This window comes from Rhabdaerophilum calidifontis, assembly GCF_008641065.1.
Lineage (GTDB): Bacteria > Pseudomonadota > Alphaproteobacteria > Rhizobiales > Beijerinckiaceae > Rhabdaerophilum > Rhabdaerophilum calidifontis.
Window position 1 is genome coordinate 55,205 of sequence record NZ_VTRS01000005.1, and the last position, 108,799, is coordinate 164,003.

The following is a 108,799-nucleotide window of genomic DNA, read 5'->3' on the forward strand; positions in this document are numbered from 1 at the left end:
CGTGCTCGAGGCGGCCGGCCTCGCCGAGCGCGACGTGCCGGATTTCCTCGAGGTCGATCACGGCAAGATGACCGCCAAGCTCGCGCGGATCCCCGGCCTGTCCGATGTGCCCTATCCGGTTCAGATGGAGCCGAATCTCGTGATCGAGTTCTATTCGCGCTGATTGCGTCTCGCCGGCGCCGGACCCGCTTGCAGAAGGCCGCCCCGGGGCGGCCTTTTTCATGCTCGACGCCGTTCGGCTTGCGCAGGATCAAGGCCTGCGCGGGAGTTCGTGCCTAGATATCCTTCGACAGTTTGGATCCTGTGCGGAGGCTGGCATGTGGAAGGTCGCGCTTCTGGTGCATATCGTGCTGATGACGGTGCTGATGGGCGCTCTTGTGATCGCCATCGTCAGCGTGCCGGCGCTTGCCGATCAGGGCATGCGCCTTATCCTGATCGCGGCGGCGCTCGGATTCGTCGCCGCGATTCCGCTCAGCGTCTATGTTTCCCGCCGCATCCTCGCGCTGACCCGCGAGGCCTGATTCCGCGCCCTCCCGGCGCCGTGGGCTTCCGACATTCACCAAACGCGATATGATCGGAGAAATCATAAGCGGAGGATGTCAGGATGGCCAGCGTCAACGGAACCGGGCCGCAGGGGACGCGGCGGGCTTTTCTTTCCGGCGCCGCGGGGTTCGTGGCGGCCGGCATGCTTCCCGCCCCGGCGCGGGCGGAGGGCGTGGCGCGGCTCGGCTCGCGCGAGGTGCTGACGATCTCCGACGGCAGTTTCACGGTGCCGCTCGCGATGCTCGCGCGAGGGGTGCCGCCCGATACACTCATGGCGGCGCTGCGGGAGGCCGGACAGCCGATTGATCAGGCGCGGATGCCGCTCAACATCACGCTGATCCGCGACGGCGACCGTTACACGGTGATCGATTGCGGGGCCGGCGGGCATTTTCTGGCCGGTTCCGGCCAGTTCGCCGCCAGTCTCGACGCGGCCGGGATCGACCGGGCCAGGGTCGCGCGCGTGCTGTTCACCCATGCCCATCCCGATCATCTCTGGGGCGCGATCGACGAGTTCGATTCCGCATTGTTCCCCACCGCCCGCTACGGCATGGCCGCGGCGGAGATCGCGTTCTGGATGGCGGAGGACGTCTATGCGCGGCTGCCGGAGGATCGCCATGCCTTCGCCGCCGGTGCCCAGCGGGTGCTGAAGACGCTCGGCGATCGGCTGGAGCGGTTCGCGCCGGGGCAGGAGGTCGCGCCCGGCATCCTCGCGGTCGAGACCGCCGGGCATACGCCGGGCCATGTCGCCTTCGAGGTTGCCGGCGGCGGCGAAACGCTGCTCGTGCTCGGCGATGCGCTGATCCATCCGGTGATTTCGTGCCGGTATCCGGATTGGCGCTCGGTCGCGGATATCGATCCGGATCTGGCCGTGGCGACCCGCTGGCGGCTGCTCGAACGGCTCGCAACCGATCGCGTGCCGGTGATCGCCTATCATTTTCCGATGCCGGGGCTGGGGCGCATCGAGCGGGCCGGCAGCGCCTATCGCTTCGTTGCGGCCTGAATGTCTCCGCCGTCCTCAGGCGGCCGGCAGCCGCTTGAGGAAGGTCGCGAAGCGCAGCAGCCCCTCGGGCCAGGGGCCGTGGCCGGAATCGGCGTTGAGATGGCCCGCCTCGCCGGCATCGATCAGCGCCGAACCCCAGGCATTGGCGAAATCCGCCGCCGTCTCGAATTCGCAGAACGGATCGTTGCGGCTTGCGACCAGCAGCGAGGGGAAGGGCAGGGGATCGCGCGGCAGGGGCGCGAAATCATGCGCGAGGCCGGGGATCAGTTCGGCGCGGTTCCAGTCCGAGAGCCCGACGAGGAAGGCGCCGAGCACCGGCGCGGCGAAATCCGGCGCCGCATGCGCCACTGTCGCGACGCCGAGCGAATGCGCAACGAGCACCACCGGCCGTTCGGCGGCGTTGACGGCCTCCACCAGCGTCTCGGTCCAGAGGCGGCGGTTCGGGCGGTCCCAATCCGGCTGCAAGACGCGCCGTGCCGTCGAAAGCTTTGCCTCCCAGCGGCTCTGCCAATGGTCCGGGCCCGAACCGCCCAGGCCGGGCACGATGAGGATGGAGAGCTCGGAGGTCTTCATCGCCTGCCCTCACGCGCCGAACACGCGCGCGAAGATCGTGTCCACATGCTTCATGTGATAGGCGAGGTCGAACATCGCCTCGAGTTCGGAAACCGGAATCCGTGCCGTCACTTCCGCGTCGTTCTTGAGCGAGGTCAGGAAGTCGGCGCCGTGTTCCCAGGTCTTCATCGCGTTGCGCTGGACAAGCCGGTAGGCATCCTCGCGGCTGAGCCCGGCCTGGGTGAGGGCGAGCAGCACCCGCTGCGAATTGTGCAATCCCGAGAGCCTGTCGAGGTTCTTGCGCATGTTGTCCGGGTAGACCACCAGCTTGTCGACCACCTGCGTCAGCCGGTGCAGGGCGAAATCGAGGGTGATGGTCGCGTCGGGGCCGATACAGCGCTCGACCGACGAATGGGAGATGTCGCGCTCGTGCCAGAGCGCGACATTCTCCATGGCGGGGATGCAATAGCTGCGGACCATGCGGGCGAGGCCGGTGAGATTCTCGGTCAGCACCGGGTTGCGCTTGTGCGGCATCGCCGAGGAGCCCTTCTGGCCGGGCGCGAAATATTCCTCCGCCTCGTAGACCTCGGTGCGCTGGAGATGGCGGATCTCGGTTGCGAGCCGCTCGATCGACGAGGCGATGACCGCGAGCGTCGCGAAGAACATCGCGTGCCGGTCGCGCGGGATGACCTGGGTCGAGACCGGCTCGACCGCGAGGCCGAGCTGGCTCGCGACATGCGCTTCCACGGCGGGATCGATATTGGCGAAGGTGCCGACCGCGCCGGAGATCGCGCAGGTCGCCACTTCCTGGCGGGCATTGAGCAGCCGGGCGCGGTTGCGCTCGAATTCGGCATGGGCCTGGGCGAGCTTCAGCCCGAACGTGACCGGCTCGGCATGGATGCCGTGCGAGCGACCGATGGTCGGGGTGTATTTGTGCTCCATCGCCCGGCGTTTCAGCGCGGCGAGCAGCGCATCGAGATCGGCAAGGAGGATATCGGCCGCGCGGCTCAGCTGCACCGCCAGCGTCGTGTCGAGCACGTCGGAGGAGGTCATGCCCTGATGGACGAAGCGCGCTTCCGGCCCCACGATCTCGGCGAGATGGGTGAGGAAAGCGATCACATCGTGTTTGGTCTCGCGCTCGATGGCGTCGATCCGGGCGATGTCGAAGGTCGCGGCGCCGCCCTTTTCCCAGATCACGCGCGCGGCCTCGCGCGGCACCACCCCGAGATCAGCGAGCGCGTCGGTCGCGTGCGCCTCGATCTCGAACCAGATGCGGAAGCGCGTTTCCGGCGACCAGATGGCGACCATGTCGGGGCGGGCGTAGCGGGGGATCATCGGCGAACTCGTCTGAAGGGGAACGCTGTCTCGTTACACGCCGGGGGCGGCGGGCTCAACCGTCGCGGCGGCTGCGAAGCGCCAGCGCCAGCCCGGTCAGCAGCGGCAGCGGCCAGGGCAGCAGATAGGCGGGGGCGGAAATCAGGAACAGGCCGAAGCTCTGCGCCGCCGAGAACAGCATCATCCGCAGCCCGTGTTCCGCCACGGCCTCGAAATGGCCGCTGATGAACAGGATCTCGGCCACGAAGGCGAGGCCCATCGCCGGCACGAACCCGGCGGGGAAGCCGAGAAGCGCGGCGATTGCACGCCGCAGCCGCGTGCGCCGGAGCGGGTATTCGAGCGCCAGCGCCGCCAGCGCGCCGCCGAGCCCGCCGATCATCGCGATGGCGATCAGGGCATGGGTGCGGTCGTTCCAGGTCTCGTCGCGTTCGAGGATCCGCAGCGCCATGGCGGCGCCGGCCGCGAGCGGCAGCAGCAGCAGGCCCGCGCAGCGCGACCCCGCAAGCCCGGCGGCAGGCATTCAGCCGTGCGCCGCTTCGGCCGCCGCGCGCAGGGCGGCGATATTGGCGGCGAAGGCGCTCCGCCCGCCCCGGAAGGCGGCCGAACCCGCCACGAGGACATTGGCGCCGGCGCGGATCACGGCGCCGGCATTTTCCGGCGTGATCCCGCCATCGACTTCGAGATCGATCGGCCGGTCGCCGATGATCGCACGCGCCTCGGCGACAAGGCCGAGCGCGGAGGGGATGAAGCTCTGGCCGCCGAAACCGGGATTGACGCTCATCACCAGCACGAGATCGACCAGATCGATCACCGGCCCGATCGCGCCGGCCGGCGTGCCGGGGTTGAGCACCACCCCCGCCTTGCGCCCCAGCGCGCGGATCGCCTGGAGCGTGCGGTGGATATGCGGCCCGGCCTCGACATGCACCGAGATCAGGTCCGAGCCGGCCTCGGCGAAATCCTTCAGGAACGGATCCGCCGGGGCGATCATCAGATGGGTGTCGAAGGGCTTGGGCGTCACCTTGCGGATCGCGCGGATGATCGGCGCGCCGAACGAGATGTTCGGCACGAAATGCCCGTCCATCACGTCGATATGCACCCAATCCGCCCCGGCGGCCATCATGGCGGCGACATCTGCGCCGAGATCGGCGAAATCGGCGGAGAGGATCGAAGGGGCGATGATCAGCGGTCGCATGCGTTCTCCGGGTCGGGTCGGGGCGGGGTGTCCCGGGTGTCCGGCGGGGAACGGCCGGTGCGGTCGAGCCAGCCCTTCACCGCCTTGAGCGCGATCGGCGCGAGATAGATCGGCACCTGCGCGATCGCGAAATAGAGGAAGGTCGATTTCGGCACCAGCGAAATGATCGGTGCGATCAGCAATCCCATGTTCCGCAGCCCGATCCCGATCGCGTAGGAGAAGCGGTCGTTGAAGCCGAGCGGTGCCATCGCCGCGTAACTCGCCGCGAAACCGAGGATCGCGAGCAATGTCGAGAGCAGGAAATAGCCGGTGATCGTGGCCGGATCTTCCAGGGTGGCCTCGATCACGCCATCCATCGCCGCGATGGCGAACAGGAAGAACAGCACCACGTTGAAACCGTCGAGTTCATGCCGGAACATGCCGATCCGCGCGATGCCGACGGCGCGCCGCACGACGAGGCCGAGCAGGATGCCGCCGCCGATGAAGATGGCGAGGCGGCGGGCGAGTTCCAGCGGGTCGAGCGGCACATGGGCGCCGGCGAGCAGGCTCGCGAAGAGCGGCGCGGTGAGCGGGGTTGCGACCATGCCGAGCACGAGGATCGACAGGGCGAGGCTGTTCTCGAAGCCGAGCACCGCGGCGAAGGCCGGCGAGGCCATCAGCGGCGGCGCCGCCGCCATCAGCGCGATGGCGAGGCGCAGGCCGGGATCGAGCGCATCCCCGCCGAGTGCCGCGATCGCCAGCAAGCCGGTCAGCGGCGGCAACAGCGTCGACCAGAGGAACGCTGCGGCGAGTCGCCCCGGCTGCGCCCAGACGCGGCGGATGCCCGCCATGTTGGCGCGTGCGAAGCTCAGCACGATGAAGCAGAAGATCGAGATCGGGATGAAGGGGCGCAGCGCCGCCGCGAGTTGGGGCAGGGCGAGGCCGAGAAAGATCGACAGCCCGAAGGCGGCAGCGGAATGCCGACCGATGAAGGCCAGGGCGGCGCGGGGATGATCGAGCATCGTTATGGTGTAATTCTCTATCTTTTCGATTTATGATAGAGATAAACCCTATCAAATTGCGTGAAATGACGTTGAAATGCCGATTGGCTTCCGGCACGATGGGCCGTGCTGGAGGAGAATGGCATGCGGTTTGATGTTCTGGTGCTCGGCGGCGGAATCGTCGGCACGTCGCTGGCGCTGGATCTGGCCCTGCGCGGGCGCTCGGTGGCGCTTGTCGAGCGCGGCCGGCCGGGCGGGGCGACCTCGTTCGGCAATGCGGGGCTGATCCAGAGCGAAGCCTTCATGCCATATGCCTTCCCGCGCGACCCGTTCCTTCTCCTGCAATATGCCCTCAATCTCAAGTCGGAAGCGAATTACCGGCTGCGCGATCTTCTGCATGTCGCGCCCTATCTCTGGCGCTATTTCCGGGCCTCGAACCGGGCCGGGCAATTGCGCACCGCCGCCGCCAATGCGCCGCTGTTTCGCGCCTGCCTCGCCGAACACCGCCGTCTGGCCGAGGCGGCGGGTGTGACAGCGATGCTGCGCCCCGGCGGCTGGATCAAGGCGTTCCGCTCGCAGCGGGCGCTCGATGCCTTCCGCCGCGAGGGGCTCGCGGATCTTGCGCCCTACAAGGTCGATGCCGAGATCCTGGACGCGGCGGCGCTGAAGGCGCGCGAGCCGCATCTCGCGGATGTCTTCGCCGGCGCCATCCACTGGAAGGAGCCGTGGAGCCTCGCAGATCCCGAGGCGCTGACCCTGGCCTATGCGGCGCGCTTCGAGGCGCTGGGCGGCCGGGTGCTGGCCGGCGATGCCCTGAGCCTCGTCGAGGCGCGCGACGGCTGGTCCGTCACCACCGCGGACGGCCAGGCGAGTGCGCCGGATTGCGTGGTGGCGCTCGGCCCCTGGTCGGCGGATCTTCTCCGGCCGCTGGGCTATTCCGTGCCGCTCGGCGTCAAGCGCGGCTACCATGTGCATATGCGGCCGCAGGGCAACGCCGTTCTGAACCTGCCGCTGCTCGACACGGAATACGGCTACATGATGGTGCCGATGGCGCGCGGCATCCGCCTGACGACCGGCGCGCAATTCGCGCATCGCGACGCACCGCCCAATCCCGTGCAGGTGGACATGATCGAGCCGCATGCGCGCGCGGCGTTCCCGCTCGCGGGCCGGGTCGAGACGACGCCCTGGCTGGGCGCGCGCCCCTGCCTGCCGGACATGATCGGGGTCATGGGGCGGGCGCCGCGCCACAAGGGGCTGTGGCTCAATTTCGGCCATGCGCATCACGGGCTGACGCTCGCGGGCTCGGCAGCGCGGCTCCTCGGCGAAATGATCACCGGCGAGGCGCCGTTCACGGATCCCAGGCCCTATTCGCTTGAACGCTTCGCCTGAGCGCCGGGTAAAACGCGAATCCCCGCAGCGGCTTGCGGGGCGATCCTGGCAGCCTGATTCCGGGTGTTCATCCGCCGATTCCGGTTCCTGTCACGGCGGTTGCGGCGCTTCGCGCAACGATTGCGCGGCTTCTCATGCCGATTCAGGCGGGCCGAAACGGTCGCGCCAGGCGGGCAGCGCGCCGGGATAGGGGAGCGCGCAAGCGCGATGCACGGCAATGGCGATGGCGCGGGCGATGCAATCGGCGGCGAGCAGCCCGAGCGCGGCGAGATCGCGCATCGGCTCGGCGAGCGGACGCGCGCCGGTGGCGGCGGCGAACAGCGTGTCGCCATCCATCGGCGCATGGGCGGGGCGGATGGCGCGGGCGATGCCGTCCTGCGCCATGATCGCGAGGCGCTTGGCCTGCGGCTTGGTCAGCGCGGCGTCGGTGACGATGGCGCCGATCGTCGTCGCGGGCTCTGCGGCATGGCCCTTGAGCCTCGGCGCCAGCGCCTCGGGCAGGATTTCCGCCGGCAGGCCGAGCCCGCCGAATTCGGCGCCGTGCTCGTAGGGGGCCGCCCAGAAATGCGGGCCGTCGCCGATCAGCGCGGTGCCGATCGCGTTGACGGCGACGAAGGCCTGGACGCGGTGCCCGGCCCGGCTCTCCGCCGCGGCGGTGCCGAACCCGCCCTTGAGATCGGCCGTGGTGGCGCCGAGCCCGGCGCCCACCGAGCCGAGCGCGAAGCGCGGCGCGGCGGCCTCCGCCGCCAGCCGGCCGAGTTCCCAATAGGGCGGGTGTGCCCCCCAATGCTTGTCGCCGCCATTGAGCAGATCGAACAGGATCGCCTGCGGCACGATCGGCACCCGCACCGGACCGACGGGGAAGCCGCGCCCCATCGCGGCCAGCGCCGACATCGCGCCGCCGGCGGCATCGAGCCCGAAGGCCGAGCCGCCGGAGAGCAGCAGCGCATCGACACGCTCCACACTCATCTCCGGTTCGAGCAATGCGGTGTCGCGGCCGCCCGGCGCGCCGCCGAGGATCGAGACCGAGGCGATGGCCGGCGCATCGAAGACCAGGGCGGTAACCCCGGTCGCAGCGCGGCGGTTCTCGGCATGGCCGATCAGCAGGCCGGGAATCGTGGCCTCGGCGGCGGGGCAGGAGGGCGCGGACGCGGACATGGTAGGCTCGACTGGCAGGCTCACGCAAAGGTGTCCCGGCGCGGGGTTTTTCTCAACCTCTTTCACGCTAAGGAGGGATGAAAGGAAACGCGATGGCCGCCGAACTGACCCTTCCCGCAATCCTGCTCGCAGGGCTCCTGTCGTTTCTCAGCCCCTGCGTTCTGCCGCTGGTGCCGCCCTATCTCTGCTATCTCGCGGGGACCAGCGTGTCCGAATTGGCGCGGGCCGAGCATGCGGACCATGCGCTGCGGCGGCATGCCCTGCTCGCCGCCCTGTTCTTCGTGCTCGGGTTCTCGACCGTGTTCGTCGCGCTCGGCGCTGGCGCCTCGTTGGTCGGCATGCTGCTGCGCGCGCATAGCGCGGTGCTCGCACAGATCGCGGGGGTTGCGATCATCGGCATGGGCCTGCATTTCCTCGGCCTGTTCCGGATCGGATTTCTCGCCCGCGAGGCGCGGATCGAGGTGCGGCGGCCGGCGGGGCCGGGCGGCGCCTTCGTCATGGGGCTTGCCTTCGCCTTCGGCTGGACGCCCTGCATCGGCCCGGTTCTGGCGGGTGTGCTGGCGGTGGCGGGCTCCGAGGCGACGGCGCTGCGCGGCGCGGGGCTGCTGGCGGTCTATTCGGCGGGTCTCGGCCTGCCCTTCCTGCTCGCGGCTTTCGCGATGGGCCCGTTCATGCGCTTTCTCGCGCGCTTCCGTAGCCGGATCGGCCTGGTGGAGAAGACGATGGGCGTGCTGCTGGTGATCACCGGCCTGCTGTTCCTCACCGGCTCGATCAGCCAGTTCGGATTCTACCTGCTGGAGGCATTCCCGGCGCTGGGACGGCTGGGTTAGGGCCAACAAAAAGCCCGGCCGAAGCCGGGCTTTCCGTTCGCGAGGCGATCAGCCTGGCTTACTTGTTCTCGACATAGGTGACCTTGCCGTCGGCACCCTTCTTCCAGGTGTACATCGTGTAATCCGGACGGGTGATGTCGCCCTTCTTGTCGTAGGAGAGTTCGCCGATCACGGTCTTGAACTTCTGGCCTGAATGGATCTGCGCTGCGATCTTCTTCGGGTCGAGCGTCTTCGCCGCTTCGGCCGCCTGCTTCACGACTTCCATCGCGGCGTAGGTGTAGAGCGTGTAGGCTTCCGGATTGATGCCCTTGGCCTTGTAGGCCGCCACGACCTTGGCCGCTTCCGGGCGGTTGCGCGGATCCGGCGGGAAGGTCATCAGCGTGCCTTCGACACCGGGGCCGCCGATATTGGCGAATTCGTCCGAGGTGATGCCGTCACCCGACATCATCACGGCCTTGACGCCCTGATCGCGCATCTGGCGCACGATAAGGCCGCCCTCGGTGTGGAGGCCGCCCCAATAGATGATCTCGACGCCGGCATTCTTCATCTTGGTGATGAGGGCCGAGAAATCCTTCTCGCCGGTGTTCACGCCCTCGTAGAGCACTTCCTTCACGCCGGCCTTGTTCATCGCCTTGCGGGTCTCGTCGGCGAGGCCCTGGCCATAGGTCGTCTTGTCATGGACGACGGCAACCTTCTTGCCCTTGAGATTCTTGGCGATGTAATCGGCCGCGACCGCGCCCTGCTGGTCATCGCGGCCGCAGGTGCGGAACACGTTCCACAGCTTGCGCTCGGTGATCTTCGGGTTGGTGGCCGAGGGGGTGATCATCAGGATGCCGTTCTCGGCGTAGACTTCCGAGGCCGGCATCGTCACGCCCGAGTTGAAATGGCCGATGACGATCTTGATGCCGTCGCCGACGAACTTGTTGGCGACCGAGACGCCCTGCTTCGGATCCGAAACGTCGTCACCCTTCGAGATCTCGATCTTCTGGCCGAGAATGCCGCCGGCAGCGTTGAAATCGGCCGCGGCCTGCTCGGCGCCGTCGGTCAGCTGCTTGCCGAACGCGGCGTTCGGGCCGGTGATCGGGCCGGCAACGCCCATCTTCAGCTGCGCCTGGGCCGCGCCCGCGAACGCGAGCGAGGCGGCGAGCGCCACGCCGGCCAAGAGTTTATGCTTCATCAGGTCTCTCCCTGTGACTGATTAGCGGGTTCACTTCGCCACCCGCGAGCGTCTTCAAACGGGCCTCTGGGGCTCGCCTGAAAGCATGAAAGCCGGTTTTCATATTTCTGTCACCAGCCAATTCCTGTGGGTCCGGGCGGGGTTTCACCGTCATCCCGGGGTGAACGCGTGGGGCCGAGACGGAGGCCGGGCGCGGCGTGCAGGCCCGCGGCAAGGTCCGCCGCGCCGGCGTGGCGCGTCTCGATGGGGAAGGCCTCTTCCGGCAAGGACATCGCCGGGATGTTCGTCAGGACCACGCTCAGGAGGATCGACGGGAAATCCATGGCCCTGCTCCTGCTTGCGCCCTCAGCCGGCTTTCCGCCGCCAGGACAGGGGGGAGGCCTTCTCGAAGCAGAAGGCGTATTGCCGCGCCATGGCCTCGGTCCGCTCGCGCCGCCAGCCGAGCCAGGCGGCGGCGAGCAGGATCACGGTATCGGCGAGGTAGAAGCGGGGCGCCAGCAATGTGCCCTCGAACATCGCGAAATGGATGAAACGCACCGCAAGGCCGAGGAGCAGCGCGGCTGGCACCAGCATCCAGGAGGGTTTCCAGGTCTTGGCAAGCGCCTTGCCGGTGCGCCAGGCCGCCCAGCCCCCCATCGCCACCGTGACGAGCAGGAAAAGCCAGATCGATTGTTCTTCGTAGAGGATGCCCTGCATCACCGGCTCCGTGCCTGTTCCTGGTTCTCGGTTCCGTCTGCTGCTGCTGTCAATGGTGCCCGCCCTCGAGATAGGCGGCCTTGACCTGCGGATCGGCGAGCAATTCCCGGCCGGTTCCGCTCATGGTGATGAGGCCGTTGACCATCACATAGCCGCGATGCGCGAGCTTGAGGGCATGATAGGCGTTCTGTTCGACGAGGAACACCGTCATGCCCTCGCGGGCATTGACCTCCCGGATCACCTCGAAGATCTGCCGCACGATCAGCGGCGCGAGGCCGAGCGAAGGCTCGTCGAGCAGCAGAAGGTCCGGCCGGCTCATCAGCGCGCGGGCGATGGCAAGCATCTGCTGCTCGCCGCCCGAAAGCGTGCCGGCGCGCTGCTGGAGACGTTCCCTGAGTCGGGGGAAGATCGTGCAGACCTTTTCGAGATCCTCGTCGAACCAGGCGAGATTGTTGACCGAGGCCCCCATCTGGAGGTTCTCGTAGACGCTCATGCGCGGGAAGACGCGGCGCCCCTCCGGCGATTGCGCGATGCCGAGCCGCGCGATTTCGTGCGTCGGCATGCGGGTGATGTCCCGCCCGTCATAGACGATCGAGCCCTCGCGCGCCTGCGGCTTGCCGAAGATCGTCATCATCAGCGTCGACTTGCCGGCGCCGTTGGCGCCGATCAGCGTGACGATCTCGCCGCGATGGACATCGATATCGACGCCCTTGAGCGCGATGATGTTGCCGTAATAGGTCTTGACCCCGCGCACCGCGAGGAGCGGCGTCCGGGCGGCGGCCGGCGCGGGGGCGCCCTGTTCCGCGATCATCGTCATAGCCCGACCTCCGCTTCGATCTTCTCGACTTCCTCGACATCCTCGGCGCCGAGATAGGCGGCGATGACGCGGGGGTCGTTCTGCACGGCGCGGGGGCTGCCATCGGCGATCTTGGTGCCGTAATCGAGCACCACGACATGGTCGGAGATCTGCATCACCACGCTCATGTCGTGCTCGATCAGCAGCAGCGAGGTGCCGTTTTCGTCGCGGATCGCGCGCAGCAGCGTGTTGAGTTCGAGGCTCTCGCGCGGGTTGAGGCCGGCGGCCGGCTCGTCGAGGCAGAGCAGGACCGGGTCCGTACACATCGCGCGGGCGATCTCGAGCCGGCGCTGCGCGCCGTAGGGCAGATCGCCGGCGGGGTCGTCTGCGCGGTCGATCAGCCCGGTCCGCTCCAGCCAGTGCTTGGCCTTCTCGACCGCCTCGCGCTCGCGGTTGCGGAAGCCGGCGAGGCCGATGAGCCCGCCGATCGTCCAGTTCGAGGCGAGCATCAGCGGGTTGTGCTGCGCGACCATCAGGTTCTCGAGCACGGTCATGCCCGAGAACAGGCGGATGTTCTGGAAGGTGCGGGCCACCTTGGCGCGTGCGGCGATCTGGAAATCCGCCATGCGTTCGAGCAGGAACAGGCTGCCTTCAGCACGATGGAGCGCGTCGCGCGGGGTATCGGTCAGTGTTTCCACATGGGCGGCGATGTCGATCGCGCCGTGGCGCAGCGCGATCCGCCCCACGGTCGGCTTGTAGAAGCCGGTGATGCAGTTGAACACCGTGGTCTTGCCCGCGCCGTTCGGCCCGATGATGGCGGTGATGTCACCGCGCCCGGCGGTGAAAGAGAGATCGTTGATCGCGACGAGGCCGCCGAAGCGCATCGTCAGGTGCTCGACCTTCAGGATTGGATCGGATTCGGCGCGCATCAGCCGTGGCCCTCCTGCACGAGATCGGCCGAGACCGCCTTCTTCTCCTTGAGATAGACGGTCGGTTCGCGCGCCGAGATCAGCCCGCGCGGCTTCCACAGCATCATCAGCACCATGCAGATGCCGAAGATCAGCATGCGGTATTGCGCGGGGTCAAAGCCGTCGCCGAAGACCTGCTTGAGGAAATCCAGTTCGCGCAGGATCTCGACGCCGCCGACGAGCAGGATCGAGGCGATCACCACGCCGAGCAGGCTGCCCATGCCACCGAGCACCACGATCGCGAGGATCTGCGCCGATTCATGGAAGACGAAGCTCTCCGGCGAGATGAAGCCTTGCCGCGCCGCGAAGAAGGCGCCGGCGAAGCCGCCGAACATCGCTCCGATCGCGAAGGCGGTCAGCTTGGTGTTCACCGTGTTGATGCCGAGCGAGCGGCAGGCGATCTCGTCCTCGCGCAGGGCTTCCCAGGCGCGGCCGACCGGCAGGCGTCGCAGCCGCATCGAGACCGCCGCCGTCACCAGCGCCAGCACGAGAATGATATAAAACAGGAAGATCGTGCGGTAGATCGGGCTGAATTCCAGCCCGAAAGTCGCGGCGAAGCCGTTATCGGCGGCCGTGAAGGGAATGCCGAAGAAACTCGGCCGCGGGATGGCGGAGATGCCGGCATAGCCGTTCGAGAACTCGACCCAGTTGATCAGCACCAGGCGGATGATCTCGCCGAAGGCGAGCGTCACGATCGCGAGGTAATCTCCGCGCAGGCGCAGCACCGGGAAGCCGAGCAGCATGCCCCAGAAGGCGGCGAGGATGCCAGCCACCGGCAGGCAGATCCAGAAGGCCCAGGCCTGCCAGAACCCCTCGCCGATGATCTGGGCCATGAAATCCTTGATCGGCTCCGAGGTCGCGAACAGCGCGTAGGAATAGGCGCCGACCGCGTAGAACGCGACATAGCCGAGATCGAGCAGCCCCGCGAGGCCGACCACGATGTTCAGCCCCCAGCCGAGCATGATGTAGATCAGGATCTGGATGCCGAAATTGTCGATCCATTTGATCGCGCCCTGCGGGCCGACCGTGAACAGGACCATCAGCGGGTAGGCGACGAGGAAGCCGACCGCGACCGGAAGCCCGTATTTCTCGAGCTTGAGCATCGTGTTCGAGCGCGGCTTCTTCCGCGCCGCGCCCTCCGCACGTGTCGCCTGCCAATAGCCGATCAGCAGGCGGCCGACGAACACTGCCGCCACCAGGGCGAACAGCGTTTGCGGGCGCGGCACCAGAATCATCTGGTTGTTGAGGGTCTGGTCGGTCTTGAGGCCGACGAGCAGCGCGAAGAGGCCGAAGGCGATGGCGGCGGCGAAGCCGGCATCCTTGATGAGGCGGGTCCAGTCGACCGGCGGGCGGGAGCGGGTTTCGGCCTGCATGCTCACACCTTCTCGACTTCCGGCTTGCCGAGCAGGCCCTGCGGCATGAAGACCAGCACGACCGCAAGGATCGAGAACGCCGCGACATCCTTGTAATCGATCGAGAAATACGCCGACCACAACGTCTCGATCAGCCCGATCAGCAGCCCGCCCAGCACCGCGCCCGGCAGCGAGCCGATGCCGCCGAGCACCGCGGCGGTGAAGGCCTTCACGCCCGGCACGAAGCCATCCGAGAACACGACGACGCCGTAATAGGTGAGGAACATCGTGCCGGCCACCGCGGCCAAGGCCGCGCCGATCACGAAGGTGATGGAGATCGTGCGGTCGACATTGATGCCGAGCAGCGCCGCCATCTTCTGGTCCTGCTCGCAGGCGCGTTGCGCCCGCCCGAGCGGCGTCTTCTGCACGACATACCAGAACAGGCCGAGCAGCAGCGCCGTCACTGCGATGATCAGCACCTGCTTGTAGGAGACCGCGACCACGAAGCCGTTCTGCTCGAAGAGCGGGATCGTGTCGCGCATCACCGGCGGAATCGGCTTGTTGCGCGATCCTTGGGCGACCTGCACGTAATTCATCAGGAGGATCGACATGCCGATCGCCGAGATCAGCGGCGCGAGGCGGAACGAACCGCGCAGCTTGCGATAGGCGATCCGCTCGATCGTCCAGGCATAGAGCGAGGTGATCACCATCGAGACGATCAGCGCCGCGAGCAGCGCCAGGAACACCACGCCGCCGGAAAGCCCCGCCAGGGCGGTGACCGCCAGAAAGACGATGAGGGCGATGAAGGCCGAGATCATGAACACGTCGCCATGGGCGAAGTTCACCATCCCGATGATGCCGAAGACCATCGTATAGCCGATGGCGATCAGACCGTAGACGGCGCCCAGCGTCACGCCGTTGATCAATTGCTGGACCAGAACTTCCATGCGCTACGCACGCCTCCCCATACCACCCCGTCTGATGCGGGATTTGTGCCAACGTTTCCCGGCGCGGCGCTCAAGGGTTAGCAGGAACCCGCAACCGCGACAATCACGCGAGCCGCGAGTACATGACGCAAACCCCTTCTCGACACAACCAAAAATGAGCCGCGCATCTGGTTGTTTCCTCCAAATTCACGGCGTTTTCTAGTGAGAATGGCCAATTTCAGGGGCTGTCGGCCACGATGAAGCCATGCGCGAACGGATCATGCCCGTCGACGAAGATCGTGTTGAGCCCGGTCGTGACCGCCCAGCCCTCGATAGAGGGGATGATGGCGGGCAGGTCGCCGACCCGGGTCTCGCCCTCGATCCGGCCAGTGAACAGCGAGCCGATGATCGATTCATGGACGAAATCCGTGCCGGCGCGGAGCCGGCCCCTGGCCGCCCATTGCGCCATCCGCGCCGAGGTGCCGGTGCCGCAGGGCGAGCGGTCGATCGCCTTCTCGCCGTAGAAGACCGCGTTGCGCGCAGTGGCGCCGGCCATTGTCGGCGCGCCGGCCCAGAGCACATGCCGGCAGCCGCGGATCGTCGCATCCTCGGGATGGACGAGTTCGATCGCGGCGTTGACCGCCTTCCGGACGAGCGGCGACCAGCGCAGGATGTCGGAGGGCTGCACCGCCTCGATTCCCGCAAAGCCGGGCTGAGGGTCGATGATGGCGTAGAAATTGCCGCCATAGGCGATGTCGACCCGCAGCGCGCCGAGGCCGGGGATGTCGAGGGCGAGATCGGTCGCGAACAGGAAGGAGGGCACGTTGACGAGGCGCACCTTCGTCACCCGTCCGCCCTCCTCGGTGTAATGCGCGACGACGAGGCCGGCGGGCGTATCGAGATGGAGGCGTCCGGGCGTCCTGGGGGTCACGAGCCCGTTCTCGAGCGCCATGGTCACGGTGCCGATCGTGCCGTGGCCGCACATCGGCAGGCAGCCGGTGGTCTCGATATAGAGGATGCCGAGGTCGCAATCGGGGCGTGTCGGCGGGTAGAGGATCGAGCCGGACATCATGTCGTGGCCGCGCGGCTCGAACATCAGCGCCGTGCGGATCCAGTCGAATTCGGCGAGGAAATGCGCGCGCTTCTCGCTCATCGTGGCGCCGGCGAGGTTCGGGCCGCCGCCCGCGACCATGCGGACCGGATTGCCGCAGGTATGGCCGTCGATGCAGAAGAAGGTATGGCGGGCCATGGTCGGATCTCCTTCAGAAGGGCCGGATCGTGCCGTCCTCGGCGATCGTGTAGGAGCCGGCGGCGAGCTTCGCCTGCTGCTCCGCGCGATAGCGGAAGGCGGGCGGCGGCGGCCAGTCCAGCTCGCGCGCGACGAGGCAGCCGATCAGCAGGATCGCATCCGCCTCGTGCAGCAGCAGCGCCGCCGGCGCATGGCCGTTGCGGACGAGCTCCAGCAGCACCGCCGCCGAGGACGAGGAGCCGATCGTGCCCGGCAGGGCGAGGATCATGCCGGCGACATTCTGCCCGTGCTGGGGGTGGCGAACCTGGATGATCGCGCCCGAGCGCGGATCGACCCCGCCCCAGAACGAGAGCGGCGCCGTGAGGCGCAGCAGCGGCCCCGAGACCGGCCCGCCGGGCAGGAGCGGATGCGCCTTCACGCCCAGACCCTCTCGTCGCGCACGAGGCGGCCGGCGATCGCGCTCTCGACGCATTCGGCGAGTGCGCCGTATTGCACGGCGTATCCGGTATTGCCGGGGGCGTAATGCGCGAACTTGCCGGAATTGGTCATCAGCACGCCCTTGATCCTGTCGAGGATCGGCGTCACCACGACGCAGGTATCCGCGACAAGCGTCACTCCCGCCTGTTCGAGCGCCTTGCGGCGGCCCGCCGCCTCCAGCGCGCTTAGCGTGTGCCGGCCGGTGCAGGCATAGAAGGGGCGCAGCAGCCGGCGCCCGGCGATCAGCCGGTCGAGTTCGACGAGTTCCTCGATCGAGCAATGCGGCGACCCGATCGCCACCGCGTCGATTGCCTCGGCATCGCGCCGGTCCGGCCGCACGGTCGAGAGCGCGCCGCGGGCGCTGTCGAGCATGGCAGGCGTGATGAAGAGCCGCTCGGGATAGCTCGCGAGCCCCGTTGCGGTCGCGATGTCCGGCGCCTCAGGCGTCACCCCCTCGACATGGAACAGCGCGACCGCGCCGGACGAGGCCGCGGCGGCGCCGAAGGCTTTCAGCCGGTCCTCGGTCGAGAAGCCGCGCAGGCCGGTCAGGATGCCGATATCGGTGCCGGCGCGCTGGCCGTAGAGCGTGCCGAGCACCGGCCAGAACACATCCGCCGCGCGCAGGGCCGGGGAGAGGCGGCTGCAATCGGCGATGAAGGTCGCGCGGCGATGCGCGGGGAGGTGCAGCCCGTAATGCGGCGCGCGGCCGGTGATGGCGCAGGCGATGTCGAGAAAATCGCCGTAGCGGTTGGTGCGCGCGCCGAGCACGGAATTGCAGAAGGCGACGGCGTTCGATTCCCCCCAGGCGACATCGGTCGCGAAATCCGGCCGGTGCCCGGCTTGGTAGGGCGCGCAGGTCCAGGACGGCGTGCAGCCCATCGCCTCGTAGGCGAGCATCATCCGCTTGGCCATCGACCGCTCGTGCGAGGGCAGATGCACCCTGGTCCCGCAGGCGAGATCGAGCGCGCCGACATTGAGCGTCGCGGGCACCGCGACCTTCGCGCCCAGTTCGACGAGCCGTTCCGCGAAGAGCGTGCCGGAATCGCCGTGATAGAGCGCGCCGTCGATATGTGCCGAAGCAATCGGGACGAGCTTGCGCGCGCCCATCAGTCGCGCGGTCTCGGTCACGATGCGCATGGCGAGCGCCACGGCCTCGCCGGCCTCGCCGGCGAGCATTCCGCGTTCCTCGACGGTCAGGTGCAGGCTCACGGGCGGATCCCGGCGGGCGGGTCAGGCCGCCTGGTCGAGGCCGGCGAGGTTCGGGCGCGTCTTGAGCGCGGCCTTGACGATCTTTTCGACGCGCTTCCTGGCCTCGCCCTCCAGCGCGATGCGCGGCGCGCGGCAGCGATCCGAGCCGCCATGGACCAGCGCCTCGACGCATTTGATGTTCTGGACGAGTTGCGGCGAGACATCGAGCGTCAGCAGCGGCTCGAACCAGCGGTAGATCGCCCGCGCCTCGGCAAAACGCCCGGCCTCGGCCAGTTTCCAGATCGCGACGGTCTCCTCCGGGAAGGCGCAGACGAGGCCGGCCACCCAGCCGACCGCACCCATGGCCTGTGCCTCCAGCGCGAGATTGTCGACGCCGCAGAACAGGTCGTAGCGGTCGCCGGTGAGGTTGATCAGGCGGGTGATGCGCCGGACATCGTCCGAACTTTCCTTGATCGCGGTGAAGAGCGGTTCGTCGGCAAGCTCGGCGAACATCTCGGGCGTGATGTCGACGCCGTAGCCGACCGGATTGTTGTAGACCATGACCGGCAGGCCGCCGGCTTTCGCGACCGCCCGGTAATGCGCCATGGTCTCGTGCGGGAGCGATCGGTAGGGCACGCCGGGCAGCACCATCAGGCCTGCCGCGCCGGCCGTCGCGCCGGCTTCCGCCATCCGGCAGGCGCGCGCGGTCGAGCCCTCGACGACGGTGAGCAGCACGGGGATCTTCCCGCCGGCGGCGTCGAGCGCGATGCGCAGGACCTCCAGCTTCTCCTCGAATTCCAGCGTCGAGGCCTCGCCGAGCGAACCGCAGACGATCAGCCCGTCGACGCCGGCCTCGACCTGGCGGCCGAAGCTCGCCCGCATCGCCTTCTCGTCAAGACGGTCCTTCTTGTCGAAGCGGGTGGTCACGGCCGGGAGCACGCCGCGCCAGCGCGCCGCCGCCCGCCCGCCCTTTGCCTTTGTCGTCTTGACATCCTTGGCCATGCCTGTCCCCTTCGTGCCGCCGACCGGACGGATCGGCGCGAGAGATTGGCGCGGCCGGGGCCCGGTTTCAATCGGGAAAAGCGCGCAGACGCGCGGCTTTTGCCGTTAAGCCGCGCCGCGGCGCGCGATTTTCCCGGAACGGGACGGTTTTCGCTTGCCCTTCGCGGTGCAAGCCCCACTTTCGCCGCCACAGAGGAATGTCCGTGAATCGCGTGATCCCCGTACCCGACGACAGAATGGCCACATCATCCCCGGTCGCGGCGCCGCTCTTCCGCGAGGCGATGAGCCGCGTCGCCGGCGCGGTGCATCTGATCGCCACCGATGGCCCCGCCGGCCGGGCGGGGCTGACCGCCACGGCGATGACCTCCGTTTCGGATGATCCGCCGAGCCTCCTCGTCTGCCTCAACCGCGCGAGCCGCACGGGGGCTTTGCTGAAGGCCAACGGCGCCTTCAGCGTCAACACGCTCGCCGCCGGGCAGGAGCCGCTGGCGGATATCTTCGCCGGCCGCACCGATCTGCACGGCGAGGCGCGCTTCGCGCACGGCCATTGGCGGCCGGGGCCGCTCGGCCAGCCGGCGCTTGCGGATGCGCTGGCGAGTTTCGCCGTCCGCGTCGAGGATATCCGGCCGGTCGCAACGCATTTCGTCGTGATCGGTGTGATCGCCGCGATCGGGCTCGGCCCGGACCGACCGGGGCTCGTCTATCGCCGCCGCGCCTATCGCCCGGTGGCGTGAGGGCGGCGGCTAGCTGCGCAGGAACGTGCCGACGGCGGCGTTGTATTCCGCCGGCGCCTCGCAATTCGAGATATGCGCGGCAGGCACCACGGCCTTGTGCGCGCCGGCGATGTTCCGCACCATGATCTCGCCCATGGCGGGCGATGTCGCGGGATCCTCCGCCCCGATCACCACGAGAACCGGGTTGGTGACCGATTTGATCGCCTCGCGCTGGTCCATGTCGCGGATCGCGGCGCAGCAGGCGGTGTATCCGGCCGCGCTCGCCTTGCGCACCTGATCGGTGATCCGCGCGACCTCGGCCGGGTTTGCCTCGTTGAACCGCCGCGTGAACCAGCGCGGCTTCATCGCCTCGGCGATCGCGCCCATGCCCTCGCGATTGGCCATGCGGATGCGGGCATTCCAGTCGGTCGCGGGCGGCCCCATGAAGGCGGCGGTGTTGCCGAGCACGGCCTTGCCGAGCCGGTCGCGGTTATGGGTCAGCAGCCACATGCCGACCATGCCGCCCATCGAGCAGCCGATCCAGTCGGTCTTGTGGATGTGCAGCGCGTCGAGGATGCGCAGGGCATCCTGCGCCAGCATCGCGAGCGAATAGGGGCCCGGCGGGCAGGAGCTTTCGCCATGGCCGCGGACATCGTAGCGGATGCAGCGGAAATCGCGGGCGAATTCGGCGACCTGCGGATCCCACATTTCTAGGCTGGCGCCGAGCGAGTTCGAGAACATCAGCGGCGGCGCGCTCTCCGGACCATCGAGGCGGATGCGGAACCGGACCTGGCCGGCGTCGAGGAAGCTGGTTTCGGAGGGCATGGCGCTTCGCCGCGAGAGGGATCGGAATGACGCGGCTAGAATTCCGGCAAAACGTGCCGCTGGCAAGCCCGGACGGGGCCGGGAGGGCCGGTTTTTGCGGCGCGGAATCGAAAATCCCGCCCGCGCGGACGGTTCGGCTTGACGGTGTCTTTGGAACAGGTCCAGATTGGTGAAATCGGGGCGAAAACGGCCGGTCAACGGCGCCGTCCCGCTCCGAGAGGAAGCGTTCCGGCGGCTTTTCGCCATTTTTCAGGGAGCCCCCCATGCCCAGGGTGAGCATGCGCGTGAACGGCGCGCAGGTCAGCGCCAGTGTCGAGCCGCGGACGCTGCTCGTGCAGTTCCTGCGCGAGCACCAGCGGCTGACGGGCACGCATGTCGGCTGCGACACCAGCCAATGCGGCGCCTGCGTGGTGCATGTGAACGGCAAGGCGATCAAATCCTGCACCACGCTGGCGCTGTCCTGCGAGGGGGCTGAGGTCACCACCATCGAGGGGCTGGCCGCCGGGCATGATCTCCACCCGATGCAGGCGGCGTTCCGCGCCCATCACGGGCTGCAATGCGGCTTCTGCACCCCGGGTATGATCATGGCCGCGATCGACATGGTGAACCGGCTCGGCCCCGATCTCTCCGAGGAGACGATCCGCCACGAGCTTGAAGGCAATATCTGCCGCTGCACGGGCTACCACAACATCGTCAAGGCGATCAGGGCCGGCGCCGCCGCGATGGGCGGCATGCCGCTCGCGGCGGAATAGGAGCGGCGCGATCCCGAGGCGATTTGAGACCTTGAAGCAGAAAACAGTCGCGGATGTCCGGATCGGGCCGGAGCATGACGCGGCGAGCCAGAGAGGAAGCACCATGGCAGCGACCGGAATCGGCGCGCGCGTCGAGCGCAAGGAAGATTTCCGCTTCATCACCGGCCGGGGCAATTATACTGACGACATCAATCGCCCTGGCCAGGCCTATGCCTATTTCCTGCGCTCGCCGCACGCGCATGCGGCGATCCGCAAGATCGACACGAAACGGGCGGCGGGCATGCCGGGCGTGCTGCGCATCCTCACCGGAGCGGATATCGAGGCGGACAAGGTCGGCGGACTGATCTGCGGCTGGATGATCCATTCGAAGGACGGTTCGCCCATGAAGGCCGGCGCGCATCCGGCGCTGGCGATCGGCAAGGTCCGCTATGTCGGCGACCATGTCGCCGTGGTGATCGCGGAGAGCCTCGCCGAGGCGCGCGACGCGGCGGAAGCCATCGTGGTCGATTACGCGCCGCTTGCCCCGGTCGTGGATCTCGCCACGGCGACCGAGAAGGGCCAGCCCGCGATCCATGACGCCGCGCCCGACAACCAGGTCTATGACTGGCATCTCGGCGACAAGGCTGCGGTCGATGCCGCGTTCAGGAAGGCGAAGCACGTCACGCGGCTTGATCTCGTGAACAACCGCCTCGTGCCGAACGCGATGGAGCCGCGCGCGGCGGTGGGGGATTACAATGCCGGCGAGGACGCCTTCACGCTCTATACCACCAGCCAGAACCCGCATGTCGCGCGGCTGGTGCTCTCGGCCTTCACCGGCATCGCGCCCGAGCACAAGCTGCGGGTGATCGCGCCGGATGTCGGCGGCGGCTTCGGCTCCAAGATCTTCATCTATGCGGAGGAGACGGTCTGCGTCTGGGCGGCGAAGAAGGTCGGACGGCCGGTGAAATGGGTCGCGGACCGCACGGAGGAATTCCTCGCCATCGCCCATGGCCGCGACCATCTGACCCATGCCGAGATGGCGATGGACGCCGACGGCCGCATCCTTGGCCTGCGGGTCAAGACCCGCGCCAATCTCGGCGCCTATCTCTCGACCTTCGCCTCCTCGGTGCCGACCTACCTCTACGCGCCGCTGCTTTCCGGGCAATACAACATCCCGGCGATCTATGCGGAGGTCGAGGCGGTCTATACCAACACCGCCCCGGTCGATGCCTATCGCGGTGCGGGACGCCCGGAGGCGACCTTCGTGATCGAGCGGCTGGTCGAGGTCGCGGCGCGCGAGATGGGGCAGGATCCGGCACAGTTCCGGCGCAAGAACTTCATCCGCAAGTTCCCGCACCAGACGCCGGTCATCATGTGCTACGACGCCGGCGATTACGATGCCGCGATGAAGAAGGCGCTCGAAGCCCATGATGTTAAGGGCTTCGCCAGGCGGCGGCGCGAGAGCGGCCGGCGCGGCATGCTGCGCGGGCTCGGCTATTCGGCCTATATCGAGGCCTGCGGCATCGCCCCCTCGGCAGCCGTCGGCTCGCTCGGCGCCGGGGTCGGGCTTTGGGAGAGCGCGGAGGTGCGCGTCAACCCGATCGGCACGGTGGAGGTGCTCACCGGCTCGCACAGCCACGGCCAGGGCCACGAGACGACCTTCGCGCAGCTCGTCGCAGGGAGGCTCGGCATTCCGATCGAGAATGTCTCGATCGTCCACGGTGACACCGACAAGGTGCAGATGGGCATGGGCACCTATGGCTCCCGCTCCGGCGCCGTCGGCATGAGCGCCATCGTCAAGGCGCTCGACAAGATCGAGGCCAAGGCGAAGAAGGTCGCCTCCTTCGTGCTCGAGGCCAGCGAGACCGATATCGATTTCAGGGACGGCAAGTTCACCGTGCGCGGCACGGATAAATCAATCGATTTTCCGTCCGTGGCGCTTCAGGCCTATATCGCGCACAAGTTCACCGGCCAGCAGCTCGAACCGGGGCTGAAGGAGGGGGCGTTCTACGATCCCACCAACTTCACCTTCCCGTCCGGCGTGCATATCTGCGAGGTGGAGATCGACCCCGCAACCGGCGTGACCCGCATCGACCGCTGGACCGCGGTGGATGATTTCGGCGTCATCATCAACCCGATGATCGTCGAGGGCCAGGTGCATGGCGGCATCGCGCAGGGCATCGGCCAGGCGCTGCTCGAAGGCGCCGTCTATGACAAGACCGGCCAACTGGTGACGGCCAGCTACATGGATTACGCGATGCCGCGCGCAGACGACCTGCCCTCCTTCACGGTCGGGCATACGGTGACGCCGTGCCCCTCGAACCCGCTCGGGATCAAGGGCTGCGGCGAGGCCGGGGCCATCGCCGCCCCGGCGGCGGTGATCAACGCCATCACCGACGCGCTCGGCCATGAGGAGATCGCCATGCCGGCAACACCGCAGGCGGTGTGGAAGGCGGTGCGGGCCGTGGCGGCCAGGGCGGCTGAATGAGGGCGGGCGGCCGGCCATCGCCTCGGGGGGTGTTCCCGCGATTGCCGACCTCTCCTGCCGATCGCCTTTCTGATTTCGGGAGACAGACACATGTATGCTTTCGATTACCACCGGCCGACGACGCTCAAACAGGCGGGCAATCTCGCGGCGAAGAACGCCGAGGCGAAGCTGCTCGCCGGCGGCCATACCCTGCTGCCGACCATGAAGCAGCGCCTCGCGAGCCCCCCGGCGCTGATCGATCTCTCCGGCGTGGCGGAATTGTCCGGCATCGCCCTCAAGGGCCGCAACCTCGTGATCGGCGCCATGACGACGCATGCCGAGGTTGCGGGGTCCGATCTCGTGAAGGCGGCCTTGCCCGGCCTCGCGGTGCTTGCCGGCGGCATCGGCGATCCGCATGTGCGCCACCGGGGAACGATCGGCGGCTCGGTCGCCAACAATGATCCCTCGGCGGATTACCCGGCCGGGCTGCTTGCGCTCGGGGCCACGATCGTGACGACGAAGCGCAGGATCCCGGCTTCCGAGTTCTTCACCAGCCTGTTCTCGACCGCGCTCGAGGAGGGCGAGATCATCACCCGGATCATCGTGCCGACGGGGGCGAAATTCGCCTACCAGAAGTTCCGCAACCCCGCCTCGCGCTATGCGATGGTCGGCGTGGCGGTGGCGAAGAAGGGGGCGCGGGTCGCGGTCGCGGTCACCGGCGCCGGCGCGGACGGGGTGTTCCGCTGGGCCGAGGCCGAGGCGGCGCTCGCGCGGCGCTTCACCCCGAAATCGCTCGATGGCGTGGCGCTTCCCGATCCGAAGGGGCTCAACGGCGATATCCATGCCTCGGCGGAATATCGCAGCCATCTCATCGGCGTCATGGCGCGCAGGGCGGTCCTTGCGGCGAGCGGCAAGTAAGGCGTGGCGCGCGCAACGCGCCCCCAGGCTGCGCGGGAACGGCCGGGGGCGGGCCGGCGCCCGCCCCGGCGCGCATCCTCACGCCATCGGTGGGTAGAAGAAGCGCTCCTCGGCGATCTTGCCGTCCCGGACCGTATAGAGCCCCCATTCGGTTGCCTGCACGCGCTGGCCGCCGGCTTTCGGCGTGAAATCAAGCCCGAAAACCAGCAGGAACTGGTCGCCGTTGATGAAGGGACCCTCGACTGTGCCGCCATGCACCTCGTGGTTGCCGAACCACCAATCGCTCTTGGCCTTGACCGCGGCCTTGCCGTGGCAGGCGGCATAGGGGCCCTCCATGGCCTCGAAGCTGCGGATGTCATCGGCGTTGAAGCGCTCGGCGGCGCCCTGATGGTCGCCCGCCTTCAGCAGGGCGGTGAAGGCTTCGGCGGTTTCCTGGATCGTCATCGCGTGCCTCGTGGGGCTGGAATTGCGTTGCGGGGGCGTGGCGCCGGATCCATGCCCGACGTCGGAACAGAAATAGAACATTTCTCGTGGCGGTTCCATGACGCTCCCTGACAGATTCCGACAGGAGCCGGCCGGCGGACGAGCGCGGCCCGGGACCGGCAGCCGATGACGGTTCCGCCGGAATTCCTGCTCACCGCGCTGCTGATCGAGCTGACGCCGGGGCCGAACATGGCCTATCTCGCGGCCTTGAGCCTCGCGGAAGGGCGGCGGGTCGGCTTCTCGGCGGTGGCCGGGGTCGCGCTCGGCCTCGCGCTGGTTGGCGCGCTTGCGGCGCTGGGGCTTGCCGCGGCGATCGCTGCCGAACCGCTGGCCTATGGCGTTCTGCGCTATGCGGGAGCGGCGTTCCTGCTCTATCTCGCCTGGGAGGGCTGGCGCGGCGCGGACGGGGAGGCGGCGTCGGCGGGCCGGCGCGCCGCCTTCGGCCGGGCGCTGATGACCAATCTCCTCAATCCCAAGGCGGCGGTGTTCTATGTCACCGTGCTGCCGCTCTTCCTGGGGCCGCCGGGGCCGGACCTCGTGATGCGCAACCTCGTGCTCGTTGCGGGCTATGTCGCGGTGGCAAGCGCGGTGCACGCGGCGATCGTGCTGTTCGCCGCGGCGCTTCGGCCCTATCTGGTGGAAGGCCCGCGCGAGATGCTGGTGCGCCGCATGCTGGCGCTCGGCCTCGTGTTCGTCGCGCTCTGGTTCTTTATGGAAACGCGCCAATGAATAATGTCCCGGCTTCCATCGAGGCGGTTCTCGACCTGCTCCGGCGCGAGGATTATGTCGCCGAGCGCGGCTTTGCGACCGTGCTGTTCCTGGCGCTGCGGATGGGGCGGCCGCTCTTCCTCGAAGGTGAGGCGGGGGTGGGCAAGACCGAGATCGCCAAGGTGCTGGCGCGCGGGCTGGGGCGGAAGCTGATCCGCCTGCAATGCTATGAGGGGCTCGATGCGGCCTCCGCGCTCTATGAATGGAACTATGCCGGGCAGATGATGGCGATCCGCCTCGGCGAGGCCGCGGGTGAGCACGACAAGGCGCGGCTCGCGGCGGATGTGTTCTCGGAGCGCTACCTCGTCAAGCGGCCGCTGCTCCAGGCGCTGGAGCCGGATCCCGCCGGACCGCCGGTGCTGCTGATCGACGAACTCGACCGCACGGACGAGGCGTTCGAGGCGTTCCTGCTCGAAATCCTCTCCGATTTCCAGGCGACGATCCCCGAACTCGGCACGATCCGTGCCCCCGCCCCGCCCATCGTGATCATCACGTCGAACCGGACGCGCGAGGTCCATGACGCGCTCAAGCGCCGCTGCCTCTACCATTGGGTCGAGTATCCGGACGCGGCGCGCGAACTCGCGATCCTCAGGGCGCGGCGCCCCGGCACGCCGGCGAAGCTCTCGAAGCAGGTCGTCGCCTTCATCCAGGCCCTGCGCAAGGAGGATCTGTTCAAGGTGCCGGGCGTCGCGGAGACGCTCGATTGGGCCGGCGCGCTGGTGGAGCTTGACGCGGTGGCGCTCGATCCGGGCCTCGTGGCGGATACGCTTGGCGTGCTGCTGAAATACCAGGACGACATTCTCAAGATGCAGGGCTCGCGCGCCGCCGAAATGCTCGACCAGATCAAGGCGGATCTGTGATGACGGCGCTTGACGGCATTCCCGCCGGGCGCGATTGCGGCAGCTGCACGCTGTGCTGCAAGCTGTTTCCGGTGCCGGAGCTCGAAAAGCCGGCCGGGCGCTGGTGCCGGCACATCGCGCAGGGCAGGGGATGCGGCATTCACGCCACCCGGCCGCAGGTCTGCCGCGATTTCTTCTGCCAATGGATCTACAACCCCGCGCTCGGGCCGGAATGGAAGCCGGAACGGGCGCGTTTCGTGCTTTCGATCTATCCCGGCTCGAACACGCTGCTGGTTTCCGCCGATCCCGGCGCGCCGGCGGCCTGGCGCGGGCCGCTCTACCTGCCGAGCCTGCGCCGCTGGGCGGAGGCGGCGCTCGCGCAAGGCGACCAGGTGCTCGTCTTCACCGGCAACCGCGCCGTCGCGGTGCTGCCCGATCGCGAGGCGGAACTCGGCGAGATCGGCCCCGGCGACCGGATCGTCTCGCTGAAAGCCCCCGGCGGCTACGATGTCCTGGTCGAGCGCGCGGGGGCGGGCCATGCCTGAGGCGGGGGCCATGCCCGGGATGGCGCCCTCGCCCGGAGATGGCGGCCATCTTTCTGAAAACATTGCCTATTTCGGCCGTGCCCTGCGGGCGGCGGGAATGCATGTCGGGCCTGGCGCGGTGCTCGATGCCGTGGCGGCGGTCGAGGCCATCGGCATCGGGCGGCGGGAGGAGTTCCGCGCGGCGCTCGCGGCGGCCTTCCTCAAGCGCCGGCAGGATGCTGCGCTGTTCGACCAGGCCTTCCGGCTGTTCTGGCGCCGCCGGGCGCTGCTCGAGAAGATGATGGCGGTGCTGATGCCGATCGCCCCCGCCGATCCGCAGGATCGCCTGCAGGAGGCGTTTCGCCGCGTGACGGAGGCGCTGTTCGCCGGCCGCAAGCCCGAGGAGGCGGCCGAGCGGCAGCGCATCGAGCTCGATTCGCGGCTGACGGTCTCCGATGTCGAATTGTTCCGCGCGCGCGATTTCGAGGCGATGTCGGCGGCCGAGATCGCCGAGGCGAAGCGGGCGATCGCGGCGCTGGTCATGCCTGATCAGCGGGTGCGGATGCGGCGCTTCCGCCCCGATCCGCGGGGCAACCGGGCCGATCCGCGCGCTGCCATGCGCGCCACCCTGCGCGCCGGGGGCGCAGCGTTCGAATTGCGGTTCCGCACTCCGCGCGAGACGGTGCCGCCGCTTGTCGCGCTCTGCGACATTTCCGGCTCGATGAGCCGCTATTCGCGGATCTTCCTGCATTTCATGCATGCGCTGGCGCTGACGGGGCGGCGGGTCCACGGCTTCACCTTCGCCACCGGGCTGACCAATATCAGCCGCGCCCTGCGCGCGACGAAGGATCCGGATCTCGCGCTTCAGGGCGCCTCGAAGCTGGTGCGCGACTGGGATGGCGGCACGCGGATCGGCGCGACGCTCGAAGCCTTCAACAAGACCTGGGCGCGGCGGGTGCTGGCGGGCGGGGCGGTGGTGCTGCTGATCACCGACGGGCTCGAACGCGAGGTGACGCCGGTGCTCGCGCGGGAGATGGCGCGGCTCCGGCGCTCCTGCCGGCGGCTGATCTGGCTCAATCCGCTGCTGCGCTACGAGGGGTTCGAGGCCAAGGCGGCGGGTATCCGGGCGATGCTGCCGCATGTTGACGAATTCCGCACCCTGCATAGCTTGGACTCGATCGCCGATCTGTGCCGGGCGCTGGCCGCCGGCGGCTCGCGCGATGCCGACCCGGCCCGCTACCTGAAAGGGCTTTCCTGATGCTCGCGACCGATGCCGACATCCTCGCCGAGGCCGAACGGTGGAAACGCGCCGGAAGGGGCGTCGCCATCGCGACCGTGATCGAGACCTGGGGCTCGGCGCCCCGGCCGACGGGCGCGCATCTGGTGATCGATCACGAGGGCAATTTCCTCGGCTCGGTCTCCGGCGGCTGCGTCGAGGGCGCGGTTGTCGAGGAGGCGATCGAGGCGATCGGAACCGGCGAGCCGAAGCTTCTCGAATTCGGTGTCGCGGACGAAACCGCCTGGAAGGTCGGGCTCTCCTGCGGCGGCCGGATCGCGGTGCGCGTGGAGCCGGTGACGTGAACCTCGATCAGCTCGCCGCGCTCAACCGCTGCATCGCCGGGCGCGTGCCGGTGGCGGCGGTCACCGCGCTGGATGCCGGCCTTGAGCCGGGCGACCGGGTGGTGATCCTGACCCCGGAGGATGTCTCCGGCCAGTATTATGCCGAAGCCCTGCTCGAAGCCTTCCGGACGGGCCGGAGCGGCATCCACGAAGCGGCGGGGAGGCGATACTTCTTCAATGTCCATCTGCCGCCGGTGAAGCTCGTGATCACCGGTGCGGTGCATATCAGCCAGGCGCTCGCCGAGATCGCCCGCGTGATCGATCTCGATTGCACGATCATCGATCCGCGCACTGCCTTCGCGACCGCCGGGCGGTTCCCGCTCACCCGCGTCATCGCGGAATGGCCGGAAAGGGCGCTGCCCGCGCTCGCGCTCGACCGCTACACCGCCTTCGTCGCGCTGACGCATGACCCGAAGATCGACGATCCCGGCCTTGATGCCGCCCTGCGGGCCGGCTGCTTCTATGTCGGGGCGCTCGGCAGCCGGAAAACGCATGCGAAGCGGGTCGAGCGGCTCACGGCGGCGGGGCTTCCGGTGGCGGCGGTCGCCCGTATCCGGGCGCCGGTCGGGCTCGATCTCGGCGCGGCGAACCCGGCCGAAATCGCCGTGGCGATCGCGGCGGAGATCATCGCCGCCATGCGCGAGAAGCGGCGGGCGCCGGCCGAGGCGGCGGAGCGCTGAGATGGAATTCGGGCCGGTTCCGGTGCGCGCGGCCGAGGGCGGCATCCTCGCGCATCAGGCGCGCGCGGGGGAGCGCGTGTTACGCAAGGGGCATGTCCTCGACGCGGCGGATTGCGCGGTGCTCGCGGCGGCGGGGCTCGCCGAGGTGACGATCGCCCGGCTCGAACCCGGCGATCTCGACGAGGATCGTGCGGCGGCGCGGCTGGCCGCTGCCTGCGCGGGCGAGGGGCTGCGCGTCGATCCGGCCTCTACCGGGCGCGCCAATCTGTTTGCTGCCGTGCCCGGCGTTCTGGTGCCGGATGTCGCCGCGATCGATGCGTTCAACGCGCTCGATCCAGGCATGACGCTCGCCACCCTGCCGGCGATGAAGCATGTCGCGGCGGGGGAGATGGTCGCCACGATCAAGATCATTCCCTTCGCGCTGCCGGCGGAGCTGGTGGCGCGGGGCGTTGCGGCGCTCGAGGCCGCGCGGCTCCGGGTCGCGCCGTTCCGGGAGAAGCGCGTCGCAATGCTGTCGCTGCGCCTGCCGGGGCTGAAGGAGAGCGTGATCGACAAGACCCTGCGCGTCACCGAGGCGCGGCTTGCCGGGTTCGGCGCCCGGCTGGTCCTGGAGCGGCGGCTCGATCATGCGCAGGCGGCGCTTGAGGCGGCGTTCGCGGCGCTCGACCCGGCGACGTTCGACCTGCTGCTGATCTTCGGCGCCGCCGCGATCGCCGACCGGCGCGACGCGATCCCGGCCGCGATCGAGGCGTGCGGCGGGCGGGTGATCCAGCTCGGCATGCCGGTCGATCCCGGCAACCTGCTGCTGCTCGCCGAATTCGCCGGCAAACCGGCGCTCGGCGCCCCCGGTTGCGCGCGCTCCCCGCGAGAGAACGGGTTCGACTGGGTTCTGGCGCGGCTTTGCGCCGATCTTCCAGTCGGTGCGGCCGAGATCCGGCGCATGGGCGTCGGCGGCCTGCTGATGGAAATCGTCTCGCGGCCGCAGCCGCGCGCCGGCGCCGCGCGCGCGGCGGAGCGCTGCGCCGGCATTGTGCTCGCGGCGGGGCGTTCGACCCGGTTCGGCGCGCGGAACAAGCTTCTCGCGCCGCTCGACGGCCGGCCGATGCTCGCCCATGTCGCGGCGGCGGCGCGCGAGGCCGGGCTCGATCCGCTGGTCGTGATCACCGGGCACGAGGCGGAGGCGGTGCGCGCGGCGCTGCCGGATGCGGCGATCCGCTTCGTCCACAACCCGGATTATGCGGCGGGGCTGGCCGGCTCGCTGCGGGCGGGTCTCGCAGCATTGCCCGAGGATATCGATGCCGCGCTGATCCTGCTCGGCGACATGCCGCGGGTGCGCGCGGAGACGCTGGCGGCACTGCAGGCGGCGGCGCGCGCCAACCCTGCGGCGCGGGCCGTGGTTCCGGTCCATGGCGGGGTCTGGGGCAATCCGGTCCTGGTGCGGCGGCCGCTCTTCGCGGCCCTGGCGCGGCTCACCGGCGATCGCGGCGCGCGCGCCCTGCTCGAGGCGACGCGCGAGGCGGTGCTCGAATTGCCGGTCGCGGATCCCGGCATTCATGCCGATTTCGATACCGAGGCGGCGCTGGCGGCGGATCAGTAGCGCAGATAGGCGCCGATCTGGAGATAAAGGCCGGGCTGGGCATCGTCGCGCCATTCGGCGCCGGTGGAGAGGGTGAGCCGCGCCCGCCAGATCGGGATCTCGCCGAGATGCACCCCGAGCCGCAGCCGCAGCCAATCATCCTGGATGCGGATGCCGCGCCAGGCCTGGTTCTTGCCCATGCTCACCGCGATCTCCGGGCCGATGCGCATGGTGCTTCCGGCAAGGGCGAAACCGTGCCGGACGCGGAAATAGGCCGAGCGGTTCGCCCAATCGCCCAGCGCGAAGACCGATGTGAAGCGCGAGCCCCAGGGCGCAGCGCCGCCCCAATCCTGCCACAGCTCGAAGATCCCGGCCGGCCCCTGGCGCGTGGTGCGGCGGGTGCGAAGCTGGATCTCGGCGGAATTGACGATGCTGCCGAGGCCGAGGAAGGCCGAGATCGTCCGCGGCCCGCTCCGCCATTCATGGCCGAGCAGGAAGCGGGCGGCATCGACGCGGCTTGTGCGCAGGCCGAGGGCGCGGTCGTAATCGCGGATCTTGACGCCGATGCTGGACAGGATCCGCCAGCCGGGATCCTCGAGGCGGCCGGCGGGCGCGTATTTCACGCCGCTGCCGACGAAGCGCCCGCGCTCCGTGAGATCGAAACTCGTGAAGAACACGCTGCGGGTGCGCTCTGCCGGCTCGAAGGCGCGGTGAAATCCTTCTCCGGCATATGCGGCGTCGATACCGGGCAAGCCGAGAAAGAGCACCATGCCCGCGCCAGCCACACCATGCCGGCGCGTTGCGTCAGCCCCCATCCCCCGCACTGAGGCCATGGTCATCCCCCTGGGATCGCCGCCTTCTCGCGGGCAGTCTGATACCCGGTCCGATTCGGAAGACAGATCCGGAAATCTGTCTACCAATCAGGGGTCGCGTCGCGCGGTGAGGGGGAATCGCAGCCCGGCACCGCCGCCTTCGCCGCTTTCCTTCACCTGCCTGCCGGGCTATGGAAGCCGGCCCCGCTGGCGCAAGGAAACGTGCTGCTTGATGAAGCCTTTGTCGGACCGGATCGCCGATGTCCTCACCGCCAGCGTGCAGGGACGGGGCGCAGACGACGATCCCTTCCCCACGCTCTCGGAGGTCACCTCCGCGCTGGGCAAGCGCAGCTTCGGGATCGGGCTGGTTCTGTTCGGCCTGCCGAACCTGCTGCCGCTGCCGGGATTGCCGATCCTGTGCGGCGTCATCGTCGCGGTGATCGCGATGCAGATGATGCTCGGCAAGGAAAGCCTCGCGCTGCCGGGCTGGCTCGGGCGGCAGCGGGTCAAGCGCCGCGATCTCCTCCGCGTGCTCGAACGGGCGACCCCGACCCTGCGGCGGCTGGAGCGGGTAATGCGCCCGCGTTTCGGGCTGCTGACCGGCGCGCCGGCGCAGCGCGTGCTCGGGCTCGTCGTGGCGCTGCTGGCCTTGGCGCTGATGGCGCCGATCCCGTTCTTCGGCGGCATCCCGCCGGGGATCGCGGTGACGCTGATCGGCCTCGGGCTGACCGAGCGCGACGGCGTGTTCATCGGGCTCGGCGGCATCGCGACGATCGTGGCGCTGGTGTTCTCGGCGGCGCTCACCTACGCCATCATCCGCCAGTTGGTGGTTTTCGTCCTGCAGGGCACCGGCATGATCTGAGCCTGCGCGCAAGCGCGTTCAGGCGGCGGAGAGTGGCGGTGTTGTGCCGCGATCGGCCTCAGCCTCGGCGCGCAGCATCTCGTCGATCGCATCGGCCGAAACCGGCTTCGAGAACAGGTAGCCCTGCAGGAAATGGCAGCCGACCGCCTGGAGGAAGCGCCGTTGCTCCTCGGTCTCGACGCCCTCCGCCGTCACCTCGAGGCCAAGCGCGCGGCCGAGATGGACGACGGAATGGACGAGGATCGCGCTCTCCCCGGTCGCCTCCATGGAATCGAGGAAGGATTTGTCGATCTTGATCTTGTCGAAGGCAAAGCGGCGCAGATAGATCAGCGAAGAATAGCCCGTTCCGAAATCATCGAGCGCGAGCTTCACGCCGATCGAACGCAACTCGACCATGGCGGCCTCCGCCTGATCGGCATCCTCGACCAGCACCCCCTCGGTCAGCTCCAATTCGAGGCGGCCGGGCTCGAGCGCCGCTTCCTCGATGGTCCGCGCCACGTCGCGGACGAAATTCTGCTGGCGGAACTGGATCGCCGAGACATTGACGCCCACGCGCAGGCCCGGCCAGCGCGCGGCATCGAGACAGGCGCGGCGCATCACCCATTGTCCGAGCGGTACGATCAGGCCGCGTTCCTCCGCCGCGCTGATGAAGGTCGCTGGCGAGATCAGCCCGTAGGAGGGGTGGCGCCAGCGCACCAGCGCCTCGACGCTGGCAATGCGGCCGTTCTCGGCATGAACCTGGGGCTGGTAGACGAGGGTCAGCTCGTCGCGGTCGATCGCCCCGCGCAACTCGTCGTCGACGAGCTTGCGGATCCGCTCGCTCTCGGTCATCCGGTGCTCGTAGAGCGCGAAGCGGTTGCGGCCCTCGTTCTTCGCCCGGTAGAGCGCGGTATCGGCGGCGCGCAGGATGGCGGCGATCTCGAGTCCGTCATCCGGTGCGAAGGAGATGCCGATCGTGACGCCGATCTGCATCGTCGCGCCATCCATGACGAAGGGGCGGTTGGCGGCGTCGATGATCGCCTGTGCGAGCCACGTGGTCTCGCCATGCGAGCGGATGCCGGTCTGCATCACGGCGAATTCGTCGCCGCCGAGACGCGCGATCATATCGGTCTGGCGCAGCAGTGCGCGGACGCGGTTGCCGAAATCGACGATCACCTTGTCGCCGGCCGCATGGCCGTAGATGTCGTTGACATCCTTGAACTTGTCGAGATCAAGCAGCAGAACCGCGATCGAGCTGTCGCGGTTTGGCAGATCCTCGATGTTCTCGGCGAGCGTATCGCAGAACACCGCGCGGTTCGGCAGGCCCGAGAGCGGGTCGTGGCGCGCCTCATGGCTCGCCTTGGCCTCGCGCATCAGCAGCGCCTCCGTCGAGGCGCGCATGCGTCGGAACAGTACCAGCGCCACGATGGCGATTCCGATCGAGGCCGAGAGCCCGAAGATGGCGAGGTCCGTCAGCGTCTCGGCCGCCGCGCGGCTCGGCATCCAGACGAGGCTCATGACCGGCTCGCCGGCAAGACCCGGCACGGCGATGCTGGTCTCGGTCGGCGCCTCGCCGCCGACGAGGCGAAGATTGGGGATCGCAAGCATGGTCGAGAACCGGCGCAGCGCGCCGGCCCCGATCGGCCGCGTTACCGCCAGAATGATCGACCGGCCGATCGGCATGGTGGCGAGCGCGAAGGCGCCCTGGCCGTCTTGCAGGACGCGCGCCTCGCGGCCGATGCCGATTGTCGTCGTGTCGAGCCCGCGCATGCGCGCGGAATCGACGAGTCGCCGCATGAAGGCCGAGCGGCGGGAGAAGGTTTCGGTTTCGCCGGCCTCGGCCAGCAGATGGCCGTCGGACTTGGCGATCAGGATGGCGTAATCGGTCGCCTGGCGGCGGTTGAGCGCGGCGAGGAGGCGTTCCAGCGTTTCGCGGCTGCGCTGGACCTGGAACAATTCGCCGAGCCCCTCGTCGCGCGCGACAGCTGCGAGCAGAGATTCGGCCTCGAAGCCAAGACTTTGGGTCAGCTGACGTTTTTCCCGATCCAGCTCAAAGGCTTGCTGCCGCATCGCGGCGCGGTTCGCCACCAGCGCCATCGATCCCATGATGCAGAGCACCAGGAGGAAGATCGGGACGATGGAGAGCGAGACGCCGTGCGCCTTCTTGGCTCGGGCCGGAAGGATTTGCATTCCGGGAACTCAACTCGGATGACACGCGCAGCAGGACACGGCTGTATGGTCGCCGAAGAAAGTTGACAGGACGTTGCGGCCACCACGAACGCGCCCGAAATCCGCAGATTCGGGGCAGGCTTGCGCGATCAAAGCAGGCCGAGCGCCCGGAAACTCGCATGGCCCTTGCGGCCGATGATCAGGTGGTCGTGCACGACGATGCCCATCGGTTCCGCGAGCGAAACGATCTCGCGCGTCATCTCGATATCGGCGCGCGAAGGTGCGGGATCCCCGGAGGGATGGTTGTGGACCAGGATCAGCGCCGAGGCGTTGAGCTGAAGCGCGCGGCGCAGCACCTCGCGCGGATAGACGGGCGTATGGTCGACCGTGCCGCGCTGCATCACCTCGTCGCCGATCAGGCCGTTCTTCTTGTCGAGAAACAGCAGCCGGAATTCCTCGCGCTCGGCGAAGGCCATGGCGGTGCGGCAATAATCCAGCACCGAGGACCAGGAGCCGAGCACCTGCCGGTTCCTCACCGCGCCAAGCGCGACGCGGCGCGCCGCCGCCTCGACGAGCTTCAGCGCGTGGATGACGGCCGGCCCGACGCCTTTCGTCTCGCCGAGCAGCTCCGGCGGCGCGGAGACCACCTCGGCGAAGCTGCCGAAGCGGGCGATCAGGGCCTTGGCGATCGGTTTGACATCACCGCGGGTGATGGCGCCGAACAGCACGAGTTCGAGCAATTCGTAATCGGGCAGCGTCTCCGGCGAGGCGGCGAAACGCTCGCGCAGCCGCTGGCGATGGCCGAGATAATGCGGCGGCATGCCGGGCCCGTCCGGCGCTGCGGCCGCCTGCCGCCGCCGCCGCGGGGCGGGAGGCGCACCGGGCCCGCTCATCCGGCCGCCGGGATCAGCGCCGGGCGGGGCGGCGCCGGCTGAGCGGGAAAATCGAGCCCTTTCGGCGAGCGGGTGAAGATCTCGACGCCTGTTTCCGTCACCGCCACCGTGTGCTCGAACTGCGCGGAGAGCGAGCGGTCGCGCGTCACGGCGGTCCAGCCATCGGACAGGATCTTCACATGCGGGCGGCCGAGATTGATCATCGGCTCGATGGTGAAGAACATGCCCGGCTTCATCTCCACGCCCTCGCCCGCCCGGCCGTAATGGAGAATGTTCGGTTCGTCGTGGAACAGGCGTCCGAGCCCGTGGCCGCAGAAATCGCGCACGACCGAGCAGCGCTCGGCTTCGGCATGGCGCTGGATCGCCTCGCCGATATGGCCGGTCGTGGCGCCGGGCCGGACGGCGGCGATGCCGAGTTCGAGGCATTCATGCGTCACTTCCAGCAAGCGCATCGCCCGGCGGGGGATCTCGCCCACCGCATACATCCGGCTCGCATCGCCGTGCCAGCCATCGACGATCAGCGTCACGTCGATATTGACGATGTCGCCCTCCTTCAGCGGCTTGTCCGACGGGATGCCGTGGCAGACGACGTGGTTGATCGAGGTGCAGCACGAGCGGGTATAGCCGTGGTAATAGAGCGTCGCCGGCAGGGCGCCATGGTCCATCGCGAAGGCGAAGACGGCGCGGTCGATCGCATCGGTCGTCACGCCCGGCCGGACGAGGTCGACGAGCATGTCGAGCGCCTCGGCGGTGACGCGGCCGGCGCGGCGCATGCCGGCGAAAGCCGCAGCATCGTGGAGCTTGATCACGCCGGCCTGGCGGCGGGTTGCGGTTTCGGCCGCGGCAAAGGTCATGGTCGGGGCGGTCCTTTCAGGGTCGATCCCGCGCTGTCCGCGCGCGGCGGCGTGTCACGGCGATCGGATTCCCTAAGCTATCTGCTCGTGCCGCGCGATCCAAGAGGCGCGATCCAAGAGGCGCGCCGTGTCCGGCGTGCAATCGGGGCGGATGATCCGCCGGAAGCGCGAGAACACTCGCTTTTTGTCGCCCGCGCGATTAAAGCACTGCGCTCGACCCGGAACATGCGATGGCTGAATTCTCCTCCTCCCCCGGCGCCCCTGCCTTCGGTGCCCATGCCGCGACAGGCGCCGTCCGCGCCCTGATCGGCTGGACGCGCGCGCTGCCGCGCGGCTGGCTCGGCAAGCGGCTCGGCTTCCTCCTCCGCCGCATCGCGATCGCGTTGCTGCGGGGCCGGCCGGTCGATGCCGAATCGCTCGGCGCCCGGTTCCGCCTTTTCCCCTACAACAATGTCTGCGAGAAGCGGATCCTGTTCTCGCCGCGCGATTTCGACGAGGCGGAGCGCGCGCTGCTGATCGGGCGGCTCACGCCGAACTTCGTCTTCCTCGATATCGGCGCCAATATCGGCGGCTATTCGCTGGCACTCGCCGCGGCTGCGGGGCCGGGGGCGCGCATCCTCGCGATCGAGCCGCAGCCCGAGATCTTCGAGCGTCTCGTCTACAATATCCGCGCCAACCCGTTCGGCACCGTCAAGGCCCTGGCGCTCGCCGTCGCCGACCGGGACGGCGAGATCACGCTGTTCCTCGACTCGCGCAACAAGGGCGAGGCGAGCGTGAAGATCGTCTCGGCGGATCACGCCCGGCAGGTCAAGGTGCCGGCGCGGGCGCTGCTCGGCATCCTGGAGGATGAGGGCTTCGACCATGTCGATGCGATGAAGCTCGATGTCGAAGGGGCGGAAGACCTGATCCTCCAGCGATTCTTCGCCGAGGCGCCGCAGGCGCTCTGGCCGCGGCTGATCATCGTCGAGCGGGGTGAGGGGCGCTGGAGCATCGATCTCCTCGCGCTGCTCGAGGCGCAGGGCTATCGCCGCCTTGCGGCGACGCGCAACAACCATATTCTGGAGCGTGGGGCATGACGGCGGCGGTCACGGCGGCGATCCTCGTCATCGGCGACGAAATCCTCTCCGGCCGGACGAAGGACCGGAATATCGGCTATATCGCCGAATATCTCGCCAAGATCGGCATCGACCTGCGCGAAGCGCGGATCGTGCCGGATATCGAGGCCGAGATCGTCGCGGCGGTGAACGCGCTCCGGGCGCGCTATACCTATCTCTTCACCACCGGCGGCATCGGCCCGACGCATGACGACATCACGGCCGATTGCATCGCCAAGGCGTTCGGGGTCCCGATCGGGGAGGATCCGCGCGCGGTGGCGATGCTGCGCGAGCGCTACCAGCCGGAGGATCTCAACCCCGCGCGGTTGCGCATGGCGCGCATCCCGGCCGGGGCCGACCTGATCGACAACCCGATTTCCAAGGCACCCGGCTTCCGGCTCGGCAATGTCATCGTGATGGCGGGCGTGCCGGCGATCATGCAGGCAATGCTCGACAATGTTGCGCCGGGTCTTGCGACCGGCCTGCGGATGCTGGTCGCGACCGTGCCCGCGCCCGGGCTCGCGGAAGGTGTCTATGCGGCCGGTCTCGCCGAGGTCGCGGCGGCGCATCCGGCGGTGTCGATCGGCTCCTATCCCGCGTTCCAGGGCGGCGGGTTCACCAACCAGATCGTGCTGCGTGCGCGGGAGGCGGCGGCGCTCGCGGCTGCCGAGGCGGATGTCAAAGCGCTGCTCGGCCGGCTTGTCATGGATGGCGCGCCGATCTGAGGCGAAGGCCGGGGTCAGCAATCGCGATTTCGGGAGGAGGCATGCAGCAGCCCGCACCACGATCCCTGCCGGACAGGGCATTTCCGGTCTCCTGGGACCAGTTCCATCGCGATGCGCGGGCGCTCGCCTGGCGGCTAGCGGGGGCGGGGCCGTTCGATTCGATCGTGTGCATCACGCGCGGCGGCCTCGTGCCGGCGGCGATCATCGCCCGGGAACTCGAGATCCGGATGATCGAGACGGTCTGCATCGCCTCCTACCACAACTACACCGATCAGGGCGGGCTGCGGGTGATCAAGGGCATCGACGGCACGATTGCCGGCACCGAGGGCGGGCGCGGCGTGCTGGTCATCGACGATCTCGTCGATACCGGCAAGACCGCGCGGATGGTGCGCGACATGCTGCCGAAGGCCCATATCGCAACCGTTTACGCCAAGCCGCAGGGGCGGCCGCTGGTCGATACCTTCGTGACCGAGGTGAGCCAGGATACCTGGATCTATTTCCCCTGGGACATGGGCTATGCCTTCCAGCCGCCCATCCGCGACGGCGCCGCCGGCTGAACCGCGCATGCGGCCCGCACCCCCTCTTGAATTTCCAAGGGAACCCGCCTAAACGGCGCGGCAGTTCGCGCCGGGGGGTGTTCCCCGGCCCCGTTCGACGCCAGCCAAGTCAGGGAAACCCATGGCCAAGGAAAAGTTTTCGCGGACGAAGCCGCATTGCAACATCGGGACGATTGGTCACGTTGACCATGGGAAGACGTCTCTGACGGCTGCGATCACGAAGGTTCTCGCGGAGACGGGCGGGGCGACGTTCACGGCGTATGACCAGATCGACAAGGCTCCGGAGGAGAAGGCGCGCGGGATCACGATCTCGACGGCGCATGTTGAATACGAGACGACGAACCGGCATTACGCGCATGTTGATTGCCCCGGGCACGCGGATTACGTGAAGAACATGATCACGGGCGCGGCGCAGATGGACGGCGCGATCCTTGTTGTTTCGGCGGCGGACGGCCCGATGCCGCAGACGCGGGAGCATATTCTTCTGGCGCGTCAGGTCGGCGTTCCTGCGCTTGTCGTGTTCCTGAACAAGGTCGACATGGTGGACGACGCGGAACTTCTGGAGCTTGTCGAGCTTGAGGTTCGCGAGCTTCTGTCGAAGTACGATTTCCCGGGCGACGACATCCCGATCACGAAGGGCTCTGCGCTCTGCGCGCTGGAGGACCGGAACCCGGAGATCGGGCGCGACGCGATCCTGGCGCTGATGAAGACGGTTGACGAATATATCCCGCAGCCCGAGCGCCCGATCGACCAGCCTTTCCTGATGCCGATCGAGGACGTGTTCTCGATTTCGGGCCGCGGCACGGTTGTGACGGGGCGCGTGGAGCGTGGGATCATCAAGGTTGGCGAGGAAGTGGAGATCGTCGGCATCCGCGACACGCAGAAGACGACGGTGACGGGCGTCGAGATGTTCCGCAAGCTGCTCGATCAGGGCCAGGCGGGGGACAATATCGGCGCGCTGCTGCGCGGCACGAAGCGCGAGGACGTGGAGCGCGGTCAGGTTCTGTGCAAACCGGGCTCGGTGAAGCCGCACAAGAAGTTCAAGGCCGAGGCCTATATCCTGACGAAGGAGGAGGGTGGCCGTCACACGCCGTTCTTCGCGAATTACCGGCCGCAATTCTACTTCCGGACGACGGACGTGACGGGGATCGTGACGCTTCCGGCGGGCACGGAGATGGTGATGCCGGGCGACAATATCAGCTTCGAGGTGGAGCTGATCACGCCGATCGCGATGGAGGAGAAGCTGCGCTTCGCCATCCGCGAGGGCGGCCGCACCGTCGGCGCCGGCGTCGTCGCACAGATCCAGGATTGACCGGGAACGGCCGGGCGCCGTTCTCCCGCCTTTCAGCGGCGCGCCCTGCGGGCGCGCCGTTTTCGTTTTCCGCCCCATGAAAACCCTTGCGCGCAACCGGTGCCTGAGGCAAAGAAACGGCCCGCTAGGAGTGTAGCTCAATTGGTCAGAGCACCGGTCTCCAAAACCGGGGGTTGGGGGTTCGAGTCCCTCCACTCCTGCCAGCGCTGCAACGAAGCCCCCCACTGCAAGCCTGATCCGCGCAAGCCTGATCCAGAGTGGCGGCGAAGCGCGGAGCGCATCAGGGCAAAGCTGGGTTCGGCTCGTACCTTACGGCTTCTTTCCCTTCTCGCCGCTGACGATCGCCTCCACCCGGTCGATGATGGGCGCTGGGGCGTGGCGGAAGGCCGGCTCGTAGCCCTTGAGGTCATCGGTCAGGATGCGCAGATCGGCGTCGATGCGTGAGAGTTCCGGCGCGTCAAGGCCGGATTCCTGCTCCTTCATCGCGGTTTCCAGGCGGTAGAGCACGTCGAGGAGTTTGGCGCGGCGATCGGCCTTGCCGGCCTCATCGCCGGCGAATCGCTGATAGCCGCTGGCGAGATCGGCGGCGCGGGGCAGGTAGGAGGCGAGGAAGCGCCGGGCGAGGCCGAGTTTCACCGGCTCGGCCTGGAGCCGGGCATGGATCGCGTCGGCGCGTTCGGCGAGCACGCGGAACTGGCGCGCGATGCCGCCATCGGCGATCGCGCCGGCGGCGCCGCGGATGCGCCCGATATCGTGCTTGGCCTGGAGCAGGAGGTCGAAATGCGCCGGCGGCGCATAGGCTTCCGGCGGATAAGCCGGCGCGCTCTCGCGGATCACGCGCGCTTCGATGACCGCGTCCTCGCGCGTCTTTTCGGCGGCGCGCCGCGCCCAGCGGCTCAGGGTCATCCAGGCGATGAAGGCCATGATCACCGGCCCCATCGTCACCGTCGCGATGCCGAGCACCATCAGGAACAGCAGCGCGAAGAATATGAAGGGGGCGATCGCAGCCGCGAAGGTCAGGGCGGTCAGGCCACGGAACACGCTGTCTCTCCCCGAATGGCGCGGTCGTGGCGAAGATAGGCGTTCCGGGCCGGGCCGGAAAGACCCGGCGGCCTCAATGCGGCGGATCCTCGATGAAGGATTTGAGCCGGCCGAGCGCCGCCTCCCATTGCGCGGCGATGGCGTCGAGATATTGGCGCGCCGCCGCCAGCGGCGCCGGTTCCAGCTCGAACAGCGTCTCGCGGCCCCGGCGGGAGGCACGGACAATCCCCGCCTCCGCCAGCACCGCGAGATGCTTCGTGACCGCCTGCCGCGTCAGATCCGTGGCCTCGGTGAGCCGGGCGATGGAGCGCGGCGCGCCGTCGCTCAGCCGGACGAGTATGCCAAGCCGGGTCGGATCTCCCAGCGCCGCAAAACGCGCGGCATGGATGGCGAGCTGGGGCGTGGATGGGTCTGCGGGACCCCGGAGATCAGGCAGGGGTTTCGGCATGCCGCTTGATGTTCTCCATCTGGTGCGTCCAGCCGTCGGAATTCATCCGGAAGGCTTCCGCCCGGCGCTGCGCGGGCAGGCGCGAGAAGCCGGATTCGACCACGCGCAGCAAGATGCCTTCCGCGGCATCGTCAAGGAAGAATTCCACCAGCGTCGGCGTCTCGCGGGCATAATCGATTGCCGGATCGACGGCATAGGGATGCCAAGCATAAGCGAGGCGGGTTTTCGGCTCGACCGCGACGATCTCCGCCGCGAAGCGCACATGCTCATACTTGCAGATGGTGAGCCGTCCCTCGACCCGGCCGCCGGGGACGAAGGCGCCGGAAAGCTCGGCGCCGAACCAGGCGCCGAACTCGCGCGCATCCGTGAGCGCGCGCCAGACCCGATCGCGCGGGGCGCGGATCAGGATGCTGCGGGTGATGGCGTCGGCAATCTCCGCCGGCGGGGCGGTCTCGGCGAGGATGGTCTCGGACATCGGAAGCTCCTTCATGCAACCTTATGGATGCGCTTTTATCATGGCAACCCAAATACGCAACCATTTTACTGCCATTCATTCCTGCGCCTGCCGCAAGGCGAACCGAATTCCGAAATTGACGCTTGCAGCCATTGCGGCTAATGACGATCTCATCCCGACCATGTCCGTGCCTTGCCGAACCCGCCCAGCGGGAACGAGGCCGTGCAGGTTCCCGCCGCAGATGCGGCAAGAGGCGAAGGATTTGGGCCGATGGCGAAGCCGAACCCGTTCGAGTTCCTGCAGGATGTGCAGAACGAGGGCAAGAAGGTCACCTGGCCGACGCGCAAGGAGACCATGATCACCACCGCCATGGTGTTCGTGCTGGTGGTTCTCGCCTCGATTTTCTTCGTGCTCGCGGATCTCGTGCTGCGCTGGGGCGTCGGCCTCGTGCTGGGCCTCGGCCGCTGAGCGCTTTGCCGCAGAACAGGATTTGACCATGATCGCCGCCCCGCAGGTTTCAAGCCGCCCCAAGCGCTGGTACATCGTCCATGCCTTCTCGAATTTCGAGAAGAAGGTCGCCGACGACATCAAGAACGGCGCGGATAGGCAGGGACTCGCCGATCTCTTCGAGGAGATCCTCGTCCCGACCGAGAAGGTGACCGAGATCCGCCGCGGCCGCCGCATCGAGACCGACCGCAAGTTCTTCCCCGGCTATGTGCTGGTGAAATGCGACCTCACCGACGAGGCCTATCACCTGATCAAGAACACGCCGAAGGTGACCGGTTTCCTCGGCGCGGACAAGAAGCCGATCCCGATCCCCGATGCCGAGGCCGAGCGCATCAAGGGCCAGGTCGTCGAGACTTCGGAAAAGCCGAAGACCACGATCATCTTCGAGGTGGGCGAGCAGGTGAAGGTGGCGGAAGGCCCGTTCGCCTCGTTCAACGGCATCGTCGAGGAGGTCGACATGGCCCGCCAGCGCCTCAAGGCCGCGGTCTCGATCTTCGGCCGCGCGACGCCGGTGGAGCTGGAATTCTCCCAGGTCGAGAAGCTGAAATGATCCAGGCGCCCTCCGGGGCGCTTTTTCTTAACGATCCGCCGGCGGTCGTTCCGTGCCGGCGGCATTGGCATCCCGCTTCTGTCATAACCTGTTAACACCCGCGCGGCGGGGATCCGTGCTCCCATGTCCGGCGAGTTGCCGCGGCCGCGGCGGCTCCGATCAGACCGGGAGGAAACACGATGGGCGCGAAGCGCATTCTGATGCTGACGGGTGATTTCGTCGAGGATTACGAGAACATGGTGCCGTTCCAGGCGCTGATGGCCGTGGGGCATACGGTTCACGCCGTCTGTCCGGGCAAGAAGGCGGGCGAGCAGATCGCGACGGCGATCCATGATTTCGAGGGGCAGCAGACCTATTCCGAGAAGCGCGGCCATAATTTCACACTGAATGCGAGCTTCGACGGGCTCGATGCGGGCAGTTATGACGCCCTCGTCATTCCCGGTGGTCGGGCGCCGGAATATCTGCGCCTCGATCCGAAGGTGATCGAGATCGTCAAGGGCTTCTTCGCGGCCGGCAAGCCGGTGGCGGCCATCTGCCACGGCGCCCAGTTGCTCGCCGGGGCCGGGGTTCTGCACGGGCGGCATTGTTCGGCCTATCCCGCGTGCCGGCCCGAAGTGGAACTCGCCGGTGCCATCTATGCCGATATCCCGATCGATGCGGCCGTGACGGACGGAAACCTGGTGACGGCGCCGGCCTGGCCCGCGCATCCGGCCTGGATCGCGCAGTTCCTGGCCGTGCTGGGCACACGGATCACGCATTGATGCAGCCGGGCGCGGGCGGGGGTTGAACATCGCCCGATCTGTGGCAGGCTGATCGCCTGGGTCCCGCGCCCGCGCCTTCAGCGAGGCTTTCCTCCGATGTGCCGACTCTTCGTCGAAGCCGATCCGATTCTGTGGCAGAACGCGTCGCGCTCGCTGCGCATCAACGGCTTCGCGACAAGCCTGCGGCTCGAGAACCTGTTCTGGAACGTGCTTGAGGAGATTGCGCGCCGGGACGGCATGACGACCAACGAGCTCATCTGCCGCCTCCATGACGAGATGCAGCAGAATGCGGGCGATGTGGAAAACTTCACCTCGTTCCTGCGGGTCTGCTGCGGCCGCTATCTCCGCCTTCAGGCCGATGGCGCGATTCCGGCCGACGACCGCATCCCGCTGCGCTCGCTCGACGCCGATGCGGTTCTTGCGCGGGAGCGCCGCCCCGCCGCCTGGCGCGCCGGTGCCAGTTTGTAGTTGCGGACGCGGTCCCGTGCGATTATAGGCACGGCTTCGCCGGTTTCCGGCGATCAAACCCGTGGAAGGCGGTTTTCGCCCTGTGCTCGCAGGGCGGGACGCAAAGCCCCACCACGGTCCAGCAACGAGCCGGAAGGGCCTGATGGCGGCAGCGATGCCGGCATGGGGCCATATGGCTTTTGGAGAGAGAGATGGCCAAGAAAATCATCGGCTTCATCAAGCTGCAGATTCCGGCCGGGGACGCGAAGCCCGCGCCGCCCGTCGGTCCCGCGCTCGGTCAGCGCGGCCTCAACATCATGGAATTCTGCAAGGCGTTCAACGCCAAGACCCAGCAGATGGAGAAGGGGATGCCCATCCCCGTCGTCATCACGGCCTATGCCGACCGCTCCTTCACCTTCGAGATGAAGCAGCCGCCGGTGACCTTCTTCCTCAAGAAGGCGGCCGGCCTCAAGCTCGGCAAGAAGCCGGCCTCCGGCTCCAAGACGCCGGGCAAGGGCGCGTTCGTCGGCAAGGTGACGGAAGCGCAGCTCAAGGAAATCGCCGAGAAGAAGATCGTCGACATGAACTGCGACACGATCGAGGCGGCCGTCGAGCAGATCCGTGGTTCGGCCCGCGCGATGGGCCTCGAGGTTGTGGGGTAACGTCATGGCGAAGCAGGCAACCAAGGCCGAACTCAAGCTGCCGAAGCGCGTGCGGGCCACGCGCGAGGGGATCGAGCGCACGAAGCTCTACCCGCTCGGCGAGGCGGTGAAGCTCGTGAAGGAGCGCGCCACGGCGAAATTCGACGAGACGATCGAGATCGCGATGAATCTCGGCGTCGATCCGCGCCATGCCGACCAGATGGTGCGCGGCGTCTGCAATCTGCCGAACGGCTCGGGCCGCACGGTCCGCGTCGCGGTCTTCGCCAAGGGCGCGAAGGCCGAGGAGGCCAAGGCCGCCGGCGCGGATATCGTCGGCGCGGAGGATCTCGTCGAGCAGATCAATGGCGGCGTGATCAATTTCGACCGCTGCATCGCGACGCCGGACATGATGGGCCTCGTCGGCCGGCTCGGCAAGGTGCTCGGTCCGCGCGGCCTGATGCCGAACCCGCGTGTCGGCACCGTGACGATGGATGTCGCCGGCGCCGTCAAGGCGTCGAAGGGCGGCGCGGTCGAGTTCCGCGTCGAGAAGGCCGGCATCGTCCATGGCGGCGTCGGCAAGGCCTCGTTCGACGAGACCAAGCTGATCGAGAACATCCGTGCCTTCGCGGATGCGGTCGCCAAGGCCAAGCCGACGGGGGCCAAGGGCACCTACATCCAGCGCATCGCGATCTCCTCGTCGATGGGGCCGGGCGTGAAGGTGGAAATCGCCTCGGTGGTGGGCGGCGGCGCGGCCTGAACGGCTGCCTGCTCCCGGTCCCGCCCTTCCGGGCGGGATCGGGCGGATTACGCGCGATTCCTTCGGGAGATCAGGCCCCGCGCGGCAGCGCGGGGTTTTTCGTTGGCGCCTCGCGCGCAGCCAGGGCGGTTTCTGGCGCGGCGCTTGCTGCCTCTCCGGTTCTGACGGGTTTTGTGCCGGAGTGAGACATGCGGACGGATCGTTTCGAGGCGCTGGACGGCTGGCGCGGCATCGCGGCCCTGGCGATCGCGTTCTACCACGCGCCGTTCGCGCATGGCCTGCGCGCGCTGGCGGGCTGGAAGAATTTCGAACTCTTCGTCGATTTCTTCTTCGTGCTGTCGGGTTTCGTGATCTGCCATGCCTGGGGGGCGCGGCTGACGCGGCCCGGCGCGGTGCGGGATTTCGCGCTGCGCCGGTTCTGGCGGATCTGGCCGCTGCATTTCGCGATCCTGCTCGCCTTCCTCGCCATCGAACTCGCCAAGGCTGGCGCCGGGCTGGTGGTGGCGCTGCCGCTCGAGGACGCCCCCTTCACCGGCTCCCGTTCCTGGGAGGCGCTGCTCTCCAACATCGTGATGGCGCAGGCGCTGAACCTGCACGGCACCACCACCTGGAACGGGCCGGCCTGGTCGATCTCGGTCGAATTCTGGACCTATCTCCTGTTTGCGGGGGCGATGCTCGCCTTTCGCCGGCCGGATGCCCGCATCTTCCTGGCGATCGCGCTGCTCGGCGCGGCGGGGCTCGCGCTGCTGTCGCCGATCTGGCTGTTCGCGACGCATGATTTCGGCTTGCCCCGCGCGATCTACGGCTTCTTTCTCGGCGCTGCGACCTATCGGCTCGCGCGCTCCGAACGATTCGAGATCGGCGCCGGCGCCGGAACCGAACTGGCGGCGATCGTCCTCATCATCGCCTTCCTGAGCTCGACCGGCATGAACTGGACCTCGCTGATGGCGCCGCCGGTCTTCGCGATGGTCATCCTGGTCTTTGCGGAAGGGCGCGGCTTCGTGACGCGGCTTCTCGAAAGCGCGCCGGTGCAGGCGCTCGGGCGCTGGTCCTATTCGATCTATCTCGTCCATGCGCTGCTCTATTACGCGGTCCGCCTGGCGCTGGTCTTCGCGGAAAAGGTGCTACGCCTGCCGCTGACCGCCACCGGCGCCGGCAACGAGCGCGTCTTCACGCTCGGTTCCGGGCTGGCGGACGCGGTTGCGATCCTCACGCTGCTAGTCGCGACGATCGCGCTCGCCCGGCTCGGCTACCGTTACATCGAGCGGCCCTTCATGCAGGGCACCGGCCGGCGCGCCGAACCGGCGCCTGCGCTGCAGCGCGCGCCGGCCTGAGGCGGATCACGCTTCGCGATTTTGTCAAGTCCCCCCTTGCGCATCGGTCGGGGAGGGGATATTGACCACAGCTTGCGGAGGCGCGCCGCGAAATTCGCGATGCGTCTTTGTCGCCGTCCTTGTGGCGGCGAACTGGTCCGGGTCGCGGGCGGCCGGCAGCATCTTGCGCAAGGTCGCGCAAAGCCGGGATCAGTCAATCCTGTCCGAGACTGCAGGTGCAAGGGTCGTCAGAAAATTCGGAATTCCGTGTCGCCTTCCGCGATCGGGCCCGGCTTTTCTGTCGCCGGCTTAATCCTCCGCCGCCGGTTCGCCGGGGGCGGCCAGTCGGGAAGCCGATCCCGGCCGGAAAGCCTGCATAGATGGGGAAGGGGATTCATGCCGGGTTCCGCCATGCGCGGGCGCGGCCTGGTTCGTTTTCTCGGCCTTGGGTCATGCGGGTCGTCCGCGGCGCTCCAGGGGGACAGGCGGACCGTCGGGCGGGCAACCGCCCTGCCGGTCGAAAGGCGGGGAAACCCGTCTGAACCGTCGTTCCTTCGGCAGCGCATCCACGATGCGCCGCCGCCGGAGCGGCAGAGCGCTAGTGAAGGACGGGCGGCTCCGCCGAACGTCCATCCGGAGAGAGCACGTGGATAGAGCTGGAAAAGAAGAGCTCGTCTCGACGCTGAACGCGGTCTTCCAGAAGGCCGGCGTCGTCGTCGTCGCGCATTATTCCGGCCTGACGGTGGCCCAGATGCAGAAGCTCCGCAAGGAGATGAAGGCAGCGGGCGCCACGGTGAAGGTCGCGAAGAACCGCCTCGTGAAGATCGCGCTCGATGGCACGGACGTCCAGTCCATCGCCGGCCTCATGAAGGGTCCGACCATCCTGGCCTATTCGCAGGATCCGGTCGCGGCCCCGAAGGTCGCCGTCGATTTCGCCAAGGGTCACGACAAGCTCGTGATCCTCGGCGGTGCGATGGGCAGGACGGCCCTTGATGCGAATGGTGTGAAGGCGCTCGCCACCATGCCGTCGCTCGATGAACTGCGCGGCAAGCTCGTGGGCCTCCTCGTGGCCCCGGCGACCAAGGTCGCGCAGCTCGCGAATGCGCCTGCGGCCAAGCTCGCGCGCGTGTTCGGGGCCTATGCCAAGCGAGACGAAGCAGCCTGAGACGCAACCCGAAAGAGGGGCTGGGCGGGCCGGAAAGCCGACATCCCGCCGAGCGGCCCCGATCCGAAAACGAACCTGATACCAAGGAAATAGTGACATGGCCGATCTGACCAAACTCGTCGACGAATTGTCGAACCTGACCGTTCTCGAGGCCGCCGAGCTCGCGAAGCTCCTCGAGGAGAAGTGGGGCGTTTCCGCCGCCGCCGCCGTGGCGGTCGCGGCTGTCCCGGGTGCTGCCGGCGGTGGTGCCGCCGCCGCGCCGGTCGAGGAGAAGACCGAATTCACGGTCGTTCTCGCGGCGGCGGGCGACAAGAAGATCGAGGTCATCAAGGAGGTCCGCGCGATCACCGGCCTCGGCCTCAAGGAAGCGAAGGATCTCGTCGAAGGCGCGCCGAAGCCTGTCAAGGAAGGCGTCAGCAAGGACGAGGCCGAGAAGATCAAGAAGCAGCTCGAGGCGGCCGGCGCCAAGGTCGAGCTCAAGTGAGGTCCGCCCTCCGGGGCAGCACCTGACGACGACCCGCGCGGGGCCATTCCCGCGCGGGCCTTTTGGTTTCTAAGGGGGGCGGTGCCCTCCGCGGCCGGGCCGGACACCTGGTCGGGCAGGATCGGAACTAGGCTTTACGGGGATCGAGATGGCGAACGCGCTCACCGGAACCACTTCCTTGGCTCAGTCGGGACAATCCAGGACCCTGATCGGGCGCAAGCGGCTCCGGAAATTCTTCGGCAAGATCAGGGAGGCGACCGAGATGCCGAACCTCATCGAGGTTCAGAAGGCGTCCTACGACCAGTTCCTGATGGTTGACGAGCCGAAGGGCGGCCGCCCCGACGAGGGGCTGCAATCCGTGTTCAAGTCGGTCTTCCCGATTTCCGATTTCTCCGGCGCCTCGCTGCTCGAATTCGTCAAATACACGTTCGAGCCGCCGAAATACGACGTCGACGAATGCCGCCAGCGCGGCATGACCTTCGCCGCGCCCCTCAAGGTGACGCTGCGGCTGATCGTGTTCGATGTCGACCAGGATACCGGTGCCCGCTCCGTGAAGGACATCAAGGAGCAGGACGTCTATATGGGCGACATGCCGCTGATGACGATGAACGGCACCTTCATCGTCAACGGCACCGAGCGCGTCATCGTCAGCCAAATGCACCGCTCGCCGGGCGTGTTCTTCGACCATGACAAGGGCAAGAGCCATTCCTCGGGCAAGCTGCTGTTCGCGGCGCGCATCATCCCCTATCGCGGCTCGTGGCTCGACATCGAATTCGACGCCAAGGACATCGTGCATGCGCGCATCGACCGGCGGCGCAAGATCCCGGTGACCTCGCTGCTGTTCGCGCTCGGCATGGATGCCGAGGAGATCCTCGCGACCTTCTACAAGACCGTGCTCTATGTGCGCGACGGCGCCGGCTGGCGGATGCCTTACGAGCCGGAACGGTTCAAGGGGCTCAAGGCGGCGGCCGACTACATCGACGCCGAGACCGGCGAGGTGGTGATCGAGGCCGGCCGCAAGATGACCGCGCGCTCGGCCCGGCTCCTCGCCGAGAAGGGGCTCAAGTTCCTGCGCGCGACCGACGAGGATCTCGCGGGCCAGTATATCGCGGAGGATCTCGTCAACCCGCAGACCGGCGAGATCTATGCCGAAGCGGGCGAGGAGATCTCCGAGAAGCTGCTGAAGCTGTTCGACGAGGCCGGCATCGTCGAATTGCCGCTGCTCGACATCGATCACGTCAATATCGGGCCCTATATCCGCAATTCGCTGCATGTGGACAAGAATTCCTCCCGCGAGGAGGCCTTGTTCGACATCTACCGCGTGATGCGGCCCGGCGAGCCGCCGACGATCGAGACCGCCGAGAAGATGTTCCAGGACCTCTTCTTCGACGCCGAGCGCTACGATCTCTCGGCGGTCGGCCGGGTGAAGATGAACATGCGTCTCGATCTCGACGCGCCGGACACCCAGCGCACGCTGCGCAAGGAGGACATCCTGGCGGTCGTCAAGGCGCTGGTCGAGCTGCGCGACGGGCGCGGCGAGGTCGACGATATCGACCATCTCGGCAATCGCCGCGTCCGCTCGGTCGGCGAGCTGATGGAAAACCAGTATCGTCTCGGCCTCCTGCGCATGGAGCGTGCGATCAAGGAGCGCATGAGCTCGGTCGATATCGATACGGTGATGCCGCAGGACCTGATCAACGCCAAGCCGGCGGCGGCGGCGGTGCGCGAGTTCTTCGGCTCCTCGCAGCTCAGCCAGTTCATGGACCAGACGAACCCGCTTTCCGAGATCACCCACAAGCGCCGCCTCTCGGCGCTCGGCCCGGGCGGTCTCACCCGCGAGCGCGCCGGCTTCGAGGTGCGCGACGTGCACCCGACGCATTACGGCCGCATCTGCCCGATCGAGACGCCGGAAGGCCCGAATATCGGCCTGATCAACTCGCTCGCCACCTTTGCGCGCGTGAACAAATACGGCTTCATCGAGAGCCCGTTCCGCAAAGTCGTGGACGGGAAGGTGACCGACGAGGTCGTCTATCTCTCGGCGATGGAAGAGCAGAAGCATTATGTCGCGCAGGCCAATGTCCCGGTCGATGCCGAGCGCCGGCTCACCGACGACCTGATCGTCGCGCGCCATGCCGGCGATGTCATCACCGTGCCGGTCGAGAAGATCGACCTGATGGACGTCTCTCCGAAGCAGCTCGTCTCGGTCGCGGCGGCGTTGATCCCGTTCCTCGAGAACGACGACGCGAACCGCGCGCTGATGGGCTCGAACATGCAGCGCCAGGCGGTGCCGCTGGTGCGCGCCGACGCGCCCTTCGTGGGCACGGGCATGGAGAGCGTGGTCGCGCGTGATTCCGGCGCGGCGATCGCCGCGCGGCGCTCGGGCATCGTCGACCAGGTCGACGCCACCCGTATCGTCATCCGCGCCACCGAGGAGACCGACCCGACCAAGCCGGGCGTCGACATCTACCGGCTGATGAAGTTCCAGCGCTCCAACCAGTCGACCTGCATCAACCAGCGGCCGCTGGTGCAGGCGGGCGACGTGGTGACCAAGGGCGACATCATCGCCGACGGTCCCTCGACCGATCTCGGCGATCTCGCGCTCGGCCGCAACGTGCTCGTCGCGTTCATGCCGTGGAACGGCTACAATTTCGAGGATTCGATCCTTCTGAGCGAGAATATCGTGAAGGAGGACATCTTCACCTCGATCCATATCGAGGAATTCGAGGTCTCGGCGCGCGACACCAAGCTCGGGCCGGAGGAGATCACCCGCGACATCCCGAATGTCTCGGAAGAGGCGCTCAAGAATCTCGACGAGGCCGGCATCGTCTATATCGGCGCCGAGGTGCAGGCGGGGGATATCCTCGTCGGCAAGATCACGCCCAAGGGCGAGAGCCCGATGACGCCGGAGGAGAAGCTCCTGCGGGCGATCTTCGGCGAGAAGGCCTCCGATGTCCGCGACACCTCGCTGCGGGTGCCGCCAGGCGTGCAGGGCACCATCGTCGAGGTGCGCGTCTTCAACCGCCACGGCGTCGACAAGGACGAGCGCGCCCAGGCGATCGAGCGCGAGGAGATCGAGCGGCTCGCCAAGGACCGCGACGACGAACTCGCGATCCTCGACCGCAATACCTATGGCCGCCTCGCCAATGTGCTGGTCGGCCGGCTCGGCATTGCCGGGCCCAAAGGCTTCAAGAAGGATACCGAGATCACCCGCGATACGCTCGACGGGTTCTCGCGCTCGCAATGGTGGCTGTTCGCAATCGACGACGACCGCCTGATGGGCGAGATCGAGGCGATGCGCAAGCAATACGACGAATCGAAGAAGGGGCTTGAAAGCCGCTTCCTCGACAAGGTCGAGAAGCTCCAGCGCGGCGACGAATTGCCGCCCGGCGTGATGAAGATGGTCAAGGTCTTCATCGCGGTGAAGCGCAAGATCCAGCCCGGCGACAAGATGGCTGGCCGCCACGGCAACAAGGGCGTCGTCTCCAAGATCGTCCCGGTCGAGGACATGCCGTTCCTGGCGGACGGCACGCCGGTCGATATCGTGCTCAACCCGCTCGGCGTGCCGAGCCGCATGAATGTCGGGCAGATCCTCGAGACGCATCTCGGCTGGGCCTGCGCCGGCCTCGGCCGGCAGGTCGCGGCGGCGGTCGATGCCTATTACAAGCAGGGCGATGCCAAGGGCCTGCGCGCCAAGATGGCGGAGATCTACGGCGCGGACGACACCATTGCCGCACTGAAGGACGAGGATCTCGCCTCGATGGCGAAGAACCTCAAGCGCGGCGTGCCGATTGCCACCCCGGTCTTCGACGGCGCGAAGGAAAGCGATATCGAGCATTTCCTCGAGAAGGCCGGCCTCGATACCTCGGGGCAGGTGACGCTCTATGACGGCAAGACGGGCGATGCCTTCGACCGCAAGGTGACGGTGGGCTATATCTACATGCTCAAGCTCCACCATCTCGTGGACGACAAGATCCATGCCCGGTCGATCGGCCCCTACAGCCTCGTCACGCAGCAGCCGCTCGGCGGCAAGGCGCAGTTCGGCGGCCAGCGCTTCGGCGAGATGGAGGTCTGGGCGCTCGAGGCCTATGGTGCCGCCTACACGCTGCAGGAGATGCTGACGGTGAAGTCCGACGACGTCGCCGGCCGCACCAAGGTCTACGAATCGATCGTGCGCGGCGAGGACAATTTCGAGGCCGGCATTCCGGAGAGCTTCAACGTGCTCGTCAAGGAGATGCGTTCGCTCGGCCTCAATGTCGACCTCCAGACGAACAAGCCGCATGCGGATGCGCAATTGCCGCCGGCCGAGGCCGCGGAATAACCGAACGGGGAGGGGGGCACCCCCCTTCCGGCCGGGGCGCGCGAAGCGCCGCCCGGCCGCGTGACGACATGTGTGAGATGATTTCGGACGGGATGCGCCGGCGGGCCAAGGCTCCGGCATCCTTCAGGAGACGGCGATGAAGCAAGACGTCATGAACATCTTCAACCCGCAGGCGGCACCCGTGATGTTCGACCACATCCGGATCTCGATCGCCTCGCCGGAGAAGATCCTGTCCTGGTCCTACGGCGAGATCAAGAAGCCCGAGACGATCAACTACCGCACCTTCAAGCCGGAGCGGGACGGGCTGTTCTGCGCCCGCATCTTCGGGCCGATCAAGGATTACGAATGCTTGTGCGGCAAGTACAAGCGCATGAAGTACAAGGGCGTCATCTGCGAGAAATGCGGCGTCGAGGTCACGCTCAGCCGCGTGCGACGCGAGCGCATGGGCCATATCGAATTGGCCGCGCCGGTCGCCCATATCTGGTTCCTGAAATCGCTGCCGAGCCGCATCGGCATGCTGCTCGATTTCACGCTCAAGGATATCGAGCGCGTCCTCTATTTCGAGAGCTACATCGTCATTGAGCCGGGGCTCACCCCGCTGAAGCAATATTCGCTGCTTTCGGAGGAGGATTACCTCCGCGCGCAGGATGAATACGGGCAGGACAGCTTCACCGCCATGATCGGCGCCGAGGCGATCCGCGAGATCCTGAAATCCATGGATCTGCCGAAACTCGCCGGGGATCTGCGCGAGGAGATTGCGGCCACCGATTCCGACCTCAAGAAGAAGAAGCTCGCCAAGCGGCTCAAGATCATCGAGGCGTTCATGGAATCCGGCAACCGGCCGGAATGGATGATCCTCACGGTGGTGCCGGTCATCCCGCCGGACCTGCGCCCGCTGGTGCCGCTCGATGGCGGCCGCTTCGCGACATCGGATCTCAACGATCTCTACCGCCGCGTCATCAACCGCAACAACCGCCTCAAGCGGCTGATCGAATTGCGCGCGCCGGACATCATCATCCGCAACGAGAAGCGCATGCTCCAGGAGGCGGTGGACGCGCTGTTTGACAACGGCCGTCGCGGCCGCGTCATCACCGGCGCGAACAAGCGGCCGCTGAAATCGCTCGCGGACATGCTCAAGGGCAAGCAGGGCCGCTTCCGCCAGAACCTGCTCGGCAAGCGCGTCGATTATTCCGGCCGCTCGGTCATCACCGTCGGCCCGGAACTCAAGCTCCATCAATGCGGTCTGCCGAAGAAGATGGCGCTCGAACTGTTCAAGCCCTTCATCTATTCCAAGCTCGACGCCAAGGGCTTCTCGGCGACGGTGAAGCAGGCCAAGAAGCTCGTCGAGAAGGAGCGTCCGGAAGTCTGGGACATTCTCGACGAGGTGATTCGCGAACACCCGGTGATGCTGAACCGCGCGCCGACCTTGCACAGGCTCGGCATCCAGGCCTTCGAGCCGGTTCTGGTCGAGGGCAAGGCGATCCAGCTCCATCCGCTGGTCTGCACGGCGTTCAACGCCGATTTCGACGGCGACCAGATGGCCGTGCACGTGCCGCTGAGCCTTGAGGCGCAGCTCGAGGCGCGCGTCCTGATGATGTCGACCAACAACATCCTGCATCCGGCAAACGGCCAGCCGATCATCGTGCCGAGCCAGGATATCGTGCTCGGCCTCTATTACCTCTCCATCATGGCGGATGGCGAGCCCGGCCAGGGCATGGCCTTCTCCAACCTTTCCGAGATCGAGCACGCGCTCGCCGCCAAGGTGATCACGCTGCATTCCAAGATCCGGTATCGCTGGGAGGGCATCGGCCAGGACGGCAAGCCGATCCGCAAGATCTACGAGACCTCGGCCGGCCGCGTGATCCTCTCGCAGCACCTGCCGAAGCACCCGCTCGTGACCTTCGACGTCGTGAACAAGCTCATGACGAAGAAGGACATCTCGGCGATGATCGACGCGGTCTACCGTTCTTGCGGCCAGAAGGAGGCGGTGATCTTCTGCGACCGCATCATGGCGACCGGGTTCTACCACGCCTACAAGGCCGGGATCTCGTTCGGCAAGGACGACATGCTGATCCCCGACAACAAGTGGAAGATCGTCGACGAGACCCGCGTGCTCACCAAGGATTACGAGCAGCAATACCAGGATGGTCTCATCACCCAGGGTGAGAAATACAACAAGGTCGTCGATGCCTGGGCCAAGTGCTCGGATCGCCTCGCCGCCGAGATGATGGCGCGCATCTCCTCGGTCCAGAAGGACGAGAATGGCCGCGACAAGCCGGTGAACTCGATCTACATGATGAGCCATTCCGGCGCCCGCGGTTCGCCGACGCAGATGAAGCAGCTCGCCGCGATGCGCGGACTGATGGCCAAGCCCTCGGGCGAGATCATCGAGAGCCCGATCATCTCCAACTTCAAGGAGGGGCTGACCGTTCTCGAGTATTTCAACTCGACGCACGGCGCGCGCAAGGGCCTTGCCGATACCGCGCTCAAGACGGCGAATTCGGGCTATCTCACCCGCCGCCTCGTCGATGTGGCGCAGGATTCGATCATCTCCGAGGTCGATTGCGGCTCGGAGAACGGCATCAAGATGCGGGCGATCATCGATGCCGGCAATGTGGTGGCGAGCCTCGCGGTGCGCATTCTCGGCCGCACCACAGCGGAGGACGTGGTCGATCCGGTCTCGGGCTCGGTCATCGCGCCTCGCGGCCGTCTGCTCGACGAGAAGGATGTCGCGGCGATCCAGGCCGCCGGCATCCAGGAGGTCAAGATCCGCTCGGTGCTGACCTGCGAGACCAAGCGCGGCGTGTGCGCGACCTGCTACGGGCGCGATCTCGCGCGCGGCACGCCGGTCAACATGGGCGAGGCGGTCGGCGTCATCGCGGCGCAATCGATCGGCGAACCGGGCACGCAGCTCACGATGCGCACGTTCCATATCGGCGGTGCGGCGCAGTTCAACGAGCAATCGTCGCTGGATTCGAATTTCGAGGGCAAGGTCGAGATCCGCAACCGCGCCGTGGCGCGGAACTCGGAAGGCGAACTCGTGGCCACGGGTCGCAACGTCGTCATCGCCATCCTCGGGCCGGACGGCAAGGAGCGCGCCACGCATCGCATCCAGTATGGCGCGAAGCTCAAGGTCGATGATGGCGACCAGGTCAAACGCGGCCAGCGCATCGTCGAGTGGGACCCCTATACCCGCCCGATCCTGACCGAGGCCGACGGCGTCGTCCGCTTCGACGATCTCGTCGAGGGCGCCTCGATGTCGGAATCGGTCGACGAATCAACCGGCATCGCCAAGCGTGTCGTCACCGATTGGCGCGGCTCCGCCCGCACCTCGGATCTCAAGCCTGCGCTCACGATCCTCGACGCCAACGGCAAGGTCGCCAAGCTGCCGCGCGGCGGCGAGGCGAAATACCTGCTCCCGGTGGACGCGATCATCGCGACCGATCCGAACGCCAAGGTCAAGGCGGGCGATGTCATCGCCCGTATCCCGACTGAGAGCGCCAAGACCCGCGACATCACCGGCGGTCTGCCGCGGGTGGCGGAATTGTTCGAGGCGCGGCGCCCGAAGGAGGCGGCGATCATCGCCGAGACCTCCGGCACGATCCAGTTCGGCCGCGATTACAAGAACAAGCGGCGCATCACCATCGTCCCGGACGACGAGAGCCTGGAGCCGATCGAGTATCTGATCCCGAAGGGCAAGCATATCCACCTTCAGGACGGCGACCGGATCGAGAAGGGCGACTTCATCCTCGAAGGGCCGCCGGCCCCGCACGATATCCTCGCCGTCAAGGGCGTCGAGGAGCTGGCGGCGTTCCTCGTCAACGAGATCCAGGAGGTCTATCGCCTCCAGGGCGTGAACATCAACGACAAGCATATCGAGGTGATCGTCCGCCAGATGCTCCAGAAGATCGAGATCACCGATCCCGGCGAGAGCGATCTTCTGGCGCAGGAGCAGATCGACAAGGTGGAGTTCGACGAAATCAACGCGAACCTCGTCGAGCAGGGCAAGAAACCCGCGCAGGGCGTGCCGGTGCTGCTCGGCATCACCAAGGCCTCGCTCCAGACGCGGTCCTTCATCTCGGCCGCCTCGTTCCAGGAGACGACGCGCGTGCTCACGGAGGCCGCGGTCAACGGCAAGATCGACACGCTCGACGGGCTCAAGGAGAACGTCATCGTCGGCCGGCTGATCCCGGCCGGCACCGGCGCGATGATGAATCGCATCCGCGAGGTCGCCATGCGGCGCGACGATCTCATCGTCGCGCAGCAGGAGACCGAGGCGCGCGATGCCGCCAACGCGGTGCAGAGCCTGCCGGCGGCGGAATGATCCTGCCGGGCACGCAGAAAACAGGGCGGGGGAGACCCCGCCCTCTTCGTTTGGCGGCCCTGATCGTCCGTCCGCGGCGGTTTTTCCGTGCGGCGTGATCTGGCGCAAACTCCGCCGCGCCGCGCCGCGCTAGGGTCGCGCCGGTTCGCGGAAAGGGGAGGGGCCGATGGCGCGGAAGATCCTGATCGTGCGCGGGCATCCGGATCCGGCGCCGGGGCATTTCTGCGACGCGCTGGTGACCGCCTATCGGGAGGGCGCCGAGGCCGCCGGCCATGCGGTGACGGTTCTCGACATCGCGGCGATGGATCTGCCCTATCTCCGCTCTGCCGATTCGTGGAAGCTGCCGGCGGCAAACGCCGATATCCGGCACGCTCAGGAGGCGATCGCGCGGGCCGACCATCTCGTGATCGTCTATCCGCTCTGGCTCGGCGACATGCCGGCGCTGCTGAAATCCTTCTTCGAACAGGTGAGCGCCAACGGGTTCGTGATGGCGCTCGGTCCCGAAGGCCGCTGGCGGCAGGGGCTGAAGGGCAAATCGGCGCGCCTCATCGTGACGATGGGCATGCCGGCTTTGGTCTATCGCTTCTATTTCCTCGCGCATTCGCTCCGGAGCCTCGAGCGCAATGTCCTGCGTTTCGCGGGCATGGCGCCGGTGCGCTCGAGTCTGATCGGCCCGGTGGAGAAGGGGGCGGCCTTCCGGCAGGATTGGCTGGGTCGGATCCGTGCGCTTGGCGCGGCGGCGGAATAGTGCCATGCGCATGGCGGGTTTCCGGCATGCGCATGGCCCCGGCGGCGGAAATAGCGGGAATTTCCGGTTGACTTTCGGGGCAGGCCGAGTCAGAAGCACGCCACTCGGCAGGCCGTGATCCGTGCATGCTTCGCGAGGCATTCGCGGAACCAACCGGATCAAACGCTGCCTTTCTAGCGACCTGGAAAGTCATCGGTCAGGCCCTCGGGTCCGACCGGGCCGGTCATGATCTCGGGAAGCGTGACCCGCTTCGCGTGATCCTCTGGATTAGGCGCCTTATGGGCCTCCTTCGGTTTGGCCCAAAAGGCGCGTTTTTGCGCTGCCGGCTCCGACCGTCGGCGTGAAGGCCCGCAAGGGCCGCGAGCGTGCCCGGCAACGGGCGCAGGGAATGGAAGAGAAGGGCATCGAATGCCGACCATTAGCCAGCTGATCCGGAAGCCCCGGGAAGCCGTCAAGAGCCGGAACAAGGTTCCCGCGCTCGAGGCTTCCCCGCAGAAGCGCGGTGTCTGCACGCGCGTCTACACCACGACCCCGAAGAAGCCGAACTCGGCGCTTCGCAAGGTCGCGAAGGTGCGCCTGGTCAACGGCTTCGAGGTCATCGGCTATATCCCCGGCGAGGGTCACAACCTTCAGGAGCATTCCGTGGTGATGATCCGCGGCGGCCGCGTGAAGGACCTTCCGGGTGTCCGCTATCACATCCTGCGCGGCGTGCTCGACACGCAAGGCGTCAAGAACCGCAAGCAGCGCCGGTCGAAATACGGCGCCAAGCGTCCGAAGTAAGAGGTTTTCGAGATGTCCCGCCGTCACGCTGCCGAGAAGCGCGAAATCATCCCGGATCCGAAGTTCGGGGACGTGGTCCTGACGAAGTTCATGAACGCCGTCATGTATGAGGGCAAGAAGTCGGTTGCCGAGAAGATCGTCTACGGCGCCTTCGACCTGATCGAGACCCGCGCGAAGTCCGAGCCGCTGCCGCTGTTCAAGCAGGCGCTCGACAATGTCGCGCCGGCGGTCGAGGTGCGCTCCCGCCGCGTCGGCGGCGCCACCTACCAGGTTCCGGTCGAGGTTCGCGCCGAGCGCCGCCAGGCACTGGCGATCCGCTGGATCATCAATGCCGCGCGCGCGCGCAACGACAAGACGATGGTCGAGCGTCTCTCGGCCGAGTTGATCGACGCTGCAAACAATCGCGGCAACGCGGTCAAGAAGCGCGAGGAGACGCACCGGATGGCGGAAGCCAACCGCGCCTTCTCGCATTATCGCTGGTAACCGAAGCCCCGCTCCTGAAGGACGAGGAACCGATCATGGCCCGCCAATATCCGCTCGAGGATTACCGTAATTTCGGCATCATGGCCCATATTGATGCCGGCAAGACGACGACGACCGAGCGCATCCTGTATTATACCGGCAAGAGCCACAAGATCGGCGAGGTGCACGAAGGCGCCGCGACCATGGATTTCATGGAGCAGGAGCAGGAGCGCGGCATCACGATCACGTCGGCCGCGACGACCGCCTTCTGGCAGGGCCGCGACGGCAAGAAGAAGCGCCTGAACATCATCGACACCCCCGGCCATGTCGATTTTACCATCGAGGTGGAGCGTTCGCTCCGCGTTCTCGACGGCGCCGTCTGCGTGCTCGATTCCAACCAGGGCGTCGAGCCGCAGACCGAGACGGTCTGGCGGCAGGGCGACAAGTACAACGTTCCCCGCATCGTGTTCGCGAACAAGATGGACAAGGTCGGCGCGGATTTCTACCGCTGCCTCTCGGACATCAAGACGCGCCTCGGTGCCCGGCCGGTTGCGATCCAGCTGCCGATCGGCTCGGAGAGCGACTTCAAGGGCATCGTCGATCTCATCCGCATGAAGGGCGTCGTCTGGGACGATGACAGCCTCGGCGCCTCCTATCGCGACATCGATATTCCGGCTGATCTCGTCGAGAAGGCCAAGGAATATCGCGAGGCGATGGTCGAGGCCGCGGTCGAGATGGACGATGCGGCGATGGAGGCCTATCTCGAAGGCCGGGAGCCGGACGAGGAGACGCTGCGTCGCTGCATCCGCACCGCGGTGCTCAAGGGCGCGTTCTATCCCGTGCTCTGCGGCTCGGCCTTCAAGAACAAGGGCGTTCAGACGCTGCTCGACGCGGTCGTCGATTTCCTGCCCTCGCCGCTCGATCGCCCGGCGATCAAGGGCATCGATGTCGATACCGGTGCCGAGATCGAGCGCAAATCGTCGGATGACGAGCCGCTTTCCATGCTCGCCTTCAAGATCATGGATGATCCCTACGGCGTGCTCACCTTCTGCCGCATCTATTCGGGCAAGCTCGAATCGGGCGTGACCCTCGCCAATTCGACGCGCGAGAAGCGCGAGCGCATCGGCCGCATGCTGCTGATGCACGCCAACAACCGCGAAGAGATTAAGGAGGCCTATGCCGGCGACATCATCGCCGTGATCGGCCTCAAGGACAGCCGCACCGGCGACACGCTCTGCGATCCCAACAAGCAGGTGATCCTCGAACGCATGGAATTCCCGGAGCCCGTGATCGAGATGGCCATCGAGCCGAAATCGAAGGGCGATCAGGAGAAGATGGCGATCGCGCTCGGCAAGCTCGCGGCGGAGGATCCGTCCTTCCGCGTCTCGACCGATCAGGAATCGGGCCAGACGATCATCAAGGGGATGGGTGAACTCCATCTCGACATCAAGGTCGACATCCTGAAGCGGACCCACAAGGTCGAGGTCAATGTCGGCGCGCCGCAGGTCGCCTATCGCGAGACGATCACGCGCGCGGTCGAGCATGATTATACCCACAAGAAGCAGACGGGCGGCTCGGGTCAGTTCGCGCGCATCAAGTTCGTGCTCGAGCCGAACGAGAAGAACGCGGGCTTCACGTTCGAATCGAAGATCATCGGCGGCGCGGTTCCGAAGGAATACATCCCCGGCGTCGAGAAGGGTCTCGAGAGCGTCATCGGGTCCGGTCCGCTTGCGGGCTTCCCGGTGGTCGATGTCAAGGTGAGCCTGATCGATGGCGCGTATCACGAGGTCGATTCCTCGGCGATCGCGTTCGAGATCGCGGCCCGCCAGGGCCTTCGCGAGGCCTTCCAGAAGGCCGGCGCGGTGCTGCTCGAGCCGATCATGAAGGTCGAGGTCGTGACGCCGGAGGATTTCACCGGTTCGGTGATCGGCGATCTCAACTCGCGGCGCGGCCAGATCCAGGGCCAGGACATGCGCGGCAACGCCAATGTCGTCAACGCCATGGTGCCGCTCGCCAACATGTTCGGCTATGTCAACGCGCTGCGTTCCTTCAGCCAGGGCCGTGCCTCGTTCTCGATGGTCTTCGACCATTACGCGGAGGTTCCGCGCAATGTCGCCGAAGAAGTCATCGCCAAATACGCCTAAGTTCAACAGGTTCAGCGCCGGAATAAGCGCGATCATAGGAGTGCCGATCCATGGCCAAGGAAAAGTTTTCGCGGACGAAGCCGCATTGCAACATCGGGACGATTGGTCACGTTGACCATGGGAAGACGTCTCTGACGGCTGCGATCACGAAGGTTCTCGCGGAGACGGGCGGGGCGACGTTCACGGCGTATGACCAGATCGACAAGGCTCCGGAGGAGAAGGCGCGCGGGATCACGATCTCGACGGCGCATGTTGAATACGAGACGACGAACCGGCATTACGCGCATGTTGATTGCCCCGGGCACGCGGATTACGTGAAGAACATGATCACGGGCGCGGCGCAGATGGACGGCGCGATCCTTGTTGTTTCGGCGGCGGACGGCCCGATGCCGCAGACGCGGGAGCATATTCTTCTGGCGCGTCAGGTCGGCGTTCCTGCGCTTGTCGTGTTCCTGAACAAGGTCGACATGGTGGACGACGCGGAACTTCTGGAGCTTGTCGAGCTTGAGGTTCGCGAGCTTCTGTCGAAGTACGATTTCCCGGGCGACGACATCCCGATCACGAAGGGCTCTGCGCTCTGCGCGCTGGAGGACCGGAACCCGGAGATCGGGCGCGACGCGATCCTGGCGCTGATGAAGACGGTTGACGAATATATCCCGCAGCCCGAGCGCCCGATCGACCAGCCTTTCCTGATGCCGATCGAGGACGTGTTCTCGATTTCGGGCCGCGGCACGGTTGTGACGGGGCGCGTGGAGCGTGGGATCATCAAGGTTGGCGAGGAAGTGGAGATCGTCGGCATCCGCGACACGCAGAAGACGACGGTGACGGGCGTCGAGATGTTCCGCAAGCTGCTCGATCAGGGCCAGGCGGGGGACAATATCGGCGCGCTGCTGCGCGGCACGAAGCGCGAGGACGTGGAGCGCGGTCAGGTTCTGTGCAAACCGGGCTCGGTGAAGCCGCACAAGAAGTTCAAGGCCGAGGCCTATATCCTGACGAAGGAGGAGGGTGGCCGTCACACGCCGTTCTTCGCGAATTACCGGCCGCAATTCTACTTCCGGACGACGGACGTGACGGGGATCGTGACGCTTCCGGCGGGCACGGAGATGGTGATGCCGGGCGACAATATCAGCTTCGAGGTGGAGCTGATCACGCCGATCGCGATGGAGGAGAAGCTGCGCTTCGCCATCCGCGAGGGCGGCCGCACCGTCGGCGCCGGCGTCGTCGCACAGATCCAGGATTGATATCCTGACCCAACCACGGCGCACCGCCGGCCTCATGGCGGTGCGCCTTTCGTTTTTGAGGTTCGGGAGGGGTGACCCTCCGTGAGGCCCGCGAGGGCGCTCCAGCCAAGGACAAACGCGATGAACGGACAGACCATCCGCATCCGCCTCAAGGCTTTCGATCACCGCGTCCTCGATACGTCGACGCGCGAGATCGTCTCGACGGCGAAGCGCACGGGCGCGCAGGTGCGCGGACCCATCCCGCTGCCGACGCGGATCGAGAAGTTCACCGTGAACCGCTCGCCGCATGTCGACAAGAAGAGCCGCGAGCAGTTCGAGATCCGCACGCACAAGCGCGTGCTCGATATCGTCGACCCGACGCCGCAGACCGTGGACGCGCTGATGAAGCTCGACCTCGCCGCCGGCGTCGATGTCGAAATCCGTCTCTGAGAAGCGTTGCGCTTCCCAGGTTCTGTGGACCTCCTCTGGAATAAGGACCAAAGCCCATGAGGTCAGGGGTAATCGCTCAGAAGATCGGGATGACCCGGGTCTTCAATGAAGGCGGCGAGCATGTGCCGGTGACGGTGCTCAAGCTCGACGGCTGCCAGGTCGTGGCGCATCGCACCAAGGAGCGGGACGGCTATGTCGCCCTTCAGCTCGGCGCGGGCAAGGCGAAGCCGAAGAACGTCTCGAAGGCCGAGCGCGCGCGCTTCGCCGTCGCGCAGGTCGAGCCGCGCATGAAGCTCGCGGAATTCCGCGTCGACGAGAAGGGCGTGATCCCGGTCGGCGCCGAGATCACGGCGGACCATTTCCTGCCCGGCCAGTTCGTCGATGTCACCGGCACGACGACCGGCAAGGGCTATGCGGGCGGCATGAAGCGCTGGAATTTCGGCGGTCTGCGCGCCTCGCACGGCGTCTCGATCTCGCATCGCTCCATTGGTTCCACGGGCGGCCGCCAGGACCCCGGCAAGACCTTCAAGAACAAGAAGATGCCGGGCCATCTCGGCGTCGAGCGCGTCACCACGCTCAATCTCAAGGTCGTGCGCACCGATGTCGAGCGCGGGCTGATCCTCGTCGAGGGCGCGGTTCCGGGCACCAAGGGCGGCTGGATCATGGTCCGCGACGCGATCAAGAAGCCGGCCCCGAAGGATCTCCCGCTGCCGGGCAAGTTCCGTCTCGTTCAGGAGACGCAGGCCCAGCCGGAAACCGGCGAGGCCGCCCCGGCCTCGGCCGAAACCGCGAATTCGGAGGCGTGACGCGATGAAGCTCTCGGTCACCACGCTCGCCGGCGCGTCCGCCGGCACGGTCGAGGTTTCGGACGAGGTTTTCGGCCTCGAGCCGCGTATCGACATCCTGCATCGCATGGTGCGCTACCAGCTGGCCAAGCGCCAGGCCGGCACGCATCAGGCGCAGGAGCGCTCGACGATCAACCGCACGACCAAGAAGATGTTCAAGCAGAAGGGCACCGGCCGTGCCCGCCACGGTTCGGCCAAGGCACCGCAATTCCGCGGCGGTGGCCGCGCCTTCGGGCCGATCGCGCGCTCCCATGCGCATGACCTGCCGAAGAAGGTGCGTCTGCTCGCGCTCAAGCACGCGCTGTCGGCCAAGGCCAAGGAGAGCCAGATCGTGGTTCTCGACAAGGCCGAGATCGACGCGCCGAAGACCAAGGCGCTGAAAGAGACCTTCGGCAAGCTCGGCCTTCAGAACGCGCTGATCATCGGCGGCGCCGAGCTTCAGGACAATTTCCTGCTGGCCTCGCGCGCCATCCCGGACATCGACGTGCTGCCCGTGCAGGGCATCAATGTCTACGACATCCTGCGGCGGGAGAAGCTGGTGCTGACCCAGGCCGCGCTCGAGGCGCTCTCGCAGCGCTTCGCTGGTTGAGGAGAGCGATCATGGCACTCGATCCCAAGCTGTTCGACGTCATCTGCTCGCCGGTGATCACCGAGAAGGCGACCGCGCTCTCCGAGCAGAACAAGGTTGTCTTCAAGGTCGCCAAGACCGCGACGAAGCCGCAGATCAAGGCGGCGGTCGAGAAGCTGTTCGACGTGAAGGTCGAGAGCGTCAACACCCTCGTCCGCAAGGGCAAGGTGAAGCGCTTCCGCGGCACGATCGGCACGCAATCGGACGTCAAGAAAGCGATCGTGACCCTCGCCGAGGGCCATTCGATCGACGTGACGACCGGGCTCTGAGACGGGAGTGAGGTGAAATGGCACTGAAGCATTACAACCCCGTCACGCCCGGCATGCGCCAGCTCACGCTGGTGGACCGGTCGGAGCTTTACAAGGGCAAGCCGGTCAAGGCGCTGACCGAGGGCAAGGCGAGCCAGGGCGGCCGCAACAATCTCGGCCGGGTCACCGTCCGGTTCCGCGGCGGCGGCCACAAGAAGAGCTATCGCATCGTCGATTTCAAGCGGCGCGAGAAGCTCGGCATGGCGGCCAAGGTGGAACGGCTCGAATACGATCCGAACCGCTCGGCCTTCATCGCGCTCATCGCCTATCAGGACGGCACGCTGAGCTACATCCTCGCGCCGCAGCGTCTGGCCGTGGGCGACACGGTGATCGCCGGCGAGAGCGTGGACATCAAGCCGGGCAACGCGATGCCCGTCGCCAATATCCCGGTCGGCACGATCGTCCACAATGTCGAGATGAAGATCGGCAAGGGCGGGCAGATCGCGCGCTCGGCCGGCACCTATGCCCAGATCGTCGGCCGCGACCAGGGCTATGTCATCCTGCGGCTCAATTCCGGCGAGCAGCGGCTCGTCTCGGGGCAGTGCTTCGCCACGATCGGCGCGGTGTCGAACCCGGACCACATGAACGTCTCGATCGGCAAGGCCGGCCGAAACCGCTGGAAGGGCTTCCGTCCGCACAATCGCGGCGTGGCCATGAACCCGATCGACCACCCGCATGGCGGCGGCGAAGGCCGCACCTCGGGCGGCCGCCATCCGGTGACCCCGTGGGGCAAGCCGACCAAGGGCAAGAAGACCCGGTCGAACAAGCGCACCGACCGGTTCATCGTGTCGTCGCGCCACGCGCGCAAGAAGTAAGGAGAGGCTGATGCCACGCTCGGTTTGGAAAGGTCCGTTCGTCGACGGATACCTTCTGAAGAAGGCAGAGGCCGCCCGCGCCTCGGGCCGCAACGACGTGATCAAGATCTGGAGCCGGCGCTCCACGATCCTTCCGCAATTCGTGGGTCTGACCTTCGGCATCTATAACGGCCAGAAGCATGTCCCGGTCGCGGTCTCGGAGGAGATGGTCGGCATGAAGTTCGGCGAATTCGCGCCGACCCGCACCTATTACGGGCATGCGGCCGACAAGAAGGCGAAGAGGAAGTAACATGGGCCAGGTTGCCAATGTCCGGCGTGAGGCCGACACGGAAGCCAAGGCGGTCGCGCGCAATCTGCGCGTCAGCCCGCGCAAGCTCAACCTCGTCGCGCAGCTCATCCGCGGCAAGAAGGTCACGACGGCGCTCGCCGATCTGGAGTTCAGCCAGAAGCGGATCGCCAAGGACGTGCGGAAATGCCTCGAAAGCGCGATCGCCAATGCCGAGAACAACCATGATCTCGACATCGACGACCTCGTGGTGACGCAGGCCTATGTCGGCAAGTCGATCGTGATGAAGCGGATCCAGTTCCATGGCCGCGGGCGCACGGGGCGGGTGACGAAGCCGTTCTCGAACATCACCATCGTCGTTCGTCAGCAGGCGGAGGAGTAAGCCATGGGTCAGAAAGTCAATCCGATCGGTCTCCGCCTCGGCATCAACCGCACGTGGGACAGCCGCTGGTTCGCGAATTCCGCGGATTATTCGGGGCTGCTGCACGAGGATTTCAAGATCCGCGAGGCGCTGATGAAGCTCCTCAAGCAGGCGGCGGTGTCGAAGATCATCGTTGAGCGCCCGCACAAGAAGTGCCGGGTGACGATCCATTCGGCGCGTCCGGGTGTCGTCATCGGCAAGAAGGGTGCCGATATCGACAAGCTCCGCAAGTCGGTCGCGGCTATGACCAAGAGCGACGTGACGCTCAACATCGTCGAGGTGCGCAAGCCTGAGATCGACGCGACGCTCGTCGCGGATTCGATCGCCCAGCAGCTCGAGCGCCGCGTGGCGTTCCGGCGCGCGATGAAGCGCGCCGTGCAATCCGCGATGCGCCTCGGCGCGGAAGGGATCAAGATCACCTGCGCGGGCCGGCTCGGCGGTGCCGAGATCGCGCGCGTCGAATGGTATCGCGAGGGCCGGGTGCCGCTGCACACGCTGCGCGCGGATGTCGATTACGGTGTTGCGACCGCGCATACCGCCTACGGCACCTGCGGCATCAAGGTCTGGATTTTCAAGGGCGAGATCCTCGAGCACGATCCGATGGCGCAGGACAAGCGCGCCGAGAGCCAGGATCAGCGCTCGCAGGGCCGTCGCGCGCCGGAAGCGGCGTGAGGTAGGTGAGAGATGCTGCAACCGAAGCGCACGAAATTCCGCAAGCAGTTCAAGGGGCGCGTCAAGGGCGAGGCCAAGGGGGGCTTCGAGCTCGCCTTCGGCGAATTCGGCCTCAAGGCGATGGATCCTGAGCGCATCACCGCGCGGCAGATCGAGGCGGCCCGCCGCGCGATGACGCGCCACATGAAGCGCGCCGGCCGCGTCTGGATCCGCGTGTTTCCGGATGTGCCGGTCTCGAAGAAGCCGGCGGAAGTCCGCATGGGTTCGGGCAAGGGTTCGCCGGAACTCTGGGTCGCGAAGATCAAGCCGGGCCGGATCATGTTCGAGATCGGCGGCGTCGATGTCGGGCTTGCCCGCGAGGCGCTCGATCTCGCGGCCGCCAAGCTGCCGATGAAGACGCGCTTCGTCCAGCGCATCGTCGAGTGAGGAGGGAGCGATGAAGTCCAACCAGCGTCTGTCCGACCTCAAGGTGATGACGGCCGACCAACTCCATGACGAGCTTCTCAAGCTCAAGAAGGAGCAGTTCAACCTGCGCTTCCAGCGCGCCACCGGGCAGCTCGAGAATGTCTCGCGCGTGCGCGAGGTGCGCCGCGATATCGCGCGGGTCAAGACCATCCAGCGCACGAAGCTCGCCGCAGCGGCCAAGGCTTGAGGACACGACAATGCCGAAGCGTATTCTCCAGGGCGTCGTCGTCAGCGATGTCCAGAACAAGACGGTGGTGGTGAAGGTGGAGCGCCGCTTCACCCATCCGCTGCTGAAGAAGACCGTCCGCCGGTCGAAGAACTACCACGCGCATGACGAGATGAACGCCTGCAAGGCGGGTGAGGAGGTCTTCATCGAGGAGACCCGGCCGATCTCGAAGCTCAAGCGCTGGGTTGTGCTGCCGCGCGAGGCGAAGGCGTAACGCGCGGACGATTTCTGCTTGTGAAGCGGGCGTGAAGCCTTTATGGCCTCGCGCTTCGCCTCATCAAGCGATGACCAACGAACGGGGCCCGCGAGGGTGCCCGCGGGGAGGGGGCGCTTCGGCGCTCCCTCGTCAGGCGTAGTCCGGCCCGGCGCGAGCCAGGCCGGAAACCGATCTGAAGGAAAGGAAGGATCAGGCCATGATCCAGATGCAGACCAATCTCGATGTCGCCGACAATTCCGGCGCGCGCCGCGTCATGTGCATCAAGGTGCTCGGCGGCTCGAAGCGGAAATATGCCGGTGTGGGCGACATCATCGTCGTCTCGATCAAGGAGGCGATCCCCAAGGGGCGCGTGAAGAAGGGCGACGTCATGAAGGCGGTCGTCGTGCGCACGGCCAAGGATATCCGCCGCCCGGACGGTTCGGTGATCCGCTTCGACCGCAACGCAGCGGTGCTGATCAACAACCAGAAGGAGCCGATCGGGACCCGCATCTTCGGGCCGGTTCCGCGCGAATTGCGCGCACGCCAGCACATGAAGATCATTTCGCTCGCGCCGGAGGTGCTGTGATGGCCGCGAAGATCAAGAAGGGCGACAAGGTCGTCGTGCTCGCCGGCCGCGACAAGGGCAAGACGGGCGAGGTGCTCGAGGTGCGTCCCACCGAGGGGCGTGCGGTCGTGCGCGGCGTGGCGATGGTGAAGAAGCACCAGCGCCAGACGCAGAACCAGCAGGGCGGCATCATCGCGAAGGAGGGGACGATCGACCTCTCCAACCTCGCGGTGGCCGATCCCAAGACCGGCAAGCCGACCCGCGTCGGCTTCAAGACGCTCGATGACGGCCGCAAGGTCCGCTTCGCCAAGCGCTCGGGAGACCTGATCGATGCTTGACGTCACCAATTACGAGCCCCGCCTCAAGAAGCATTACCGCGACGTCGTGGTGCCGAAGATGCGCGAGCAGTTCGGCTACAAGAACGCGCTCGAAGTGCCGCGGATCGAGAAGATCGTGCTGAACATGGGCGTCGGCGAATCGACCGGCGATTCCAAGAAGGCGACGGTCGCGGCCGCGGATCTCGCGATGATCGCCGGCCAGAAGCCGGTCATCACCCGTGCCCGCAAGGCGATCGCGCAGTTCAAGGTGCGCGAGAACATGCCGATCGGCTGCAAGGTCACCCTGCGCCAGGCGCGGATGTACGAGTTCCTCGACCGGCTGATCACGATCGCGCTGCCGCGTGTGCGCGATTTCCGCGGCCTCAACGCCAAGTCCTTCGACGGACGCGGCAATTATGCGATGGGCATCAAGGAGCACATCATTTTCCCCGAGATCAACTACGACAAGGTCGACCAGATCTGGGGCATGGACGTGATCGTGTGCACGTCCGCGAAGACCGACGAGGAAGCGCGCGCGCTCCTCAAATTGTTCAACTTCCCGTTCCGGCAGTAAGCCGGGGATTTTTGCCAATCCTCGCTTAAACGCGGAGACCAGGAGAGACGATATGGCCAAGAAGGGCATGGTCGAGAAGAACAAGCGCCGCCAGAAGCTGAGCCAGCAATATGCCGGCAAGCGCGCGGCCTTGAAGGCGATCATCATGAACAAGGAGCTTCCGATCGAGGAACGCTTCGCCGCAACGCTCAAGCTCGCGGAACTCCCGCGCAATTCGGCCGAGAACCGCTTCCGCCTCCGCTGCGAGGTGACGGGGCGTCCGCGCGCGAATTACCGCAAGTTCAAGATGAGCCGTATCGCGCTGCGCGAACTCGGCAACAAGGGGCTCGTTCCGGGCCTCGTGAAGTCCAGCTGGTAAGGGGGGCTACATGTCGATGGTCGATCCCCTGGGCGATATGCTCACCCGCATCCGCAACGCGCAGATGCGCAAGAAGTCGCGCGTCACCACGCCGGGCTCGAAGCTGCGCGCCCGCGTGCTGGAGGTTCTCAAGTCCGAGGGCTTCATCCGCGGCTATTCCGAGACGCAGTTCGGCAATGGTCGGACGGAATTCGATATCGAGCTGAAATATTTCGAGGGCGAGCCGGCGATCCGCGAGATCCGTCGCGTCTCCAAGCCCGGCCGCCGGGTCTATTCATCGGTCGACACCATGCCGCGCGTGGCCAATGGCCTCGGCATCACGATCGTCTCCACGCCGCGCGGCGTGATGGCCGATCATGACGCCCGCGAGCAGAATGTCGGCGGCGAAGTGCTCTGCACGGTCTTCTAAGGTCAGGGAGGGACAGATGTCGAAAGTCGGCAAGAAGCCGGTCGAGCTGCCCACCGGCACGACCCCGAAGCTCGATGGCCAGAAGGTCTCGGTCAAGGGGCCGAAGGGCGAGCTGCATTTCACCGTGCCGGATGATGTTGCCGTCGTGCTCGAGGGCAATGTCATCACGGTCAACCCGCGCAGCGAGACCAAGCGCGCCCGCGCGCTCTGGGGCACCAGCCGCGCGCGGATCCAGAATCTCGTCACCGGTGTGACCAAGGGCTTCGAGAAGAAGCTCGAGATCACCGGTGTCGGCTACAAGGCGGCGGTCGAGGGCAAGAACCTCAACCTCTCGCTCGGCTACTCGCATCCGGTGCTCTACCCGATCCCGGCGGGCATCGCGATCGCGACGCCCAAGCCGACCGAGATCGTCGTCTCCGGCATCGATGCGCAGCAGGTCGGGCAGGTCGCGGCCGAGATCCGGGCCTATCGTGGCCCCGAGCCCTTCAAGGGCAAGGGTGTCCGGTATGAGGGCGAGTTCATCTTCCGCAAGGAAGGCAAGAAGAAGTAAGGCGGATTGGTCATGGCTCATCTCACCACCACCGAGCGCCGCAGGGCGCGCGTCCGCGCCCAGGTCCGCAAGGCGGCCAATGGCCGTCCGCGGCTCTCCGTCTTCCGCTCGTCGAAGCAGATCTATGCCCAGATCATCGATGACCAGAAGGGCGTGACGCTGGTCGCCGCCTCGACGGTCGAGAAGGATGTCCGGGCGCAGCTCAAGACCGGCGCCGATATCGCGGCGGCGAAGGCCATCGGCAAGCTCGTGGCCGAGCGCGCGCTCGCCGCGGGCGTGAAGGCGGTCGTGTTCGATCGCGGGCAATATATCTATCACGGGCGCGTCAAGGCTCTGGCCGAAGGCGCCCGCGAGGCGGGGCTCGACTTCTAAAGTCCCGTCTCAACAGGCCGGCGCAGGGGATTCCCGGGATTCGGGAATCCTCCAGGCCGGCGCCAAGCGAGCGGGGGCGAGGCTCCCGCGCAAGTAAGGAAGAGAAGCATGGCAGCAGAACGTGAGGGCGGCTCGGGCCGCGGCCGGGAAGGCCGCGAGCGCCGCGACCGCGACCGGGACGAGCGCGACAACGAGTTCATCGACCGCCTCGTCCATATCAACCGCGTCGCCAAGACGGTGAAGGGCGGCCGCCGCATGGCGTTCGCCGCGCTCGTCGTCGTCGGCGATCAGAAGGGCCGGGTCGGTTTCGGCCATGGCAAGGCGCGCGAGGTGCCGGAGGCGATCCGCAAGGCGACCGAGAGCGCCAAGCGGGCGCTGATCCGCGTGCCGCTGCGCGAGGGGCGCACCCTGCATCACGATGTTCCCGGCCGGCACGGCTCGGGCAAGGTGGTTCTGCGCGCGGCGCCGGCCGGCACCGGCATCATCGCCGGCGGCCCGATGCGCGCGGTGTTCGAGTGCCTCGGCATGCATGATGTCGTCGCCAAGTCGCTCGGCTCCTCCAACCCCTACAACATGGTCCGCGCGACCTTCGCGGCGCTGAAGGCGGAAGATTCCCCGCGTTCGGTCGCGGCGCGCCGCGGTCTCAAGGTGTCGGTCCTGCAATCGCGCCGTCGTGACATCGACGGCGGCGAAGCCGTCGACGCGTAAGGGGGCGGAACATGGCCAAGGACGCGAAGAAGGCGACGGGCAAGACCATCACCGTCGAGCAATATGCAAGCCCCATCCGCCGGCCGCAGGATCAGCGCGCGACGCTGGTCGGCCTCCGGCTCAACAAGATCGGCCGGCGCGCCGTCCTTCCCGATACTCCGGATGTCCGGGGCATGGTGGCGAAGGTCGCGCACATGGTCCGCATCGTCGAAGGTTGAGGAGCTAGCCATGAAACTCACCGACCTCCGTGACAACGAGGGCGCCACCAAGGCGCGCATGCGTGTCGGCCGCGGCATCGGCTCCGGCAAGGGCAAGACCGGCGGACGCGGCGTGAAGGGCCAGAAGGCCCGCACCGGCGTCTCGATCAAGGGCTTCGAGGGCGGCCAGATGCCGCTGCATCGGCGCCTCCCGAAGCGCGGCTTCAACAATATCGGCGCGAAGGACCTCAACGAGGTCAATCTCGGCCGCATCCAGGAGGCGATCGACGCCGGCAAGCTCGACAAGGGCGCCGTGGTGACGATCGACAGCCTGGTCGCGGCCGGCATCTGCGCGAAGCCGCGCGACGGGGTGAAGATCCTCGGCGTCGGCGAGATCAAGGCGAAGCTCGCCTTCGAGGTCTTCCGGGCCTCGAAGAGCGCGGTCGCCGCGATCGAGAAGGCCGGCGGCTCGGTCAAGATCCTGGCCGAAGCCGGGGCGTGACGAATTCCGGCGCCGGGGGTGACAAGCCCCGGCGCCGTGCCTATCTCGACGGGAGACGTGCTTCCGCCGGAAATCCGGGCGCTTCCGGGCGCCTCCACCGTCCGGCGGCAGGCCGCAGAACACATCCCGGACCGTCCGCGCGGACGGCAGGGCAGGGAGCGGGCCGTTACCGGCCTTGGACGGGAAGCACATGGCATCGGCAGCGGAACAGCTCGCGGCAAATCTCAACTTCGGCGCGCTCGCCAAGGCGGACGAGCTCAAGAAGCGGATCTGGTTCACGCTCGGCGCGCTGCTCGTCTACCGCCTCGGCACCTATATCCCGCTGCCCGGCATCAACCCGGATGCGCTCGCCGACGTGTTCAAGCAGCAATCGGCCGGCGTGCTCGGGCTGTTCAACATGTTTTCCGGCGGTGCGGTCGGGCGTCTCGCGATCTTCGCGCTCAACATCATGCCCTATATCTCGGCCTCGATCATCATCCAGCTGATGACGACGGTTTCGCCTTCGCTTGAGGCGCTGAAGAAGGAGGGCGAGGCCGGGCGGCGGCAGATCAACCAATATACCCGCTATCTCACCGTGCTGCTGGCGCTGTTCCAGTCCTACGGCATCGCGGTGGGCCTCCAGGGCTCGGAGCGGATCGTCGCCAATCCTGGGCTGTTCTTCGTGCTCTCGACGGTCGTCACGCTCACCGGCGGCACCCTGTTCCTGATGTGGCTCGGCGAGCAGATCACCAGCCGCGGCATCGGCAACGGCACCTCGCTCATCATCTTCGCCGGCATCGTGGCCGAATTGCCGGCGGCGATCGCCGGCACGCTCGAACTCGGCCGGCAGGGCGCGCTCTCGACCGGGATCATTCTCGGCGTCATGGTGATGGCGGTGGCGGTCGTCGCCTTCATCGTGTTCATGGAGCGGGCGCAAAGGCGGCTGCTGATCAATTATCCCAAGCGGCAGATGGGCAACCGCGTCTATGAAGGGCAGACCTCCTTCCTGCCGCTGAAGCTCAACACGGCCGGCGTCATTCCGCCGATCTTCGCCTCCTCGCTGCTGCTGATGCCGACGACGATCGCCAGCTTCGCCCAGGCCGGCGGGCCGCAATGGCTCCAGACCATGAACACCTATCTCGGGCATGGCCGGCCGCTCTACATGGCGCTCTATGCAGCGCTGATCATCTTCTTCGCGTTCTTCTACACGGCGATCGTGTTCAACCCGACCGAGACCGCCGACAACCTCAAGAAGCATGGCGGCTTCATTCCGGGCATCCGGCCGGGCGAGAAGACGGCAGCGCATATCGACCAAGTGCTCTCGCGCATCACGGTGATCGGTGCGGCCTATCTCACCGCGATCTGTCTCTTACCCGAATTTCTCATTTCGGCGGCGGCGCTGCCGTTCTATTTCGGCGGGACATCGATCCTGATTGTCGTGTCGGTGACGATGGATACCGTTGCCCAGGTGCATGGCTACCTGCTGGCGCATCAATACGAGGGCCTCGTGAAGAAGGCCAAGCTGCGAGGGAGCAAGCGCTGACATGAGGCTCATTCTGCTGGGGCCCCCCGGCGCGGGGAAGGGGACGCAGGCAGCTCGCCTCGTTCAGAAACACGGGATCGTCCAGCTCTCGACCGGCGACATGCTGCGCGCCGCCGTGGCCGCCGGCACCCCGGTCGGTCTCAAGGCCAGGGCGATCATGGAGGCGGGGGGGCTCGTCTCCGACGAGATCGTGATCGGCATCATCCGGGACCGGATCGCCGAGCCGGACGCCGCGAAGGGGTTCATCCTTGACGGCTTCCCGCGCACGGTGGCGCAGGCCGAGGCGCTCGAGACGCTGCTGCACGAGGCGGGGCTGAAGCTCGACGCGGTGATCGAGCTCAAGGTCGATCAGGGCGCGCTCGTCGGGCGCATCATCAAGCGCGCCGAGGAGACGCGTGCTGCCGGCCAGCCGGTGCGCAAGGACGATGATCCCGAGATCTTCAAGACGCGGCTTGCGGCCTATAACCGCGACACCGCCGCCGTGACGCCGTTCTACGCGGCGCGCGGCCAGCTCACGGTGATCGACGGGATGCAGCCGATCGAGGCGGTGGCGCAGGCGATCGACGCCGTCCTCGGCGCCTGAGCCGGCGGCCGGCACGGTTCGGCCGAGATTAGGTCTTGACGCGAGGAGCCCGAGCCGCTATCGGCAGGCCCTTACCGTCGAGGCCGTTCGCGCGGGGCAACTCGCGCGTTTTTACGTTTACCGGACCCGGCCAGGCCAGGTCCGGCAGCCCCGCGGAAAGCGGAATTGATGATCGGCCCGCGCCCATGCCTGCATGGGCCGGACCAGGGCGCAGCGGATATCGGTCCGGCGCGCCAAACGAGGAGAGAAGCCGTGGCTCGTATCGCGGGCGTGAACATTCCGACGTCGAAGCGCGTATGCATCGCGCTGCGCTACATTCACGGCATCGGGCCGGTGAATGCGCTGGAGATCTGCGAGAAGGTCGGGATTCCGCTCGATCGCCGCGTCAACCAGCTCACCGACGCGGAGATCCTCCAGATCCGCGAGACGATCGACCGCGACTACATGGTCGAGGGCGACCTGCGGCGCGAGACCGCCATGAACATCAAGCGGCTGATGGATCTCGGCTGCTATCGCGGCATGCGTCATCGCCGCGGCCTGCCGGTCCGTGGCCAGCGCACGCATACCAATGCGCGCACCCGCAAGGGCAAGGCCAAGCCGATCGCCGGCAAGAAGAAGTAATTTCCCGGGCGCGGCTTCTCGCGCCCTGTTCCGCATTCGAGACACGAAGGCTCAGACCGTATGGCCAAGGAAGCGCAACGTATCCGCCGCCGCGAGCGCAAGAACATCGTTTCGGGCATCGCGCATGTGAACGCCTCGTTCAACAACACGATGATCACGATCACCGACGCGCAGGGCAACGCGATCTCCTGGTCGTCGGCGGGCACGATGGGCTTCAAGGGCTCGAAGAAATCGACCCCCTACGCGGCGCAGGTCGCGGCGGAGGATGCGGCGCGCAAGGCCTCGGAGCATGGCATGCGCACGCTCGAGGTCGAGGTGTCCGGGCCGGGCTCGGGGCGCGAATCGGCGCTGCGGGCGCTGCAATCGGCCGGCTTCACCGTGACCTCGATCCGGGACGTGACGCCGATCCCGCATAACGGCTGCCGCCCGCGCAAGCGCCGCCGCGTCTGATCTTCGCTTCACCTGTGCATGGGCCCGCATTTGCGGGCCCGCCGCCGTTTTCAAGTGCCGTTTCAAGGACAAACCCCGTGATCCAGAAGAATTGGCAGGACCTGATCAAGCCGACGAAGCTCGATGTCACCCCCGGCGACGATGCCAGCCGCGTCGCGACCGTCGTGGCCGAGCCGCTCGAGCGCGGCTTCGGCATGACGCTCGGCAATGCGCTGCGCCGCATCCTGCTCTCCTCGCTCCAGGGCGCGGCGGTGACCGCGATCCATATCGACGGCGTGCTGCATGAGTTCTCCTCGATCGCCGGCGTGCGCGAGGACGTGACCGATATCGTCCTCAACGTGAAGGACATCTCGTTCAAGATGCAGGGCGACGGCGTGAAGCGCCTCATCCTGCGCAAGTCGGGGCCGGGCATCGTCACCGCCGGCGACATCCAGGTCACCGGCGACATCCAGGTCCTGAACCCGGAACTCGAGATCTGCACCCTCGACGAGGGCGCCGAGATCCGCATGGAGCTGCATGTCACCACCGGCAAGGGCTATGTCGCCGCGGACCGCAACCGCACCGAGGATTCGGCGATCGGCCTCATCCCGGTCGACAGCCTGTTCTCCCCGGTCAAGAAGGTCAGCTATCGCGTCGAGAACACCCGCTCGGGGCAGATCCTCGATTACGACAAGCTGACGATGACGATCGAGACCGACGGCGCCGTCTCGCCGGAGGACGCGCTCGCCTATTCGGCGCGCATCCTCCAGGACCAGCTCGAGATCTTCCTCAATTTCGAGGAGCCGAAGAAGCCGGAGACGCAGGCGGCGATCCCCGATCTCGCCTTCAACCCGGCGCTGCTCAAGAAGGTCGACGAGCTGGAGCTTTCGGTGCGCTCGGCGAATTGCCTGAAGAACGACAACATCGTCTATATCGGCGACCTGATCCAGAAGACCGAGAGCGAGATGCTGCGCACGCCGAATTTCGGCCGCAAGTCGCTCAACGAGATCAAGGAAGTGCTGGCGCAGATGGGGCTGCATCTCGGCATGGAAGTGCCGGGCTGGCCGCCGGAGAATATCGAGGACCTCGCCAAGCGGTTCGAGGAGCATTACTGAGGCAGCCGGCACGGGCCTTGCCCATTGCCGGCTTCCCAAGCAGGTCGCCCGTTCCTTGGCACGGCGGGCGTCATAATCAAGGAGAGCCACCATGCGTCACGGTTACCGCGGCCGGCGCTTCTCGCGCACGGCCAGCCATCGCAAGGCGATGTTCATGAACCTCGCCCAGTCGCTCATCACCCATGAGCAGATCATGACGACGCTGCCGAAGGCGAAGGATCTTCGCCCGATCGTCGAGAAGCTCGTCACGCTCGGCAAGCGCGGCGACCTGCATGCGCGCCGGCAGGCGATCGCCCAGCTGCGCGACGAGAGCGTTGTCAAGAAGCTGTTCGACACGATCGCCAAGCGCTACGCGGCGCGCAATGGCGGCTATCTGCGGATCATGAAGGCCGGGTTCCGCTACGGCGATGCCGCGCCGATGGCGGTGATCGAATTCGTCGACCGCGATGTCGATGCCAAGGGCGCCGCCGACCGGGCGCGTGCGGCCGAGCAGGCCGCGGAGGCTCCGGCCGCCGCGTGAGGCGCGGCGCCGGGCAGGTTTTCGAGGGGCGGCTTCGGCCGCCCCTGTGCGTTTTTAGGCCGATCAGTTCGACGCCTTGTTCGCCGCCGCCGCAGCGAGGCGTACGAAATCCTCGGCGGTCAGCGCGTTGACCCCGCCGGGGCGGGCGCCTGGATCGCCGGCGGATTCGGTAACGCCCATCGACCAGCCGCTGAACGTGCGCTCGGGAACCAGGCGCATGTCGAGGAGCTGTACTGCCTCGTGGCGCGGATCGGCGAGGATGCGCGTCAGCGTCTGGCCGACGGAGACCGCATCGCCTTCCAGGATCTGCGCCAGCCGCTCCGGCGCCACCATCAGGAAGCCGGTGACGCCGCTTTCGGCATTGTGGCGGCGCGCCGCGGCAAGGATCGTGTCGAGCGTTTTCCGGCCGCTGGTGCCGGTCGGATCGAATCTGGGGCGACTTGTGTAGACAATCTGCGTCAGCACGATCTACTCCACACTTCCATGCGACGAGGCTCCGGCAAGAAGGTGAACCGATCATGCAAGCCTATGACAAAGCTGCGCGCAGGGTTTATCGCGGGTTGATCCGGCCGCTCGCAATCACGTTGTTCCTCGCCGGCCCCGCCGCCGCGCAGGGGCTCGACTGGTTGCGGCGCGGAGAGCCGGCGGCGCGGCCGCCGGCCTCGCGCGGAGAAATCGCGCTGTCCTTCGCGCCGGTGGTGAAGGCGGCGGCGCCGGCGGTTGTCAATGTCTATGCGTCGAGCCGCAGCCCGCGCGCGCGCAACCCCTTCGCGGGGGATCCGTTCTTCGAGCGATTCTTCGGCGCCCAGCCGGAGCGGCAGCGGCAATCCGTCGGCTCCGGCGTGATCGTCGCGAAGGACGGCATCGTCGTGACCAATCATCACGTCATCGAGGGGATGACCGAGATCAAGGTCGCGCTTGCCGACCGGCGCGAATTCGAGGCGGAGATCAAGCTGCGCGACCCCAAGACCGATCTCGCGGTGCTCCAGATCAAGGCGCGCGAGAGCTTTGCCTTTCTGGAACTCGGCGATTCCGACCGGGTCGAGGTGGGAGATCTCGTGCTCGCCATCGGCAACCCGTTCGGCGTCGGGCAGACGGTGACGCAGGGCATTGTCTCGGCGCTGGCGCGCACCCAGGTCGGCATCTCGGATTATCAGTTCTTCATCCAGACCGATGCCGCGATCAATCCCGGCAATTCCGGCGGCGCGCTCGTCGACATGGCGGGGCGGGTCGTCGGCATCAACACGGCGATCTTCTCGCGCTCGGGCGGCAGCCACGGCATCGGGTTCGCGATCCCCGCGAACATGGTGCGCTCGGTGGTCGAGAGCGCGCGCCTCGGCGCGGTGGTGCGCCGGCCCTGGTTCGGCGCCTCGCTTCAGCCGGTGACGGGAGAGCTTGCCGAGACGCTGGCGCTGACGCGGCCGGCGGGGGCGCTGGTGGCGGGCGTGGTGCCCGGAGGTCCGGCGGAGCAGGCCGGCATCCGGCGCCTCGACGTGATCGTCGCGGTGGACGGGGTGGCGGTGGAGGATCCGGACGCCTTCGGCTTCCGGTTCGCGACGAAGCCGATCGGCGGGCAGGCAATCGTGTCGCTGCTGCGCGGCGGCAAGGCGCAGGATGTCACGGTCCGGCTCGCCGCCCCGCCGGAGACGCCGCCGCGCAATGCCGTGACGATCGCGGGCGATTCGCCCTTCACCGGCGCGACGGTGTGGAACCTCTCGCCGGCGGTGAAGGAGGAGCTGTCGCTCGCCCAGGCCGAGGGGGGGATCGTCATCGCCGCGATCGAGGAGGGCTCGCCGGCGGCGCAGGTCGGGTTCCAGAAGGGCGACGTGATCCTGGCCGTCAACGGCCAGCGGATCGACGATACCGCCGCCATGGCCCGCGCGACGCGGGCGCGGGCCTATGTCTGGCGGGTGACGCTGAACCGCAACGGTCAGACGATCAATTCGGTGCTCGGAGGCTGAGATGACCGCCGGAGCCGGGGAGCCGCCCCGCCCGCTGGCGGACAGGATGCGGCCGGAAGTGCTGGCCGATCTCGTCGGGCAGGAGCATCTCACCGGCGAGGATGGCGCCCTGCGCCGGCTTTTGCGCTCCGGCTCCATCGGCTCGCTGATCCTCTGGGGGCCGCCCGGCACCGGCAAGACCACGGTGGCGCGGCTGCTGGCGCACGAGACCGACCTCGCCTTCGAGCAGGTCTCGGCGATCTTCTCCGGCGTCGCGGATCTCAAGAAGGTGTTCGAGGGCGCGCGGCTGCGCCGCCGGATGGGGCAGGGGACGCTGCTTTTCGTCGACGAGATCCATCGGTTCAACCGCGCGCAGCAGGACAGTTTCCTGCCGGTGATGGAGGATGGCACGATCACGCTTGTCGGGGCGACGACCGAGAACCCGTCCTTCGCGCTCAATGCCGCGCTGCTGTCCCGCGCGCGGGTTCTGACCTTCAGGCCGCTCGACGCGGCGGCGATCCTCGCCCTGCTCGACCGCGCCGAGGCGCGGACCGGCGCGCGCCTGCCGTTGAGCGAGGCGGCGCGGCTCGCGCTTGCGCGGATGGCGGATGGCGACGGCCGGGCGGCGCTGACCCTCGCCGAGGAAATCTGGCGCGCGGCCGCGCCGGGCGAAGTGCTGGATGAGGCCGGGCTCGGCGCCGTGGTCCAGCGCCGGGCGCCGATCTACGACAAGAGCGAGGACGGGCATTACAACCTGATCTCGGCGCTGCACAAATCCGTGCGCGGCTCCGATCCAGACGCCGCGCTCTATTATTTCTGCCGCATGTGCGATGCCGGCGAGGATCCGCGCTTCCTCGCGCGCCGGCTGGTGCGGATGGCGGTGGAGGATATCGGGCTCGCCGATCCACAGGCGCTGGTTCATGCCCGCGCGGCCGCGGAAGCCTATGAGCAGCTCGGCTCGCCCGAGGGGGAACTCGCGCTCGCCAATGCGGTGCTCTATCTCGCGACCGCGCCGAAATCGAACGCCGCCTACACCGCCTTCAAGGCAGCGATGCGGGTTGCGAAGGAGGCCGGCTCGCTCGCGCCGCCGAAGACCATCCTCAACGCGCCGACGAAATTCATGAAGGCGGAAGGTTATGGCGCGGGCTACGATTACGATCACGATGCGCCGCATGCCTTTTCGGGGCAGGATTACTGGCCCGAGGCGCTGGGCCGGCAGCATTTCTACGCTCCGCCGGAGCGCGGCTTCGAGCGCGAGATCGTCAAGCGGCTGGAATTCTGGGCGAAGCTCCGGCGCGAGCGCCGGGGCGGGTGAGGCAGCCATGCCCCGGCCGGCGATGCGGGATTCGAGGCTGGCTCCTCGGCGCTGCCCGTCCGGTGCCGGGGGGCGCTTGCGCCCGGCGCGGGCTTCCGCCACAAGAACCGGATGACCATGGCACTTTATGTCTTTCTCGGCGGCGGGCTCGGCTCGCTCGCGCGCTGGCTGGTGGGGCTGGGGGCGATCCGCCTCCTCGGCGCCGGCTTTCCCTATGGCACGCTGGCGGTGAACATCCTCGGCTCCTTCGTGATCGGGGTTCTGGCGCGCGTGCTGCCGGCGGCGGCGGCGGGTGGGCAGGAGGCCCGGCTGCTGCTGATGACCGGCTTTCTCGGCGGGTTCACCACCTTCTCGGCCTTCGCGCTCGATACGGCGGGCCTCGTCGGCGAGGGCGAGGGCGGCTGGGCACTCGTCTATGTGCTTGCTTCGGTGTTGCTCTCCTTTGCGGCGGTCGCGGCCGGTCTCGCGGTCGGCGCGGCCCTGCGGGGGGCGTCATGAGCGGTGGAGGCACGCGCGGGAGCGGGGTTACGACGCGGTCGGTCGCGGCAGACGAGGCCGGGATGCGGCTCGACCGCTGGTTCAAGACGCATTTTCCCGATCTCGCCTTCGGCCATCTCCAGAAGCTGCTGCGCACGGGGCAGGTGCGGATCGATGGCGGGCGCGCCAAGGCCGAAACCCGCATCGAGCCGGGGCAGACAATCCGCATTCCGCCGCTCGCGCGCGGCGGCGAAAAAGCCGAATCGGCGGAATCGCCTGGCGGCGCCGGTCCGGAGGATGGAGCCGGGGCGGGTGAGCGGGTCTCCGGGCGGGCGATCAAGGGCGCAGCAGGCACCGCAAGCCGGCCGGGGCGTCCGGTTTCCGTCCGGCCCTCCAGGGCGGGCGACGACGCGACCTTCCTCAAATCCATCACCCTCTATGAGGACAGGGATCTCATGATCCTCAACAAGCCGTTCGGCCTTGCCGTCCAGGGCGGCTCGGGCATGACGCGCCATCTCGACGGCATGCTTGAGGCGCTCCGCGATGCCGAGGGCGTGAAGCCGCGCCTTGTCCATCGCCTCGACAAGGATACGGCCGGCTGCCTGATCGTTGCGAAATCGCGACTTGCGGCGGCGACACTGGCGAAAACCTTCCGCAGCCGCGCGGCGCGCAAGATCTACTGGGCACTGGTCGTCGGGGTGCCGAAGGTCAAGCAGGGCCGCGTCTCGACCTGGCTTGCCAAGGGCACCGACCAGCACGGCGACCAGAAGATGAAGGTCGCAAAACACGGCGATGACGGCGCCGATCACGCGCTGACCTATTACGCCGTCGTCGAGAGCGCGGCGAAGAAGCTCTCCTGGGTATCCTTGAAGCCGGTGACGGGGCGGACGCACCAGCTTCGCGTGCACACCGCCGAGATCGGCCATCCGATCGTCGGCGATCCGAAATATTTCGACAAGGAGAACTGGCAATTGCCGGGCGGCATCCAGAACCGCCTGCATCTGATGGCGCGGCGGATCGTCATCCCGCATCCGCGCACCGGCGCGCCGCTCGATGTCTCGGCGCCGCTGCCGCCGCACATGCTCCAGAGCTTCAACCTGCTCGGATTCGATACCAGCCGCTACGATCCGATCGAGGAGGCGCCCGAGCGCTGATCGGCGTTAAGATGACGAAAAGTTCAGGTTGCCGTCATGGTCCGGCGCAGGTGGGAATCGTAAAATGAACGTGAATCATTTCCTCTCCGGAGGTGTCCATGTTCGCGCCCATCCTCTCCATGGCCCGATCCCTGGCGATCGGTTCCGGCATCCTGATCTTCGCGATCGGGCTGATCGTCGCGTAAATCCGCTTCGCGGGCGGCGCGCGCCGTGCTAGGGCGCGCCCGTGTCCCGCCTGTTCCTGTTCGATCTCGACGGCACGCTCGTCAATTCGGAAGCGATGATCCTCGCCGCGCAGGGCGCGGCCTTCGCTGCTCTCGGCCTGCCGGCGCCGGATCGGACGCGCGCGCTGTCGATCGTGGGGCTGTCGTTGCATGAGGCCTTCACGGTGCTCGTCGGGCCGGATGGCCCGGTCGCAGCGCTGGTCGAGGCCTATCGCGTCGCCTTTGCCCGGCTGCGGCAGGAGCGGCGCATCCCCGAGCCGCTCTATCCCGGCATCGCGACGCTGATCGCCGGGCTCGCGGCGCGGCCTGATGCCGTGCTCGGCATCGCCACCGGAAAGTCCCGCCGCGGGGTGGGGGCCATCCTTGAGCGGGAAGGGTGGACGACGGTCTTCCGGACGGTTCAGACCGCCGATGACGCCCCGTCCAAGCCGGATCCGGCGATGATCCGTCGCGCCTGTTCCGAAACCGGCCTGCCGCCGGACCGGACCTGGATGATCGGCGATTCCTCCTACGATATGGCCATGGCGCGCGCGGCCGGTGCGCGGGCCATCGGCGTCGCCTGGGGGTTCCAGCCGGTCGAGGCGCTGCGCGCGGCCGGGGCGGAGGTGATCGCCGCCGATGTCGCGGCGCTCGCGACGCTGCTTGCGGCGGAGCACGGGTGACAGACGGCGCCGGAGGCTCTATCTCCACGCCATGCGCGACGATCTCATCGCCGATTGGTTCCATGATGGTGGCGACCCCGCCCGGCATGACCCCGTGCGGGCGGCGCAGGCGGCGCTGAAGCCGCGCCTGCCGAAGCGCTTCTATGCCGAGGTGATGGTGGCGGTGCTGGAGGGGCGGCACGCGGTGATGCTCGACGGCAGGCCGGCCCGCACGAAGGCGCGCGCCCTGCTCGCCGGCGAAAACGCGGCCGTGGCGGCGCTGGTCGCGGCCGAATGGGCGGCGCAGGGCGCGGTGATCGACCCCGCGACCATGCCGGCGACGCGCATCCTCCATGCGGCGATCGACCATGTCGAAACGGCGCGGGCGGCCGTGGCGGAGGAGATCCTCGCCTATGCCGGCACGGATCTCGTCTGCTATCGCGCCGGTGATCCCGAGCGGCTGGTGGCGATGCAGGCCCGGCACTGGGACCCCGTGCTCGACCATGCCCGCGCCACCTATGGCGCGCGTTTCGCCTTGGCCGAGGGGGTCTGCCATGTCGCGCAGGACCTGGCGAGCCTGGCGGCGATCCGGCCCGGAATCGCGAGCCGAGCCGGTTCGGCCGCGCGGCTTGCGGCACTTCATGTTCTCACCACGATTTCAGGCTCGGCTCTGATCGCGCTTGCGGTCGCGGACCGGGCGCTAGACGCGGAGGCGGGATTCGATGCCGGCGAGGTCGATGCGGATTTCGAGATGGCCGTCTGGGGCAGCGATGCCGAGGCCGAGGCGCGGCGGCGGAATCGCCGCGCGGATTTCCTGGCCGCGGCGGCGATCCTGCGCGCGCTCGAGGGTTAGCGGCGCCCGCGCATCGCTGGCGCTGCTGGCCATGCTTCTCGCGACGCCCGCATCCGCGCAGGAGGCGCCGGATTGCAAGGGGCTGGTGGCGCGCTTCGAGGCGCTGATCGACCTCTATTACGCCGAGGGGGTGAAGGCGGTCGAGACCGAGGATCCCGGCCCGGCGATGGATCGCGCCCGGAAGGCCGCGATCGCCGGCCAGGCCGAGGCGACGATCCGCATGGTGGGGATCGGCATCGTGCTGCGCGGCCGCCCGGCTGCCTTCACGATCGATATGGTGCGGCAGGTCTGCACCTATGCCGACCGCAACGGCCACCCGCTGCATATCGTCTCCTGCGCCTATTTCAACGCCCTGAACCCGCTCGGCGACAAGACCGGCAAGCGCCGGCTCGTCGAGATCGAGATCGAGCGCTATGCGCTCCGGCGTGGCGCGGTGCCGATGGGCGCGTCCGGCGCGCCGGAACGCTTCGATGCCGATATCGCGCTGCTGAAGGCCTGCCTGCCGCGCGCGTGATCCCAAGCCCCGAATCGGGCCCCGACTTGTGCCCTGATTTGGCGCAATGCCGCCGGCGCGGCATCATGCGAGCCTTGATCATCCGAGAGTTCAGGAGAATGTCATGTCCGAGCCGATCCACCGCCTGACCGATATCGCCTGCCTTGTCCGCGTGGCTGAAACGACGCCGATGGCCGCAATCCGGCAGACGATCGCGCTGGCAGCGGCGGCGCGCGCCATCGCGCATGTGACCCTCGGCGTGCAGACCTTCACGCCGCCCTATACGCCGTTCTGGACCGGAATCGCCGACACGATCGCCGCCGATGTCAACCAGAAGGCCGCGGCGATCGCCGAGGATCTCGCGGAGGAAATCCGCAAGCAGGCGGCGGGCGCGGGTGTCGAGGCCGATGTCGATATCGTGCGTGGCGCCTTTGCCGGCGTCGCGGAACATGCCGCGCGGGCGGCGCGCGCCGCCGATCTCGTGGTGGTCGATCAGCCGCATGGCGCGCTCGACACCAGCGAGGTCCTGTTCGAGGAGGCGCTGTTCCGCTCCGGCCGGCCGGTGCTGGTGGCGGCGCCGGATGTCGCGCCGGTGACGGCGCCGACGCGGATCGTGGTGGCCTGGGACGGGTCCTGCCACGCGGCCCGCGCCACCGCCGACGCGCTCTTCGCCTTCCCCTCGATCCGCGAGGTCGATCTCGTGACGGTGAGCGGCGAGAAATCGCTGGCCAACATCCTGCCACCGGCGGCGTTCGGCGCGCATCTCGGCCGCAAGGGGCTCGCGGTGACCGTCAGCGATGTCGCGCGGCGCGATCTCTCGGTGGCGGCGGCGCTCGACCATTACGCCCGCAATTCCGGCGCGCATCTCCTCGTCATGGGCGGGTTCGGCCATACGCGGCTGATGGAATTCCTGCTCGGCGGCGTCACGGTCGAACTGACCGGCTCGGCACGCCTGCCGCTGCTGATGTCCTATTGACGGGCGCGCGGGAAGATCAGGGGATCGTCCGGTAGACCTGTCGCCAGACGCGCGTGAAATTCCGTCCCGCGAGTTTCTCGAGCGCGTCGGCGCTCCAGCCCCGGCGCAGCAAGGCGTCGAACAGGGCAGGGAAGCAGGTGACATCCTCGAGTCCCGGCGGCTGCGGGCCGCCGTAGAAATCCGAGCCGATGCCGAGCGCATCCTCGCCGGCAATGTCGCGCATATGGTCGAGATGCCGGCAGAGAAGCGCGATCCCGTCCTCGGCGAAATGCGCGAAGGCGGCGCGCTTGGCCTCCTGGTATTCGGATTTCGAGACCCCGTCGCGCATCTTGCCGAGCCCGTCCATCACCGGCTTCAGCCGATCGTAGACTCGCTGCTGGAGGAAGGCGGGCACGAAGGTCGCCATCACCAGGCCGCCCCCCTCGGCGACGCGGCGGATCACATCGTCGGGCGCGTTGCGCGGATGGTCGCAGAGGGCGCGGGCATTGGCATGGCTGATCACCACCGGGCCTTTCGCGACATCCATCACCGCGTGCTGCGCCGCCGCCGAGGCATGGGCGAGATCGATGACGAGGCCGAGCCGCTCCATCTCGGCGACGATCTCGACGCCGAAATCCGAAAGCGGTGCCGGGCCGGGATGATCGGTCGCGCTGTCGATGAAGGGTAACGTCTCGTTGTGGCAGAGCGTGACCAGCCGGATGCCCATGGCATGGAACAGCCGCAGATGCCCGACATGATCGATGCCGACCAGCCCCTCGACGGCCTTGAACAGCCCGATCCGCCCCGCCGCGCGGGCGCGGTCGATATCGTCCGGCGCAAGCACCGGCAGGAAGCTCTCGGGGTAGCGCTGCTCGAGCTGGAGCATCACGTCGATGATTTCGAGCCGCCGGCGCAACGGGTGCTCGATCGTGGTCGGGATGAAGGCGGTGAAGATCTGCGTGCCGACGAGGCCGGCGCGCAGGCGGGGAATGTCGGTGTCGGTCTCGGGGTGGCGGCGCGCGGCATCCCAGCGGGTAACATCGCCCCTGGCGTCCGGATCCTGGTGGATGACATAGGGCAGGTCGTTATGGCCGTCGATCAGCGGTGCGCGCGCCAGGATCGCGGATGCCTCCGGAAACAGGTTGGCCTGATCCATCATTCCCGAACACTCCGCGATTTGACCATGGAATTGCCGCCTGGAGCCGCTGATCTGGCCGCGATGACACTGAAATGCGCGTGTTCCGCGCAAGCGCCCGTTAACGGCCTTTGCTTGCGATGCCTTCACCGCATCCTGTGCTTCATCGCACAGATTCAGGATTAGGCAACGCCTATTCCCGAGACTTGAACAGCGCGAGAGCGGGCAACGCTCCGCCGCAGGGTACGTCAAACCGGCTGCGACACGGGCTGAAGCCCGGCACGGCCATCGGGATCACGAGGGGCGTTTCATGCCCCGGCGAGCAGGGAAGCGGACCATGGCCATTCTGGCGCAGGTTGATGTGGCGCAGCTCGATCCGGCGCGCGATTCCGCGCCGGTGGATCCCTGCCCGCAAGGGGCCGCGGAGATCGACCTGCGCGCCTTCCTCTCCGTGAGCAACCGCGAGGAGGCCGAGCAGCTCCTGATGCTCGACCGGCTGAACACCACCACCGATACGACCTGGACGGCCTTCTTCGTCGAGCTGATGGTCGGCTTCCTGGTCTGGCAGCATGAGCCCTGGGGCGTGATCGCCGAGGCCGATCTCGATTGGCTGCTGGGGCATGTCGCGGATGCGCCGACGCCCTCGACCCCGGCGCTGCTCTTCGCGCTGGTCCGCGAGGTCAACAATGCGCCGGAACGGCTGCTGCGCCTGGCGATGAAGCTGCCGCGCAACCGGCTCGCGGCCGGCTGAGCGAGGCTTGCGGCGCGGAGCGGGGCGTGGTCTGATCGCGCCCCATCGTCAAGGCGTGCCATGAGCCAGGGTCCCAGCCAGGATTTCGCGCAGCTTCCCGAGCCACCCTATTACCTTGTCGCGTTCTCCTCGCTGCGCCGCGAGGGCGACGACGGCTATGCCGCCATGGCGGAAGCGATGGCGCGGCTCGCCGCCGAACAGCCGGGTTATCTCGGCGCCGAATCGGCGCGGGGACCGGACGGGTTCGGAATCAGCAATTCCTATTGGGCCGACGAGGCGGCGCTCGTCGCCTGGAAGGCGGTCGCGCAGCATCTCCTCGCGCAGCGGCTCGGCAAGGAGCGCTGGTATCACCATTACGCGCTGCGCGTCGCCCGCGTGGAGCGCGCCTATTCCGGGCCTGCGGGGCGTTGAGGGCATGCCGCTCTATTTCGCCTACGGGCTCAACATGGATATCGCCGATATGGGCCGGCGCGCGCCGCATTCGCGCGTCCTCGGCCCGGCGGTGCTGAAGCGGCATCGCTTCATCATCATGGCCGAGGGCTATGCCAGCGTGGTCCGCGATCCCCGCGCCGAGGTCCATGGCCTGCTCTGGGATCTTGCGCTCGCCGATCTCAGGCCGCTCGACCGCTTCGAGGGGCTCGATCGCGGGCTTTATGCCAAGATCACGCAGCCGGTCGTCGTGGCGGGCGGGGCCCGGCGGGCGCTCGTCTATGTCGCGGCGAATGCCGAGCCGGGAACGCCGAAGCCGGGCTATCTCGAACGGATCCTTCTTGCCGCCGCGGCGGCCGGGCTGCCGGAGGCCTATCGCCGCGAGATCGGCGCCTGGTCCGGCGCGCCGCAGGCAAGGCCGCAACGGCCGGTGGCCGGCGTGACGCCGCGCTTCAGCCGGCCGGGCTGAGCGGCGCGCCTTCAGGCGATACCCGCAGACGTTTCGCCGAAGACGCGCGCGAAGGCCGCGCGCAGCGCCATGTCGACCTCCGGCATCGTCACCGGAATGCCGAGATCGACGAGCGAGGTCACGCCGAATCGCGCCTCGCGGATGCCGCAGGGGACGATGTCCTCGAAATGTGCGAGATCCGGCTCGACATTGAGCGAGACGCCGTGGAACGACACCCAGCGGCGCAGCCGGATGCCGATCGCGGCGATCTTGTCCTCGCAGCCCTCGCCCTTGTCCGGCCGCCGGACCCAGACGCCGACCCGCGCGGGATCGGTGTAGCCGCGCAGATTGTAGCCGGCGAGCGTCTCGATGATCCAGGCTTCCAGTGCGCCGACGAAGGCGCGGATATCCGGCTTCCGGGCCTTCAGGTCGAGCATGACATAGGCAACCCGCTGGCCGGGACCGTGATAGGTGAATTGCCCGCCGCGGCCGGTCTGATGCACGGGAAAGCGGGCGGTGACGAGATCCTTCGGCCGCGCGCTGGTGCCGGCGGTGTAGAGCGGGGGATGCTCCACCAGCCAGACGCATTCGCGCGCCGTGCCGTCCGCGATCGCGCCCGCGCGCGCCTCCATGAAGGCGACCGCCTCGGGATAGGCGACCGGTTCGGGCGCCACGCGCCATTCGACGGGGGGATGGCCTTCCCGGCATGGCGGGAAAAGCGGGGGCGTTAACTCGGCGTTGACCATGACATGGGACATAGATGGGCAGAAATTGCCCATGTCAATCAAACGAATCGCATGGGTGATGCTCCAGTCTGTCAGGTCGGCGGCGAAAAGGATTTCAGGCGCATGTCCAGCGAGGAACGCACGAATACGGTCGGGGATGTCGATGTCGAGATCGCGGTGGTGATCGGGCGCTCGCGCATGCCGATCCACCATCTGCTGCGCATGGGGCGCGGTGCGGTCATCGAACTCGATGCCAACGAGAACGACGAGATCGAGATCCTCGCCAATGATTATCCGGTCGCCTACGGGCAGGTGATCGTGCAGGGCAAGCGCATTCAGGTCGAGGTGACGCGGCTGATCCGCCGTCCCGAGGTCGAGACGCTCATGCGCGCGCAGCAGCCGGCAGAGGCGGCCTGACCCGCCGGGCGCCGCGCCGGAAATGCACGGCCTGAGGCGGATCGGGCTTGCCATGGTCCCCGCCCTTTGTTAGACACCGCCGCCTTGGGACGCGGCCTTCGGGCCGTCCCCATGCGGTCGTGGCGGAATTGGTAGACGCGCTAGCTTGAGGTGCTAGTGGGTAACACCGTGGAGGTTCGAGTCCTCTCGACCGCACCAATCCTTGCGCAGGATTTTTCAAGAGCCCGGGCCCCCCCGGGTTTTTTGTTGCCCGGCCGCCTTGCGGGCGCGCAAGCCTTGCAAATCCCCGCAGCGCCCCTAAGAGAGGGCGATCTCCGCCCCCTCGACCCGGATGCGCAGCGTGTCTCAGGCCGCCCCCGAACCGACGCTCGCCGAAGCGCCGTCCTTCGCCGACCTGGCCTTCCGCGACGCGGAGGGCGAGATCCGGCCGGCCTTCCTTGCTGCCGTGCGCGCCGCGATCGAGGCCGCCGATCATGACCGGCTCGTCGCGCTGGCGGGCGATCTCTACGAGGCCGATCTCGGCCAGCTCATCGAGGCGCTGGATCCCGAGGAGCGACCCCGGCTCGTCGCGATTCTCGGTGCGGATTTCGATTTCGCGGCGCTGACCGAGGTCGAGGATACGGTCCGCGAGGAGATTCTCGAGGAAATTCCGAACGAAAAGATCGCCGAGGGCGTGCGCGATCTCGATTCGGACGACGCCGTCTACATCCTCGAGGATCTCGAACCGGAGGACAAGGAGGAGGTTCTCGCGCGGCTCCCCGCCGAGGAGCGCGTGACGATCGAGCGCGGCCTCGATTACCCGGAGGATTCCGCCGGGCGCTTGATGCAGACCGATTTCATCGCCGCGCCGCCCTTCTGGACGGTGGGGCAGATGATCGACCATCTGCGCGAGACGACGGATCTGCCGGACGAATTCTACGAGCTCTACGTGATCGATCCCGGCGGCCGGATCATCGGCCATGTGCCGCTCAACCGTCTGCTGCGGACGCGGCGGCCGGAACGTCTCGAGACGATCATGCACGAGGCCGACCATGTGGCGCGCACGACCGACGACAAGACCGATGTCGCCGACCTGTTCAAGCGCTACAATCTCGTCTCGATCCCCGTGACGGACGAGGGCAACCGCCTCGTCGGCGTGCTGACCTTCGACGATATCGTCGATGTCATCGACGACGAGGCCGATGCCGAGATCCGCGCGCTCGGCGGCGTGAAATCGGACGAGGAATTGTCCGATACCGTGATGGAGACGGCGCGGGCGCGCTTCTCGTGGCTCTTCGTCAACCTGCTCACCGCGATCCTGGCCTCGGCGGTGATCGATCTCTTCCAGGGGGCGCTCGAAAAGATGGTCGCGCTCGCCGTGCTGATGCCGATCGTCGCGAGCCAGGGCGGCAATGCCGGCACGCAGACCATGACGGTTGCCGTGCGCGCGCTGGCGACGCGGGCGATTTCCGCCGCGAACGCGCCGCGCGTGGTGCTGCGCGAGGTGATGGTGGGGTTCATCAACGGCATCGCCTTCGCGGTGCTGATGGGTGCGGTGGCGGCGCTTTGGTTCAAAAACGCCGATCTTGGTTACGTGATCGGCATCGCCATCGTCGTCAATCTGGTTGCTGCGGGCCTCGCCGGAGTCATGATACCACTTCTGCTTGAGCGCGCGGGGGTTGATCCTGCGGTCGCCTCCGGCCCTTTTGTGACGACAGTGACCGATATTGTCGGATTTTTTGCCTTTCTTGGCGTTGCCACATTGTGGTTTGGCCTCGGATGAGGAGAGGAGACCTCGATAAATTCGCGCTCAAGTTGCTCTATATGCTGGCTAATGAAAGCTTGCGTCGTTAACGCCATTTCTGCACGGGCTTTTAAACGTTTCCCAGAGAAATAGGTGCAGTTTCTCGCGGGGAGAGAATCCGGATGGCCGGCCGGTCGATGGTGCGATTGCTCGATTTCGCGGTCGCGGGCCTGTTCGTGCTGGCGCTGACGATCCTCGGCCTGTTCGCCTGGGCGGCGCGCGTCGCCGACCGCAATGCCTTCGCCATCGAGACCCAGATCGTCGGGCAGGAACTCGGCCGCGTGGTCACGCAGTTCCGCAACGATCTGCCGAACGGGCTCGTCGATCGCGCGCGCTGGCAGGGTGTCGCGCGGGAGACGCGGCTGGTGCTGGCCGACGATGCCGCGCGCGGCAATCCGCCCGGCGGGACCGGCCGCTTCACCGGCCTGCTCGCCGATCCCGCGACCCGGGCGCGGATCGACGAATTGCGCGCGGCCTTCGCGCGTGTCGAGCCTCCGCGCGGGCATGTCGAGTTCATCCGTCTCGGGCCGCCCGGCGGCGAGATGCTGGCGCTGGCGGCCCGGATCGGCAGGCCGGGCGAATCCCCGGCGCTCGCATTCGAACTCGTCGATCTCCCGGCCATGGCGGCGGCGCTCGAAACGCTGTCGATCGAATTGTTCCCGGTCACCGGCCCTTATGCCGAGCCCGAGGCGGCGAATGGCCGGCTCGAACTCGCCGGGCTCGGCGGCGAGATCGTCGGCCGGCTCTTCTGGCGCGGCCAGCGGCTCGCGGCGATCGCGTCGCGGCAGATCCTGCCGGCGCTGGTGGCAATCCTGTGCGCGGCCTCGGTGATCCTGTTCCTGATGCGCCGGCGCTGGCGGAGCGCGGGGGAGAGCTTCGAGCGTGATCTCGAACGCGTGGAGCAGATGGCCGGCACCGACACGCTGACCGGGCTTCCAAACCGGCGGGCGCTGTTCCGGCATCTGGCGGCGATCGCGCCGCCGGCCCAGGCCTTCCCGCCGATCACCGTGATGATGCTCGATCTCGACGGGTTCAAATGGGTCAACGACACGCTCGGCCACGAGGCCGGCGACCGGCTTCTGGTGCAGGCGGCGGCGGTGTTCCGGGCGGAACTCGGGCCGGAGACCTTCCTCGCGCGGCTCGGCGGCGATGAATTCGTCGCTGTGGTGCCGGGCGAGGTGGTCGGCGGCGCGTTGACGCGCCTGCACGCCCATCTCAGCGAGACCCTGCGCCGGCGGGTGCCATCCAGCCTTGCGGGGACACCGGTCGGTGTCAGCATCGGCGCGGTTTCCTCCGTCGCCGAGGGCGGCAGCGGCGAGCACCTGCTGAGCCTTGCCGATATCGCGGTCTACGCCGCCAAGGCGGCGGGGCGCGGCGCCGCCGTCTCCTATGACGGCAGCATGGAGGTGGAGAAGGCGTTCCGCCGCTCGCTGGAGCGCGACCTGCGCGCCGCGGTGCTCACCCGCGAATTGCGCGTGCATCACCAGCCGATCGTCGAGGCGCTGAGCGGCAAGGTCGTCGGCTACGAGAGCCTCGTGCGCTGGCAACACCCGTTCCGCGGCCTGCTGATGCCGGCGGAATTCATCCCGCTGGCGGAGGACACGGATCTCATCGTCGAGATCGGCAACGCGGTGCTCAATCAGGCGCTGGAGGAACTGGCCTCGGTGGGAAATTGCCGGATCTCGGTCAACACCACCGGCCGGCAATTGATCTCGCCGGGTTTCGTCGAGCATGTGAAGGCATTGCTGGTCCGGTACGGGGTGGCGCCGCAGCGGCTCTGCCTCGAACTGACCGAGACCAGCCTCATCACCGATGGCGAACGCGTGGGCGCGGTGCTCACCGCCCTGCGCGCCCATGGCGTGCGGGTGGCGATCGATGATTTCGGCACCGGCTATTCGAGCCTCTCCTACCTGATGCGCTTCACCTTCGACACGCTGAAGCTCGACCGGACCTTCATCGCCGCGCTCGACAACAAGCCGGAATCGCCGACGATCGTGACCTCGATCACCGCGCTCGCGCGCTCGCTCGGCATGGAGATCGTCGGCGAGGGGGTGGAGACGGTGCAGCAGCAGATCTTCCTCGCCGCGGCCGGCGTCACCTGCCTCCAGGGCTACCTGTTCGGCCGCCCTGTTCCGCTCGAAAAACTGGTTCGCGGCACCGCGCCGCTTGTTCCCGGCGCGGAAACCGCTACCCTTGGCAAGACGCAGAGAGCCGCCTGACATGCCCGTTCCCGCCATGCCCTCCGCCAGATCGTCCGGCCGCCTCGCGGCCCTGGTATCGCTCGTCGCCGCCCTGGCGCTTTCGGCCTGCTCGTCGGGTTCCGAACTGCGCGCGCATTACCCGCTCAAGAGCGATTCGAAACCGCATCCGGGCGTCGCCAAGGCGCATCGCTACCCGGTGCACGGCATCGATGTCTCGAAATGGCAGGGCGAGGTCGACTGGTTCCAGGTCAAGCGCGCCGGCACCGCCTTCGCCTTCATCAAGGCCACCGAGGGCGGCGACCATCTCGACGAGCGCTTCCACCGCAACTGGGACGGGGCACGCCGTGCCGGCATCCCGCGCGGGGCCTATCATTTCGTCTTCTGGTGCCGCCCGGCCGAGGAGCAGGCCGCCTGGTTCCGCCAGAACGTGCCGGCGGATGCCGATGCGCTGCCGCCGGTGCTCGATGTCGAGTGGAACGGTCATTCCCGCACCTGCCCGAAGAAGATCGACCCCGAACTCGCCCGGCGCAAGATCGACATCATGCTGAAGGCGATGGAGGCCCATACCGGCAAGAAGCCGATCATCTATACCGACATCACCTTCCATGCCGAGGTGCTGGAAGGGCATTACAAGGATTACCGGTTCTGGCTGCGTTCGGTGGCGGCGGAGCCGCACGAGCGCTACAATGACCGGCCGTGGAAGGTCTGGCAGTTCACGACCACCGGCCAGGTGCCGGGGATCGCCGGCGCGGTGGACCGCAACGCCTATGCCGGCAGCCGCAAGGACTGGAGCCGCTATCTCGCGCAGGTCGGCGTCACCAGCCGGCAGGTGGCCTCGCTCGAGGATCCCGCGCCGGAGGACGAGGCGAGGGCGCAGGACTGATCAACCGGGCGGTCGGCCCTCAGACGCCGAGCCGTTCGCGCACGGCGCGCAGGCGCTTCCGCCATCGGCTCGCAAGCCGCATGCGCGCGGCCATCGGTTCGAGCGCCGCCGCGCACAGGGTGGGGGCGAGCCCCACAAGCAGCGTCGCGACGGGCTCGCGCTCGCGCCAGAGCGCGCCCATCGGGTGATCGGGCTGCGCACAGGAATCCGCCCGGTCGAGATCCGGATCCGCGGCAATGCGTTCCGCGACATGCCGGTCGAGCAGCTGGCCGGGGCTCGCGGCGGCATGGGTCTCGTCATAGGCGGTCTTCACGGTGAAGACGGTCCGGCCAGAGACGAGATTGAGGTTCATTGCGATCGCGCGGCCGTCGAGGGCGAGGCTCTCGATCATGATCCGCTGGCTGGCGCCGGAAAACGCCTGCCGGGCATAGGCTTGCGTGTCGGGCCGGCAGGCGAGAGCCGTGCCGCGCCGCCCCTTCCAGCCGGCTGCCTCGAGGGCCAGGAACGCATCGAGCGCGGCGGGGAAGTCAGGCTCTCCGGAAAAGACGGTCCCGGTCGTCACCGCGCCGAGCGCCGCGAGGCGGCGCGCCTTGCGGTCGAGGCGGCGGTGGCGCGGAACGGCGGGCGCCGTCGTGGCGGCCGGGTCGATCGCTGGACGGGCATGGCGCGTGACGGCCAGGCGTGCCAGGCCCTCCGCCGCGGCGACCTGCGCGAGCAACGCCGCGAAGCCGCGTTGCTCGGTGACGAGCGGAAAATGCAGCACATCCGGCGCGTCCGGCTCCGCCGCGAGCCGGCGCAAAGCCGTCCGCAGGGCCGGGCCGGCGCATTCCGCGGCGAGCAGCGGGATCGTGAGGCTCGTATAGGGATTGGCATAAAGGCTCCAGGCACCGAACAGGATGCCGTCGCGCAGGCGCGGATTCTGGATCGGCAGCAGCGCCACCGGGCGGTGATCCGCCCGCGTCTCGCGCACGACAAGCAGCCGCATTGCGCCGGCACGGCCGAGATGGCGGGCGGCGGCGGTGAGCATGTCCGGCTCGTAATAGGGGTTCGGCTCCAGCGCGCCGGCGGCGAGCGCTCGCCAGCCGTCACCGCGCGCAAAGTCTGCGAGCGGTTCGAACGCGGCGGTGAATCCCTCGGAGTTGCTCATGCGGTCGTTCCGGAGCCGGGGCGCTGGCGGCGCATCGCGGGCGGAGGGGCGGATTCCGCAGGATTGGACATGAATGCTGACCTATTCTAGCGTCCATCCGCGTGACATCGCGCGCGGTGATCGTATGATCGCGCCATTCACCGAACAAGAGGATTAACCCGTGATCCCGAATGCCGCCAAACCCTTCAATTTCGATCTCGGCGAGACGGCGGACGCGATCCGCGAGAGTGTCGCCGCCTTCGCGCGGGACAGAATCGCGCCGCTCGCGGACAAGATCGACCGCGAGGATTGGTTCCCGCGCCATCTCTGGCCAGAGATGGGTGCGCTCGGCCTGCACGGCATCACCGTACCGGAGGAGGAGGGCGGCACCGGCCTCGGCTATCTCGAGCATTGCGTAGCGATGGAGGAAATTTCCCGCGCTTCGGCCTCGGTGGGGCTCAGCTATGGCGCGCATTCCAATCTCTGCGTCAACCAGCTTCGGCGCTGGGGCAATGCCGAGCAGAAGCGGCGCTACCTGCCGAAACTCATATCCGGCGAGCATCTCGGCGCGCTGGCGATGAGCGAGCCGGGGGCGGGCTCCGATGTCGTGTCGATGAAGCTGAAGGCGGAGAAGAAGGGCGACCGCTACATCCTCAATGGCGCGAAGATGTGGATCACCAACGGCCCCTCCGCCGAGACGCTGATCGTCTACGCCAAGACCGATCCCGAGGCCGGGCCGCGCGGCATCACCGCCTTCCTGATCGAGAAGGGTTTCAAGGGGTTCTCGGTGGCGCAGAAGCTCGACAAGCTCGGCATGCGCGGCTCGGAGACCGGTGAACTGGTGTTCCAGGATTGCGAGGTGCCGGCGGAGAACGTGCTCGGCGAGGTGGGGAAGGGCGTCAACGTGCTGATGTCCGGGCTCGATTACGAGCGCGCGGTGCTCGCCGCCGGTCCGCTCGGCATCATGCAGGCGGCGATGGATGTCGTGATGCCCTATATCCACGAGCGCCGGCAATTCGGCAAGCCGATCGGCGAGTTCCAGCTCGTGCAGGGCAAGATCGCGGACATGTATGTCGGCATGAATGCGAGCCGGGCCTATGTCTACGCGGTGGCGAAGGCCTGCGACCGGGGCGAGACCACGCGCGAGGATGCCGCCGGCGCCATCCTCTACGCCGCCGAGACCGCGACGAAGCTCGCGCTAGACGCCATCCAGCTCCTCGGCGGCAACGGCTATATCAACGAATACCCGACCGGACGCCTGCTTCGCGACGCAAAGCTCTACGAGATCGGCGCCGGCACGAGCGAGATCCGCCGCATGCTGATCGGGCGGGAATTGTTCACGAAGGCCGGGTGAGGGAGTGGGAGGCGCGCAAGTGCTTTCGGCAATGTCGGGAACCAAAGGGGTTCGTTGATGCACAATCTCGGCAAGATCCTCTGGTTCTTCGCAACGCCATCGAACGCGTTGCTGCTGCTGGCGCTGTTCGCCACGTTCCGGGCGCTGATGCGCGGCTCGCGCGTCTGGTCCGGGCTCGCCATGCTGATCCTGCTCGGGCTCGGAACGGCCGGGCTCTCGCCGCTGCCGAACTGGGCGACCCTGCCGCTCGAGACGCGGTTTCCGGTCTGGAAACCGGCGGAGGGCGCGCCGCCGCCGGCCGGAATCATCGTCCTCGGCGGTGCGGCGGATGCGGACGCGACCTTCGGGCGCGGCGCCGGTCTCGAACTGAACGAGGCGGGTGACCGGGTGATGGCAATGCTTGCGCTCGCCCGCCGCTTCCCCGAGGCGCGAATCGTCTTCACCGGCGGGGCGGGGGAACTGATCGGCTCCGGCAATCCCGAGGCGGATGCGGTGAAGGCGCGGATCGCCGATTACGGGCTCGATCCCGGCCGGGTGCAGTTCGAGAACCGCTCGCGCAACACCCATGAGAACGCGCTCTACACCCGGGATCTCGTGATGCCGAAGCCGGAGGAGACCTGGCTGCTCGTCACCTCGGCCTTCCACATGCCGCGCTCGATGGGCGTGTTCCGGCAGGCGGGGTTCAAGGTCGCGCCCTATCCGGTCGATTTCCGCACCGCCGGGCCGGAAAGCGCCGAGGCGCCGTTCGGCTCGCTTGCGGCGGGGCTCGCCCGGCTCGACATGGCCGTCAAGGAATGGATCGGGCTTGCCGCCTACCGCGCGATGGGGCGCACCGACGCGCTGTTCCCGGCGCCGTGAGCGGCGCTGCCCGATATTATTGCGTGATCCGCATCTTCGAGAGCGAGGAGGCGATCTGCTCGAAGACCGGCGTCAGCTGGCTGGCATCCGTCACGTTGTAATAATGCGTCGGCGTCGTCGCGCAGGCCTTGAGCAGGTTGGCATCGCCGTCGATGACGCGGATCGTGTAGAGCACGATGCCGGCGGCCTTCACGTTGGTGCAGAGTTCGGTCATGCGCTTGTCGATCACGCCGCCGCCATTCCAGCCCCAGCGGTTGGCGGTGTTCTCGCCATCGGTGAGCACGATGATGGCGCGCAGCAGATCCTCGGTGCCGGCCGGGCTGCCCTGATTGAGCGGGGCGCCGGGCGAGAGCGCGTGCCAGGCCCAGGCGAGGCCGATCGGCACGTTGGTGGCGCCGCTCGCAATCATGGTATCCGCCGCCGCCTTGATCTTCTTGAGGTCGCTCGTCAGCGGGATGATCCGGGCGAGCTTGCCGCAGGAAACCTGTGATTTGCCCTTGGTGTCGGTGCGCCACCAGAACAGGGTGGCCGGGGTCGCCGGGTTCGGCGCCGTATCCCGCGCGTCATGGGGCTGGTCGCGGTCGGTCAGGCAGCCATCCCATCCCTTCGGCGGGGAGCTTTCCAGATGATTGGTGCCCGTCCACCAGGCCGGGTCGGACTTGACGACATTGGTGAAGGGCACAAGCGCGATCTTGGTCGGACCGGCATTCTTCTTCGGATCGGAGAGGAAATCGACGAGCCCCTTCACGGCCGCCTTGAGCTGCGTGATCTTGGTGCCGGCCATCGAGCCGGTATTGTCGAGCGCCAGAGCGAGTTCGATCTTCTTGGCCCTTGCCCGTTCGACCGTGACGGAGGCGGTGACGATCAGCGAATCCGAGCCGAGGATGCGCGCGAAGGTCAGCGGCACCTCGCCGGTTGCGTCGACATGCACCTTGGCGGAATCGGCTTTCGCCTTGAGCGCCATGTTCTCGACCGGCGCCGCGCCGGAGACGCTCTGGGCATAGCTCAGCGCCCGCGCCTGGAGTGCGGCATCGCCGAGCAGCAGGAGATCGGTGTCGCGGGCGAGTGCGGTGGCGGTCGAATCCACGACCTGCTGAAGCGTGTATTTCTGCTTCATCGCCTTGGAATAATCGACCGAGATCGCCAGCGTCCCGAGGATCGGGATCATCGCGATCGCCATCACCATCGCGGTGGCACCGCTGCGATCCTTCAGGAACGATCGAAAAAGGCTCATGGCTCCCTCCCGCTTGCCCGGGCATCCGAGGGGAGATTCCGCGCGGCCGCTTGCCAATTGCCTAACCGGACCCGCGACTCGGGCGCCGAAGCCTCGGGAGAGTCAACGAAGGGTTGCGGAAATTGGCTCGAATCCCTGGCATCAATCGCTGCGCGGCAGGGAGAGGCGGTAGACGCCCTTGAAATCGAGCGGATCGACCGGCTTGCCCTTGCGCAGGATCACGATCCGGCCCTCGCTGGCGAGGCGCACGGCGATCTTCCGGATCGGGGTCATCAGCGGCCCCCAGGCGGCGGTGTCGGTGCCGGCCATGGCGCGCGCGACATCCGAGGGGCAGATGCTCTTGTCCGGGCCGCGTTCCGCGACGAGCGCGAGCAGGCGGGCTTCGATGGCATCCAGATCAATGCCGGGGCGGGAATCGGGGGATGAGGCGAGCATGGATGCCGCTAGCGTCGCGCGCGCCGACCCGTCAAGGGCCGGGGGCCCGCGTTGCATTGGGAAAATCCCGGCAATCATCAAGCATCCCCGCCATATCCGCCCGCGCGATGGTTGCATGGCGCGCAGCCCCTGCTAAAAGGCCGGAACGGGGTTCCGGGGGGAACATGGCCCAGACGATCATCAAAGGCTACAAGGCGCTCCTCGCGGAGGCCGGCGCCTCCATCCGGACCCTGTCGGCCGCCGAGGCGCGGGTGCTTTACGGGCAGGACGATGTCGTGTTCGTCGATCTGCGCGATCCGCGCGAGCTGGAGCGCGAGGGGCGCATGCCCGGTGCCTTCCATTGCCCGCGCGGCATGCTGGAATTCTGGATCGACCCCGAGAGCCCGTACGCGAAGCCGGTGTTTCAGGAGGAGAAGACCTTCGTGTTCTTCTGCGCAGGTGGCTGGCGTTCGGCGCTGGCGGCGCGCACGGCGCAGGATATGGGATTGAAACCGGTTGCGCATATCGAGGGCGGATTCGACGCCTGGAAAAAGGCCGGCGGCGATGTTGTGGCATCCGAGAAGACGGTGGCGGAGGGCTGATATGGCGATCACGACCAATGTCGGGGCGGCGGAACCGAAATTCCCCCCGAAGCTGACGCTCGTCATCGGCAACAAGAACTATTCCTCCTGGTCGCTGCGGCCCTGGCTGGCGATGGCTGCCAGGGGCGTGCCCTTCGCCGAGATCCTGATCCCGCTCGAACAGCCGAACACGCGCCAGCAGGTGCTGCAATATTCGCCGAGCGGTCTCGTCCCGGCGCTGAAATTCGGCAATCTCCTGCTCTGGGAATCGCTGGCGATCATCGAATATGTTGCCGACAAGCATCCGGAGGCGCAATTCTGGCCCGAGGAGCCGGAATTCCGGGCGCTGGCGCGCTGCCTCTCGGCCGAGATCCATTCCGGCTTTCAGGCCCTGCGGGCGCATTGCCCGATGAATCTGCGCCGGCGCGCGGCGCGGCGCCTGACGCCGCAGGTGGAGGCCGATGTGATGCGGCTGTCGAACTATGTCCGCCATTTCCGCGCCATGGCGCCGGAGGGCGAATTCCTGTTCGGCGCCTTCGGCGCGGTCGATGCCATGATGGCACCGCTCGCGACGCGCATCCGCTCCTACGAGATCCCGGTCGACCGCGCGACGGCGAATTATGTCGACGCGATCCATGCCCTGCCGGCCTTCCAGAAATGGCATCAGGCCGCGATCGCGGAGCCCTGGCGCATCCCCTCGACCGACAATATCGACAAGCTTCGCCCCTGAGCGCGGCCTCCGCCCCACCGGGGCGTTGAAACCCGCGCGGGAAGCGGGAATATGGGCGCGCGCCGCATCTTTCCACGGGGGTTCCATGGCCGTCATCCGCTCGAGCTTCGATCGCCGCAGCGCCGAGGCGCAGGCCAATGCCGAGGCCTGGCGGGCCATCCGCGCCGATCTCGTCGAGAAGCGGCGCATCGCCGCGCTCGGCGGGCCCGAGAAGGCGCGCGAACGCCATCTGGCACGCGGAAAGCTTCTCCCCAGGGATCGCGTGCTGACGCTCCTCGACATCGGCTCGCCCTTCCTCGAGATCGGCCAGCTCGCGGCGAACGGCATGTATGGCGACGACATCCACGGCGCGGGGATGATCGCCGGCATCGGCCGGGTCGAGGGCCGCGAGGTGATGGTCGTGTGCAATGACGCCACGATCAAGGGCGGCACCTATTATCCGATGACCGTGAAGAAGCATCTCCGCGCGCAGGAGATCGCGCGCGAGAACCGTCTTCCTTGCGTCTATCTGGTCGATTCGGGCGGCGCGAACCTGCCGCACCAGACCGAAGTTTTCCCCGATCGCGAGCATTTCGGCCGCATCTTCTACAATCAGGCGACGCTTTCGGGGCTGGGCATTCCGCAGATCGCGGTGGTGATGGGCTCCTGCACGGCGGGCGGTGCCTATGTGCCGGCGATGAGCGACGAGACGATCATCGTGCGCCAGCAGGGCACGATCTTCCTCGGCGGTCCGCCCTTGGTGAAAGCCGCCACGGGCGAGGTGGTCTCGGCGGAAGATCTCGGCGGCGCGGATGTGCATGCCCGCCGCTCGGGTGTGGCGGATCATTACGCCGCCGATGACCGGCACGCGCTGGCGCTCGCGCGGCGCATCGTCGCCAATCTCAACAGCCGTAAGACGATCGACATCGCGCTTGGCGAACCCGAGGATCCGCTGCTTGATCCCGCCGAGCTGGAGGCGCTGGTGCCGACAGATCTCAAGCGCCAATACGATATCCGCGAGGTGATCGGCCGGATCGTCGACGGCTCGCGCTTCGACGAGTTCAAGGCGCTCTATGGCACGACGCTCGTCACCGGCTTCGCGGCCATCCATGGCATCCCGGTCGGCATCATCGCCAATAACGGCATTCTCTTTTCGGAGAGCGCGCTCAAGGGCGCGCATTTCATCGAACTCTGCTGCCAGCGGCGCATTCCGCTGCTGTTCCTGCAGAATATTTCCGGCTTCATGGTGGGGAGCCAATACGAGGCTGGCGGCATCGCGAAGGACGGCGCGAAGCTGGTGACGGCCGTGGCCTCGGCCGCGGTGCCGAAGATCACGGTGCTTGTCGGCGGCTCGTTCGGCGCGGGCAATTACGGCATGTGCGGGCGGGCCTATTCGCCGCGCTTCCTGTTCGCCTGGCCGAATTCCCGCATCTCGGTGATGGGCGGCGAGCAGGCGGCGAGCGTGCTGGCGACCGTCCGGCGCGACAATCTCGAGGCCGAGGGCAAGGTCTGGTCGGCCGAGGAGGAGGAGGCGTTCAAGGCGCCGATCCGGGCGAAATACGAGGAGGAGGGCCACCCCTACCACGCGACCGCCCGGCTCTGGGATGACGGCATCATCCTGCCGAGCGAGACAAGGCGCGTGCTGGCTTTGGCGTTCTCGGCCTGCCTCAACGCGCCGGTGGAGGCGACGCGGTTCGGCGTGTTCAGGATGTGAGGGGATCCCTCGGCATCGACGATCCTTCACGCCGCGCATCCGGCTTGAGGCGCCTGATCCGCCCCGTGCGCCAACGCACAGGCATCCGCGCCGCTCCCTGCGATGTTCCTTCCAGAGCGGAACGGAACTGCGCGGGAGGCAGCCATGCACAAGATCGTCTACGCCATTGTCGCGGCCCTGATCGTTGCGGCGCCGGCGGCCATCGACAAGGCCTCGATCGCGGCGAAGGCCGAGGATGCGGCCAAGCAGGGCGTCCGGGCGCGCCTCGCCGAGGCGGCGGAGCCGGGCTGCCGCGCGATCTCCACCCGGATGCGCGGGCTCGACGGCTCGGTGCTCGTCCGCAACGGCCAGATCTGCGGCTGAACGCCCGCCCCTTATGCGGCCGCCCCTGCGCCTCTCCGGCCCTGTCGGCGCTTTCGCCTCTTCCGTGGCGGCGCCGGCGCCGCTAACCTCCCCGCGGGAGGATGTTTCATGGCACAGAACAAGGTCGCGCTCGTCACCGGCGCGGGGTCCGGGGTCGGGCGCGCGGTCGCGCTGCGGTTCCTGGCGGAAGGCTATCGCGTCGGATTGGTGGGGCGGCGGCCCGAGGCGCTGGCGGAAACCGTTGCGCTGGCCGGCGCCCATGCCGGTGCGCTGAGCCTGCCGGCGGATGTGACCGATCCCGCGCAGGTCAATGCCGCATTCGACGCGCTGGTTGCCAAGTTCGGCCGGCTCGATGTGGTCTTCAACAATGCCGGCATCGGCGCCCCGCCCGTGCAATGGGACGAGCTTCCGGCCGAGCAATGGAAGGCGGTGGTCGATACCAACCTCTCCGGCGTGTTCTATAGCATGCAGGCGGCGTTCCGAATCATGAAGCGGCAGACCCCGAAAGGCGGGCGGATCATCAATAACGGCTCGGTCTCGGCCTATGCGCCGCGGCCATTCTCGGCGGCCTACACCGCCACCAAGCACGCGGTGCTGGGGCTCACCAGGGCCGGCGCGCTCGACGGGCGCGAGCATGACATCGCCGTCGGGCAGATCGATATCGGCAATGCGCTGACCGACATGGCGCGGAAGATGACGACCGGCGTGCTCCAGGCGAACGGCACGATCGCGGTCGAGCCGGTGATCGATGTCGCGCATGTCGCCAACGCGGTGCTGCACATGGCGAGCCTGCCGCTCGAGGCGAATGTGCTGACGATGAACGTGATGGCGACCAAGATGCCCTTCGTCGGGCGGGGTTGAGGCGCGCCGGCGAAGTGCCGCCCGCGCGGTTGTGTTTTTGCGGCCGGCTGCTATCCCCGGCTGCCGATTGCCCAACACAGGAGTTTGCCATGGCAGCCATCACCCGCATCGAGACCGGACCGCGCATGTCGAAGGCTGTCATCCACGGCGACACGGTCTATCTCGCCGGGATCGTCGCGGATGATCCGAAGCAGGACGTGACCGGCCAGACGCGCCAGGTTCTGGCCGAGATCGACCGGCTGCTCGCACTCGCCGGCACTGACAAATCGAAGCTGCTGCGGACCAATATCTGGCTCGCGGACATGTCCGATTTCGCGGCGATGAACGCGGTGTGGGATGGCTGGGTCATCGCCGGCAACACCCCCGCGCGCGCGACCGTCGAGGCCAGCCTCGCGACGCCGGATTACCGGGTCGAGATCATGGTCGTCGCGGCGAAATGAGCCGGCGGAGCCGCGCGGCATGGCAGACGGGGCGTTCCTGACCGGAGAGTCCCGCCGCTATCGCCGCCGGGTCCTGCTCATCGTCGTGCTGATCGGGGGGCTCGCAACGGCGCAGGCCGGCTACGCGCTCGCCATCGCCAACCGCTTCCTGTTCAAGGACGCGGTGGACTGGATCTACGATATCCTGCTCTGGCTGATCGCGCTCGCGGTGTTCGGCCGCGGGCGCCGGGCGGAGGATCTGGCGGCGCTCGGCGTGGGGCTCGTGATGCTCGTCGCGGCGGGCCATACCGCCTGGGAACTCTGGGACAAGATCGCCACCGGCCGCCGGGCGGAACTCTGGGTGGCAGGCTGGTCCTCCGGCGCGGCAATCGCCGTCGGCATCCTCGTCGTCGGGCTGCTGCTGCGGTTCCGGCATGCGCGGAACCCGCTGATCCTCGCGACCTGGCTTTCGAGCCGCAACGCGATGATCTCCACCACGGCCTATGCGCTGGCGGGGTTCTTCGCCCGCACGGCGCCGAGCCAGAACTGGGAAATCCTGCTCGATCTGTTCGCGATCGCGCTCAATCTCCAGGCGGCGGCGAGTGTCGCGCTGGCGGTGCGCCGCGATTGGGGACGGCCCGATGCTGGCGATGGACAAGCGGCGCCCGGCGTTGCATCGTCCGGCCGTTGAACCCGCACGGGGGCGTTTCCGCCATGTTTTCTTCGGTTCTGATCGCCAATCGCGGCGAGATCGCGCTTCGTGTCGCGCGGACGGCACGGCGGCTTGGGATGCGCGTCATCGTCGTCCATTCCGAGGCCGATTCCGCAGCGCCCTTCGTCGCCTTCGCGGACGAGGCATATCCGATCGGCCCCGCCCCGGCGCGGGAGAGCTATCTCGTCGCGGAGCGCATCCTCGATGTCGCGCGGCGGGCGGGGGCGGAATGCATCCATCCTGGCTACGGGTTCCTGTCGGAGAATGCGGAATTCGCCGAAGCCTGCGCGGTGGCCGGCATCGTGTTCGTCGGGCCGCCGCCTTCCGCTGTGCGCGCCATGGGGCTCAAGGATGCCGCCAAGGCGCTCGCCGAGAAGGCCGGGGTGCCGGTGGTGCCGGGCTATCACGGCGACATCCAGGACCCGGCCTTCCTGCGCGAGAAGGCCTATCAGATCGGCTATCCGGTGCTGATCAAGGCGGTGGCGGGCGGCGGCGGCAAGGGGATGCGCCGGGTCGACAAACACGCCGATTTCGAGGAGGCGCTCGCCTCCTGCCAGCGCGAGGCGCTCAACGCCTTCTCGGATGCGCGGGTGCTGGTCGAGAAATACATCACCGCGCCGCGCCATGTGGAGGTGCAGGTGTTCGGCGACCGGCACGGCCAGGTCCTGCACCTGTTCGAGCGCGATTGCTCGATGCAGCGCCGCCACCAGAAGGTGATCGAGGAGGCGCCGGCGCCGGGCATGTCGGCGGAGACGCGCGCGGCCTTCGGCAGGGCAGCGGTCGATGCGGCGCGCGCGGTCGGCTATTACGGTGCCGGCACGGTGGAATTCATTGCCGACGGCTCGAAGGGGCTCAGGCCCGACGGCTTCTATTTCATGGAGATGAACACCCGGCTCCAGGTCGAGCATCCGGTGACGGAGATGATCACCGGGCTCGATCTCGTCGAATGGCAGTTCCGCGTCGCGGCCGGCGAGCCGCTGCCCTGCCGGCAGGACCAGCTCGCGATCGCCGGCCATGCGGTCGAGGCGCGTCTCTATGCCGAGGAGCCGGAGCGCGGATTCCTGCCCTCGACCGGGCATATCCACGCGCTGCGCCTGCCCGAGGGCGAAGGGATCCGCGTCGATTTCGGCGTCGCGGAGGGCGGCGAGGTGACGCCCTATTACGATCCGATGATCGCCAAGATCATCGCCCATGGCCCGAGCCGCGATGTCGCGCTCGACCGGCTGCATGCCGCGCTCGAGGATACGCTGGTCGCGGGGCCGAAGACCAATCTCCGCTTCCTCGCCGCCCTGATCGATCAGCCGGATTTCCGCGCCGGCCGGCTCGATACCGGCTTCATCGACCGCAATCTCGCCGCGCTCGGCGCCGAGCCGCAGCCGCTCGACCCCGGCGCAGTCGCGGCCGGGGCGCTGGCGCTTCTCGCCGAGGAGAAGGCGCGGCTCGCGGCGCTGGCGGCGGCGCGTTCCGGCTGGGCGGGCGATCCGTGGAGCGCGGGCGACGGTTTCGCGCTGGCGCCCGGCCGCGCGGGGGCGCTGCGCCTCGCGGTCGAGGGCGAGATCGTCGATCTCGCCACCGATGCCGCCGGCGCGGCGATCGCGGCCGAGGGGTTGGCGCCGGAGCGCGATTTCACGCTCGTCACCGCCGGCGACGCGGTCCATGTCCTCGATCGCGGCCGGCAGATCCGCGTCGCGGTGCCCGATCCGCTCGACGTGACCTTCGAGGATCACGGCGGCGATGCCGGCGGCATCGTGCGCGCGCCGATGCATGGCAAGCTCGTGGCGCTGTTCGTCGCCGAGGGCGAGCCGGTCGAGAAGGGGCAGCGGGTGGCGATCGTCGAGGCGATGAAGATGGAGCATCCCGTGCTTGCGCCGCGCGCGGGGATCGTCGAGGGCATCGCCTTCGCGGCGGGGGCGCAGCTCGGCGAGGGCGCCCGGATCCTCTCGATCGCGGTGGCGGAATAGCATGGCGCTGCATCTGCTCAAGCTCTGCGTCGGGTGCGAATCGATCGAGGATCTCGAAGGCTGGATCGAGGAGACGCGGCTCGCGCATCAGCAGATGGGCCGGCCCTACCGGCAGGTGCACACCACCCGCATGGTGCCGCGCCGGATGGATGAGATCGTCGGCGCGGGGTCGCTCTACTGGGTGATCAGGGGGCGGATCGCGGCGCGGCAGCGCATCGAGGCCATCGAGCCCTTCACGGATGGCGAGGGGATCCCGCGCTGCCATCTCGTGTTGACGCCGGAGGTCATTCCGGTGCAGCCGCGGCCCTGCCGGCCCTTCCAGGGCTGGCGCTACCTTGCCGACGGCGATGCTCCGGCCGATATCCGCATTGTCGACGCGCCCGCCGAGATGCCGGAGGCGCTGCGCGCGGAACTTTCGGCGCTGGGGCTTCTCTAGCCGGAAGCGTGGCCGCCGTTTGCATTCCGCGCGGCGCCGGGGCAGAAGCGGGCGGCAGCAGAGCCGGGGCCAGGCGCGGATGAATTATCTTGTTTCGATGATTGTGTTCGGCGCGGTCGTCTGGTGGTTCGCGCTCGGGCCGGGGCGCAAGGCCGGGGATTCCCTCTCGCCGCTCACCCGCAAGCTTGTCGGCGCCGTGGCCGGGGGCGCGGGCATCCTGCTCGCGCTCAAGGGGCGCTGGGATGTCGCGATCGTGCTGGTCTCGCTGGCGGCCTGGCTGCTCGGGTTCCGGCTTCCGGCGGCGATCGATCCGATCGGCCGGGCGCGGCGCTCCGAGATCCGGACGCGCGCGCTCGAAATCACGATCGATCTCGGAGACGGGTCTCTCGATGCGCGGATCGTGCTCGGCGTCTATGCCGGGCGCATGCTGACCGCGCTCGGCGCGCAAGAGGCTTTGCGCCTCGCGCATGACCTGTCGCGCATCGATCCGCAAGGCCTGGCGCTAATCGCGCAGGATCTCGACCGCCGGGCGCCCGGCTGGCGTGAGCACGTGCAGTTCGATCCGCAGCCGCGGGAGGGCGCGGCGCCGGCCGGCCCCGAAATGCGCGACGACGAGGCCTATCAGATCCTTGGCCTTGAGCCGGGTGCGCGGGAGGACGAGATCCGCGCCGCGCATCGCGCGCTGATCGCGCGCCTGCATCCCGATCGTGGCGGCTCCAACCATCTCGCGGCGCTCGTCAACCGGGCGAAGGATGTCGCGCTGGCGGCCGCGCGGCGCGGCTGATCCTCTCCGGTGCAGCGGCGCCGTCAGGCTGTTCGGAAATTCATCGCGATCGAGCATCGGCCGGTTCTCCGGGATCAGATCTTCTGGGCAATGCACTGGAAGCCGGAGCGCTTCAGCGCCTTGCAGGCGGCCTGCGCGTCCTCGGCATCGAAGCCGGCGAACCGGGCGCGGTAGAGCGTCGCGCCGCCCTTCTCGACGGCCTCGGTGAAGGGCTCGGCGGATTTCAGCAGCCGCCCCGTCTTTTCCACGGCGCTGGCGAGGATCGAGCGCGCCTTGGCGTCGCTGTCGGTGGCGGCAAGCTGGATGATCCAGCCGCTGCGCGCCGGTTGCGGCGCGGGCTGGGCGGGCCTGGCGGCGTCGCGCGCCGGCTTCGGCGCTTCGTCCGGCCGGGCGGGTTCCAGATTGGCGCGCGGCGCCGGGGCGGGAAGGGCGGGCGCGGCGGCTTCGCCGCGCTGGCCGGGCGGAGGCAGGCGGATCTCGGCCTTCGCGACGGGTTGGGCGGGCGCCTGCGGTGTCACGGGCTGTGGCGTGGCGGGCTGGGGGGCGGCCGTCTGGGGCAGCGGCTGGGTCTCGTCGGCCGGGCTTGCCGGCGCCGCGACCGAATTCGTGTAGCGGACATTGCCCGGTGGAACGAGGCGCGGCTCGGCGGAACCGCCCGGCCGCTCGCCGCCCTGCGGCCCCGCGACCCAGCGCAGCGCCGGCGAGCGCGGCGTGGTGCCGACCACCGCAAGCGGCGTCGTGGCGCTCTGGACGATGTTGGTGGAGCCGCTGGCGGCGAGCGCGAGCGGCCGGGCGCGGGTCAGCCCCTCAACCTCGGCCGGGGCGCGTGTGCCGGTTTCGGCGATGACGGCAGGGCGCGGCCGGGCCGCTGGCAGCGGAGCCGGTTCGACCATGCTCGCGGTCGGGAGTGGCGGCAGCGGTGCGCCGGCCGGTCGCGCCGCGAGGCCTCTTGCGGGGGCGGCGGCCGGCGCGCGCGGCGCTGGCTGATCGGCACCGCTCTCGTCCTCGTCATCGGCCTCG

The 108,799-nt window shown here is 67.6% G+C and carries 124 protein-coding genes and 2 tRNA genes (2 of these 126 cut by a window edge); 93 read left to right on the forward strand and 33 right to left on the reverse strand.

The window, feature by feature from the left end; translation table 11 throughout:
• The 3 genes from rpsD to FWJ24_RS09560 all read left to right on the forward strand — a co-directional run.
• Positions 1-163, forward strand: partial view of a 30S ribosomal protein S4 gene (gene rpsD, locus FWJ24_RS09550; protein ID WP_150287598.1) — the end only. It extends 455 nt beyond the left edge of the window; only the last 163 of its 618 coding nucleotides appear in the window; its start codon lies off the left edge, out of view; it ends in the stop codon at positions 161-163.
• 154 nt (positions 164-317) lie between these two features.
• The gene (locus FWJ24_RS09555) at positions 318-521 is read left to right on the forward strand and encodes a hypothetical protein (RefSeq protein ID WP_150287599.1); all 204 of its coding nucleotides are present in this window, start codon (positions 318-320) and stop codon (positions 519-521) included.
• Positions 522-604: 83 nt separating this feature from the next.
• Positions 605-1,543, forward strand: a complete 939-nt coding sequence (locus FWJ24_RS09560) for an MBL fold metallo-hydrolase (RefSeq protein WP_150287600.1) — start codon at positions 605-607, stop codon at positions 1,541-1,543.
• Positions 1,544-1,558: 15 nt separating this feature from the next.
• Here FWJ24_RS09560 and FWJ24_RS09565 read toward each other — a convergent pair whose 3' ends face one another.
• From FWJ24_RS09565 to FWJ24_RS09585, 5 genes are read right to left on the reverse strand one after another with little or no spacing between them, the layout of a single operon-like run.
• Complete coding sequence (locus FWJ24_RS09565) at positions 1,559-2,116, reverse strand: RBBP9/YdeN family alpha/beta hydrolase (RefSeq protein WP_150287601.1); 558 nt, start codon at positions 2,114-2,116, stop codon at positions 1,559-1,561.
• Positions 2,117-2,125: 9 nt separating this feature from the next.
• Positions 2,126-3,430 (reverse strand): adenylosuccinate lyase, encoded by a 1,305-nt coding sequence (gene purB / locus FWJ24_RS09570; protein ID WP_150287602.1) that lies wholly within the window; start codon positions 3,428-3,430, stop codon positions 2,126-2,128.
• Between the two features lie 55 nt (positions 3,431-3,485).
• Entirely contained in the window at positions 3,486-3,950 is a 465-nt protein-coding gene (locus tag FWJ24_RS09575) for a hypothetical protein (protein WP_150287603.1), read from the reverse strand.
• Positions 3,951-4,622 carry a ribulose-phosphate 3-epimerase gene (rpe, locus tag FWJ24_RS09580; protein WP_150287604.1) on the reverse strand — a complete coding sequence of 224 codons (672 nt, stop codon included), beginning with the start codon at positions 4,620-4,622 and terminating at the stop codon, positions 3,951-3,953.
• Positions 4,610-5,623, reverse strand: coding sequence for a hypothetical protein (locus tag FWJ24_RS09585; protein ID WP_150287605.1), 1,014 nt, complete (start codon positions 5,621-5,623; stop codon positions 4,610-4,612). The genes rpe and FWJ24_RS09585 overlap by 13 nt, the downstream gene beginning before the upstream one ends.
• Before the next feature lie 123 nt (positions 5,624-5,746).
• Here FWJ24_RS09585 and FWJ24_RS09590 point away from each other — a divergent pair, with 123 nt between their 5' ends.
• Positions 5,747-6,991, forward strand: a complete 1,245-nt coding sequence (locus FWJ24_RS09590) for an NAD(P)/FAD-dependent oxidoreductase (protein WP_150287606.1) — start codon at positions 5,747-5,749, stop codon at positions 6,989-6,991.
• A gap of 132 nt (positions 6,992-7,123) precedes the next feature.
• On the opposite strand, the gene FWJ24_RS09595 is transcribed toward FWJ24_RS09590, so the two are convergent.
• Positions 7,124-8,149, reverse strand: a complete 1,026-nt coding sequence (locus FWJ24_RS09595; RefSeq protein WP_150287607.1) for a P1 family peptidase — start codon at positions 8,147-8,149, stop codon at positions 7,124-7,126.
• Between the two features lie 92 nt (positions 8,150-8,241).
• Here FWJ24_RS09595 and FWJ24_RS09600 point away from each other — a divergent pair, with 92 nt between their 5' ends.
• A complete protein-coding gene (locus FWJ24_RS09600) occupies positions 8,242-8,979 on the forward strand; it encodes a cytochrome c biogenesis CcdA family protein (RefSeq protein ID WP_150287608.1) in 738 nt (245 codons plus the stop codon).
• 58 nt (positions 8,980-9,037) lie between these two features.
• Here FWJ24_RS09600 and FWJ24_RS09605 read toward each other — a convergent pair whose 3' ends face one another.
• From FWJ24_RS09605 to FWJ24_RS09655, 11 genes are all read right to left on the reverse strand, one after another.
• Positions 9,038-10,156: a branched-chain amino acid ABC transporter substrate-binding protein gene (locus tag FWJ24_RS09605; RefSeq protein WP_150287609.1), complete on the reverse strand. Its 1,119-nt coding sequence runs from the start codon at positions 10,154-10,156 to the stop codon at positions 9,038-9,040.
• A 110-nt stretch (positions 10,157-10,266) separates the two neighbouring features.
• Positions 10,267-10,479, reverse strand: a complete 213-nt coding sequence (locus tag FWJ24_RS09610) for a hypothetical protein (protein WP_150287610.1) — start codon at positions 10,477-10,479, stop codon at positions 10,267-10,269.
• A gap of 22 nt (positions 10,480-10,501) precedes the next feature.
• Complete coding sequence (locus tag FWJ24_RS09615) at positions 10,502-10,852, reverse strand: DUF6867 family protein (RefSeq protein WP_150287611.1); 351 nt, start codon at positions 10,850-10,852, stop codon at positions 10,502-10,504.
• A gap of 49 nt (positions 10,853-10,901) precedes the next feature.
• Positions 10,902-11,669 carry an ABC transporter ATP-binding protein gene (locus FWJ24_RS09620; RefSeq protein ID WP_150287612.1) on the reverse strand — a complete coding sequence of 256 codons (768 nt, stop codon included), beginning with the start codon at positions 11,667-11,669 and terminating at the stop codon, positions 10,902-10,904.
• Positions 11,666-12,577 (reverse strand): ABC transporter ATP-binding protein, encoded by a 912-nt coding sequence (locus FWJ24_RS09625; protein ID WP_166443652.1) that lies wholly within the window; start codon positions 12,575-12,577, stop codon positions 11,666-11,668. The genes FWJ24_RS09620 and FWJ24_RS09625 overlap by 4 nt, the downstream gene beginning before the upstream one ends.
• Positions 12,577-13,989, reverse strand: coding sequence for a high-affinity branched-chain amino acid ABC transporter permease LivM (gene livM / locus FWJ24_RS09630; protein WP_150287613.1), 1,413 nt, complete (start codon positions 13,987-13,989; stop codon positions 12,577-12,579). The genes FWJ24_RS09625 and livM overlap by 1 nt, the downstream gene beginning before the upstream one ends.
• 2 nt (positions 13,990-13,991) lie before the next feature.
• Positions 13,992-14,915 (reverse strand): ABC transporter permease subunit, encoded by a 924-nt coding sequence (locus tag FWJ24_RS09635; protein WP_150287614.1) that lies wholly within the window; start codon positions 14,913-14,915, stop codon positions 13,992-13,994.
• Between the two features lie 217 nt (positions 14,916-15,132).
• Positions 15,133-16,143: a 4-hydroxyproline epimerase gene (locus tag FWJ24_RS09640; protein WP_150287615.1), complete on the reverse strand. Its 1,011-nt coding sequence runs from the start codon at positions 16,141-16,143 to the stop codon at positions 15,133-15,135.
• A gap of 13 nt (positions 16,144-16,156) precedes the next feature.
• Positions 16,157-16,561, reverse strand: coding sequence for an aconitase X swivel domain-containing protein (locus tag FWJ24_RS09645; RefSeq protein WP_246155643.1), 405 nt, complete (start codon positions 16,559-16,561; stop codon positions 16,157-16,159).
• Entirely contained in the window at positions 16,558-17,829 is a 1,272-nt protein-coding gene (locus FWJ24_RS09650) for an aconitase X (protein WP_150287617.1), read from the reverse strand. The genes FWJ24_RS09645 and FWJ24_RS09650 overlap by 4 nt, the downstream gene beginning before the upstream one ends.
• A gap of 21 nt (positions 17,830-17,850) precedes the next feature.
• Complete coding sequence (locus FWJ24_RS09655; protein ID WP_150287618.1) at positions 17,851-18,810, reverse strand: dihydrodipicolinate synthase family protein; 960 nt, start codon at positions 18,808-18,810, stop codon at positions 17,851-17,853.
• Between the two features lie 236 nt (positions 18,811-19,046).
• Between FWJ24_RS09655 and FWJ24_RS09660 the strand changes: the two genes are divergently transcribed.
• A complete protein-coding gene (locus FWJ24_RS09660) occupies positions 19,047-19,544 on the forward strand; it encodes a flavin reductase (RefSeq protein WP_150287619.1) in 498 nt (165 codons plus the stop codon).
• Positions 19,545-19,553: 9 nt separating this feature from the next.
• On the opposite strand, the gene pcaD is transcribed toward FWJ24_RS09660, so the two are convergent.
• Positions 19,554-20,348: a 3-oxoadipate enol-lactonase gene (gene pcaD / locus FWJ24_RS09665; RefSeq protein ID WP_150287620.1), complete on the reverse strand. Its 795-nt coding sequence runs from the start codon at positions 20,346-20,348 to the stop codon at positions 19,554-19,556.
• A gap of 263 nt (positions 20,349-20,611) precedes the next feature.
• On the opposite strand from pcaD, the gene FWJ24_RS09670 reads away from it, so the two are divergent.
• From FWJ24_RS09670 to FWJ24_RS09680, 3 genes are all read left to right on the forward strand, one after another.
• The gene (locus tag FWJ24_RS09670; RefSeq protein WP_150287621.1) at positions 20,612-21,100 is read left to right on the forward strand and encodes a (2Fe-2S)-binding protein; all 489 of its coding nucleotides are present in this window, start codon (positions 20,612-20,614) and stop codon (positions 21,098-21,100) included.
• Between the two features lie 103 nt (positions 21,101-21,203).
• Positions 21,204-23,567, forward strand: coding sequence for a xanthine dehydrogenase family protein molybdopterin-binding subunit (locus tag FWJ24_RS09675; protein WP_150287622.1), 2,364 nt, complete (start codon positions 21,204-21,206; stop codon positions 23,565-23,567).
• A gap of 90 nt (positions 23,568-23,657) precedes the next feature.
• Positions 23,658-24,464, forward strand: coding sequence for an FAD binding domain-containing protein (locus tag FWJ24_RS09680; RefSeq protein WP_150287623.1), 807 nt, complete (start codon positions 23,658-23,660; stop codon positions 24,462-24,464).
• Between the two features lie 78 nt (positions 24,465-24,542).
• On the opposite strand, the gene FWJ24_RS09685 is transcribed toward FWJ24_RS09680, so the two are convergent.
• Positions 24,543-24,908, reverse strand: coding sequence for a nuclear transport factor 2 family protein (locus tag FWJ24_RS09685; protein WP_150287624.1), 366 nt, complete (start codon positions 24,906-24,908; stop codon positions 24,543-24,545).
• 165 nt (positions 24,909-25,073) lie between these two features.
• Here FWJ24_RS09685 and FWJ24_RS09690 point away from each other — a divergent pair, with 165 nt between their 5' ends.
• From FWJ24_RS09690 to FWJ24_RS09720, 7 genes are read left to right on the forward strand one after another with little or no spacing between them, the layout of a single operon-like run.
• A complete protein-coding gene (locus FWJ24_RS09690; protein ID WP_150287625.1) occupies positions 25,074-25,676 on the forward strand; it encodes a LysE family translocator in 603 nt (200 codons plus the stop codon).
• Positions 25,673-26,575: an AAA family ATPase gene (locus tag FWJ24_RS09695; protein ID WP_150287626.1), complete on the forward strand. Its 903-nt coding sequence runs from the start codon at positions 25,673-25,675 to the stop codon at positions 26,573-26,575. Before FWJ24_RS09690 ends, FWJ24_RS09695 begins: the two co-directional genes overlap by 4 nt.
• The gene (locus tag FWJ24_RS09700; RefSeq protein ID WP_150287627.1) at positions 26,575-27,099 is read left to right on the forward strand and encodes a YkgJ family cysteine cluster protein; all 525 of its coding nucleotides are present in this window, start codon (positions 26,575-26,577) and stop codon (positions 27,097-27,099) included. Before FWJ24_RS09695 ends, FWJ24_RS09700 begins: the two co-directional genes overlap by 1 nt.
• A gap of 10 nt (positions 27,100-27,109) precedes the next feature.
• A complete protein-coding gene (locus tag FWJ24_RS09705) occupies positions 27,110-28,336 on the forward strand; it encodes a vWA domain-containing protein (RefSeq protein ID WP_150287628.1) in 1,227 nt (408 codons plus the stop codon).
• On the forward strand, positions 28,336-28,659 hold the full coding sequence (locus FWJ24_RS09710) for an XdhC family protein (RefSeq protein ID WP_150287629.1): 324 nt from the start codon (positions 28,336-28,338) through the stop codon (positions 28,657-28,659). The genes FWJ24_RS09705 and FWJ24_RS09710 overlap by 1 nt, the downstream gene beginning before the upstream one ends.
• Complete coding sequence (locus FWJ24_RS09715; protein WP_246155644.1) at positions 28,656-29,378, forward strand: XdhC family protein; 723 nt, start codon at positions 28,656-28,658, stop codon at positions 29,376-29,378. Before FWJ24_RS09710 ends, FWJ24_RS09715 begins: the two co-directional genes overlap by 4 nt.
• A 1-nt stretch (position 29,379) precedes the next feature.
• The gene (locus tag FWJ24_RS09720) at positions 29,380-30,975 is read left to right on the forward strand and encodes an NTP transferase domain-containing protein (protein WP_150287630.1); all 1,596 of its coding nucleotides are present in this window, start codon (positions 29,380-29,382) and stop codon (positions 30,973-30,975) included.
• On the opposite strand, the gene bcsS is transcribed toward FWJ24_RS09720, so the two are convergent.
• The gene (gene bcsS / locus FWJ24_RS09725) at positions 30,969-31,724 is read right to left on the reverse strand and encodes a cellulose biosynthesis protein BcsS (protein WP_150287631.1); all 756 of its coding nucleotides are present in this window, start codon (positions 31,722-31,724) and stop codon (positions 30,969-30,971) included. The genes FWJ24_RS09720 and bcsS overlap by 7 nt on opposite strands.
• Before the next feature lie 274 nt (positions 31,725-31,998).
• Here bcsS and FWJ24_RS09730 point away from each other — a divergent pair, with 274 nt between their 5' ends.
• On the forward strand, positions 31,999-32,628 hold the full coding sequence (locus FWJ24_RS09730) for an exopolysaccharide biosynthesis protein (protein ID WP_166443653.1): 630 nt from the start codon (positions 31,999-32,001) through the stop codon (positions 32,626-32,628).
• A gap of 18 nt (positions 32,629-32,646) precedes the next feature.
• On the opposite strand, the gene FWJ24_RS09735 is transcribed toward FWJ24_RS09730, so the two are convergent.
• The 3 genes from FWJ24_RS09735 to map all read right to left on the reverse strand — a co-directional run bounded on the left by FWJ24_RS09735 (position 32,647) and on the right by map (position 36,523).
• Positions 32,647-34,797, reverse strand: coding sequence for a putative bifunctional diguanylate cyclase/phosphodiesterase (locus tag FWJ24_RS09735; protein WP_150287633.1), 2,151 nt, complete (start codon positions 34,795-34,797; stop codon positions 32,647-32,649).
• 128 nt (positions 34,798-34,925) lie between these two features.
• A complete protein-coding gene (gene radC / locus FWJ24_RS09740) occupies positions 34,926-35,669 on the reverse strand; it encodes a RadC family protein (RefSeq protein WP_150287634.1) in 744 nt (247 codons plus the stop codon).
• Entirely contained in the window at positions 35,666-36,523 is an 858-nt protein-coding gene (gene map / locus FWJ24_RS09745; RefSeq protein ID WP_150287635.1) for a type I methionyl aminopeptidase, read from the reverse strand. Before map ends, radC begins: the two co-directional genes overlap by 4 nt.
• Before the next feature lie 230 nt (positions 36,524-36,753).
• On the opposite strand from map, the gene FWJ24_RS09750 reads away from it, so the two are divergent.
• The 5 genes from FWJ24_RS09750 to FWJ24_RS09770 all read left to right on the forward strand — a co-directional run bounded on the left by FWJ24_RS09750 (position 36,754) and on the right by FWJ24_RS09770 (position 40,414).
• Positions 36,754-37,599: an FkbM family methyltransferase gene (locus FWJ24_RS09750; RefSeq protein WP_150287636.1), complete on the forward strand. Its 846-nt coding sequence runs from the start codon at positions 36,754-36,756 to the stop codon at positions 37,597-37,599.
• On the forward strand, positions 37,596-38,342 hold the full coding sequence (locus tag FWJ24_RS09755) for a competence/damage-inducible protein A (protein WP_150287637.1): 747 nt from the start codon (positions 37,596-37,598) through the stop codon (positions 38,340-38,342). Before FWJ24_RS09750 ends, FWJ24_RS09755 begins: the two co-directional genes overlap by 4 nt.
• A gap of 41 nt (positions 38,343-38,383) precedes the next feature.
• The gene (gpt, locus tag FWJ24_RS09760) at positions 38,384-38,899 is read left to right on the forward strand and encodes a xanthine phosphoribosyltransferase (protein ID WP_150287638.1); all 516 of its coding nucleotides are present in this window, start codon (positions 38,384-38,386) and stop codon (positions 38,897-38,899) included.
• Positions 38,900-39,020: 121 nt separating this feature from the next.
• The gene (gene tuf, locus FWJ24_RS09765) at positions 39,021-40,211 is read left to right on the forward strand and encodes an elongation factor Tu (RefSeq protein ID WP_150287639.1); all 1,191 of its coding nucleotides are present in this window, start codon (positions 39,021-39,023) and stop codon (positions 40,209-40,211) included.
• Positions 40,212-40,337: 126 nt separating this feature from the next.
• A tRNA-Trp gene (locus tag FWJ24_RS09770) sits at positions 40,338-40,414 on the forward strand.
• Positions 40,415-40,520: 106 nt separating this feature from the next.
• On the opposite strand, the gene FWJ24_RS09775 is transcribed toward FWJ24_RS09770, so the two are convergent.
• The 3 genes from FWJ24_RS09775 to FWJ24_RS09785 all read right to left on the reverse strand — a co-directional run bounded on the left by FWJ24_RS09775 (position 40,521) and on the right by FWJ24_RS09785 (position 42,175).
• A complete protein-coding gene (locus FWJ24_RS09775) occupies positions 40,521-41,252 on the reverse strand; it encodes a 5-bromo-4-chloroindolyl phosphate hydrolysis family protein (protein WP_166443654.1) in 732 nt (243 codons plus the stop codon).
• Positions 41,253-41,325: 73 nt separating this feature from the next.
• Entirely contained in the window at positions 41,326-41,700 is a 375-nt protein-coding gene (locus tag FWJ24_RS09780; protein ID WP_150287641.1) for an ArsR/SmtB family transcription factor, read from the reverse strand.
• Entirely contained in the window at positions 41,681-42,175 is a 495-nt protein-coding gene (locus FWJ24_RS09785) for an SRPBCC family protein (protein WP_150287642.1), read from the reverse strand. Before FWJ24_RS09785 ends, FWJ24_RS09780 begins: the two co-directional genes overlap by 20 nt.
• 249 nt (positions 42,176-42,424) lie before the next feature.
• Between FWJ24_RS09785 and secE the strand changes: the two genes are divergently transcribed.
• From secE to rplQ, 43 genes are all read left to right on the forward strand, one after another.
• Entirely contained in the window at positions 42,425-42,622 is a 198-nt protein-coding gene (gene secE, locus FWJ24_RS09790; RefSeq protein ID WP_150287643.1) for a preprotein translocase subunit SecE, read from the forward strand.
• Positions 42,623-42,650: 28 nt separating this feature from the next.
• Positions 42,651-43,211: a transcription termination/antitermination protein NusG gene (gene nusG, locus FWJ24_RS09795; RefSeq protein ID WP_150287644.1), complete on the forward strand. Its 561-nt coding sequence runs from the start codon at positions 42,651-42,653 to the stop codon at positions 43,209-43,211.
• 179 nt (positions 43,212-43,390) lie between these two features.
• Positions 43,391-43,972: a DJ-1/PfpI family protein gene (locus FWJ24_RS09800; RefSeq protein WP_150287645.1), complete on the forward strand. Its 582-nt coding sequence runs from the start codon at positions 43,391-43,393 to the stop codon at positions 43,970-43,972.
• Positions 43,973-44,068: 96 nt separating this feature from the next.
• On the forward strand, positions 44,069-44,440 hold the full coding sequence (locus tag FWJ24_RS09805; protein WP_150287646.1) for a ribbon-helix-helix domain-containing protein: 372 nt from the start codon (positions 44,069-44,071) through the stop codon (positions 44,438-44,440).
• 191 nt (positions 44,441-44,631) lie between these two features.
• Positions 44,632-45,081: a 50S ribosomal protein L11 gene (gene rplK / locus FWJ24_RS09810; RefSeq protein ID WP_150287647.1), complete on the forward strand. Its 450-nt coding sequence runs from the start codon at positions 44,632-44,634 to the stop codon at positions 45,079-45,081.
• A 4-nt stretch (positions 45,082-45,085) separates the two neighbouring features.
• On the forward strand, positions 45,086-45,817 hold the full coding sequence (rplA, locus tag FWJ24_RS09815) for a 50S ribosomal protein L1 (RefSeq protein WP_150287648.1): 732 nt from the start codon (positions 45,086-45,088) through the stop codon (positions 45,815-45,817).
• 188 nt (positions 45,818-46,005) lie between these two features.
• Positions 46,006-47,151, forward strand: coding sequence for an acyltransferase family protein (locus tag FWJ24_RS09820; RefSeq protein WP_150287649.1), 1,146 nt, complete (start codon positions 46,006-46,008; stop codon positions 47,149-47,151).
• 625 nt (positions 47,152-47,776) lie between these two features.
• Positions 47,777-48,295, forward strand: a complete 519-nt coding sequence (gene rplJ / locus FWJ24_RS09825) for a 50S ribosomal protein L10 (protein ID WP_150287650.1) — start codon at positions 47,777-47,779, stop codon at positions 48,293-48,295.
• A 97-nt stretch (positions 48,296-48,392) separates the two neighbouring features.
• Positions 48,393-48,779 (forward strand): 50S ribosomal protein L7/L12, encoded by a 387-nt coding sequence (rplL, locus tag FWJ24_RS09830; RefSeq protein ID WP_150287651.1) that lies wholly within the window; start codon positions 48,393-48,395, stop codon positions 48,777-48,779.
• Between the two features lie 148 nt (positions 48,780-48,927).
• A complete protein-coding gene (rpoB, locus tag FWJ24_RS09835) occupies positions 48,928-53,097 on the forward strand; it encodes a DNA-directed RNA polymerase subunit beta (protein WP_150287652.1) in 4,170 nt (1,389 codons plus the stop codon).
• 136 nt (positions 53,098-53,233) lie between these two features.
• Positions 53,234-57,421, forward strand: a complete 4,188-nt coding sequence (rpoC, locus tag FWJ24_RS09840; protein ID WP_150287653.1) for a DNA-directed RNA polymerase subunit beta' — start codon at positions 53,234-53,236, stop codon at positions 57,419-57,421.
• Between the two features lie 166 nt (positions 57,422-57,587).
• On the forward strand, positions 57,588-58,169 hold the full coding sequence (locus FWJ24_RS09845) for an NAD(P)H-dependent oxidoreductase (protein ID WP_150287654.1): 582 nt from the start codon (positions 57,588-57,590) through the stop codon (positions 58,167-58,169).
• Between the two features lie 408 nt (positions 58,170-58,577).
• Positions 58,578-58,949, forward strand: coding sequence for a 30S ribosomal protein S12 (gene rpsL / locus FWJ24_RS09850; protein WP_150287655.1), 372 nt, complete (start codon positions 58,578-58,580; stop codon positions 58,947-58,949).
• A 12-nt stretch (positions 58,950-58,961) separates the two neighbouring features.
• The gene (rpsG, locus tag FWJ24_RS09855) at positions 58,962-59,432 is read left to right on the forward strand and encodes a 30S ribosomal protein S7 (RefSeq protein WP_150287656.1); all 471 of its coding nucleotides are present in this window, start codon (positions 58,962-58,964) and stop codon (positions 59,430-59,432) included.
• A gap of 35 nt (positions 59,433-59,467) precedes the next feature.
• Complete coding sequence (fusA, locus tag FWJ24_RS09860; protein ID WP_150287657.1) at positions 59,468-61,555, forward strand: elongation factor G; 2,088 nt, start codon at positions 59,468-59,470, stop codon at positions 61,553-61,555.
• Positions 61,556-61,605: 50 nt separating this feature from the next.
• Positions 61,606-62,796, forward strand: a complete 1,191-nt coding sequence (tuf, locus tag FWJ24_RS09865; protein WP_150287639.1) for an elongation factor Tu — start codon at positions 61,606-61,608, stop codon at positions 62,794-62,796.
• A 120-nt stretch (positions 62,797-62,916) separates the two neighbouring features.
• The gene (gene rpsJ, locus FWJ24_RS09870) at positions 62,917-63,225 is read left to right on the forward strand and encodes a 30S ribosomal protein S10 (RefSeq protein WP_150287658.1); all 309 of its coding nucleotides are present in this window, start codon (positions 62,917-62,919) and stop codon (positions 63,223-63,225) included.
• Positions 63,226-63,281: 56 nt separating this feature from the next.
• Positions 63,282-64,031, forward strand: coding sequence for a 50S ribosomal protein L3 (rplC, locus tag FWJ24_RS09875; protein ID WP_150287659.1), 750 nt, complete (start codon positions 63,282-63,284; stop codon positions 64,029-64,031).
• A 4-nt stretch (positions 64,032-64,035) separates the two neighbouring features.
• On the forward strand, positions 64,036-64,659 hold the full coding sequence (gene rplD, locus FWJ24_RS09880) for a 50S ribosomal protein L4 (protein WP_150287660.1): 624 nt from the start codon (positions 64,036-64,038) through the stop codon (positions 64,657-64,659).
• 11 nt (positions 64,660-64,670) lie between these two features.
• A complete protein-coding gene (locus FWJ24_RS09885) occupies positions 64,671-64,967 on the forward strand; it encodes a 50S ribosomal protein L23 (protein WP_150287661.1) in 297 nt (98 codons plus the stop codon).
• Between the two features lie 17 nt (positions 64,968-64,984).
• Entirely contained in the window at positions 64,985-65,821 is an 837-nt protein-coding gene (rplB, locus tag FWJ24_RS09890; protein WP_150287662.1) for a 50S ribosomal protein L2, read from the forward strand.
• Between the two features lie 10 nt (positions 65,822-65,831).
• Positions 65,832-66,110, forward strand: a complete 279-nt coding sequence (gene rpsS / locus FWJ24_RS09895; protein ID WP_150287663.1) for a 30S ribosomal protein S19 — start codon at positions 65,832-65,834, stop codon at positions 66,108-66,110.
• Between the two features lies 1 nt (position 66,111).
• Entirely contained in the window at positions 66,112-66,489 is a 378-nt protein-coding gene (gene rplV / locus FWJ24_RS09900; protein ID WP_150287664.1) for a 50S ribosomal protein L22, read from the forward strand.
• Positions 66,490-66,492: 3 nt separating this feature from the next.
• On the forward strand, positions 66,493-67,200 hold the full coding sequence (gene rpsC / locus FWJ24_RS09905) for a 30S ribosomal protein S3 (RefSeq protein WP_150287665.1): 708 nt from the start codon (positions 66,493-66,495) through the stop codon (positions 67,198-67,200).
• A gap of 12 nt (positions 67,201-67,212) precedes the next feature.
• Complete coding sequence (rplP, locus tag FWJ24_RS09910; RefSeq protein WP_150287666.1) at positions 67,213-67,626, forward strand: 50S ribosomal protein L16; 414 nt, start codon at positions 67,213-67,215, stop codon at positions 67,624-67,626.
• Between the two features lie 10 nt (positions 67,627-67,636).
• Complete coding sequence (gene rpmC, locus FWJ24_RS09915) at positions 67,637-67,852, forward strand: 50S ribosomal protein L29 (RefSeq protein ID WP_150287667.1); 216 nt, start codon at positions 67,637-67,639, stop codon at positions 67,850-67,852.
• A gap of 10 nt (positions 67,853-67,862) precedes the next feature.
• Entirely contained in the window at positions 67,863-68,105 is a 243-nt protein-coding gene (rpsQ, locus tag FWJ24_RS09920; protein WP_150287668.1) for a 30S ribosomal protein S17, read from the forward strand.
• Between the two features lie 199 nt (positions 68,106-68,304).
• Positions 68,305-68,673 carry a 50S ribosomal protein L14 gene (gene rplN / locus FWJ24_RS09925; RefSeq protein ID WP_150287669.1) on the forward strand — a complete coding sequence of 123 codons (369 nt, stop codon included), beginning with the start codon at positions 68,305-68,307 and terminating at the stop codon, positions 68,671-68,673.
• Positions 68,673-68,990 (forward strand): 50S ribosomal protein L24, encoded by a 318-nt coding sequence (rplX, locus tag FWJ24_RS09930; RefSeq protein WP_150287670.1) that lies wholly within the window; start codon positions 68,673-68,675, stop codon positions 68,988-68,990. Before rplN ends, rplX begins: the two co-directional genes overlap by 1 nt.
• Positions 68,983-69,543, forward strand: coding sequence for a 50S ribosomal protein L5 (gene rplE / locus FWJ24_RS09935; protein WP_150287671.1), 561 nt, complete (start codon positions 68,983-68,985; stop codon positions 69,541-69,543). Before rplX ends, rplE begins: the two co-directional genes overlap by 8 nt.
• 52 nt (positions 69,544-69,595) lie before the next feature.
• The gene (rpsN, locus tag FWJ24_RS09940; RefSeq protein ID WP_150287672.1) at positions 69,596-69,901 is read left to right on the forward strand and encodes a 30S ribosomal protein S14; all 306 of its coding nucleotides are present in this window, start codon (positions 69,596-69,598) and stop codon (positions 69,899-69,901) included.
• Between the two features lie 10 nt (positions 69,902-69,911).
• The gene (rpsH, locus tag FWJ24_RS09945; RefSeq protein WP_150287673.1) at positions 69,912-70,310 is read left to right on the forward strand and encodes a 30S ribosomal protein S8; all 399 of its coding nucleotides are present in this window, start codon (positions 69,912-69,914) and stop codon (positions 70,308-70,310) included.
• A gap of 16 nt (positions 70,311-70,326) precedes the next feature.
• Positions 70,327-70,860, forward strand: coding sequence for a 50S ribosomal protein L6 (gene rplF / locus FWJ24_RS09950; protein WP_150287674.1), 534 nt, complete (start codon positions 70,327-70,329; stop codon positions 70,858-70,860).
• Between the two features lie 12 nt (positions 70,861-70,872).
• The gene (rplR, locus tag FWJ24_RS09955; protein ID WP_150287675.1) at positions 70,873-71,232 is read left to right on the forward strand and encodes a 50S ribosomal protein L18; all 360 of its coding nucleotides are present in this window, start codon (positions 70,873-70,875) and stop codon (positions 71,230-71,232) included.
• 108 nt (positions 71,233-71,340) lie between these two features.
• Complete coding sequence (rpsE, locus tag FWJ24_RS09960; protein WP_150287676.1) at positions 71,341-71,940, forward strand: 30S ribosomal protein S5; 600 nt, start codon at positions 71,341-71,343, stop codon at positions 71,938-71,940.
• Between the two features lie 11 nt (positions 71,941-71,951).
• A complete protein-coding gene (rpmD, locus tag FWJ24_RS09965; RefSeq protein ID WP_150287677.1) occupies positions 71,952-72,158 on the forward strand; it encodes a 50S ribosomal protein L30 in 207 nt (68 codons plus the stop codon).
• A gap of 10 nt (positions 72,159-72,168) precedes the next feature.
• Entirely contained in the window at positions 72,169-72,639 is a 471-nt protein-coding gene (rplO, locus tag FWJ24_RS09970; RefSeq protein ID WP_150287678.1) for a 50S ribosomal protein L15, read from the forward strand.
• A gap of 190 nt (positions 72,640-72,829) precedes the next feature.
• Positions 72,830-74,161 carry a preprotein translocase subunit SecY gene (gene secY, locus FWJ24_RS09975; protein WP_150287679.1) on the forward strand — a complete coding sequence of 444 codons (1,332 nt, stop codon included), beginning with the start codon at positions 72,830-72,832 and terminating at the stop codon, positions 74,159-74,161.
• Position 74,162: 1 nt separating this feature from the next.
• Complete coding sequence (locus tag FWJ24_RS09980; protein ID WP_150287680.1) at positions 74,163-74,744, forward strand: adenylate kinase; 582 nt, start codon at positions 74,163-74,165, stop codon at positions 74,742-74,744.
• A gap of 252 nt (positions 74,745-74,996) precedes the next feature.
• Complete coding sequence (gene rpsM / locus FWJ24_RS09985; RefSeq protein ID WP_150287681.1) at positions 74,997-75,365, forward strand: 30S ribosomal protein S13; 369 nt, start codon at positions 74,997-74,999, stop codon at positions 75,363-75,365.
• 60 nt (positions 75,366-75,425) lie between these two features.
• Complete coding sequence (rpsK, locus tag FWJ24_RS09990) at positions 75,426-75,815, forward strand: 30S ribosomal protein S11 (RefSeq protein ID WP_150287682.1); 390 nt, start codon at positions 75,426-75,428, stop codon at positions 75,813-75,815.
• 77 nt (positions 75,816-75,892) lie between these two features.
• Positions 75,893-76,909 (forward strand): DNA-directed RNA polymerase subunit alpha, encoded by a 1,017-nt coding sequence (locus tag FWJ24_RS09995; protein ID WP_150287683.1) that lies wholly within the window; start codon positions 75,893-75,895, stop codon positions 76,907-76,909.
• Positions 76,910-77,000: 91 nt separating this feature from the next.
• Entirely contained in the window at positions 77,001-77,429 is a 429-nt protein-coding gene (gene rplQ, locus FWJ24_RS10000) for a 50S ribosomal protein L17 (protein ID WP_150287684.1), read from the forward strand.
• 63 nt (positions 77,430-77,492) lie between these two features.
• Here the strand turns inward: rplQ and FWJ24_RS10005 are convergent, their stop codons facing one another.
• Positions 77,493-77,894: a BLUF domain-containing protein gene (locus tag FWJ24_RS10005; RefSeq protein ID WP_166443655.1), complete on the reverse strand. Its 402-nt coding sequence runs from the start codon at positions 77,892-77,894 to the stop codon at positions 77,493-77,495.
• Positions 77,895-77,947: 53 nt separating this feature from the next.
• Here FWJ24_RS10005 and FWJ24_RS10010 point away from each other — a divergent pair, with 53 nt between their 5' ends.
• From FWJ24_RS10010 to FWJ24_RS10045, 8 genes are all read left to right on the forward strand, one after another.
• Positions 77,948-79,390: a Do family serine endopeptidase gene (locus FWJ24_RS10010; protein WP_150287686.1), complete on the forward strand. Its 1,443-nt coding sequence runs from the start codon at positions 77,948-77,950 to the stop codon at positions 79,388-79,390.
• A 1-nt stretch (position 79,391) separates the two neighbouring features.
• Entirely contained in the window at positions 79,392-80,684 is a 1,293-nt protein-coding gene (locus tag FWJ24_RS10015) for a replication-associated recombination protein A (protein WP_150287687.1), read from the forward strand.
• 111 nt (positions 80,685-80,795) lie between these two features.
• The gene (gene crcB / locus FWJ24_RS10020; RefSeq protein WP_150287688.1) at positions 80,796-81,182 is read left to right on the forward strand and encodes a fluoride efflux transporter CrcB; all 387 of its coding nucleotides are present in this window, start codon (positions 80,796-80,798) and stop codon (positions 81,180-81,182) included.
• Entirely contained in the window at positions 81,179-82,315 is a 1,137-nt protein-coding gene (locus tag FWJ24_RS10025; protein ID WP_150287689.1) for an RluA family pseudouridine synthase, read from the forward strand. Before crcB ends, FWJ24_RS10025 begins: the two co-directional genes overlap by 4 nt.
• Positions 82,316-82,541: 226 nt before the next feature.
• Positions 82,542-83,201 (forward strand): HAD-IA family hydrolase, encoded by a 660-nt coding sequence (locus tag FWJ24_RS10030; protein WP_246155646.1) that lies wholly within the window; start codon positions 82,542-82,544, stop codon positions 83,199-83,201.
• A 31-nt stretch (positions 83,202-83,232) separates the two neighbouring features.
• Complete coding sequence (locus tag FWJ24_RS10035; protein WP_150287690.1) at positions 83,233-84,033, forward strand: ATP12 family protein; 801 nt, start codon at positions 83,233-83,235, stop codon at positions 84,031-84,033.
• A 31-nt stretch (positions 84,034-84,064) separates the two neighbouring features.
• Entirely contained in the window at positions 84,065-84,547 is a 483-nt protein-coding gene (locus FWJ24_RS10040) for a hypothetical protein (RefSeq protein WP_150287691.1), read from the forward strand.
• Positions 84,548-84,650: 103 nt separating this feature from the next.
• The gene (locus FWJ24_RS10045) at positions 84,651-85,502 is read left to right on the forward strand and encodes a universal stress protein (RefSeq protein ID WP_166443656.1); all 852 of its coding nucleotides are present in this window, start codon (positions 84,651-84,653) and stop codon (positions 85,500-85,502) included.
• A gap of 16 nt (positions 85,503-85,518) precedes the next feature.
• Here the strand turns inward: FWJ24_RS10045 and FWJ24_RS10050 are convergent, their stop codons facing one another.
• Positions 85,519-86,640, reverse strand: coding sequence for a dipeptidase (locus FWJ24_RS10050; protein WP_150287693.1), 1,122 nt, complete (start codon positions 86,638-86,640; stop codon positions 85,519-85,521).
• A gap of 313 nt (positions 86,641-86,953) precedes the next feature.
• On the opposite strand from FWJ24_RS10050, the gene FWJ24_RS10055 reads away from it, so the two are divergent.
• Genes FWJ24_RS10055 through FWJ24_RS10065 form a run of 3 tightly spaced genes read left to right on the forward strand, consistent with a single transcriptional unit; the run spans position 86,954 to position 88,265 of the window.
• Entirely contained in the window at positions 86,954-87,367 is a 414-nt protein-coding gene (locus tag FWJ24_RS10055; RefSeq protein ID WP_150287694.1) for a hypothetical protein, read from the forward strand.
• 60 nt (positions 87,368-87,427) lie between these two features.
• Positions 87,428-87,778, forward strand: coding sequence for an antibiotic biosynthesis monooxygenase family protein (locus FWJ24_RS10060; RefSeq protein ID WP_150287695.1), 351 nt, complete (start codon positions 87,428-87,430; stop codon positions 87,776-87,778).
• Positions 87,779-87,782: 4 nt separating this feature from the next.
• Positions 87,783-88,265 (forward strand): gamma-glutamylcyclotransferase family protein, encoded by a 483-nt coding sequence (locus tag FWJ24_RS10065; protein WP_150287696.1) that lies wholly within the window; start codon positions 87,783-87,785, stop codon positions 88,263-88,265.
• An 11-nt stretch (positions 88,266-88,276) separates the two neighbouring features.
• On the opposite strand, the gene lipB is transcribed toward FWJ24_RS10065, so the two are convergent.
• Positions 88,277-88,990 carry a lipoyl(octanoyl) transferase LipB gene (gene lipB / locus FWJ24_RS10070; protein WP_150287784.1) on the reverse strand — a complete coding sequence of 238 codons (714 nt, stop codon included), beginning with the start codon at positions 88,988-88,990 and terminating at the stop codon, positions 88,277-88,279.
• 102 nt (positions 88,991-89,092) lie between these two features.
• Here lipB and FWJ24_RS10075 point away from each other — a divergent pair, with 102 nt between their 5' ends.
• From FWJ24_RS10075 to FWJ24_RS10095, 5 genes are all read left to right on the forward strand, one after another.
• The gene (locus tag FWJ24_RS10075; protein ID WP_150287697.1) at positions 89,093-89,386 is read left to right on the forward strand and encodes a FliM/FliN family flagellar motor switch protein; all 294 of its coding nucleotides are present in this window, start codon (positions 89,093-89,095) and stop codon (positions 89,384-89,386) included.
• Positions 89,387-89,499: 113 nt separating this feature from the next.
• A tRNA-Leu gene (locus tag FWJ24_RS10080) sits at positions 89,500-89,584 on the forward strand.
• 133 nt (positions 89,585-89,717) lie between these two features.
• A complete protein-coding gene (gene mgtE / locus FWJ24_RS10085; protein ID WP_150287698.1) occupies positions 89,718-91,148 on the forward strand; it encodes a magnesium transporter in 1,431 nt (476 codons plus the stop codon).
• A 143-nt stretch (positions 91,149-91,291) separates the two neighbouring features.
• Positions 91,292-93,388: a putative bifunctional diguanylate cyclase/phosphodiesterase gene (locus FWJ24_RS10090; protein WP_150287699.1), complete on the forward strand. Its 2,097-nt coding sequence runs from the start codon at positions 91,292-91,294 to the stop codon at positions 93,386-93,388.
• 16 nt (positions 93,389-93,404) lie between these two features.
• Positions 93,405-94,253 (forward strand): glycoside hydrolase family 25 protein, encoded by an 849-nt coding sequence (locus tag FWJ24_RS10095; RefSeq protein ID WP_206110824.1) that lies wholly within the window; start codon positions 93,405-93,407, stop codon positions 94,251-94,253.
• A gap of 19 nt (positions 94,254-94,272) precedes the next feature.
• On the opposite strand, the gene FWJ24_RS10100 is transcribed toward FWJ24_RS10095, so the two are convergent.
• Positions 94,273-95,400 (reverse strand): GNAT family N-acetyltransferase, encoded by a 1,128-nt coding sequence (locus FWJ24_RS10100; protein WP_150287701.1) that lies wholly within the window; start codon positions 95,398-95,400, stop codon positions 94,273-94,275.
• A 160-nt stretch (positions 95,401-95,560) separates the two neighbouring features.
• Between FWJ24_RS10100 and FWJ24_RS10105 the strand changes: the two genes are divergently transcribed.
• Together FWJ24_RS10105 and FWJ24_RS10110 are read left to right on the forward strand one after the other, a co-directional pair.
• Positions 95,561-96,733, forward strand: a complete 1,173-nt coding sequence (locus FWJ24_RS10105) for an isovaleryl-CoA dehydrogenase (RefSeq protein ID WP_150287702.1) — start codon at positions 95,561-95,563, stop codon at positions 96,731-96,733.
• 57 nt (positions 96,734-96,790) lie between these two features.
• Entirely contained in the window at positions 96,791-97,591 is an 801-nt protein-coding gene (locus FWJ24_RS10110) for a YdcF family protein (protein ID WP_246155647.1), read from the forward strand.
• Between the two features lie 16 nt (positions 97,592-97,607).
• On the opposite strand, the gene FWJ24_RS10115 is transcribed toward FWJ24_RS10110, so the two are convergent.
• On the reverse strand, positions 97,608-98,825 hold the full coding sequence (locus FWJ24_RS10115) for a TadE/TadG family type IV pilus assembly protein (protein ID WP_150287704.1): 1,218 nt from the start codon (positions 98,823-98,825) through the stop codon (positions 97,608-97,610).
• 141 nt (positions 98,826-98,966) lie between these two features.
• Positions 98,967-99,260: a DUF3253 domain-containing protein gene (locus tag FWJ24_RS10120; protein WP_150287705.1), complete on the reverse strand. Its 294-nt coding sequence runs from the start codon at positions 99,258-99,260 to the stop codon at positions 98,967-98,969.
• A gap of 164 nt (positions 99,261-99,424) precedes the next feature.
• Here FWJ24_RS10120 and FWJ24_RS10125 point away from each other — a divergent pair, with 164 nt between their 5' ends.
• From FWJ24_RS10125 to FWJ24_RS10170, 10 genes are all read left to right on the forward strand, one after another.
• Entirely contained in the window at positions 99,425-99,841 is a 417-nt protein-coding gene (locus FWJ24_RS10125; protein WP_150287706.1) for a rhodanese-like domain-containing protein, read from the forward strand.
• 1 nt (position 99,842) lies between these two features.
• Complete coding sequence (locus FWJ24_RS10130) at positions 99,843-100,550, forward strand: glutathione S-transferase family protein (protein WP_150287707.1); 708 nt, start codon at positions 99,843-99,845, stop codon at positions 100,548-100,550.
• A gap of 85 nt (positions 100,551-100,635) precedes the next feature.
• The gene (locus FWJ24_RS10135) at positions 100,636-102,243 is read left to right on the forward strand and encodes a carboxyl transferase domain-containing protein (protein ID WP_150287708.1); all 1,608 of its coding nucleotides are present in this window, start codon (positions 100,636-100,638) and stop codon (positions 102,241-102,243) included.
• Between the two features lie 144 nt (positions 102,244-102,387).
• Positions 102,388-102,606 (forward strand): hypothetical protein, encoded by a 219-nt coding sequence (locus FWJ24_RS10140; RefSeq protein ID WP_150287709.1) that lies wholly within the window; start codon positions 102,388-102,390, stop codon positions 102,604-102,606.
• A gap of 108 nt (positions 102,607-102,714) precedes the next feature.
• Positions 102,715-103,467 (forward strand): SDR family oxidoreductase, encoded by a 753-nt coding sequence (locus tag FWJ24_RS10145; protein WP_150287710.1) that lies wholly within the window; start codon positions 102,715-102,717, stop codon positions 103,465-103,467.
• 89 nt (positions 103,468-103,556) lie between these two features.
• A complete protein-coding gene (locus tag FWJ24_RS10150) occupies positions 103,557-103,907 on the forward strand; it encodes a RidA family protein (protein ID WP_150287711.1) in 351 nt (116 codons plus the stop codon).
• A 19-nt stretch (positions 103,908-103,926) separates the two neighbouring features.
• Positions 103,927-104,577, forward strand: a complete 651-nt coding sequence (locus FWJ24_RS10155; protein WP_150287712.1) for a cation diffusion facilitator family transporter — start codon at positions 103,927-103,929, stop codon at positions 104,575-104,577.
• A gap of 23 nt (positions 104,578-104,600) precedes the next feature.
• Positions 104,601-106,559 carry an acetyl/propionyl/methylcrotonyl-CoA carboxylase subunit alpha gene (locus tag FWJ24_RS10160; protein ID WP_150287713.1) on the forward strand — a complete coding sequence of 653 codons (1,959 nt, stop codon included), beginning with the start codon at positions 104,601-104,603 and terminating at the stop codon, positions 106,557-106,559.
• A 1-nt stretch (position 106,560) separates the two neighbouring features.
• On the forward strand, positions 106,561-106,995 hold the full coding sequence (locus tag FWJ24_RS10165; RefSeq protein ID WP_150287714.1) for a DUF1489 family protein: 435 nt from the start codon (positions 106,561-106,563) through the stop codon (positions 106,993-106,995).
• A 79-nt stretch (positions 106,996-107,074) separates the two neighbouring features.
• Positions 107,075-107,779 (forward strand): DnaJ domain-containing protein, encoded by a 705-nt coding sequence (locus tag FWJ24_RS10170; RefSeq protein ID WP_166443657.1) that lies wholly within the window; start codon positions 107,075-107,077, stop codon positions 107,777-107,779.
• Between the two features lie 74 nt (positions 107,780-107,853).
• Here FWJ24_RS10170 and FWJ24_RS10175 read toward each other — a convergent pair whose 3' ends face one another.
• Positions 107,854-108,799, reverse strand: the 3' portion of a protein-coding gene (locus FWJ24_RS10175) for a serine hydrolase (RefSeq protein ID WP_150287716.1). The gene runs 917 nt beyond the window's last position; only the last 946 of its 1,863 coding nucleotides appear in the window; its start codon lies beyond the right edge, outside the window — the gene reads right to left on this strand; the stop codon is at positions 107,854-107,856.

Coding starts and splice junctions, on each gene's coding strand:
- rplR (WP_150287675.1), top strand. CDS start 70,873: ATGGCTCATCTCACCACCACCGAGCGCCGCAGGGCGCGCGTCCGCGCC.
- FWJ24_RS09565 (WP_150287601.1), bottom strand. CDS start 2,116: ATGAAGACCTCCGAGCTCTCCATCCTCATCGTGCCCGGCCTGGGCGGT.
- FWJ24_RS09670 (WP_150287621.1), top strand. CDS start 20,612: ATGCCCAGGGTGAGCATGCGCGTGAACGGCGCGCAGGTCAGCGCCAGT.
- FWJ24_RS10075 (WP_150287697.1), top strand. CDS start 89,093: ATGTCCAGCGAGGAACGCACGAATACGGTCGGGGATGTCGATGTCGAG.
- FWJ24_RS10130 (WP_150287707.1), top strand. CDS start 99,843: ATGGCGATCACGACCAATGTCGGGGCGGCGGAACCGAAATTCCCCCCG.
- livM (WP_150287613.1), bottom strand. CDS start 13,989: ATGCAGGCCGAAACCCGCTCCCGCCCGCCGGTCGACTGGACCCGCCTC.
- FWJ24_RS10150 (WP_150287711.1), top strand. CDS start 103,557: ATGGCAGCCATCACCCGCATCGAGACCGGACCGCGCATGTCGAAGGCT.
- rplQ (WP_150287684.1), top strand. CDS start 77,001: ATGCGTCACGGTTACCGCGGCCGGCGCTTCTCGCGCACGGCCAGCCAT.
- FWJ24_RS10140 (WP_150287709.1), top strand. CDS start 102,388: ATGCACAAGATCGTCTACGCCATTGTCGCGGCCCTGATCGTTGCGGCG.
- FWJ24_RS10155 (WP_150287712.1), top strand. CDS start 103,927: ATGGCAGACGGGGCGTTCCTGACCGGAGAGTCCCGCCGCTATCGCCGC.
- FWJ24_RS09575 (WP_150287603.1), bottom strand. CDS start 3,950: ATGCCTGCCGCCGGGCTTGCGGGGTCGCGCTGCGCGGGCCTGCTGCTG.
- FWJ24_RS09845 (WP_150287654.1), top strand. CDS start 57,588: ATGGCGCGGAAGATCCTGATCGTGCGCGGGCATCCGGATCCGGCGCCG.
- FWJ24_RS09635 (WP_150287614.1), bottom strand. CDS start 14,915: ATGGAAGTTCTGGTCCAGCAATTGATCAACGGCGTGACGCTGGGCGCC.
- FWJ24_RS09780 (WP_150287641.1), bottom strand. CDS start 41,700: ATGCCGAAACCCCTGCCTGATCTCCGGGGTCCCGCAGACCCATCCACG.
- FWJ24_RS09615 (WP_150287611.1), bottom strand. CDS start 10,852: ATGCAGGGCATCCTCTACGAAGAACAATCGATCTGGCTTTTCCTGCTC.
- FWJ24_RS09710 (WP_150287629.1), top strand. CDS start 28,336: ATGCTCGCGACCGATGCCGACATCCTCGCCGAGGCCGAACGGTGGAAA.
- rplC (WP_150287659.1), top strand. CDS start 63,282: ATGAGGTCAGGGGTAATCGCTCAGAAGATCGGGATGACCCGGGTCTTC.
- rpmD (WP_150287677.1), top strand. CDS start 71,952: ATGGCCAAGGACGCGAAGAAGGCGACGGGCAAGACCATCACCGTCGAG.
- pcaD (WP_150287620.1), bottom strand. CDS start 20,348: ATGCCCTCCGAAACCAGCTTCCTCGACGCCGGCCAGGTCCGGTTCCGC.
- FWJ24_RS09655 (WP_150287618.1), bottom strand. CDS start 18,810: ATGGCCAAGGATGTCAAGACGACAAAGGCAAAGGGCGGGCGGGCGGCG.
- mgtE (WP_150287698.1), top strand. CDS start 89,718: ATGCGCAGCGTGTCTCAGGCCGCCCCCGAACCGACGCTCGCCGAAGCG.
- FWJ24_RS10120 (WP_150287705.1), bottom strand. CDS start 99,260: ATGCTCGCCTCATCCCCCGATTCCCGCCCCGGCATTGATCTGGATGCC.
- FWJ24_RS10010 (WP_150287686.1), top strand. CDS start 77,948: ATGCAAGCCTATGACAAAGCTGCGCGCAGGGTTTATCGCGGGTTGATC.
- rplD (WP_150287660.1), top strand. CDS start 64,036: ATGAAGCTCTCGGTCACCACGCTCGCCGGCGCGTCCGCCGGCACGGTC.
- secY (WP_150287679.1), top strand. CDS start 72,830: ATGGCATCGGCAGCGGAACAGCTCGCGGCAAATCTCAACTTCGGCGCG.
- FWJ24_RS09800 (WP_150287645.1), top strand. CDS start 43,391: ATGGGCGCGAAGCGCATTCTGATGCTGACGGGTGATTTCGTCGAGGAT.
- rplO (WP_150287678.1), top strand. CDS start 72,169: ATGAAACTCACCGACCTCCGTGACAACGAGGGCGCCACCAAGGCGCGC.
- FWJ24_RS10145 (WP_150287710.1), top strand. CDS start 102,715: ATGGCACAGAACAAGGTCGCGCTCGTCACCGGCGCGGGGTCCGGGGTC.
- FWJ24_RS10125 (WP_150287706.1), top strand. CDS start 99,425: ATGGCCCAGACGATCATCAAAGGCTACAAGGCGCTCCTCGCGGAGGCC.
- FWJ24_RS09555 (WP_150287599.1), top strand. CDS start 318: ATGTGGAAGGTCGCGCTTCTGGTGCATATCGTGCTGATGACGGTGCTG.
- purB (WP_150287602.1), bottom strand. CDS start 3,430: ATGATCCCCCGCTACGCCCGCCCCGACATGGTCGCCATCTGGTCGCCG.
- tuf (WP_150287639.1), top strand. CDS start 39,021: ATGGCCAAGGAAAAGTTTTCGCGGACGAAGCCGCATTGCAACATCGGG.
- radC (WP_150287634.1), bottom strand. CDS start 35,669: ATGAGCGGGCCCGGTGCGCCTCCCGCCCCGCGGCGGCGGCGGCAGGCG.
- FWJ24_RS09700 (WP_150287627.1), top strand. CDS start 26,575: ATGACGGCGCTTGACGGCATTCCCGCCGGGCGCGATTGCGGCAGCTGC.
- FWJ24_RS09590 (WP_150287606.1), top strand. CDS start 5,747: ATGCGGTTTGATGTTCTGGTGCTCGGCGGCGGAATCGTCGGCACGTCG.
- FWJ24_RS10170 (WP_166443657.1), top strand. CDS start 107,075: ATGAATTATCTTGTTTCGATGATTGTGTTCGGCGCGGTCGTCTGGTGG.
- FWJ24_RS09600 (WP_150287608.1), top strand. CDS start 8,242: ATGGCCGCCGAACTGACCCTTCCCGCAATCCTGCTCGCAGGGCTCCTG.
- secE (WP_150287643.1), top strand. CDS start 42,425: ATGGCGAAGCCGAACCCGTTCGAGTTCCTGCAGGATGTGCAGAACGAG.
- FWJ24_RS09750 (WP_150287636.1), top strand. CDS start 36,754: ATGGCTGAATTCTCCTCCTCCCCCGGCGCCCCTGCCTTCGGTGCCCAT.
- rpoB (WP_150287652.1), top strand. CDS start 48,928: ATGGCGAACGCGCTCACCGGAACCACTTCCTTGGCTCAGTCGGGACAA.
- FWJ24_RS10035 (WP_150287690.1), top strand. CDS start 83,233: ATGCGCGACGATCTCATCGCCGATTGGTTCCATGATGGTGGCGACCCC.
- rplN (WP_150287669.1), top strand. CDS start 68,305: ATGATCCAGATGCAGACCAATCTCGATGTCGCCGACAATTCCGGCGCG.
- FWJ24_RS09695 (WP_150287626.1), top strand. CDS start 25,673: ATGAATAATGTCCCGGCTTCCATCGAGGCGGTTCTCGACCTGCTCCGG.
- FWJ24_RS09595 (WP_150287607.1), bottom strand. CDS start 8,149: ATGTCCGCGTCCGCGCCCTCCTGCCCCGCCGCCGAGGCCACGATTCCC.
- FWJ24_RS09680 (WP_150287623.1), top strand. CDS start 23,658: ATGTATGCTTTCGATTACCACCGGCCGACGACGCTCAAACAGGCGGGC.
- FWJ24_RS09735 (WP_150287633.1), bottom strand. CDS start 34,797: ATGCAAATCCTTCCGGCCCGAGCCAAGAAGGCGCACGGCGTCTCGCTC.
- FWJ24_RS10045 (WP_166443656.1), top strand. CDS start 84,651: ATGTCCGAGCCGATCCACCGCCTGACCGATATCGCCTGCCTTGTCCGC.
- rpe (WP_150287604.1), bottom strand. CDS start 4,622: ATGCGACCGCTGATCATCGCCCCTTCGATCCTCTCCGCCGATTTCGCC.
- rplV (WP_150287664.1), top strand. CDS start 66,112: ATGGGCCAGGTTGCCAATGTCCGGCGTGAGGCCGACACGGAAGCCAAG.
- FWJ24_RS09625 (WP_166443652.1), bottom strand. CDS start 12,577: ATGCGCGCCGAATCCGATCCAATCCTGAAGGTCGAGCACCTGACGATG.
- rpmC (WP_150287667.1), top strand. CDS start 67,637: ATGAAGTCCAACCAGCGTCTGTCCGACCTCAAGGTGATGACGGCCGAC.
- FWJ24_RS10160 (WP_150287713.1), top strand. CDS start 104,601: ATGTTTTCTTCGGTTCTGATCGCCAATCGCGGCGAGATCGCGCTTCGT.
- rpsK (WP_150287682.1), top strand. CDS start 75,426: ATGGCCAAGGAAGCGCAACGTATCCGCCGCCGCGAGCGCAAGAACATC.
- FWJ24_RS10115 (WP_150287704.1), bottom strand. CDS start 98,825: ATGAGCCTTTTTCGATCGTTCCTGAAGGATCGCAGCGGTGCCACCGCG.
- FWJ24_RS09785 (WP_150287642.1), bottom strand. CDS start 42,175: ATGTCCGAGACCATCCTCGCCGAGACCGCCCCGCCGGCGGAGATTGCC.
- FWJ24_RS10060 (WP_150287695.1), top strand. CDS start 87,428: ATGAGCCAGGGTCCCAGCCAGGATTTCGCGCAGCTTCCCGAGCCACCC.
- FWJ24_RS09560 (WP_150287600.1), top strand. CDS start 605: ATGGCCAGCGTCAACGGAACCGGGCCGCAGGGGACGCGGCGGGCTTTT.
- rpsJ (WP_150287658.1), top strand. CDS start 62,917: ATGAACGGACAGACCATCCGCATCCGCCTCAAGGCTTTCGATCACCGC.
- FWJ24_RS09805 (WP_150287646.1), top strand. CDS start 44,069: ATGTGCCGACTCTTCGTCGAAGCCGATCCGATTCTGTGGCAGAACGCG.
- FWJ24_RS10165 (WP_150287714.1), top strand. CDS start 106,561: ATGGCGCTGCATCTGCTCAAGCTCTGCGTCGGGTGCGAATCGATCGAG.
- FWJ24_RS10095 (WP_206110824.1), top strand. CDS start 93,405: ATGCCCTCCGCCAGATCGTCCGGCCGCCTCGCGGCCCTGGTATCGCTC.
- rpsH (WP_150287673.1), top strand. CDS start 69,912: ATGTCGATGGTCGATCCCCTGGGCGATATGCTCACCCGCATCCGCAAC.
- bcsS (WP_150287631.1), bottom strand. CDS start 31,724: ATGGTGCTCTTTCTCGGCTTGCCCGGTATCGACGCCGCATATGCCGGA.
- FWJ24_RS10040 (WP_150287691.1), top strand. CDS start 84,065: ATGCTTCTCGCGACGCCCGCATCCGCGCAGGAGGCGCCGGATTGCAAG.
- FWJ24_RS09640 (WP_150287615.1), bottom strand. CDS start 16,143: ATGGCCCGCCATACCTTCTTCTGCATCGACGGCCATACCTGCGGCAAT.
- FWJ24_RS09685 (WP_150287624.1), bottom strand. CDS start 24,908: ATGACGATCCAGGAAACCGCCGAAGCCTTCACCGCCCTGCTGAAGGCG.
- rpoC (WP_150287653.1), top strand. CDS start 53,234: ATGAAGCAAGACGTCATGAACATCTTCAACCCGCAGGCGGCACCCGTG.
- rplL (WP_150287651.1), top strand. CDS start 48,393: ATGGCCGATCTGACCAAACTCGTCGACGAATTGTCGAACCTGACCGTT.
- FWJ24_RS09660 (WP_150287619.1), top strand. CDS start 19,047: ATGGCCACATCATCCCCGGTCGCGGCGCCGCTCTTCCGCGAGGCGATG.
- FWJ24_RS10100 (WP_150287701.1), bottom strand. CDS start 95,400: ATGAGCAACTCCGAGGGATTCACCGCCGCGTTCGAACCGCTCGCAGAC.
- rpsC (WP_150287665.1), top strand. CDS start 66,493: ATGGGTCAGAAAGTCAATCCGATCGGTCTCCGCCTCGGCATCAACCGC.
- rplP (WP_150287666.1), top strand. CDS start 67,213: ATGCTGCAACCGAAGCGCACGAAATTCCGCAAGCAGTTCAAGGGGCGC.
- rpsE (WP_150287676.1), top strand. CDS start 71,341: ATGGCAGCAGAACGTGAGGGCGGCTCGGGCCGCGGCCGGGAAGGCCGC.
- rplA (WP_150287648.1), top strand. CDS start 45,086: ATGGCGAAGCAGGCAACCAAGGCCGAACTCAAGCTGCCGAAGCGCGTG.
- rpsQ (WP_150287668.1), top strand. CDS start 67,863: ATGCCGAAGCGTATTCTCCAGGGCGTCGTCGTCAGCGATGTCCAGAAC.
- fusA (WP_150287657.1), top strand. CDS start 59,468: ATGGCCCGCCAATATCCGCTCGAGGATTACCGTAATTTCGGCATCATG.
- FWJ24_RS09675 (WP_150287622.1), top strand. CDS start 21,204: ATGGCAGCGACCGGAATCGGCGCGCGCGTCGAGCGCAAGGAAGATTTC.
- rpsG (WP_150287656.1), top strand. CDS start 58,962: ATGTCCCGCCGTCACGCTGCCGAGAAGCGCGAAATCATCCCGGATCCG.
- rpsN (WP_150287672.1), top strand. CDS start 69,596: ATGGCCAAGAAGGGCATGGTCGAGAAGAACAAGCGCCGCCAGAAGCTG.
- rplB (WP_150287662.1), top strand. CDS start 64,985: ATGGCACTGAAGCATTACAACCCCGTCACGCCCGGCATGCGCCAGCTC.
- nusG (WP_150287644.1), top strand. CDS start 42,651: ATGATCGCCGCCCCGCAGGTTTCAAGCCGCCCCAAGCGCTGGTACATC.
- rplX (WP_150287670.1), top strand. CDS start 68,673: ATGGCCGCGAAGATCAAGAAGGGCGACAAGGTCGTCGTGCTCGCCGGC.
- rpsL (WP_150287655.1), top strand. CDS start 58,578: ATGCCGACCATTAGCCAGCTGATCCGGAAGCCCCGGGAAGCCGTCAAG.
- rplF (WP_150287674.1), top strand. CDS start 70,327: ATGTCGAAAGTCGGCAAGAAGCCGGTCGAGCTGCCCACCGGCACGACC.
- FWJ24_RS10135 (WP_150287708.1), top strand. CDS start 100,636: ATGGCCGTCATCCGCTCGAGCTTCGATCGCCGCAGCGCCGAGGCGCAG.
- lipB (WP_150287784.1), bottom strand. CDS start 88,990: ATGGTCAACGCCGAGTTAACGCCCCCGCTTTTCCCGCCATGCCGGGAA.
- FWJ24_RS10055 (WP_150287694.1), top strand. CDS start 86,954: ATGGCCATTCTGGCGCAGGTTGATGTGGCGCAGCTCGATCCGGCGCGC.
- FWJ24_RS09720 (WP_150287630.1), top strand. CDS start 29,380: ATGGAATTCGGGCCGGTTCCGGTGCGCGCGGCCGAGGGCGGCATCCTC.
- FWJ24_RS09820 (WP_150287649.1), top strand. CDS start 46,006: ATGCGGACGGATCGTTTCGAGGCGCTGGACGGCTGGCGCGGCATCGCG.
- FWJ24_RS10090 (WP_150287699.1), top strand. CDS start 91,292: ATGGCCGGCCGGTCGATGGTGCGATTGCTCGATTTCGCGGTCGCGGGC.
- rpsS (WP_150287663.1), top strand. CDS start 65,832: ATGCCACGCTCGGTTTGGAAAGGTCCGTTCGTCGACGGATACCTTCTG.
- rplK (WP_150287647.1), top strand. CDS start 44,632: ATGGCCAAGAAAATCATCGGCTTCATCAAGCTGCAGATTCCGGCCGGG.
- FWJ24_RS09755 (WP_150287637.1), top strand. CDS start 37,596: ATGACGGCGGCGGTCACGGCGGCGATCCTCGTCATCGGCGACGAAATC.
- FWJ24_RS10110 (WP_246155647.1), top strand. CDS start 96,791: ATGCACAATCTCGGCAAGATCCTCTGGTTCTTCGCAACGCCATCGAAC.
- FWJ24_RS09585 (WP_150287605.1), bottom strand. CDS start 5,623: ATGCTCGATCATCCCCGCGCCGCCCTGGCCTTCATCGGTCGGCATTCC.
- rplE (WP_150287671.1), top strand. CDS start 68,983: ATGCTTGACGTCACCAATTACGAGCCCCGCCTCAAGAAGCATTACCGC.
- FWJ24_RS09690 (WP_150287625.1), top strand. CDS start 25,074: ATGACGGTTCCGCCGGAATTCCTGCTCACCGCGCTGCTGATCGAGCTG.
- FWJ24_RS09620 (WP_150287612.1), bottom strand. CDS start 11,669: ATGACGATGATCGCGGAACAGGGCGCCCCCGCGCCGGCCGCCGCCCGG.
- FWJ24_RS10015 (WP_150287687.1), top strand. CDS start 79,392: ATGACCGCCGGAGCCGGGGAGCCGCCCCGCCCGCTGGCGGACAGGATG.
- FWJ24_RS10050 (WP_150287693.1), bottom strand. CDS start 86,640: ATGATGGATCAGGCCAACCTGTTTCCGGAGGCATCCGCGATCCTGGCG.
- map (WP_150287635.1), bottom strand. CDS start 36,523: ATGACCTTTGCCGCGGCCGAAACCGCAACCCGCCGCCAGGCCGGCGTG.
- FWJ24_RS09705 (WP_150287628.1), top strand. CDS start 27,110: ATGCCCGGGATGGCGCCCTCGCCCGGAGATGGCGGCCATCTTTCTGAA.
- FWJ24_RS09610 (WP_150287610.1), bottom strand. CDS start 10,479: ATGGATTTCCCGTCGATCCTCCTGAGCGTGGTCCTGACGAACATCCCG.
- gpt (WP_150287638.1), top strand. CDS start 38,384: ATGCAGCAGCCCGCACCACGATCCCTGCCGGACAGGGCATTTCCGGTC.
- tuf (WP_150287639.1), top strand. CDS start 61,606: ATGGCCAAGGAAAAGTTTTCGCGGACGAAGCCGCATTGCAACATCGGG.
- FWJ24_RS09605 (WP_150287609.1), bottom strand. CDS start 10,156: ATGAAGCATAAACTCTTGGCCGGCGTGGCGCTCGCCGCCTCGCTCGCG.
- FWJ24_RS09980 (WP_150287680.1), top strand. CDS start 74,163: ATGAGGCTCATTCTGCTGGGGCCCCCCGGCGCGGGGAAGGGGACGCAG.
- FWJ24_RS09885 (WP_150287661.1), top strand. CDS start 64,671: ATGGCACTCGATCCCAAGCTGTTCGACGTCATCTGCTCGCCGGTGATC.
- FWJ24_RS10065 (WP_150287696.1), top strand. CDS start 87,783: ATGCCGCTCTATTTCGCCTACGGGCTCAACATGGATATCGCCGATATG.
- FWJ24_RS09730 (WP_166443653.1), top strand. CDS start 31,999: ATGAAGCCTTTGTCGGACCGGATCGCCGATGTCCTCACCGCCAGCGTG.
- crcB (WP_150287688.1), top strand. CDS start 80,796: ATGACCATGGCACTTTATGTCTTTCTCGGCGGCGGGCTCGGCTCGCTC.
- FWJ24_RS10025 (WP_150287689.1), top strand. CDS start 81,179: ATGAGCGGTGGAGGCACGCGCGGGAGCGGGGTTACGACGCGGTCGGTC.